The 115,343-nt window shown below is 40.0% G+C and carries 103 protein-coding genes, 1 tRNA gene and 1 pseudogene (1 of these 105 running past the window's edge); 65 read left to right on the top strand and 40 right to left on the bottom strand.

All coding sequences use genetic code 11. The annotated features are described in order from the left end of the window. Positions 1-9: 9 nt before the first annotated feature. Complete coding sequence (locus G3567_RS09535; protein ID WP_164005111.1) at positions 10-579, bottom strand: DUF3109 family protein; 570 nt, start codon at positions 577-579, stop codon at positions 10-12. 167 nt (positions 580-746) lie between these two features. Here G3567_RS09535 and G3567_RS09540 point away from each other — a divergent pair, with 167 nt between their 5' ends. Beyond that, positions 747-1,319, top strand: coding sequence for a MarC family protein (locus G3567_RS09540; protein ID WP_164005112.1), 573 nt, complete (start codon positions 747-749; stop codon positions 1,317-1,319). Between the two features lie 5 nt (positions 1,320-1,324). Next, a complete protein-coding gene (locus G3567_RS09545) occupies positions 1,325-1,525 on the top strand; it encodes a hypothetical protein (protein ID WP_093368917.1) in 201 nt (66 codons plus the stop codon). Between the two features lie 159 nt (positions 1,526-1,684). Here the strand turns inward: G3567_RS09545 and G3567_RS09550 are convergent, their stop codons facing one another. From G3567_RS09550 to G3567_RS09565, 4 genes are all read right to left on the bottom strand, one after another. Further along, positions 1,685-5,356: an ABC transporter permease/M1 family aminopeptidase gene (locus G3567_RS09550; RefSeq protein ID WP_164005113.1), complete on the bottom strand. Its 3,672-nt coding sequence runs from the start codon at positions 5,354-5,356 to the stop codon at positions 1,685-1,687. Positions 5,357-5,361: 5 nt separating this feature from the next. Beyond that, positions 5,362-6,264: an ABC transporter ATP-binding protein gene (locus tag G3567_RS09555; protein WP_164005114.1), complete on the bottom strand. Its 903-nt coding sequence runs from the start codon at positions 6,262-6,264 to the stop codon at positions 5,362-5,364. Positions 6,265-6,354: 90 nt separating this feature from the next. Then, positions 6,355-7,356, bottom strand: coding sequence for a ligase-associated DNA damage response exonuclease (locus G3567_RS09560; RefSeq protein ID WP_164005115.1), 1,002 nt, complete (start codon positions 7,354-7,356; stop codon positions 6,355-6,357). A 15-nt stretch (positions 7,357-7,371) separates the two neighbouring features. Then, on the bottom strand, positions 7,372-8,058 hold the full coding sequence (locus tag G3567_RS09565) for a head GIN domain-containing protein (RefSeq protein WP_164005116.1): 687 nt from the start codon (positions 8,056-8,058) through the stop codon (positions 7,372-7,374). Positions 8,059-8,228: 170 nt separating this feature from the next. Here G3567_RS09565 and G3567_RS09570 point away from each other — a divergent pair, with 170 nt between their 5' ends. Further along, entirely contained in the window at positions 8,229-9,005 is a 777-nt protein-coding gene (locus G3567_RS09570; RefSeq protein ID WP_164005117.1) for a UDP-2,3-diacylglucosamine diphosphatase, read from the top strand. 31 nt (positions 9,006-9,036) lie between these two features. Here G3567_RS09570 and G3567_RS09575 read toward each other — a convergent pair whose 3' ends face one another. After that, the gene (locus tag G3567_RS09575) at positions 9,037-9,237 is read right to left on the bottom strand and encodes a Sec-independent protein translocase subunit TatA/TatB (RefSeq protein ID WP_164005118.1); all 201 of its coding nucleotides are present in this window, start codon (positions 9,235-9,237) and stop codon (positions 9,037-9,039) included. Between the two features lie 108 nt (positions 9,238-9,345). Here G3567_RS09575 and G3567_RS09580 point away from each other — a divergent pair, with 108 nt between their 5' ends. The 7 genes from G3567_RS09580 to rfbD are packed head-to-tail and all read left to right on the top strand — an operon-like array spanning position 9,346 to position 16,743. Next, on the top strand, positions 9,346-10,218 hold the full coding sequence (locus G3567_RS09580; RefSeq protein WP_164005119.1) for a M23 family metallopeptidase: 873 nt from the start codon (positions 9,346-9,348) through the stop codon (positions 10,216-10,218). 9 nt (positions 10,219-10,227) lie between these two features. Next, positions 10,228-11,727 (top strand): GH3 auxin-responsive promoter family protein, encoded by a 1,500-nt coding sequence (locus G3567_RS09585; RefSeq protein WP_164005120.1) that lies wholly within the window; start codon positions 10,228-10,230, stop codon positions 11,725-11,727. Between the two features lie 14 nt (positions 11,728-11,741). After that, the gene (locus G3567_RS09590) at positions 11,742-13,445 is read left to right on the top strand and encodes a DUF6909 family protein (RefSeq protein ID WP_164005121.1); all 1,704 of its coding nucleotides are present in this window, start codon (positions 11,742-11,744) and stop codon (positions 13,443-13,445) included. A gap of 3 nt (positions 13,446-13,448) precedes the next feature. Then, complete coding sequence (rfbB, locus tag G3567_RS09595) at positions 13,449-14,468, top strand: dTDP-glucose 4,6-dehydratase (RefSeq protein WP_164005122.1); 1,020 nt, start codon at positions 13,449-13,451, stop codon at positions 14,466-14,468. 2 nt (positions 14,469-14,470) lie between these two features. Beyond that, positions 14,471-15,325, top strand: coding sequence for a glucose-1-phosphate thymidylyltransferase RfbA (gene rfbA, locus G3567_RS09600; protein WP_164005123.1), 855 nt, complete (start codon positions 14,471-14,473; stop codon positions 15,323-15,325). Further along, complete coding sequence (rfbC, locus tag G3567_RS09605; RefSeq protein ID WP_164005124.1) at positions 15,326-15,874, top strand: dTDP-4-dehydrorhamnose 3,5-epimerase; 549 nt, start codon at positions 15,326-15,328, stop codon at positions 15,872-15,874. Next, positions 15,871-16,743 carry a dTDP-4-dehydrorhamnose reductase gene (gene rfbD / locus G3567_RS09610; RefSeq protein ID WP_164005125.1) on the top strand — a complete coding sequence of 291 codons (873 nt, stop codon included), beginning with the start codon at positions 15,871-15,873 and terminating at the stop codon, positions 16,741-16,743. The genes rfbC and rfbD overlap by 4 nt, the downstream gene beginning before the upstream one ends. 278 nt (positions 16,744-17,021) lie before the next feature. On the opposite strand, the gene mfd is transcribed toward rfbD, so the two are convergent. The 3 genes from mfd to G3567_RS09620 all read right to left on the bottom strand — a co-directional run bounded on the left by mfd (position 17,022) and on the right by G3567_RS09620 (position 21,680). Continuing rightward, the gene (gene mfd, locus G3567_RS09615) at positions 17,022-20,387 is read right to left on the bottom strand and encodes a transcription-repair coupling factor (RefSeq protein WP_164005126.1); all 3,366 of its coding nucleotides are present in this window, start codon (positions 20,385-20,387) and stop codon (positions 17,022-17,024) included. A 61-nt stretch (positions 20,388-20,448) separates the two neighbouring features. Beyond that, a complete protein-coding gene (locus tag G3567_RS13360; RefSeq protein WP_205521213.1) occupies positions 20,449-20,625 on the bottom strand; it encodes a hypothetical protein in 177 nt (58 codons plus the stop codon). Positions 20,626-20,906: 281 nt separating this feature from the next. Next, positions 20,907-21,680, bottom strand: a complete 774-nt coding sequence (locus G3567_RS09620) for an O-methyltransferase (RefSeq protein ID WP_164005127.1) — start codon at positions 21,678-21,680, stop codon at positions 20,907-20,909. An 82-nt stretch (positions 21,681-21,762) separates the two neighbouring features. Here G3567_RS09620 and G3567_RS13365 point away from each other — a divergent pair, with 82 nt between their 5' ends. Continuing rightward, a complete protein-coding gene (locus G3567_RS13365; protein ID WP_176752716.1) occupies positions 21,763-21,924 on the top strand; it encodes a FeoB-associated Cys-rich membrane protein in 162 nt (53 codons plus the stop codon). Here the strand turns inward: G3567_RS13365 and G3567_RS09625 are convergent. Beyond that, entirely contained in the window at positions 21,921-23,792 is a 1,872-nt protein-coding gene (locus G3567_RS09625; RefSeq protein ID WP_164005128.1) for an ABC-F family ATP-binding cassette domain-containing protein, read from the bottom strand. The genes G3567_RS13365 and G3567_RS09625 overlap by 4 nt on opposite strands. A gap of 161 nt (positions 23,793-23,953) precedes the next feature. Here G3567_RS09625 and G3567_RS09630 point away from each other — a divergent pair, with 161 nt between their 5' ends. Then, positions 23,954-24,946: an aspartate-semialdehyde dehydrogenase gene (locus G3567_RS09630; protein WP_164005129.1), complete on the top strand. Its 993-nt coding sequence runs from the start codon at positions 23,954-23,956 to the stop codon at positions 24,944-24,946. 459 nt (positions 24,947-25,405) lie between these two features. Here the strand turns inward: G3567_RS09630 and G3567_RS09635 are convergent, their stop codons facing one another. After that, a complete protein-coding gene (locus G3567_RS09635) occupies positions 25,406-25,615 on the bottom strand; it encodes a hypothetical protein (protein WP_164005130.1) in 210 nt (69 codons plus the stop codon). Positions 25,616-26,051: 436 nt separating this feature from the next. Between G3567_RS09635 and G3567_RS09640 the strand changes: the two genes are divergently transcribed. Further along, positions 26,052-28,181: a prolyl oligopeptidase family serine peptidase gene (locus tag G3567_RS09640; RefSeq protein ID WP_164005131.1), complete on the top strand. Its 2,130-nt coding sequence runs from the start codon at positions 26,052-26,054 to the stop codon at positions 28,179-28,181. Positions 28,182-28,326: 145 nt separating this feature from the next. Then, positions 28,327-29,154, top strand: a complete 828-nt coding sequence (locus G3567_RS13585; protein ID WP_164005132.1) for a M23 family metallopeptidase — start codon at positions 28,327-28,329, stop codon at positions 29,152-29,154. Positions 29,155-29,329: 175 nt separating this feature from the next. Here G3567_RS13585 and G3567_RS09650 read toward each other — a convergent pair whose 3' ends face one another. Continuing rightward, positions 29,330-29,869: an EF-hand domain-containing protein gene (locus tag G3567_RS09650; protein ID WP_164005133.1), complete on the bottom strand. Its 540-nt coding sequence runs from the start codon at positions 29,867-29,869 to the stop codon at positions 29,330-29,332. Positions 29,870-30,253: 384 nt separating this feature from the next. On the opposite strand from G3567_RS09650, the gene G3567_RS09655 reads away from it, so the two are divergent. The 3 genes from G3567_RS09655 (at position 30,254) to G3567_RS09665 (ending at position 32,249) form a co-directional block, all read left to right on the top strand. After that, on the top strand, positions 30,254-30,445 hold the full coding sequence (locus G3567_RS09655; protein ID WP_164005134.1) for a hypothetical protein: 192 nt from the start codon (positions 30,254-30,256) through the stop codon (positions 30,443-30,445). Positions 30,446-30,616: 171 nt separating this feature from the next. Further along, complete coding sequence (locus tag G3567_RS09660) at positions 30,617-31,393, top strand: hypothetical protein (protein ID WP_164005135.1); 777 nt, start codon at positions 30,617-30,619, stop codon at positions 31,391-31,393. 301 nt (positions 31,394-31,694) lie between these two features. Further along, positions 31,695-32,249, top strand: coding sequence for a DUF418 domain-containing protein (locus G3567_RS09665; protein WP_394351408.1), 555 nt, complete (start codon positions 31,695-31,697; stop codon positions 32,247-32,249). A 135-nt stretch (positions 32,250-32,384) separates the two neighbouring features. Here the strand turns inward: G3567_RS09665 and G3567_RS09670 are convergent, their stop codons facing one another. Together G3567_RS09670 and G3567_RS09675 are read right to left on the bottom strand one after the other, a co-directional pair. Next, positions 32,385-32,666, bottom strand: a complete 282-nt coding sequence (locus G3567_RS09670) for a GIY-YIG nuclease family protein (protein ID WP_164005136.1) — start codon at positions 32,664-32,666, stop codon at positions 32,385-32,387. Positions 32,667-32,794: 128 nt separating this feature from the next. Then, positions 32,795-32,867, bottom strand: a tRNA-Phe gene (locus G3567_RS09675). A 95-nt stretch (positions 32,868-32,962) separates the two neighbouring features. Between G3567_RS09675 and G3567_RS09680 the strand changes: the two genes are divergently transcribed. From G3567_RS09680 to G3567_RS09710, 7 genes are all read left to right on the top strand, one after another. After that, complete coding sequence (locus G3567_RS09680; protein ID WP_164005137.1) at positions 32,963-33,694, top strand: type III pantothenate kinase; 732 nt, start codon at positions 32,963-32,965, stop codon at positions 33,692-33,694. After that, positions 33,694-34,944, top strand: a complete 1,251-nt coding sequence (locus G3567_RS09685; RefSeq protein ID WP_164005138.1) for a lipid outer membrane transport protein FadL-like protein — start codon at positions 33,694-33,696, stop codon at positions 34,942-34,944. Before G3567_RS09680 ends, G3567_RS09685 begins: the two co-directional genes overlap by 1 nt. A 12-nt stretch (positions 34,945-34,956) precedes the next feature. Continuing rightward, positions 34,957-36,327, top strand: a complete 1,371-nt coding sequence (locus tag G3567_RS09690) for a hypothetical protein (RefSeq protein ID WP_164005139.1) — start codon at positions 34,957-34,959, stop codon at positions 36,325-36,327. A gap of 1 nt (position 36,328) precedes the next feature. Further along, positions 36,329-36,886 (top strand): LPS export ABC transporter periplasmic protein LptC, encoded by a 558-nt coding sequence (lptC, locus tag G3567_RS09695; protein WP_164005140.1) that lies wholly within the window; start codon positions 36,329-36,331, stop codon positions 36,884-36,886. After that, positions 36,886-37,080: a hypothetical protein gene (locus G3567_RS09700; protein WP_164005141.1), complete on the top strand. Its 195-nt coding sequence runs from the start codon at positions 36,886-36,888 to the stop codon at positions 37,078-37,080. Before lptC ends, G3567_RS09700 begins: the two co-directional genes overlap by 1 nt. Further along, a complete protein-coding gene (locus G3567_RS09705; RefSeq protein WP_164005142.1) occupies positions 37,077-38,366 on the top strand; it encodes a hemolysin family protein in 1,290 nt (429 codons plus the stop codon). Before G3567_RS09700 ends, G3567_RS09705 begins: the two co-directional genes overlap by 4 nt. A 149-nt stretch (positions 38,367-38,515) precedes the next feature. Continuing rightward, positions 38,516-40,609: a peptidylprolyl isomerase gene (locus G3567_RS09710; RefSeq protein ID WP_164005143.1), complete on the top strand. Its 2,094-nt coding sequence runs from the start codon at positions 38,516-38,518 to the stop codon at positions 40,607-40,609. Between the two features lie 58 nt (positions 40,610-40,667). Here the strand turns inward: G3567_RS09710 and G3567_RS09715 are convergent, their stop codons facing one another. Together G3567_RS09715 and G3567_RS09720 are read right to left on the bottom strand one after the other, a co-directional pair. After that, on the bottom strand, positions 40,668-41,579 hold the full coding sequence (locus G3567_RS09715) for a GYDIA family GHMP kinase (protein WP_164005144.1): 912 nt from the start codon (positions 41,577-41,579) through the stop codon (positions 40,668-40,670). Then, complete coding sequence (locus G3567_RS09720) at positions 41,579-42,889, bottom strand: hydroxymethylglutaryl-CoA reductase, degradative (RefSeq protein WP_164005145.1); 1,311 nt, start codon at positions 42,887-42,889, stop codon at positions 41,579-41,581. The genes G3567_RS09715 and G3567_RS09720 overlap by 1 nt, the downstream gene beginning before the upstream one ends. 193 nt (positions 42,890-43,082) lie before the next feature. Between G3567_RS09720 and G3567_RS09725 the strand changes: the two genes are divergently transcribed. The 3 genes from G3567_RS09725 to G3567_RS09735 are packed head-to-tail and all read left to right on the top strand — an operon-like array spanning position 43,083 to position 47,733. Further along, complete coding sequence (locus G3567_RS09725) at positions 43,083-45,272, top strand: S9 family peptidase (RefSeq protein ID WP_164005146.1); 2,190 nt, start codon at positions 43,083-43,085, stop codon at positions 45,270-45,272. 5 nt (positions 45,273-45,277) lie between these two features. Next, complete coding sequence (locus tag G3567_RS09730) at positions 45,278-47,188, top strand: peptide MFS transporter (protein WP_164005147.1); 1,911 nt, start codon at positions 45,278-45,280, stop codon at positions 47,186-47,188. A gap of 5 nt (positions 47,189-47,193) precedes the next feature. Then, the gene (locus G3567_RS09735) at positions 47,194-47,733 is read left to right on the top strand and encodes a thioredoxin family protein (RefSeq protein ID WP_235923555.1); all 540 of its coding nucleotides are present in this window, start codon (positions 47,194-47,196) and stop codon (positions 47,731-47,733) included. Here G3567_RS09735 and G3567_RS09740 read toward each other — a convergent pair. Genes G3567_RS09740 through G3567_RS09755 form a run of 4 tightly spaced genes read right to left on the bottom strand, consistent with a single transcriptional unit; the run spans position 47,730 to position 53,468 of the window. Then, entirely contained in the window at positions 47,730-49,790 is a 2,061-nt protein-coding gene (locus G3567_RS09740) for a ComEC/Rec2 family competence protein (protein WP_164005148.1), read from the bottom strand. The genes G3567_RS09735 and G3567_RS09740 overlap by 4 nt on opposite strands. Positions 49,791-49,805: 15 nt before the next feature. Then, complete coding sequence (locus G3567_RS09745) at positions 49,806-50,306, bottom strand: C40 family peptidase (RefSeq protein WP_164005149.1); 501 nt, start codon at positions 50,304-50,306, stop codon at positions 49,806-49,808. Between the two features lie 2 nt (positions 50,307-50,308). Continuing rightward, the gene (locus G3567_RS09750) at positions 50,309-52,702 is read right to left on the bottom strand and encodes a GumC family protein (RefSeq protein ID WP_164005150.1); all 2,394 of its coding nucleotides are present in this window, start codon (positions 52,700-52,702) and stop codon (positions 50,309-50,311) included. Positions 52,703-52,709: 7 nt separating this feature from the next. After that, the gene (locus G3567_RS09755) at positions 52,710-53,468 is read right to left on the bottom strand and encodes a polysaccharide biosynthesis/export family protein (protein ID WP_164005151.1); all 759 of its coding nucleotides are present in this window, start codon (positions 53,466-53,468) and stop codon (positions 52,710-52,712) included. A 464-nt stretch (positions 53,469-53,932) separates the two neighbouring features. On the opposite strand from G3567_RS09755, the gene G3567_RS09760 reads away from it, so the two are divergent. Then, complete coding sequence (locus G3567_RS09760) at positions 53,933-55,849, top strand: polysaccharide biosynthesis protein (protein WP_164005152.1); 1,917 nt, start codon at positions 53,933-53,935, stop codon at positions 55,847-55,849. Here the strand turns inward: G3567_RS09760 and G3567_RS09765 are convergent, their stop codons facing one another. Further along, positions 55,850-56,311: a GAF domain-containing protein gene (locus G3567_RS09765; RefSeq protein WP_164005153.1), complete on the bottom strand. Its 462-nt coding sequence runs from the start codon at positions 56,309-56,311 to the stop codon at positions 55,850-55,852. A gap of 129 nt (positions 56,312-56,440) precedes the next feature. Here G3567_RS09765 and xrtF point away from each other — a divergent pair, with 129 nt between their 5' ends. The 18 genes from xrtF (at position 56,441) to G3567_RS09855 (ending at position 76,002) form a co-directional block, all read left to right on the top strand. Continuing rightward, positions 56,441-56,992 carry an exosortase family protein XrtF gene (gene xrtF, locus G3567_RS09770; RefSeq protein ID WP_164005154.1) on the top strand — a complete coding sequence of 184 codons (552 nt, stop codon included), beginning with the start codon at positions 56,441-56,443 and terminating at the stop codon, positions 56,990-56,992. After that, positions 56,985-57,422, top strand: coding sequence for an exosortase F system-associated membrane protein (locus G3567_RS09775; RefSeq protein WP_164005155.1), 438 nt, complete (start codon positions 56,985-56,987; stop codon positions 57,420-57,422). Before xrtF ends, G3567_RS09775 begins: the two co-directional genes overlap by 8 nt. 38 nt (positions 57,423-57,460) lie before the next feature. Beyond that, positions 57,461-57,850: an HYC_CC_PP family protein gene (locus G3567_RS09780; RefSeq protein ID WP_205521214.1), complete on the top strand. Its 390-nt coding sequence runs from the start codon at positions 57,461-57,463 to the stop codon at positions 57,848-57,850. Positions 57,851-57,937: 87 nt separating this feature from the next. Then, a complete protein-coding gene (locus G3567_RS09785; protein WP_164005157.1) occupies positions 57,938-61,852 on the top strand; it encodes an efflux RND transporter permease subunit in 3,915 nt (1,304 codons plus the stop codon). Between the two features lie 18 nt (positions 61,853-61,870). Further along, the gene (locus G3567_RS09790) at positions 61,871-63,136 is read left to right on the top strand and encodes a TolC family protein (RefSeq protein ID WP_164005158.1); all 1,266 of its coding nucleotides are present in this window, start codon (positions 61,871-61,873) and stop codon (positions 63,134-63,136) included. Next, complete coding sequence (locus G3567_RS09795) at positions 63,133-64,896, top strand: efflux RND transporter periplasmic adaptor subunit (RefSeq protein WP_164005159.1); 1,764 nt, start codon at positions 63,133-63,135, stop codon at positions 64,894-64,896. The genes G3567_RS09790 and G3567_RS09795 overlap by 4 nt, the downstream gene beginning before the upstream one ends. 25 nt (positions 64,897-64,921) lie before the next feature. After that, positions 64,922-65,434, top strand: a complete 513-nt coding sequence (locus G3567_RS09800; protein WP_205521215.1) for a DUF3347 domain-containing protein — start codon at positions 64,922-64,924, stop codon at positions 65,432-65,434. Positions 65,435-65,505: 71 nt separating this feature from the next. After that, complete coding sequence (locus G3567_RS09805; protein ID WP_164005160.1) at positions 65,506-65,922, top strand: hypothetical protein; 417 nt, start codon at positions 65,506-65,508, stop codon at positions 65,920-65,922. Between the two features lie 238 nt (positions 65,923-66,160). Continuing rightward, positions 66,161-66,754: a hypothetical protein gene (locus G3567_RS09810; RefSeq protein WP_143002799.1), complete on the top strand. Its 594-nt coding sequence runs from the start codon at positions 66,161-66,163 to the stop codon at positions 66,752-66,754. Positions 66,755-66,808: 54 nt separating this feature from the next. After that, positions 66,809-67,027 (top strand): hypothetical protein, encoded by a 219-nt coding sequence (locus G3567_RS09815; RefSeq protein WP_164005161.1) that lies wholly within the window; start codon positions 66,809-66,811, stop codon positions 67,025-67,027. A gap of 80 nt (positions 67,028-67,107) precedes the next feature. Beyond that, the gene (locus G3567_RS09820; RefSeq protein ID WP_164005162.1) at positions 67,108-68,772 is read left to right on the top strand and encodes a multicopper oxidase family protein; all 1,665 of its coding nucleotides are present in this window, start codon (positions 67,108-67,110) and stop codon (positions 68,770-68,772) included. 104 nt (positions 68,773-68,876) lie between these two features. Then, positions 68,877-69,377, top strand: coding sequence for a DUF4175 domain-containing protein (locus G3567_RS09825; protein WP_235923556.1), 501 nt, complete (start codon positions 68,877-68,879; stop codon positions 69,375-69,377). A 34-nt stretch (positions 69,378-69,411) separates the two neighbouring features. Next, on the top strand, positions 69,412-69,624 hold the full coding sequence (locus G3567_RS09830; RefSeq protein ID WP_093364807.1) for an SHOCT domain-containing protein: 213 nt from the start codon (positions 69,412-69,414) through the stop codon (positions 69,622-69,624). A gap of 3 nt (positions 69,625-69,627) precedes the next feature. Beyond that, on the top strand, positions 69,628-70,944 hold the full coding sequence (locus tag G3567_RS09835) for an APC family permease (RefSeq protein WP_164005163.1): 1,317 nt from the start codon (positions 69,628-69,630) through the stop codon (positions 70,942-70,944). 87 nt (positions 70,945-71,031) lie between these two features. Then, on the top strand, positions 71,032-72,309 hold the full coding sequence (locus G3567_RS09840) for a permease (protein ID WP_205521216.1): 1,278 nt from the start codon (positions 71,032-71,034) through the stop codon (positions 72,307-72,309). 69 nt (positions 72,310-72,378) lie between these two features. Continuing rightward, positions 72,379-74,394 (top strand): copper-translocating P-type ATPase, encoded by a 2,016-nt coding sequence (locus tag G3567_RS09845; protein WP_164005164.1) that lies wholly within the window; start codon positions 72,379-72,381, stop codon positions 74,392-74,394. A gap of 69 nt (positions 74,395-74,463) precedes the next feature. After that, a complete protein-coding gene (locus tag G3567_RS09850) occupies positions 74,464-75,135 on the top strand; it encodes a DUF3347 domain-containing protein (RefSeq protein WP_164005165.1) in 672 nt (223 codons plus the stop codon). A gap of 153 nt (positions 75,136-75,288) precedes the next feature. Beyond that, a complete protein-coding gene (locus G3567_RS09855) occupies positions 75,289-76,002 on the top strand; it encodes a heavy metal translocating P-type ATPase (protein ID WP_164005166.1) in 714 nt (237 codons plus the stop codon). A 93-nt stretch (positions 76,003-76,095) separates the two neighbouring features. Here G3567_RS09855 and dinB read toward each other — a convergent pair whose 3' ends face one another. The 3 genes from dinB to G3567_RS09870 all read right to left on the bottom strand — a co-directional run bounded on the left by dinB (position 76,096) and on the right by G3567_RS09870 (position 79,679). Then, positions 76,096-77,199, bottom strand: coding sequence for a DNA polymerase IV (gene dinB, locus G3567_RS09860; protein WP_164005167.1), 1,104 nt, complete (start codon positions 77,197-77,199; stop codon positions 76,096-76,098). A gap of 108 nt (positions 77,200-77,307) precedes the next feature. After that, a complete protein-coding gene (locus G3567_RS09865) occupies positions 77,308-78,966 on the bottom strand; it encodes an ABC transporter ATP-binding protein (protein WP_164005168.1) in 1,659 nt (552 codons plus the stop codon). Beyond that, the gene (locus G3567_RS09870; RefSeq protein ID WP_164005169.1) at positions 78,966-79,679 is read right to left on the bottom strand and encodes a 3'-5' exonuclease; all 714 of its coding nucleotides are present in this window, start codon (positions 79,677-79,679) and stop codon (positions 78,966-78,968) included. The genes G3567_RS09865 and G3567_RS09870 overlap by 1 nt, the downstream gene beginning before the upstream one ends. A gap of 292 nt (positions 79,680-79,971) precedes the next feature. Between G3567_RS09870 and G3567_RS09875 the strand changes: the two genes are divergently transcribed. The 7 genes from G3567_RS09875 (at position 79,972) to rimM (ending at position 84,761) form a co-directional block, all read left to right on the top strand. Then, positions 79,972-81,261, top strand: coding sequence for a hypothetical protein (locus tag G3567_RS09875; protein ID WP_164005170.1), 1,290 nt, complete (start codon positions 79,972-79,974; stop codon positions 81,259-81,261). A gap of 17 nt (positions 81,262-81,278) precedes the next feature. Continuing rightward, entirely contained in the window at positions 81,279-81,710 is a 432-nt protein-coding gene (locus G3567_RS09880) for a hypothetical protein (RefSeq protein ID WP_164005171.1), read from the top strand. Between the two features lie 3 nt (positions 81,711-81,713). Next, positions 81,714-82,142: a hypothetical protein gene (locus G3567_RS09885; RefSeq protein WP_164005172.1), complete on the top strand. Its 429-nt coding sequence runs from the start codon at positions 81,714-81,716 to the stop codon at positions 82,140-82,142. A 94-nt stretch (positions 82,143-82,236) separates the two neighbouring features. Continuing rightward, on the top strand, positions 82,237-82,626 hold the full coding sequence (locus G3567_RS09890; RefSeq protein ID WP_235923558.1) for a DUF6705 family protein: 390 nt from the start codon (positions 82,237-82,239) through the stop codon (positions 82,624-82,626). Between the two features lie 296 nt (positions 82,627-82,922). After that, positions 82,923-83,492 carry a hypothetical protein gene (locus G3567_RS09895; RefSeq protein ID WP_164005173.1) on the top strand — a complete coding sequence of 190 codons (570 nt, stop codon included), beginning with the start codon at positions 82,923-82,925 and terminating at the stop codon, positions 83,490-83,492. A 143-nt stretch (positions 83,493-83,635) separates the two neighbouring features. Next, entirely contained in the window at positions 83,636-84,217 is a 582-nt protein-coding gene (locus G3567_RS09900) for a 30S ribosomal protein S16 (protein WP_164005174.1), read from the top strand. 13 nt (positions 84,218-84,230) lie between these two features. Beyond that, a complete protein-coding gene (gene rimM, locus G3567_RS09905) occupies positions 84,231-84,761 on the top strand; it encodes a ribosome maturation factor RimM (RefSeq protein ID WP_164005175.1) in 531 nt (176 codons plus the stop codon). 9 nt (positions 84,762-84,770) lie between these two features. On the opposite strand, the gene rodA is transcribed toward rimM, so the two are convergent. The 10 genes from rodA to cysQ form a co-directional block, all read right to left on the bottom strand. Then, positions 84,771-86,021: a rod shape-determining protein RodA gene (rodA, locus tag G3567_RS09910; protein WP_164005176.1), complete on the bottom strand. Its 1,251-nt coding sequence runs from the start codon at positions 86,019-86,021 to the stop codon at positions 84,771-84,773. Positions 86,022-86,023: 2 nt separating this feature from the next. Next, positions 86,024-87,892: a penicillin-binding protein 2 gene (mrdA, locus tag G3567_RS09915; RefSeq protein WP_164005177.1), complete on the bottom strand. Its 1,869-nt coding sequence runs from the start codon at positions 87,890-87,892 to the stop codon at positions 86,024-86,026. Beyond that, positions 87,889-88,392: a rod shape-determining protein MreD gene (gene mreD / locus G3567_RS09920; RefSeq protein WP_164005178.1), complete on the bottom strand. Its 504-nt coding sequence runs from the start codon at positions 88,390-88,392 to the stop codon at positions 87,889-87,891. Before mreD ends, mrdA begins: the two co-directional genes overlap by 4 nt. Continuing rightward, positions 88,393-89,217, bottom strand: a complete 825-nt coding sequence (mreC, locus tag G3567_RS09925; RefSeq protein ID WP_164005179.1) for a rod shape-determining protein MreC — start codon at positions 89,215-89,217, stop codon at positions 88,393-88,395. It abuts the gene before it with no gap. A 9-nt stretch (positions 89,218-89,226) separates the two neighbouring features. Next, complete coding sequence (locus G3567_RS09930; RefSeq protein WP_093364845.1) at positions 89,227-90,255, bottom strand: rod shape-determining protein; 1,029 nt, start codon at positions 90,253-90,255, stop codon at positions 89,227-89,229. A 34-nt stretch (positions 90,256-90,289) separates the two neighbouring features. Then, a complete protein-coding gene (gene purH, locus G3567_RS09935; RefSeq protein ID WP_164005180.1) occupies positions 90,290-91,822 on the bottom strand; it encodes a bifunctional phosphoribosylaminoimidazolecarboxamide formyltransferase/IMP cyclohydrolase in 1,533 nt (510 codons plus the stop codon). Between the two features lie 421 nt (positions 91,823-92,243). Beyond that, complete coding sequence (locus G3567_RS09940; protein WP_164005181.1) at positions 92,244-93,500, bottom strand: sulfate adenylyltransferase subunit 1; 1,257 nt, start codon at positions 93,498-93,500, stop codon at positions 92,244-92,246. 53 nt (positions 93,501-93,553) lie between these two features. Further along, complete coding sequence (gene cysD / locus G3567_RS09945; protein ID WP_164005182.1) at positions 93,554-94,459, bottom strand: sulfate adenylyltransferase subunit CysD; 906 nt, start codon at positions 94,457-94,459, stop codon at positions 93,554-93,556. Between the two features lie 4 nt (positions 94,460-94,463). Next, entirely contained in the window at positions 94,464-95,057 is a 594-nt protein-coding gene (gene cysC, locus G3567_RS09950; RefSeq protein ID WP_164005183.1) for an adenylyl-sulfate kinase, read from the bottom strand. Further along, positions 95,054-95,854 (bottom strand): 3'(2'),5'-bisphosphate nucleotidase CysQ, encoded by an 801-nt coding sequence (gene cysQ, locus G3567_RS09955; protein WP_164005184.1) that lies wholly within the window; start codon positions 95,852-95,854, stop codon positions 95,054-95,056. The genes cysC and cysQ overlap by 4 nt, the downstream gene beginning before the upstream one ends. A 251-nt stretch (positions 95,855-96,105) precedes the next feature. Here cysQ and G3567_RS09960 point away from each other — a divergent pair, with 251 nt between their 5' ends. The 10 genes and pseudogenes from G3567_RS09960 to G3567_RS10005 all read left to right on the top strand — a co-directional run bounded on the left by G3567_RS09960 (position 96,106) and on the right by G3567_RS10005 (position 108,465). After that, positions 96,106-96,834, top strand: a complete 729-nt coding sequence (locus tag G3567_RS09960) for a DUF547 domain-containing protein (protein ID WP_164005185.1) — start codon at positions 96,106-96,108, stop codon at positions 96,832-96,834. A 5-nt stretch (positions 96,835-96,839) separates the two neighbouring features. Further along, positions 96,840-97,547, top strand: coding sequence for a TIGR04283 family arsenosugar biosynthesis glycosyltransferase (locus G3567_RS09965; protein WP_164005186.1), 708 nt, complete (start codon positions 96,840-96,842; stop codon positions 97,545-97,547). Between the two features lie 79 nt (positions 97,548-97,626). Beyond that, entirely contained in the window at positions 97,627-98,931 is a 1,305-nt protein-coding gene (locus tag G3567_RS09970) for an NAD(P)/FAD-dependent oxidoreductase (RefSeq protein ID WP_164005187.1), read from the top strand. A 131-nt stretch (positions 98,932-99,062) separates the two neighbouring features. Next, the gene (locus tag G3567_RS09975) at positions 99,063-100,652 is read left to right on the top strand and encodes a 4Fe-4S binding protein (RefSeq protein ID WP_164005188.1); all 1,590 of its coding nucleotides are present in this window, start codon (positions 99,063-99,065) and stop codon (positions 100,650-100,652) included. 226 nt (positions 100,653-100,878) lie between these two features. Then, positions 100,879-101,141: pseudogene (locus tag G3567_RS09980) on the top strand (DUF6607 family protein). Positions 101,142-101,443: 302 nt separating this feature from the next. Further along, on the top strand, positions 101,444-103,693 hold the full coding sequence (katG, locus tag G3567_RS09985; RefSeq protein WP_164005190.1) for a catalase/peroxidase HPI: 2,250 nt from the start codon (positions 101,444-101,446) through the stop codon (positions 103,691-103,693). Between the two features lie 418 nt (positions 103,694-104,111). Further along, positions 104,112-104,495, top strand: a complete 384-nt coding sequence (locus G3567_RS09990; RefSeq protein ID WP_164005191.1) for a hypothetical protein — start codon at positions 104,112-104,114, stop codon at positions 104,493-104,495. Then, entirely contained in the window at positions 104,488-105,627 is a 1,140-nt protein-coding gene (locus G3567_RS09995) for a DUF6575 domain-containing protein (protein WP_317164174.1), read from the top strand. Before G3567_RS09990 ends, G3567_RS09995 begins: the two co-directional genes overlap by 8 nt. Before the next feature lie 158 nt (positions 105,628-105,785). Continuing rightward, positions 105,786-107,939, top strand: a complete 2,154-nt coding sequence (locus tag G3567_RS10000; protein WP_164005193.1) for a KAP family P-loop NTPase fold protein — start codon at positions 105,786-105,788, stop codon at positions 107,937-107,939. Positions 107,940-108,177: 238 nt separating this feature from the next. Continuing rightward, positions 108,178-108,465, top strand: coding sequence for a hypothetical protein (locus G3567_RS10005; protein ID WP_164005194.1), 288 nt, complete (start codon positions 108,178-108,180; stop codon positions 108,463-108,465). 83 nt (positions 108,466-108,548) lie between these two features. Here G3567_RS10005 and G3567_RS10010 read toward each other — a convergent pair whose 3' ends face one another. Further along, positions 108,549-109,028: a hypothetical protein gene (locus G3567_RS10010; RefSeq protein ID WP_164005195.1), complete on the bottom strand. Its 480-nt coding sequence runs from the start codon at positions 109,026-109,028 to the stop codon at positions 108,549-108,551. A 223-nt stretch (positions 109,029-109,251) separates the two neighbouring features. Between G3567_RS10010 and G3567_RS10015 the strand changes: the two genes are divergently transcribed. Together G3567_RS10015 and G3567_RS10020 are read left to right on the top strand one after the other, a co-directional pair. Further along, positions 109,252-109,779 carry a hypothetical protein gene (locus tag G3567_RS10015; RefSeq protein ID WP_164005196.1) on the top strand — a complete coding sequence of 176 codons (528 nt, stop codon included), beginning with the start codon at positions 109,252-109,254 and terminating at the stop codon, positions 109,777-109,779. Continuing rightward, on the top strand, positions 109,776-111,137 hold the full coding sequence (locus G3567_RS10020) for a DUF5723 family protein (RefSeq protein ID WP_235923559.1): 1,362 nt from the start codon (positions 109,776-109,778) through the stop codon (positions 111,135-111,137). The genes G3567_RS10015 and G3567_RS10020 overlap by 4 nt, the downstream gene beginning before the upstream one ends. Here G3567_RS10020 and G3567_RS10025 read toward each other — a convergent pair. From G3567_RS10025 to G3567_RS10045, 5 genes are all read right to left on the bottom strand, one after another. After that, positions 111,126-111,626, bottom strand: coding sequence for a UpxY family transcription antiterminator (locus tag G3567_RS10025; protein ID WP_164005197.1), 501 nt, complete (start codon positions 111,624-111,626; stop codon positions 111,126-111,128). The genes G3567_RS10020 and G3567_RS10025 overlap by 12 nt on opposite strands. Before the next feature lie 35 nt (positions 111,627-111,661). Further along, on the bottom strand, positions 111,662-112,429 hold the full coding sequence (locus tag G3567_RS10030) for a DUF3108 domain-containing protein (RefSeq protein ID WP_164005198.1): 768 nt from the start codon (positions 112,427-112,429) through the stop codon (positions 111,662-111,664). A 129-nt stretch (positions 112,430-112,558) separates the two neighbouring features. Continuing rightward, complete coding sequence (gene hppD, locus G3567_RS10035) at positions 112,559-113,698, bottom strand: 4-hydroxyphenylpyruvate dioxygenase (protein ID WP_164005199.1); 1,140 nt, start codon at positions 113,696-113,698, stop codon at positions 112,559-112,561. A gap of 82 nt (positions 113,699-113,780) precedes the next feature. Then, on the bottom strand, positions 113,781-114,947 hold the full coding sequence (locus G3567_RS10040; RefSeq protein ID WP_164005200.1) for a homogentisate 1,2-dioxygenase: 1,167 nt from the start codon (positions 114,945-114,947) through the stop codon (positions 113,781-113,783). A gap of 212 nt (positions 114,948-115,159) precedes the next feature. Continuing rightward, positions 115,160-115,343 carry the 3' portion of a patatin-like phospholipase family protein gene (locus G3567_RS10045; protein ID WP_164005201.1) on the bottom strand. 2,060 nt of this gene lie beyond the right edge of the window, so the window shows 184 of its 2,244 coding nt (coding positions 2,061-2,244); its start codon lies beyond the right edge, outside the window; the stop codon is at positions 115,160-115,162.

A 115,343-nucleotide genomic window follows, 5' to 3' on the forward strand; every position in this document is an offset into this window, starting at 1 on the left:
TGAGAAGTGCTAAGAATTTATTTCGTTTGCTCTCTGCTCCAGTTCTGAGTACCAGTCTTCTCCAAATTTTCGAATCAGTGCGTTTTTGGTGAATTTATACACTGGCATTTCAAGAGTCTTGCCCAAGTCGCAGGCATCGCTGCAAATGTCCCAGCGGTCGTAATTCACCGCCTGTAATTCTGAAAGCTTTTGAACCCGAATGGGGTAGAGTTCACAGGACACCGGTTTTTTGAAGTCGATGTCTCCTGCGCGGTAAGCAGATTCAATGCCGCAGAGGGCTGTTCCATTTTCAGTAAAGTTGACGTAAGCACATTCTTTTCCTTCGACCAGAGGGGTCTCAGGCTCATTAAAATGCGAGAGAATGTGAGTGCCCTGCGCCTCTATGGCCTGTATGCCTTCCGGACGCAGGTACGGTTTTACTTTGGGGTAAATCGTTTTTAAGATTTCGAGTTCATGGTCATCCAGGGGAGCTCCGGCATCGCCTGCGACGCAACATTCTCCTTTGCAAGCCGAAAGATTGCAGGCAAATTCTGTATCGATGATGGATTCAGAAATCAGGGTTTTGTCAATTTTAATCATGAGCGCAAAGTTAGCGAAATATAAAGTGTGAAAACAGAAACCCGGCGCATTTCAATCTCCTGAATTTTGAAAGTTTAATTTAACATAAATTTGATATGCGCCGCTTTTTATTCGCTGGTAAATCGATGAAGCAGAACTACTTTTGCAAACGATTTAAGACTGATATTATGTTCGATTTTAAGCAGATTTTTACGGCCGGAATGATTCTTTTTGCAGTCATTGACATTGTAGGGAGTATTCCCATCATTGTTGACTTACGAAAAAAAGTGGGCCATATCCAAAGTGAAAAAGCCTCCATAGTGGCCTGTATTTTAATGATTGCTTTTCTGTTTGTAGGCGAAACTATCCTTAACCTCATTGGGATAGATGTGAATTCCTTTGCAGTTGCAGGGGCCTTTATTATTTTCTTTTTAGCCATTGAAATGATCCTGGGCATTCAGCTTTATAAAGATGATGTTCCGGAAACGGCCGCTATTGTACCACTCGCTTTTCCGCTTATCGCCGGTGCAGGGACCATGACCTCCATTTTATCCCTGAAGTCTGAATTTGACACCCCCAATATTATTGTGGCGATTATTCTGAATGTGATTGTCGTTTATGCAGTCTTAAAGTCTTCTAAAAAGATTGAAAAACTTTTCGGAAAACAGGGAATTTCTGTGATACGGAAGATATTTGGTGTAATTTTGTTAGCCATTGCGGTGAAATTGTTCACCACAAATATTCAGAGTTTATTCAATTAAAGATTATGAAATATTTTATTTATTTCCTCATGCTTTCGGCAGTAGGCCTTATGATTTTCAGCGGGACTCTTGTGAATCCCGATGACCTTGTAGGAGATAAAAAGAGTTTCACGGGTGTTCTTGGAATACTGGTATGTCTGTGCATCATCATCCTGCTTTTTATTCTTCTCTTATCCAGAAAGCTAAAGCAAAAGTACGAGGAGTAGTTTTTGAGTCTTTGAGTGGTGAGTTGCGGGTATAGAATTATAAATTTTGACCAGTCTTTGCTAAATACTCTTAATCGAACATAGAATTTTAAATGTAGTACTCCTACAATCGAATTCATCAAAGACTACTCAATAACTCTACAGGCTCATAACTCATCTCTATTTCTCAAGCTTCACTTCCATTCTATTGTCTCCAGAATTCGTATCAATCAGCTTATTGTACGGATCAATACCTGCTTCAACGGGCAGTTCATCGACAATGATCGTGAATTCATTTTGAATGTCAGAAATCAAATGTTTTTTCAGATAAAGCACATGTTCCTTCTGGATTCCACCTTCGAATTCTTTCTTCTTTCCAAAAACACCCACTTCAATATAATCTTTTAGGGGCAGGGATTCTAAAGCTTTTCCCTCCTGTCCGGTGTCTGCACTCAGGCTTTCACCCAGACTGTTGGTAAACGCTTTCTCTCCTTTTTCTGTAGATCGATACTTTAGAACATCCGCCTTGAAAGTGACTTCATAGCGTCCATCTTCAAGGGCCTTATAGGTTGCTTCAGAAACAGAATTATCGTATAAGGTAATGGTCTCGAACATATCTTTGATCAAATACTGCAGTGAATCCGGGGTGTTTTCTTTCAACAGACCAACAAACTCAACCGAGGTGGTGTAAGGTGGCTCCTGAAAGGCCACCTCATCAATATACGAAGCTAAAATGGCATTCATTTTTTCTTCACCGAGATAATCACTCATGGCATACAGCACAAGCGAACCTTTGTTGTAGTGAATGTACTGTTGATTTTCATTGAGCATAAGCGGCAGTTCCTTCTGACTTTCAAAGCGTCGGCTTCTCAAATACTTATCCAAAGCATCTTTTAAGAAGACCCGCATTTGCTGCGGACCATATTCTTTTTCCAAGACCTTAAGCGAACTGTACTCAGACATACTTTCAGATAGGAGAGTCGCACCGCGAACATTAGCACCAATCACCTGATGCGCCCACCACTGATGGGCTACCTCATGAGAGGTCACACTAAACGGATAATCTACACTTTCGTTGTCTTTGTCATCGACTTTAGCGATAAAGCCAATCGCTTCAGAATAAGGCACCGTGTTGGCAAAGGATTGCGCAAATGAGCCTGAGGTGAGCGGAAACTCAAGAATACGCAGTTGTTTGAACTGGTAAGGACTGAAATTTTCAGAATAGTAGTCCAGCGCTTTTTTAGTTGCGTTCACCATTCTTTCAATATTGTAATCGTGGGGCTTATGGTAGAACACCTGGATATCGACCTCATTCCACTGGTCTTCATAGACTTCATAGGCTGCGGAATTGAAGGCGTAAAAATTTAATATTTTCTTATCCATTTTATAGTGAAAATACCTTCTGTCTCCTTCCATCCATTCCTCCTGAAGATAGCCGGGAGCCACCGCAATCTGATCTTTTGAGGTAGAAATTGTGGTTTCAAAATCTATCCAGTCGGCATCATCCGATATATACGTATTCTTCAAAGCTGTTGAGTCGTAAGGGGATTTCATCCGTTCTTTTGGATCAAGGCCATACTTTTCCCGCGTCTCATTGTTCTGGATTTCATAACTTTCGTTATACCCGAAACCTGGAAAAATACCATTATTAATAAATGTTCCGTTGGTCCTTACCGGAGAATTTGAATTTAAAAGGGTATTGGGTTTGTTTTGCATTTCAAAAGTGAACCTGACTTCCTCGCCTGGCAGCAAAGCGTCCTTAAATTTATAGATCTCCAAATCGTAAAGGGTGTCTTTTAAAACAGTTTCTCCCTTTTTTTCAAAAGCATAGGATTGTTTATACCCGTTTAAAGCGACAACTACAGAATCCATAGGTTCCGATGTTTTGTTTTTCAGAATAAAAACGCCTTTAGCCTTCAAGTCACGAGTTTTAGGAAATAAATCCAAATTAATATTTACACTTGTAATTCTGGGTTGGTCTAATTCAGCTAAATGCGCATATGTGTTTTCATAATCCACGCGAAGTTGTTCTCTTTCATTTCCAGAATAACGATCGTTTAGGATATTGTCGTTATAGTAAATCCATGACCCCATGCTTATAAAAATAACCATGCATATCCCTATGACCGATGCATATACAGGGTTCATTTTTTCCTGTGCGCGTTTTATACGTTGCTTTGCCGAATAGGAAACACCCCTTCTGTAAAATAAAATCGCCAGAATAAACAGGACAGTTGCCAGAGCAAACCAATAGATCCTGTAGATGTAAAACACTTTTAGTCCGGGACCGTAACCTGCCATATCAGAATAAGTGGCGCCTCCGCCGGCGTTGAACCTAAAAATGCTCTGCTCGATGCCAAATTGTGGGAAAAAGGAAAGCAAAATAAGAAAGGCAAGTAAAGAAACAAATCCAACAATATGATTTTTGATGAGGGTGTGGAAAAAGAACGCCATGACAGTCCAGGCCAGCACTCTTAAATAATCAACAGCGAAGAAGTCAAACAAATACAGGTCTAATTTAAGCTTATAGTATCCATTATACACCTGAACCCCCACGGCTAAAATCAGAGCCAGGATGTAAAAAGAAGCCTGCATTTTAAAGACAGCGATGAACTTGGAGAGGAGAAACGACCAGTTGGGGAAAGTCGTGACATCTACGAGCTGTTTCATATGAGCCCCCTGTGCCCTGTTCATTAACATCCCTACAATCAAAAATGTGATGATGATCATGAAACCGCTTACGGTTCCGGATGCGTTTTGCATCATTTCCCGTGTAACCGGGTAGGTAGAGGTGCCGTAAATAGGATTTCGAACAGCAAGCGTTATAAGCGTGATTATGAGGGTTACCAAAGCGAAAGAGATGAACACCCAGTTTTTGAAAATGTATCGGGCTTCAAAACGGCTGTGCTTCAAAGCGATTTTCAACCAGTGCTTGAAAGTGTAGGCCTTAGTGGCTTCAGGCAGTTTGATTCGAATAAGGCTTCCAAAATTTCTTTTGACAACCCGCTCAGCTTTTCTTTTGAATAACCTAAGCTGAATGGCCTGCTGATTGAATTTGAATTTAAAGAATACTAAAGCGAAAATCAAAATACTGATGGCTGCCCATAGCAAGCGGTTGTAAATGATATATCCCTGGAAGGGCAGATGATTAGTATTTCTGTCAAAAACAGTCCAGTATTCAGTTTCAAAACTCAAAGCCTGTGACCCCAAGGGATCGATAAGCGCCGCAAGGGTTTTATTGTCGATATCTCCAGCCAGACTTTGAGCAAAACTTTGGATGATAATCAAAGCCAGGACACTGATAAACCCGATAAAGATGTTTCTGGAAAAAGTAACTACCGCAAAGACTACAGCACCATACAGAAGCATATTCGGTATTACAAAAATCAATAGGGGCTGTATGTAATTCCAAAGATCAAAGTCGGTAAAAAGTTCAGGATTAGTTCCCGGGAAAACAGTTCCCAGAAAGATGCCTAAGCAGATAAAAATGATGATGCCGATGACGATACACAAAGCGCTGAGAAACTTCCCGAATAAATAACCAGATTTTGTAATAGGGTAGGCATACAGGACCTGGTGCATCTCATACTTAAAGTCTTTGCTGATGGAGGCACCAATAATAGAGGGTAATAAAAAGTATATAAAGACGGATAACCCATTGATCAGGTCGTTAAGCGCCAATGCTGTATTTTGATAGGTTGGAGAGGTGGTTGTGACCGTAAAATTATCAAAGAGTCCGCCGGCGCTTGCCATCGTTATCAATGCAAAGGCAAACATGATCACGGCGTAGATATAGGTGATAGGAGTTCTTAACCAGGATTTGATCTCAAACGTGAAGATTTTTGAAAACATAGGACTTAAGTTTGAGAGTTAATGGCTTCCGTTTCGTCTGCTTTCAAGTGAACAAAGTACACATCGCTTAAGTCCGGATGTACCTTTACAAATTCTTCGCCGGGCTTAGCTTCGTCGTAAACTCGTATATTCAGAGAGTTATCTTGATTATAGTTTGACGAAATCAGATTGAAACCGGTTTCATACTTCTCAATATCTTCGCGGTCTATGGTGAGCCCCCAGATTTTATTCTCCAGATCCAGAACGGCATCTATAGGTTTTTTATGACAGAGTAATTTTCCGCCATTCAGTATAGCCATATCGGTACATAATTCTTTGACGTCGTCCACAATGTGGGTCGATAAAATCACGATGTGGTTGGTGCCAATTTCTCTCAGCACATTCAGAAAACGATGACGCTCTGCAGGATCCAGACCAGCGGTAGGTTCATCTACGATAATCAGTTTTGGGTTGTTGAGCAGTAACTGTGCTATCCCAAACCTTTGTTTCATCCCCCCGGAATAACCTGCCACATGCTTTGTTCTTACCTCATACAGGTTGGTAATTTCCAGAGCATAATCCACCATTCTTTTACGCTCTGCTTTGCTCGAAAGCCCTTTCAATTCCGCAAAATAATGAAGCAGTTTTTCAGCTGATAGTTTTGGATAGACTCCAAAGGACTGGGGTAAATAGCCCAATACTTTTCTGAGTTCCATCTTTTGATTCAGAACATCTATGTCATCCAGAAAGATTTCTCCACGATCAGGTTGCTGTAAGGTCGCGATGGTTCGCATTAAAGTGGATTTTCCGGCACCATTGGGACCCAGCAGACCAAACATCCCAGAGTTGATTTCTATGGAGACCTCATCCAGGGCTTTTACACCATTTTTATAAGTTTTGGAAACGTTGCGCAATTGAAGCTTATTCATGAGATATGGTTTTGATTTTGGGAGACTACTGCCTATTTGTAATAATTTCAAAGAAATGTTACAAAATCAAAACGTATACCTCCTCATAAACTATAAATCTGAGTCTACGGACTCCCCTTCGTATTGCGTGTCCTGGGTTCTGGCATCGTAGCCAATTTCGCGCAGGTATTTTGAGAAAATATCGGTGTAACCATGGGTGCAAATCACTTTTTCGCAACCCGTAGCTTTGATGCTGTTGAGCAAGCCATCCCAGTCGCAGTGGTCGCTCATCACAAAACCTTTATCGATGGCTCGTCGGCGTCGAGCGCCCCGGAAGGTCATCCAGCCACTGGCTGAAGCGGTGACGTATGGCACCATTTTGCGTATCCAGGTTCCTCCATGGGCGCTGGGCGGGGCAAGCACCAGATTCCCGTTCAGTTCTTTCTTGGTGGTTTCCCGGGTAACGCGAAGGGTTTCAGGGAAATCGACCATGTCTCGTAAAACGTCGGTCATATTTTCAATAGCCCCATGGGTGTAGATTTTTCCGATCTCCGGATTGAGGTGTTTCAACAGTCGCTGCGCTTTTCCGAGAGAATAACCAAATAATACAGAAGTTCTTCCTTCCGCTTTATTTTCTCTCCACCACTGGTTGATGTCCTTCATCACTTCAGCCTGAGGCTTCCACTTAAAAGCAGGCAAACCAAAGGTGCATTCCGTAATAAAGGTATCGCATTGTACAGGTTCAAAGGGTGAACAAACACCGTCAGCTTCATCTTTATAATCACCGGAAAAGACCCAAACCTCACCTTTATGTTCCACGCGAATTTGTGAACTTCCTATAACATGCCCTGCAGGATGCAGACTGAATTTGACATTGTTGATGGTAAAGGTTTCGCCGTAAGCTTTTCCCTCCACATCAATCTCTCCCAGCCTGTGCTTCATGATGGGAATATTGTCGTGATGCGTGATGTATTTTTTGTTTCCCCAGCGCGAATGATCGGCATGTCCATGAGAAATGATGGCTTTGTCCACCTTTCGCCACGGATCCAGGTAGACATCTGCGGCAGCGCAGTAAATTCCATTTGGATTGAAGGCTAATAAAGGTTCTTTCATGCAATTGAGATTGTTTTAATCTAAAACTTTTATTTCACCACCTAATTTCACATTTTGACTTAGGGTTTCAGGATGGCCATAAATCAGTATAGTTCCACCGGCATTTACACGTGCATTACAGGTTTCAGTAACGAACACACTAGCTTCTCCTCCAAAACTAAGGCTTATGTCTGTGGTTTCCGTTTTCAGTTCTTCACCGTCAAAAGAAGCTCCGGTTTTCATTTCTATGGTCATGGTTTTGGCGGAGCCAATCAAACTAAGACTTGCTCCGGTAACAGCTCTTAGGCTTAGATAATCAACTTGCAATTCACCACCGATATAGCTGCCTTCTGAAGCAATAAGCTTAAGATTTTCCTGAGTAACCGGTGTCATAAATTCTACTTCAGAACCACTTCTTACTTTAAGCTCTACAATTTCATTGGTATAGACCGTGACCAGAATTTCAGTTTCCGAAAAAATTTGACCTACAGGCAGGCTAAGCTGTAATTCGTCTCCTTCGATTTCGATAGAGACTTCATCACGTCCGGATCCTCTAACTTCAATTTTGTCCTCTTCTGCGTTGGTTACAATTTCCACAAAAAGACCTGTAGAGACTTTAATGGAAGAAAAATCTTTCCCTGGGATAAGGGTTTTAACCTGAGCCACCGCTGAAGTGGTGACTAATAATAACAGGCAGATAATACAATTAAGTTTGAATCTCATGGGTTCTGAATTTGGTTGGAACTCAAAAATACTGGATTATCTCATGAGCCTGCATTAAATTTTAGCCAAAAGTTAAAGTCTGCTTTAGCATTTTAAAGCTCAAATGCAGAAATCGGGGCAGGCGCATTTATTTTTTAGCTTTCAGTATATTTGGGCCAGATTAATAAGGCATGAAACTTCCAGAAGGCAAAAAGATTTACTTTTCCAGTGATAATCATTTAGGAGCACCAACGCATTCTGAAAGCTTAAAACGGGAGAAGGTGTTTATTTCCTGGCTGGATGCTATCAAAGCAGATGCCCATGCCATTTTTCTTCTCGGAGACCTTTTCGATTTTTGGTTTGAATACCGTGAAGTTGTTCCCAAAGGTTTTGTAAGAACCTTAGGCAAACTGGCAGAACTAAAAGACTCCGGAATCGAGATCTACTATTTTGTTGGGAATCACGATTTGTGGATGAAGGACTATTTCAAGGAAGAACTCAACATCCCCGTATTTCATGAGCCACAGGTTTTTGAAATCAATTCCAAGCAATTTTTTTTAGGCCATGGCGACGGACTGGGTCCCGGAGATAAGGGCTATAAGCGCATGAAAAAAGCCTTAGTTCATCCTGTTTTCAAATGGCTTTTTAGATGGCTGCATCCGGATCTTGGAGTGAGGTTGGCCAGGCATCTTTCTGTGAAAAACAAACTGATTTCCGGAGATGAGGATGCTAAGTTTTTGGGGGAGGAAAACGAATGGCTTGCCCAGTATGCCAGGCGGAAGCTGGAAACCGCACATTACGATTATTTTATTTTCGGACACCGGCATCTGCCGATGGAAATCGAGGTGGGACTCCACTCCAAATACATAAACCTGGGCGACTGGATCGCTCATTACACCTTTGGAGTCTTTGATGGAGAACAGTTCTCCCTGGAGAAATTCAACAAAAAATCCCTGGATACAACGTAAACAGGGATTCATTTATAGGTTTGTCTAAAATTTATTTGATAGACTTAGATTCGTTTTTAGTCTCGCTGGTTTCATCTTCTTTGGAGGCATCTTTAAATTCTTTGATACCACTACCCAAACCTCTCATCAATTCTGGTATCTTCTTTCCACCAAATAACAGAAGAATCGCAATACCAATGATAACCCATTGCCATGGACCTACCATTCCCATTATTACATTAAGTGCATTCATAACTTTAAATTTGGTACAAAATTAGTGATAAAAAACGAAATCAAAGGTTTATGAATCTAAAACCTACATAAATTAACTTTATTCTATCTTTGTAAGAGTTATAATTCTATGAAATTACCGAAAAAAGATAAGCGAAAAATTAAGCAGAAGCTGCTTCATAAGTACCGCTTGGTGATCTTGAATGAAGATACCTTTGAGGAAAGGTTATCTTTCCAGCTTTCAAAGCTCAACGTGATTATTTTAACGGCGATTTCTGCCCTGTTACTGGTTTCAGGAACCGCGCTTTTAATCGCTTTTACGCCCATAAGAGAGTACATTCCGGGTTACTCATCCACTGCCTTGAAGAATAAAGCCACCCGGCTTACCCTCACCGTAGACTCACTCACTACGGTAGTGAATAAAAACTCAGCCTACTTCCGGTCTATACGTAACATGCTGATTGGGAAAGTAGATTCTCTGGATATGAAACAGGTGTATACCCTGGAAGATTCCAAGCCTGTAGATGCCGATACCGTTAATTTGTCGGCTTCACAGCAAGATTCTATTCTACGCGCCAAAGTTGAGCAGGAAGACAAGTATAACCTGATAGAGAAAGCAACCTTCAACACCAACTTCACCCTGTTTCCTCCGGTGTCCGGTCGCATCACAGAGGTTTATAATGCTGAAGAAAGGCACTACGCTGTGGATGTGGTCACAGAAAAGAATGAGCCCGTAAAAGCAACACTGGACGGTGTCGTGATCTTTGCAGAATGGACCGCAGAAACGGGTTATGTGATTATTATAGAGCATAATTTCGGATTGATTTCGGTGTATAAACACAATGCCACCTTGTTGAAAAACCAGGGAGATTTGGTAACTGCGGGAGAAGCCATCGCCGTAGTGGGGGATACAGGCGAATTTTCCTATGGGCCACATTTACATTTTGAGCTTTGGGTTGATGGATATCCCGTAAATCCTTCAGATTACATAAATTTTGAATAACAAGTACCTATGTCATTAAAGTCCTTTGCAGCAAAACTATTTGCGAAATACATTTCACATCAAATTGAAGGCTGGTCTTCCCGTCCCGTGGAGACCCAGTTGAAGGTCTTCAGCATGCTAATTCAGGAAGGGCGAAAGACCAAGTTTGGTAAAGATCATCAGTTTGATGCGATTAAAGAATATACCAATTTTTTTGATAAGGTTCCCATTCAGGATTATGAGGAGTTAAAGCCCTATATCGATAGGGTTGTGGGTGGTGAAAAAGATGTATTATGGCCTGGGAAACCTTTGTATTTTGCTAAAACCTCAGGAACTACTAGCGGCTCAAAGTTTATTCCACTTACCAAAGACTCATTGCCCAACCATACCAATGCCGCCAGAAATGCCATTCTCAAATACATTGCAGAAACAGGTCATTCCAGTTTCGTAGATGGTAAAATGATTTTTTTACAGGGCAGTCCGGAGCTGGAAGAGAAAAATGGAATTCATTTTGGCAGACTTTCCGGAATTGTAGCGCACTTTGTACCAAATTATCTTCAGAAAAACAGACTGCCAAGCTGGGAAACCAATGCTTTGGAGGACTGGGATCAAAAGATAAAAAGCATTGTGGAAGAAACCTACGATCAGGACATGACCATCATAAGCGGGATTCCGTCCTGGGTACAGACTTATTTTGAAAAATTACACCAGAAAACAGGCAAGACCATTTCTGAAATGTTTCCAAATTTGCAGCTGTTCATTTACGGGGGAGTCAACTACGAACCTTACCGCTCCAAATTTGAAAATTTAATTGGAGGTTCTGTAGACAGTATTGAACTTTACCCGGCTTCAGAAGGGTTTTTTGCTTTTCAGGATTCTCAAAAGGAGGACGGAATGCTTTTGCAACTGGATTCCGGTATGTTCTATGAGTTTATAAAAGCCGATGAGTTTTTTGATGAACGCCCAAAAATTCATACGATTGGAGAGGTGGAGGCAGGGGTCAATTATGTGATGCTGGTTTCCACAAATGCGGGTTTATGGCGTTACAATGTTGGAGATACAGTTATGTTTACCAGCACCAGGCCTTACCGACTCAAGGTATCGGGAAGGATTAAGCACTTTACTTCAGCCTTTGGGGAACATGTGATTGCCCAGGAAGTAGAGCAGTCTATCATCACAGCGTCAGAAGAATTTGACGTTCAGATCAATGAATTTACGGTAGCTCCCCAAATCAATCCGGAAGAAGGATTACCTTACCATGAGTGGTTTATTGAATTTGAAAAAACGCCTAAGGATTATAAGGCCTTTGCCCGAAGAATAGATAATTTACTTCAGGAGCAAAACAGCTATTATAAAGACCTGAAAAAAGGGAATATGTTGAAAACCCTCGTGATTACAGAAGTTCCTAAAAACGGATTTCAAAATTATATGAAATCGGTAGGCAAACTTGGGGGGCAAAACAAAGTTCCCAGATTATCCAACGACAGGAAAATCGCAGACGAATTAGAAAAACAGATTAAGAGTAATTAAAACACAGGAATAATATGACAGAACCTTTAAATATAGGCCGAAATAGAGCACAGGAAAGCACCAATGCAATCGAACGCATGTACATCACCATGCGCCATCTTTTTATAAGAGGGTTTTATAAACCGATGGGAGTTTCAGGGGAAACCCTGCGAGAAGCGCTACTAACGCTTCGACCAGAAATTTATGGCACGATAGCAGAGTCTAAGGTTGAGCTTAGCGGACTTCAGTATATTATCGAAAGGCTTCCGGAAGGCATTGAAGAATGCAGCTTCATCAACCTGACCAGTGATGAAGGCTATTCCAATTCGCATTTCAAAGCCATCATTCCTCCAAAGCGGAGAAGAAACTGTTACAGGATAGATGAGGAACAAATGAATATTGAGATTACGCGTGGAAGATCGGAAATCTATGATATCCTCACGCATCTTACATTTATGTTTATTGAGTCTCATAAAATCATGCAGAATGTGGTGATTAACGAAGCAGGTCAGACTTCGAGAGACTGGGAAAAACTAACCGCAGCAGTTCTAAAGGACGGAGAATTAAATCAAAAAGAAAAGGAAATTGCGATCACGCATACCGCGAATATACTGGGGAGAACTTTTGCAGAAATCAATCAGGTTTATGACAGGTTTGCGACCCCGAATAATCCCCATAAATTCCTCTATCTTATTCATAGTCTGGGCAAACTGGCCATTCGTGAAGTGATTCATGGTGAAAAACGCGCCATTACCTTTAGTCCGATTGTGCGCGAGCGCCTTGGACATCATATCCATGGAGAAGTGTGGGCGAATAACATTAAAAAAACTTTACATGAGCATGGGCTGTTAAACAGAAAGCTACACATCATCAGTGCCAATATGCATTCTGTGATGAATACACTTTTCTCGCCGATCGCCCTTAAAGACCTACTCAAAGAAAAAAGCAACTTTCAGGTTTATGAAAAGCTGAGCAGTGCCCAAAACGAAGACTTAAGGCAAACGGTTATCAAAAAAGCCAAAGAAGAAGGAATGATTGTTCTGGATGATACAAGCGGAACCAATATTGACGTTCAGATCTTCGATCTTGCAAAATTAAGCCACTACAAGGGCGATAGCAGTCTCCAGGGAAAAGAAGATGCGCCTGTGATTATCGTGATGGACTATGCCTTTGGAGAACAGGCTTATGAAACTATGGATGAACTTCTCAAACCTTTTAAGGAAGGGGAAAATCTGGTCTATACCAACGTCGATTCTATTTCCATCATGGGAAAAGCAGGAATCTTAGAAGGTGGAAAAGGAGATTTGATGATTCCGGATGCTCATTTATTTGAAGGAACGGCAGATAACTATCCCTTTCATAATGAGTTAAAAAAATCTGATTTTGAAAACCAAGGTTTACGGGTGTACGATGGGTCTATGGTTACCGTGTTAGGAACCTCACTTCAGAATAGAGATCTGCTGAAGTTTTTCCACGATTCCACCTGGAATGTCATCGGTCTTGAAATGGAAGGAGCCCACTACCAAAAAGCTATACAGGCTGCCGCCAAGTTGAGAGGTAATATTTCTCCTGAAGTTAAATTAAGATATGCCTATTACGCCAGTGATAATCCCTTAGAAACCGGGAGTACACTCGCTTCGGGAGGGCTTGGAACTGCAGGCGTAAAACCGACTTACCTCATTACCGAAAAAATACTGGAACAAATTTTCAGCAATGCCGTTCGAAACCAAAACGCTTAAACCATGAAAAATATCCTTGTCACAGGCGGAGCTGGATTCATCGGGTCTAATTTTCTAAACCTTTACGTTCCAGAAAACCAGTACCATTTTGTCAATCTGGATAAGCTGACCTATGCAGGAAATTTGGATAACCTGGAAGTGTCAGAGCATGCAAATTACAGCTTTGTTGAAGGAGATATTTGTGATATTGAGTTACTAGGAGATTTATTTTCAACCTATCAGTTTGAAAAGGTCATTCATTTTGCAGCCGAATCGCATGTCGATAATTCGATTACCAACCCCGACGCCTTTATAAAAACAAACATTACCGGAACTTTCAATTTACTGCATCAGGCCTACCTGCTTTGGATGGAATCCCCGTTCAAATTCAGAACCGGATTCGAAAATTCTAGATTCCTCCATGTATCCACCGACGAAGTTTATGGGACCTTGGAAAATGATGAAAGCTTATTTACGGAGGAAACTCCATACGCCCCAAACAGTCCGTACAGCGCTTCAAAAGCCTCTTCCGATATGATTGCCAGAAGTTATTTTCATACCTATGGTTTTCCGGTTATAACCACCAACTGTTCCAATAACTATGGTCCTCATCAGCACGATGAAAAGCTGATTCCTACCATTATTCGGAAGGCAATTCAAAAGCAGCCCATTCCCATTTACGGGGATGGCAAAAACGTGAGAGACTGGTTGTATGTGGACGATCACTGTAAAGGAATACATAAAGCTATACATTCCGGAAGGCCTGGGGAAACCTATAATATCGGAGGTAAAAACGAGCGACAAAACATTTACATCGCTGTCAGAATCTGTGAATTATTAGATGAGCTGAAACCGGAACAGGCGCCTCATCAAGACTTGATCAATTACGTGACCGACAGGCCCGGTCATGATTTTCGCTATGCGATAGATGCGACCAAAATCGAAACAGAATTAGGCTGGGAAGCAGAGGAGACCTTCGAAACGGGCATCCTGAAAACCGTAAACTGGTATCTTGAAAAATATAACCAACTTCAGAATTCATAAGTATGAAAGGAATTGTTTTAGCAGGAGGATCCGGCACTCGACTTCATCCCTTAACCCTTGCCGTCAGCAAGCAGTTGATGCCTGTCTACGATAAGCCGATGATTTATTATCCCCTGTCAACCTTAATGTCAGCAGGAATCCACGAAATCCTGATCATTTCGACGCCTAATGATTTACCGCTTTTTGAAAAGCTTCTGGGGGACGGTTCAGCTTTAGGCTGCACATTTGAATATGCGGTACAGGCAGAACCCAACGGACTTGCCGAGGCTTTTATCATCGCCGAAGATTTTATAGGTAGCGATAAAGTCGCTCTGATTCTGGGAGATAATATTTTCTACGGAACAGGTTTAGACCAGCTCCTGCAAGCCAATACAAATCCAGACGGAGGCATCATTTACGCCTATCATGTTCACGATCCGGAACGCTACGGGGTGGTAGATTTTGACAAAAACGGACAGGTGATGTCTATTGAAGAAAAACCGAAACAACCCAAGTCGAATTATGCCGTGCCCGGCATTTATTTCTACGATAATGATGTCGTCCGTATCGCCAGGTCTATCAGGCCAAGTGAACGCGGAGAACTTGAAATTACAGATGTCAACAATGCCTATCTCCAAAAAGGAAAACTGAGTGTCAGTATCTTAGACAAAGGCACAGCCTGGCTGGATACAGGCACCTTCAATTCACTGATGCAGGCGTCTCAGTTTGTTGAGGTTATAGAGGAACGCCAGGGGCTTAAGATTGGTTCCATAGAAGAAACCGCCTATAAAATGGGCTTTATTTCGAAAGAACAACTCCAAAAAATCACAGCGCCCTTTTTGAAAAGCGGCTATGCTAAAAATATAAATCCAAAATAAATGACCGTTAAACAATCACCACTTAAAGGCTGTTTTGTTATTGAACCTCAAGTTTTCGAAGATGAGAGAGGAAGTTTCTTTGAAAGTTTCAATCAAAAAAGCTTTGAAGAAAACACAGGTATAGACATTGAATTTGTCCAGGACAACCAGTCTGTTTCACAGTATGGAACCATACGCGGACTTCATTTTCAAACCGGAGACTTTGCTCAGGCCAAATTGATACGCGTTGCGAAGGGAAAAGTGCTCGATGTGGTGGTGGATATGAGACCGGATTCTGAAACCTATTTAAAACAATTCAGCTATGTGCTTACGGGTGAAAACAATCATCAGCTCTTTGTGCCCAGAGGTTTTGCACATGGCTTTGCCTGTCTTTCAGAGGATGTTATTTTCGTTTACAAATGCGATAATTACTACCACAAAGCTTCCGAAAGCGGTATTCTTTATAATGACAACACCTTAAATATCGACTGGCAAATTCCGAAGCAGGAACAGATTGTTTCAGAAAAAGACCAAAATTTACCTACCCTCGAAACCTATTTGAACTCATGAAAGTTTTAGTCACAGGTGCCAGCGGACAATTGGGGAAATGCCTTCAGAAGCAGTCCAAAACAACTTCTGGAATCGAATTCCTGTTTGAAACCTCCCAGACGTTGGATATCACTTCTGAAGAGGCTTTAAAGCCTTACTTCCAGGAACATCAGCCTGATTTTTGCATCAATTGTGCGGCGTATACCAATGTAGAAGCTGCCGAAGATGATAAAACCCGGGCATTTCAGGTGAATTCGGAAGCGGTAAAATCACTGGCCAGACTTTGTAAGATTCACCAAACCAAACTTGTTCATGTTTCTACAGATTACGTATTCGACGGCTTGAAACTCAGCCCATATGTAGAAACAGATTCAGTAAGACCCATCAATATTTACGGGGCGTCCAAGCTCCAGGGCGAAACCATGGTTTTGGAACATATGCATTCCTATTTTATCTTAAGAACAAGCTGGCTATATTCTGAATTCGGTCATAATTTTTTCAATACCATCTTAAAAAAAGGGGAGGAACGCGCAGAACTCAACATCACCACCGAACAAATCGGGACGCCCACCAATGCCAATGACCTGGCAAAATTTATTCTGAATTTGATCGCTGCAGATTCTGATGCTTTCGGACTTTACCATTACAGCAACACCGGGGAAGCCACCTGGTATGATTTCGCCAGATTGATTTTGGAAGAGAAACAGCTTGAGAAGGAAGTTAGTTTAAAAGCCACATTTTCGTATCCCACCAAAGCCAGGCGTCCAAAATTCAGTGTGATGGACAAATCGAAAGCTGAAGCTATATTCCAGACTCAAATTCCGCACTGGAGAGAAAGTCTTGTGGGGTTGTTGAAGGAAGTGAATCAGGATTTAGGGCATAGGGAATAGGTTGTAGGAACGTTCAGTATTAAGTAAAATGTATTGAATAAAAAGGAACTGAAGGAAGTGAAGTAGTTTGTGAGTAGGTGAGTTATTGAGGTTTTAGGGGGGAGAATTAAACTATCTAGTGTTAAGTATTGGGTAAAAAGTAGTCAGGAGTCAAATACATTTGAAATTCAACATTCATTACTTCTATTAACCGCGGGGATGCAGAGTTCGCAAATAAACTAGGCGGTAGGTATTAGAGGGGAGAACTTAGGCTGTAGGGGTGATAAATTCAAAATTCGTTAGGAGGTTTTTATTTCCTTATGTTCCAGCGGTTGCAGTAGTTCCAAAGCCTTGTCCACAGTTTTTACGTTGTCGAACGTCAAGAGCAAACGCAATCCATTTCTGGTTTGTTTCTCCTTCATCTGGCACTTTCTGGGATGGGATTGAACGTATTGTAGAACCTCTCTAAATCGGCCTGAATTGTAAAACCCAGACTGTTGGTTGGAAAGAAAATAGCCAATCATTTTATCTTTTTTCAGGACTAATTTTTCCAGTCCGACACTCGCTGCAATCCATTTTAAGCGGACGCTGTTAATCAGATCCTGAGCTTCTTTGGGCAGGTCGCCAAACCTGTCTTTCAATTCTTTTTCAAAGTTTTGAAGACCCGCTTCGTCGTTAATGGTGTTCAGTTTTGTATATAAACTCAGGCGTTCTTTGATGCTATTGATATAATCATCGGGGAATAGAATTTCAAAATCCGTATCGATCTGAGCGTCCTTGACAAAGATTTTATCCTCCTCGCTTTCTTCCTCCTGGTATACCGATTTGAACTCGTTTTCTTTCAATTCCTGAATGGCTTCGTTCAGAATTTTTTGATAGGTGTCAAATCCGATATCACTGATGAACCCGCTTTGTTCTCCACCCAGTAAATCCCCGGCGCCACGAATTTCAAGATCTTTCATAGCGATGTTGATGCCGCTTCCTAAATCGGAAAACTGTTCCAGAGCAGTCAGGCGTTTTCTGGCATCATCGGTCATCATCGTGAGGGGAGGAGTAATCAAATAACAAAAGGCTTTCTTATTGCTTCGTCCTACGCGTCCACGCATCTGATGAAGATCGGACATACCGAAATTGTTGGCATCGTTGATCAAAATCGTATTGGCATTGGTGACATCAAGGCCGCTTTCTATGATGGTGGTGGACACCAGAACGTCAAACTCATTGTTCATGAATTTGAGCATTAACTGCTCCAGTTTTTTCCCTTCCATCTGGCCGTGGCCAATGCCTATTTTGGCATCGGGAACCAGGCGCTGAATCAAGCCTGCCACTTCCTGAATGTTTTCGATTCTGTTGTTGATAAAGAACACCTGCCCCCCTCTTTGGATTTCGTAAGACACGGCATCCCTGATCTGATCTTCAGAAAAGCGAATCACATGGGTTTCTATGGGATAGCGGTTGGGCGGTGGAGTTTTGATGGTCGACAAATCTCTAGCAGCCATCAGGCTAAACTGAAGCGTTCTGGGGATGGGTGTAGCCGTGAGTGTAAGTGTATCCACATTGGCTTTGATGGTTTTCAATTTATCTTTGACCGCTACCCCAAATTTTTGCTCCTCATCGATAATCAAGAGCCCGAGGTCTTTAAATTTTACCGCTTTATTGACCAGTTGATGCGTGCCAATCACGATATCCACACTTCCGTTTTCCAGGCCTTCCAAAACCGTGCGGCGTTCTTTGGCCGTTCGAAATCTGTTGAGGTAATCCACAGTCACAGGAAATTCCTCTAAACGCTCAGAGAAGGTTTTGTGATGCTGAAAGGCGAGGATGGTGGTTGGCACCAAAACAGCAACCTGTTTTCCGTTGTCTACCGCCTTAAAAGCCGCCCGGATGGCCACTTCCGTTTTTCCGAACCCAACATCTCCACATACCAGACGATCCATGGGCTGCTCTTTTTCCATGTCGCTTTTCACATCCTGCGTGGCTGTGCTCTGGTCCGGGGTGTCTTCATAAATAAAGGAAGCCTCCAGCTCGTGTTGCAGATAGGAATCGGGGCCGTATTGAAATCCTTTTTCTAACTTTCGCTTGGCGTAGAGTTTTATCAGGTCGAAGGCGACTTTCTTAACCCTGGCCTTGGTTTTTGTCTTAAGGCTTTTCCAGGCTTTACTTCCCAGTTTATAGACCTGAGGTGGTTTGCCATCTTTACCGTTAAATTTTGAAATCTTATGTAAGGAATGAATGCTGAGGTAAAGAATATCCCTGTCGCCATAAATCAGTTTTACAGCTTCCTGCATTTTGCCTTCCACATCAATTTTTTGGAGTCCACCAAATTTTCCAATACCGTGGTCGATGTGAGTGACATAATCCCCGATTTCCAGACTGGTTAATTCCTTAAGCGTGATGGCTTGTTTTTTGGCGTAGCCATTTTTCAAATGGAACTTGTGATAGCGGTCAAAAATTTGATGATCGGTATAGCAAACCAGCTTATTGACTTCGTCGATAAAGCCTTCATGCATGGAAAGGACTAGCGTTTTGTAATGCACTTCCTGGTCCTGATCTTCAAAAATATCTTTAAAGCGTTTCGCCTGCTGATCGCTTGTGCAAAGGATGCAATTTTCGTAGCCTTTTTCGTGCTTAGCATTCAGGTCTTCCATCAGCAAATCGAATTTCTTATTGAAAGAAGGCTGTGGACTCGTTGGATAGCTAATGGTCTGATCGGGCTTCAAAAAAGCCTGAGTTCCAAATTCAACAAGGCTGAAGTTCAAGAGTTGTTTTTTCAAAAGTGAACCTTCACAGAAAAGCTCGTTGGGCTTGCTGTGTTTGATCTCGGCAGACAGTTCAGAAAAGGCTTTTTCAGCTTTACCAAAAAGATCATCCATAGTCTGACAAAGCACATCCATATTTTTGACAAATACGGTAGTGGAGTTGCTGATATAGTCCAAAAAAGTTTCTCTGACCTCATCCAGCTGCTTTTTTTCAACATTGGGCATGATATCGATTCGCTTTTTCTGCCTGGTCGATAATTGGGTTTCGACATCAAATGCCCGAATACTGTCCACATCATCCCCAAAAAATTCTATACGGTAAGGCTCGTCATTACTGAAGGAAAACACGTCTATGATTCCGCCTCTTACGGAAAATTCTCCGGGTTCGGTCACAAAATCCACGCGCTTAAATCGATATTCAAAAAGCACTTCGTTGACAAAATCGAGAGAGAGTTGGTCGTTTACTTTTATTTTTAAAATCGTCCGGTCCAGCTCCTTTTTGGTCACTACTTTTTCAAAAAGCGCCTCTGGATAGGTAACGATGATGGAAGGTTTTTTCCTGGAATTGATGCGGTTAAGCACTTCAGATCTCAACAGGACATTGGCATTGTCGGTTTCTTCAATCTGGTAGGGTCTTCTGTAGCTCCCCGGATAGAACAGCACATTTTTTTCATCTACCAGTTGTTCCAAATCATTGAGATGGTAGGCGGCTTCTTCCTTGTCGTTGAAAATCAAGAGAAAAGGCCTTTCAGAAGAAAGGAAGGCTTCTGCCTGGACGAAAGACACTGCAGAGCCTACAAGACCTTTTAAAAACAGGGAGGGATTGTCTGATGAAGCCAGGGCTTGCTTAAGCTCTTCGAGGGCTGGGTTTTTCGAGATTTTCTCTGTAATATCTGCTTTTGTCATCGCGCGCAAAGATACTAGAAAAACTCAAATGCGTAAGCCGGACTCCGGGAAGTAAGAAACTTTAATCTTCCTTTTTGTTTTGTTTTTTCTCGTAAAAATTTCGTCTGAAATCTCTGTTTTTTCGGCCGTATTGCTTTTGCTTATTGCGTTTATTATTAAAAAACACCAGGAGAAAAAGCACGGCGATAATGGCTATGACGATGATAAATTGAGTGTCTGGTGAAAATTGCTCGAGCATGATTTTAGTAGTTTTTAAAAGTTAAGCGATTGACTCATCGGTTTCTATTCACCGCAAAGGCGCAAAGTTCGCAAAGAATCAGATCAATTTTATAGTTTTAATCTATAAATTGTATAGTTTATTGTCAAGCCAGCCAAAACATGGGTGTTACCTGCTATAGACCTACGGGTTTGTTGTCCTCTTTGGGACTTCATGTAGGTAACATAAAACCTAGCAAACTCTTTTAAGCCGTCAGGTACAAAATATAGTTTCCAACTACTGTAAATTATAGCATGCTCTACTCAAACCCTAATCACAAAGTCCTGTTTGACCTGTTCTTTTCTGAAAAACACCAGTCCCCACTGAAAGGTGTCAATCGTCACCTGGACCTCTTCGTGAATTTTTATCTTTTCCCAGGCCATTTCCATAGCAGGCGACCAGTGGATATCATCAAAAATAAAGAGGGTATCGTTGTGTTTATGCTTGAGCAGATTTTCAAAGTAGGTGAGCGTAGACCCCCCATCATGATGCCCGTCGATAAAAATAAGATCGAATGTTTCCTGAGGGTTTAACTCTGTAAGACCTTCAGCAAAGGATGAATTCATGCCAGTGATTTTAGTAAGTTTCAACTTTTCAAACAGGCTTTGTGCATAGGCTGAAGTGGCCGGACAAGCTTCAATAGTTGTTAAGCGAGCCCGACCGGAACCCGCTATACTGATGCTTCCCAAACCTATGGAAGTTCCAAGTTCGAGTGCGTTTTTTACAGACAGATAATCCACAAGCCGACTCATTAGTCTGGCGCGTTTTCGAGAAATGGAGACGTGTTGAGCGATTTTAGAAACTGGCCTTAAATTCCCTTTGAAGATTTTAGACCCGGCTCCAAAATCTTCGACTTTCAAGACTTCCTTAGATTTTAATACTGATTTCTGAGCTTTATCCCAAAGCTCATAAGCTTCAAAAGGCTCATTACTGTAAAAGCATTTGGTGATCAGGTTATACACAAACGGCGAGTGGATTCCATGCTGATTTTTGGAATGCCATAGAAAGTTCAGATATGCTTTTGCTTTAAACCACATGAATAGAGAGACTTCAGTTTAACTGACAAAAATCATACTTTAAGAGGTATTCAAGCGCTAAAATTGCATAAAATATCTGGATATGTTTCTACAAACACTTTTCGTCAATTGGTCAAACGGGGCTTTCATCATGACCGCTATTTTTGGACTCGTCATTGTAAGCCTGGTGGGATTTGTGATTTACTATATCTCAAAAGCCAGTAAGAAAGAACGCAAGCAAAGAGAAGAAAACGAGGAGGCTTAAGCCTCCAGCTTCATAGACAACTCAAACCATTGCTCTGTTTTATCTTCCAGTTCGGACTGGATGTTTTGAAGCGCCATGGTCTTTTCCTTGATTTCTTCAGGACTCAGGTCTTTAAGGAATTCGGCTTCGAGTTTTTCCTTTTCCTTTTCCAGGGTACTGATTTCCTTTTCCAGTTTTTTATAGGTCTTTTGCTCGTTGAAGCTGAGTTTGTTTTTGGGTTCTGTAGTTGGTTTGGATTTGGTCGAGGTTTCAGAAGAGGTTTGGCTGCTTTCTTCGTATTTAGCTTCCAGCTCCAAGGCTTTTATATCTCTGTAATCTGAATAGTTTCCGGGAAAATCTGTGATCTTGCCTTCACCAAATACAAACAGGTGGTCCACGATTTTATCCATAAAATATCGGTCGTGACTCACCACAATAAGACAACCGGGGAAGTCTAAAAGGAAATTTTCAAGCACATTCAGGGTCACGATATCGAGATCGTTTGTAGGCTCATCGAGAATTAAAAAGTTAGGGTTTTGAATCAATACCGTACATAAATACAGGCGCTTTTTCTCACCACCACTTAACTTTTCTACAAAATCATACTGCTTTTTGCGATCGAATAAAAACTTCTCCAGCAACTGAGAGGCTGAAATTTGCCGTCCCTTGGTTAACGGAATGTAGTCTCCATAATCCCGAATCACTTCGATGACTTTCTGGCCTTCTTTGGCTTGTATACCCCCCTGGGTGTAATAACCGATTTTCAATGTTTCACCATGAACTACTTTCCCCTGGTCGGGGACCAAACCGCCGGTCAGCACATTCAGGAAGGTAGATTTTCCGGTTCCGTTTTTCCCGATGATGCCGATGCGTTCGTTTTTCTTAAAGATGTAATCGAAATTTTGAAAGAGGTAATTGTCCTCAAAACCTTTGGAAACGTGGTGCATTTCCAAAACCTTGGAGCCCAAACGCTCCATATTGATTTCCAGTTCCACCTGGTGATCATTTCTTCGTTTGCTTGCTCTGTCTTTGATGTCACCAAAGCTTTCAATTCTGGATTTGGACTTGGTCGTTCTCGCCTTCGGCTGACGTCGCATCCAGTCCAGTTCTTTCTTGTAGAGCTGTTTTGCTTTAGCCGTTGTGGTTTGTTCTACCTCAATGCGTTCAGCTCGCTTTTCAACATAGTAGCTGTAGTTTCCTTTGTAATTATACAAGGTTTTGTCTTCAAGTTCTATGATATGGTTACATACCCTGTCCAGGAAATACCGGTCGTGGGTGACCATAAACAAGGTCAGGTTTTCACTTTTTAAGAATTCTTCCAGCCATTCAATCATTTCAAGATCCAGGTGGTTGGTAGGCTCATCGAGAATCAATAAATCTGGTTTTCCCAGCAAAAGGTTGGCGAGTGCCAGACGTTTCTTCTGTCCGCCAGACAAGTCACGTACTTTCTTGGATAAGTCGTCCAGCTTGAGTTTGGAAAGAATCTGACGGTAGGTGGTTTCAAAATCCCAGGCCTGTTTCGCTTCCATCTGGTCAAAAGCCTTTTGGTAAGCTTCAGCGTCATCTGGATTTTGCAGTGCTTTTTCATAAGCATTGATGATACCTAGAATTTCATTATCAGAAGAAAGAATCGTTTCCTCAATACTTAGGGTAGGTTCCAGGTCGGGTTCCTGGGGTAAAAATCCAACCTTCACGCCCTTTCTGTACACCACCTGTCCGCTGTCTGGAGCTTCTTTTCCGGCTATAATGTCGAGCAGGGTGGTTTTTCCAGTCCCGTTTTTGGCAATGAGCGCTATTTTTTGACCCTGGCTAATGCCAAATGATAAGTTTTCGAAGAGTTCGAGTGTCCCAAATGATTTAGAGACTTCTTCAACTGATAGATAATTCAATGTTATATTTTTTGCAAAAGTACTCAAGTCCGCTTGAACTAGCTAATTCAATTTAGCATAATGGAGTGTCAATTTGCCATAAATATTTCAAAATGAGACAAGCACTTCGGTCAAAAGACATATTTTTGCCGCCTTGTAAAACGTACTAAAAGCAAATTCAAATGAAAGTAGCTGTTGTCGGCGCTACCGGTATGGTAGGCCAAGTGATGCTCCAGATTCTTGAGGAGCGTAATTTTCCTTTAACCGACTTAATTCCTGTGGCTTCGGAGAAGTCGATAGGGAAATCAATCGTCTATAAGGATAAGTCATATAAGGTGGTAAGCTTAGCAGACGCAGTGAAACGAAAACCAGAAATCGCTTTGTTTTCTGCCGGGGGGGATACCTCGTTGGAATGGGCACCAAAATTTGCCGAAGCAGGTACCACCGTCATCGACAATTCATCGGCGTGGCGAATGGATCCCAAGAAGAAATTGGTAGTTCCGGAAATCAATGCTTCTGAAATTACCGCGGACGATATGATCATTGCCAACCCCAACTGTTCCACCATCCAACTGGTGATGGCTTTGCAGCCTCTGCACAAAGCTTACCAGATAGACCGGGTAGTTATTTCGACTTACCAGTCGATTACAGGAACCGGGGTAAAAGCCGTTCAGCAACTGGAAAATGAATACGCCGGAAAAACTGGTGAAATGGCTTATCCGTATCCGATTCATAAAAATGCAATTCCGCACTGCGATGTGTTCCTGGAAAACGATTACACCAAGGAAGAGATGAAACTGACCAATGAAACCAAAAAGATTTTATCGGATGATAGCGTAAAAGTGGCCGCTACAGCGGTGAGAATACCTGTGGTTGGGGGGCATTCTGAATCGGTCAATATCGAATTCAAACAGGCGTTTGAGGTATCTGACGTGAAAAAAATCCTAAGTGAAACCGAGGGCATTACGCTTCAGGATAACCCTGGAGTCAATACGTACCCGATGCCCATTTACGCTCAGGGCAAAAACGATGTCTTTATAGGCAGAATCCGAAGAGATTTCACCAGAGACAATGCGCTGAATATGTGGATTGTTTCAGATAATTTAAGAAAAGGTGCTGCGACCAACGCTGTTCAAATCGCTGAATTTCTTTTAAAGACTCGTTTCAAGGCATAAAACCTTAAGATGATTAGAGATAAACTGCCTTTTCAGAACTTCTGAAAGGCGGCTTTTAATTCCTTGCCTGACGTGGAATCTGATAACGATACGAAATACATGAAGCAAGACGCATACCGTTTCTTGTAAAGCAAACAGGCTCAAGTCATCCTTAAATACGTTTGCTGTTTTTAAACCTATTGATCTATTTTTAGTTTTTTAGGGGTTTGTCTACTGTCCCAAATGTTTAAAATCATGATTTGATTTTCATTGAAATCTCATATCATCAAATAATCACCAACAATTTTGATGCGAGCATTTTATCATTTGTTAGTTTACCAATTTCAGGATATTCAGAAATAAAATGCACAGCCTTTTTAAATAAGTGATTTAATTTTTTGCTGTATTCCAGAGGTTTGTTCCTTTGATTCCAATACCTAAGAATTTCTTTTCTATCCTCTTGAGCTTTAATCGACCAAACTACTCGCCTAGCCATTGATCTATTTCATAGTTGGCTTCAGTATTGCTCAGCAAATCACCCTTTTTAATTTGCTCTCTAACTTCTCTGATTTCTAGATTTTGTTCATCTGATAATTGATAAGGCTCCTGAATTTTATTCTCTTGATGTAAGTAGTTATAAAATTCGTTCAATAAGTCCTTGTTTGTGGAAATATTGATTTCCTCGATCAATTTTTTTTACTTCAGAAGCTTCCATCAATATAATTTTATACTAAAAAAAGAATATAAAATTTACTAATCACTTTAAGAGCAACTATTAATAACTAATAAGTTTTCAAATTTAAGCCCTCTTAGGGAATCTATCAGAGCCTGCTTTTATCGGCATACAGGCTTACCGATGGTGTGCGAGTCATTGTCACCCTGGCTGGTTCTTCCGCCTTAAGGCAGGGAAAAGCTTTTTGGCGTCTAGATGAATCCATTTCCCACTGGAAAACAATAAGATTCCGTCTTACCAAAAATTTCTGTGTCCGAAAGAGATGGTTGTCAATTCAAACTTGTTATTTCACATCTGTTATTTTAAATGTTGACCAGTTGACCATCTAGAATAATTCATAGCCTTATGTCATATAGCTATGATTCGTTATATTTACGTTTAAAATTTAAACCAATGAAACAGATACTCATGCCCATTGCTGCCGTTTGCCTGCTGGCCTCCTGCAACCAAGGCGAAAAAAACCAAAACACATTGACATATCCGGAATCAAAACAAGTTGATAGTGTGGATGCCTATTTCGACACCGAAGTGAAAGACCCTTACCGCTGGCTGGAAGATGACCGCAGTGATGAAACGGAAGAATGGGTAAAAGCACAAAATGCCCTGACCTTTAGTTATCTGGAAGACATTCCTTACCGCGATTCCTTAAAACAGAGGTTGACGGAGGTTTGGAATTATGAAAAAATTGGAGCCCCCTTCAAAAGAGGAGATTACACCTATTTTTCCAAAAACGACGGATTACAAAACCAGTCGGTTTACTACCGTTATAAGAATGATGAAAGTCCTGATGAGGCGCAGGTGTTTTTGAACCCAAACACGTTTAGTGAGGATGGGACCACGTCTATGGCAGGCATGAGTTTTACGGAAGATGGCGAACTGCTGGCCTATTCCATCTCTGAAGGCGGAAGTGACTGGAGAAAGATTATAATTCTGGATGCAGAAACCAAAGAACAACTAGGGGATACGATTGTGGATGTAAAATTCAGCGGAACTTCCTGGAAGGATAAAGAGGGCTTTTATTACTCGAGTTACGACAAGCCGGAAGGAAGCGAGTTGTCTGCAAAAACAGATCAGCATAAACTTTACTATCATCAATTAGGTACCCCCCAAAGTGAAGATCAATTGATCTATGGAGGAACTGAGGAAGAAAAGCACAGGTATGTATCCGGTAGCGTTACTGAGGACAATAGATATTTGATAGTCTCTGCCTCAAAATCTACCTCCGGAAATCGATTGATGATTAAGGATCTGACAAAATCAAATTCTGAGTTTGTCGACATCATAGATACGTATGACAGCGACGTCTATGTTATAGAAAATGAGGGCAGCAAACTTTTTATCGTCACCGATAAAGATGCACCAAATAAGAAAATTGTAACGGTGGATGCTGCTGCACCGCAGGCAGAAAACTGGGTAGACTTTATACCGGAGACCGAGCATGTTTTATCTCCATCTACAGGAGCGGGTTACTTCTTTGCTGAATACATGGTAGATGCCGTTTCACAGGTAAAGCAATTTGATTACACCGGTGAACTTGTAAGGGATATCGACCTTCCGGGAGTAGGTTCTGTTGGAGGTTTTGGAGGCAAGGAAGATGCAGATGTACTGTATTACTCGTTTACCAATTATACAACTCCTGGCACCATTTATAAATTTGAGCCTAATAAGGGCATTTCTGAAGTCTATCAAAAGCCTGATATCGATTTTGATACCGAAGCTTACGTGAGCAATCAGGTATTCTACACCTCCAAAGACGGGACGCAAATACCAATGATCATTACACACAAAAAAGGAATTGAACTGGACGGCACACATCCGACCATGCTTTACGGTTACGGAGGCTTCAATATTTCCTTAACCCCCTCTTTTAGCACGGCGAATACAGTCTGGCTGGAAAATGGCGGAATTTATGCTGTAGCCAACTTGCGAGGCGGTGGTGAATATGGAAAAGAATGGCATGATGCAGGAATCAAAATGAAAAAGCAAAATGTGTTTGATGACTTTATTGCAGCGGCAGAATACCTTATTGCTGAAAAGTACACCTCATCAGACAAGTTAGCCATCCGAGGCGGATCCAACGGCGGCCTTTTGGTAGGCGCAACGATGACCCAGCGGCCAGATTTAATGCAGGTGGCTTTACCAGCTGTAGGTGTTTTGGACATGCTGCGTTACCATACCTTCACCTCGGGTGCAGGCTGGGCATACGATTATGGAACGTCTGAAGATAGTCCTGAAATGTTTGAATACCTAAGAGGGTACTCCCCTTTACATAATATCACCGAAGGAACAGAATATCCAGCGACATTAGTTACTACCGGAGACCATGACGACAGGGTTGTTCCTGCGCATAGCTTCAAATTTGCGGCTGAATTACAAAGCAAGCAGTCTGGAAATAATCCAACCTTAATACGTATCGAAACCGATGCAGGACATGGGGCTGGAAAGCCAACGTCTAAAATCATCCAGGAATATGCGGATATATTCGCCTTTACGTTTTACAATATGGGCTACGAGGAATTATAGTAATATTATATAGAGTTAAATGATAAGAAAAAGCTTCACTTAAAAAACCAAATTTTATTTATTTAGGTTTTAGGTGAAGCTTTTTATTTATAAAGCAAAGATTTCTCATTTAATCATAGAAAAAGGATTATAAAATTTTTCACAGGTGAAATTACAGGGTGCTAAAGTGAAAATTTGCTTAATTGCATTATGTGTTGCAGGTATGCTTCAAGCCTCATTTGCTCAAAGCTTAAAGGCTTCTAAAACCATAAAGCAGGATTCGGTATATCTGGATTTCATCAATTTATTTAGTATTCCAGTAGAGGTGAATCTGAGTGGTAAAGACTCCTTAGGAAGTGAAGTTAGATTCAAACCCTATACTCTTTTGCATGCTAATGAAACTTTAAAAGAGGCTCTAGTTATACCTTTAAAATCAGTAAAAGATACTGCTCAAATCCAGATTGAAGACTATATAAATTTTAAAGCGACCTTCGGCAGTCCATTTTCTAAAGAAGACGGGACAAGGTATATTTTACCTTATTTGAAAGGAATGCAATATGAAATCATGCAGTCTTATGGAGGAGCTTTTTCTCATAAATCCACTTCTTCTTATTATGCTATAGATTTCAGTTTACAAGTTGGAGATACAGTAACAGCAGCCAGAGATGGAGTTGTTTTTTTTGTAAAAGAAGATTCAAAGGAACATTGCCCTACACCAAAGTGCATTGACAAAGCCAATAAAATTCTGATTTCGCATAAAGATGGCACCTATGCCAATTACGTTCACCTTGATTATGAAGGCGCACTTGTTAATGTCGGGGATACTATAAAGGCTGGCGATATGATTGGAATATCCGGGATGACAGGGTTTACTACAAAACCGCATTTACATTTTGTCGTCCATAAAGCAAGAAGTGTCTCTGTACCCATACGATTTAAGGGGGTTTGGAGAAAAAAACTAAAACAGGGAAAACTTTATAGAAGGAAGAGGTGAAAATAGATTTTAGTGCGCTATAAGCTGGACTCTCCCGTGGAGACGAGTGGTTTTTTTCATTTCCTGATGTATACCCAGCCTATTCTTGTTACTAGATTCGCACAAAACATAAAGTGTAATAAAAAAGGATAACCAGCTTAGTAGTTATCCTTCTGAATTGAATGTGTTCTAATTCTTATATATCGTAGTAATAATTCTCAAAACTATTCCATTCGTACCTGCTTAAGACGCCGTTATCATCGAAATCCCAGTTATTGAAGACGTAGTTTGCAAGTTCGTATTCGCTGATATAATTGTCAGCGTCTAAATCTATATCTGTAAAATATTCGGTGTCATAAGTGACATCATAATATTCGTCATAATCTATCATGCCGTCACCATCCATATCGATATAGCCTACTTCTTCATGTACTAAATAGTCTTCATAAAAGTAGTTGTAACCTACTAGCCATTCTTCGTCAGACAGGAAACCATCTCCGTCGGTATCTAAGCCGGCAAAGGATTCTCTAAAAAATCCCTCTTCAACTATTCCTCGCGGATCGGCATCATCAGACCAGGCAGAATAAAATTCATCGGTGAATTTATCTGTGAATTCTTCTCTTTCAATAAGATAATCACCGTCTTTATCCCATTCATCGAAACTTTCCTGTGCAATTATTGCAGTTGTACCTAACATAAGTAAACCGCTTAAAGCTATTTTTAATGTGTTCATCATGTGAGTTTTATATGGTTAAACAATACATAAATATAATTTAATAGAAGGTATATCTTTCCCGGTATTTGACGTTTAACCTGACCTTAACCTTAGGTGTTAAGAACTTATAATTCTGAGAATAGTTTGAATTGGGTAGATTTATGGAGTTCATGTTTTGATTTAGGCATAGGAAAAAAAAGAATGGAAGTAGAGGACGTGCTTTTTATTTTACCTGGTATTGAGGCAAAAAAGGAAATGGCTTATACGGAATTTAGGGAATGCTTTTCTATTCAGGTTAGAATCGGAGATTTATAAAATGAACATCATAAGTGTTTTTTTATTCTAAAAAGTTCAACAATTCTTTATATTAAGCCTACCTTAAACATTTCATAAATAGTAGAAACTATGAAATTACTTGGAACTATTTTATTGATAGCCGGAATACTGGGAACCATTGTCTTTGGCATTCGCGCCTTAGAGGATTCTGAAAGCTTCAATCTTTTGGGCTTAGATGTCGCTGTAAGTTCTGCCAACTGGACGCCGGTAATCATAAGTGTCGTTGTACTTGTTGTAGGCCTTTTGCTAAGGCGTAAATAGGCAAGGTCGCTTGAGAAAGGCTTTATTTATAAGATACATGCTGATTCAATTTTCACGAAAAATAAGCTCACATGTATGTATTCTGGGTTGACCAGAAAGATGACACGTAAAATATAACTAACATTTTAGTTTAGATAATGTTTTTAGTTATATTTGGAAAAATACTTAGTCATGAAATCGTCTTTTTTATTTTTGATCCTGTTCACTATGAGCTTTACTTGTTTTGGGCAAAGCAAGACTAGGCTTCAGTCTCAGTATGATCAGATATTTCACATCAAAAAGGAAAAATACCCCCAAGGGGAATATCTGAGAAAGATGGTGAATTCCCTTGAAGAGGATCACGAATTTGAAGACCTGGTCAATAACAATAAGCTATATCTGGACTACCTGCTCACCAATTTTTCAACCGGGGATAATTACCAGGAGTTACTTGCACTCAAAAAGAATAAAGCGCTTCAGGAGAAGTTTATAAACGCACTGGAAGCAGACAGTTTGTTTAATTCTGCAATGTTCAAACTCTCAGAAAAAGCGTCGAACCCTTCTTTTGTTCAGGATACGGTTTCCATGGATGAGCTTTTGAATGTAGCAGTTAAATTTTTCAATATCAAAGGAATTACAAAAGAAGGACATTATGCGGGAAAGGTTTGTTCCGGAATCAATGCTATTGTTGAAACTTTGCCGAAACGAAAACCACATTTGGAGGCCTTTAGCTTTTCTACAATTCTCCAGAACATAAAGCATCAGGATGAAAACATGCAGGACGAATTCATAGCCGCTATCTATGAACTCTATAAACTCGATCTTGGCGTGGAAAAAGAAGACCGGCTTTTACGCGCCCAGGGAGTCATGTTTTCATTGATGAGGAATAATGCAAAGCTTAAACAACTCCTTTTGTCAGAATATGAAAAGAAAAAAGAATACCTGCCTTTTGTCATAAGCCATGGGTAATTATAGAAAAATAATCATTCGTAAATACTATTCTATTTCAATCATTTAATGAGCAATTCAACTCAGGTCTCTCCGACGCATCAAAAAAAGAATCGAACTACTGGATGTTATTAGGGGATTCGCAGTTCTTGGAATTTTTGTGGTCAACATTGAAATCATGAACAGCACCTTCGTCAACCAGGAGGTGTTTAGTCAGCAATGGACTTCAACGATAGACCAGTTTGCCTTAAAGATCCTCCAGTTATTTTTTTACAGCAAGTTTTTTTCCATATTCTAACTTCTTTTCGGCCTGGGAATTTCTATGCAGGCCCTTTACTTATATGAAAAGAATGAGTTGTCATTTTCCTTCTTCCTAAGAAGAATGTTCATTTTGTTTATGATCGGGCTACTGCATATCATTTTACTGTGGTCTGGTGGCGTACTACATTTGTATGCCATATTGGGCCTGCTGGTCACCTTGCTGATTAGAGCCTCTAACAGAATGCTTGTCATTCTGTCTGTTTTCTTTCTCTTGTTTCTCTACTATGATCAGATTTTCGGAGCTTTATTTAATTACCTGCTTAATCCGCTTAAATATACTGGCAGAATGGCTCTGACCAATTGTGTGATGCACAGTGTATTTGGCCTCATACTCTTTTCCTTTCTAGGGTTTGGCCTTTATGAAACCCTGAGTCCTTTGCAAACCATAGTAACGGCATTGGCTGTGTTCATATTTCAGATAATTTACAACTGGATCTGGCTAAGGTATTTTCTTTATGGTTCCCTGGAATGGGTCTGGCGATGTTTGACTTACCGAAAACTATTACCCGTCCGGAAAGTTGAATGTTCAGAGGTTGCCCTGAGTAAAACTGAATAAGAAGGGGTGTCTCCAGTCCCGAGGCTTCGGGAGAACCAGGATCACAAATTTTTCCATATAAAAAAACCCCAACTAATGAAAGTTGAGGTTTAAAAGGTGGTGCCTCCAGTCCCGAGGCTTCGGGAGAACCAGGGTCTATTTTCTGCTGAGAATATCTGAAAGAATCTCAGGTTGTTTAATTAGTTTGATGATGAATTTTTTACTTTTCATTCGTTTGACAAATTTTTCAAGGTGTAAGGCTTCCTCTCTTAATTGACATTTAAAAGAAAGTTCCAGTTCCCAGTCTTCAGCACTTTTTGTAAAAGCCTTTCTGAACCTATGCTGATTGTGAAGTTCAATTCTATTTTGGAGATCTTTAGTTTCTCCAACATAGTATTTATCAATTTTCTTACTATATATGATATACAGGAAATGCATATGCTAAAATAATAAAAACTAACTTTTAAAACGTGGTGCTTCCTGTTTCCAAGGTTCTGGGGAGAACCAGGATCACAAATTTTTCCATATAAAAAAACCCCAACTAATGAAAGTTGAGGTTTAAAAGGTGGTGCCTCCAGGAATCGAACCAGGGACACAAGGATTTTCAGTCCTTTGCTCTACCAACTGAGCTAAGGCACCAGTTTTATTGCGGGTGCAAATATAAACCCATTATTTAATTAAACAAAAGAAAAGATGAAATATTCTTATCCTTATCTTTGGATTTTAAATCGGACATGAATTTAGTTGTAGACATTGGAAATACTCAAATCAAATTTGCTGTTTTTGATGGAGATCAGTTTGTTGAAAAAATAACGTCAAGTCCTGCTCAGGCTCCAAGCGCTTTACAGAGGATTTTAGAATCCTATCCCAAACTCACCCAAGGCATTATATCTTCAACAGCTGAATTACCTGAGGTATTGCGTGAAAATTTATCTGCAAGCCTGGAGCTTATTGAGTTTACACATCAAAGCAAGGTCAATTTTATCAATGCGTATAAGACTCCGGAAACTTTAGGACTAGACAGAATTGCACTGGTAGCTGCAGCAGCTTATCTGTTTCCCTCACAAAATGTACTGGTCATAGATGCGGGAACCTGCATTACGTATGATTTTATAGATGAAAACTCAATGTATCACGGCGGCGCTATCTCTCCTGGATTACAAATGAGGTATAAAGCCATGCATGCCTTTACAAAAAAACTACCCTTACTGAAAGAAGCTTTACCGCCCTCAGCTTATATTGGTAAATCTACTGCAGAAGCGATGCAAGTGGGAGTCTGTAAGTCAATTTGTTATGAAATTGACGGGTATATCGAAGATTATCTAGCTGATTATGAAGATTTAACAGTTGTTTTAACAGGGGGAGATTATAAATTGTTGTCAGCATCTATAAAAAATAGCATATTTGCGACTTCTAATTTCTTATGGAAAGGATTAAATAAAATTCTACAACTCAACTCAAATTAATGTTCACAAGATTTATTCTTTTATTTTCGATGTTACTTTTTGCAGCCCCTTCTGGTATAGCCCAGGAAGGTTCTTCATCTCCTTATTCTTTCCTGGGAATAGGCACCAAAGCCTTTAGAGGTACTGTTGAAAATAGGTCCATGGGAGGTTTAGGTATGTTTTCAGATAGTATTCACCTAAATTTAAAAAACCCAGCGGCTTATTCAGATTTGAGTTTAACCGCCTTTACAGCAGGTGCAACGGCCAATTCTGTAGAATTAAAAACAACTGTCAATTCGGACAATATCAACTACTTTACGTTCGACTACCTTGCCGTCGGACTGCCTTTCAATAACCTGGGCGTCGGATTTGGTTTAAAACCAAGAAGTGCTGTCGGGTATGAATTGCAGGAAATTACACCCGAGCGGATTTCCAGGTTTGAAGGTCGTGGGGGGTTAAATACGGTTTATTTTTCAGCAGGTTTTGAGCCTCTGAAAAACCTAAGACTTGGTGCAACAGCGAATTATCATTTTGGTGATATTGAGAATAAAACGGTTATTTTCAGAGATCGAGTTCAGTACCCTTCAAGAGAATTGAATTTTTCCTACATCAATGGATTTTCTTTTGAAGCCGGCGGACTTTACGATGTAAAGCTTTCCAATTCACTGACCTTAAAAGCCTCAGGACGATATGAAACGGGTTCTTCACTTAATGTTAATCGCCGACGGGAGTTGGCAACCATTCAAATAGGGCGAGATGATTCTGAGATTGTTGTCAATGAAATTGAACAGAATCCGGCAGATACTGAAATTGATTTACCTGAAATGTATGCCTTTGGTCTGGGTCTGGGTCAGGATAGAAAATGGTTTGTAGGCCTGGAATATGAAAATTATACCGCCGGAGATTTTTCATCTCTAAATTTTAATTTTGGAACAGAGGTTATTCAGAAAGAAGCCAGTGCGCTTAGACTGGGGGGGTTTTATATTCCAAGGTATAACGATCCCGTAAGCTACTTCAAAAGAATCGTTTTCAGGGCAGGAATAAGGTATGAAGAGACCGGTTTGGAGTATAAAGGAGAGGATATAAATGAGTTTGGCATGTCTTTTGGAATGGGTTTACCTGCAGGTCGACTTTTTACCAATGCCAACCTGGGAGTTGAATATTTTGAAAGGGGAACAATCTCAAATGCTTTGATACAAGAAAATTTTATCAGCGTGTTTCTGAGTTTTTCTTTCAATGACAAATGGTTCATTAAATCTAAATATAATTAAATACTTACAACTATGAAGTTCAAAATTGCTTTTACACTTTTAGGATTAGTGTTTGCTTTTAATGCAGCAAGTGCTCAAGACTGTAGAGTGACACTTAGTTTATTTAACGAAAGTGCCAAAGTAGAAAACTTTAGCGATGCTTATCCTAAGTATAAGGAATTGCTGGAAAATTGCTCAGATTACAACATTCTTATTTATCAGCGAGGTGAAAAAATGCTCGAAGAAATGATCGAAGTCGCCGAAACTGAGGAAAGAAAACAAGAATTGATACAGGAATATATCGATAACCAGACTATGCGCTTAGAAAAGTTTCCAAGCAAAACGAAAGCTGGAGATATATTCGCTGATATTGCAATGATCAAATACAAATACGAAGTGGGAACTTTGGAAGAAAGACTTGAGGCTTTTGAAGAAATTGTAGAAGCCGATAAAGAAAACTTTTCCTCACCGGTTGCTATATACGCTTATTTTAGAATAGCAAATGATCTAAATGATGCCGGAGAAAGAGATATTCAGTTTTTGTTTGACAAGTATGATCAGGTAATAGCGCTTATAGAAACACAGGAAAATGACAAGGCTTTGGAAGCTAAGCCTTTAATTGAAAAGCAGGAAGCTCAGGAAGAATTGACTTCCAGAGAGTCTAGAGTGCTTAAAAATTCTGAAATCTACTTAAGAAATTATACTAAAATTAAAGAAAGTGTAAATTCTCTATTAGGTTCTAAAGCAGACTGTGATAACTTGATTCCTCTATACAAGAAGAACTTTGACGAGAAAAAGGATGATGTACAATGGTTGAAAAACGCCAATGAAAGATTATCTGCGAAGGACTGTACACAGGACCCGTTATTCTTTAAAGTTTCTGAGGCTTTACATCAGAAGGAGCCTTCTGCAAGATCAGCTTATTCGCTTGGACAGTTAGCAGAAGCTGAAGGTGACAGAGCCAAAGCTTTGGAGTATTATAACGAAGCTGCTGAACTGGAAACCAGTGAAACCAGAAAGTCCAGAATATACTATAGAATAGCCAACAATTATAAGGATAGAGGCAGTTATTCTCAGGCTAGAAACTACTACAGGAAAGCTTTACAAAGCAAGCCGTCTTTGGGTGTAGCCTATTTGAAAATAGCCGAGATGTATGCTAAGAGTGCAAACGATTGTGGTGAAACGGTTTTTGAAAAAAGAGCGGTCTACTGGTTGGCTGCAGATTATGCAAGCAGAGCCGGACGTGTAGATCCATCTATTAGTGACAATGCAAATGCGGCAGCAGAAAGCTATAAAGCCAGAGCTCCGCAAAAGTCTGATATTTTCCAGGAAGAGGCTCAGGGCAAAAAAATCTCATTTTCCAATTGTTGGATAGGAGAAAGCGTCGTGGTCCCAAATCTCTAAAATGACAATTCAAAATTCATTTTTATACAAAGGCATTGCTGTATGTTTATTTCCAGCAATGCTTTTTTCTTGTGAGGGTAACCTTAAGGAAGTGAAGGCCATGGAAAAAGATTTCCTAGAACCTCAATCCAAAGTCTACGACCTCAACCTTTTTTATACCGATAGCGGAGCGGTAAAAGCAAACCTGAGAAGTCCGGAGATGCTGGACTATTCCAATAGAGAATTCCCGTTTAGAGAATTCCCTCAAGGTATAGAGCTGGATTTCTTTGAACAGGATTCCAGCAAGAATACCATTAGCTCAGACTATGCGATCCAGTACCTGGAAACAGGACTGATAGATTTGAGGGATCATGTGAAAATTGTCACCTCAGACAGTACAATATTGACAGGTCCTCAGTTATACTGGGATCAAAAGCGTGAATGGTTGTTTACCGACTATTCGTACAATTTGCAATTATCCAACGGCGCAAGAAACCAGGGCGAAGGTTTTGATGCTGACCAAAAATTTACTACTTTCAATTCAAGATCCAATACAGGAATCCAATACATACAAGAGTGATGAAATATTTTAAATACTTTGAGTTTGCTTATATCGCTTTCGCGATTTTCTTTATTATAGAGGCCATCCGTATATGGTCAGAAAGTGAAAGCAGAGCTTATCTTTACTTATTCTTTTCTGTACTGGCGATGTTTATGTTTTTCTTTAAAAGACGTTTCAGAAAAAAAATGGAAAATAAAAACAAGAAGCAATGAGCACAGAAGTTCTCGTTATTATTTTATGCCTATTGCTTTCCGCTTTCTTTTCAGGGATGGAAATCGCTTTTGTGTCCGCCAATAAGGTTCACATAGAGATTCAGAAAAACCAAACGGATATCATTGCCAGTGTTTTAAAGACACTGACGAAGAAACCTTCAAAGTTTATCGCGACCATGCTGGTTGGGAACAACATTGCTCTGGTGGTTTACGGCTTTTTTATGGGCGATTTAATCATGAACTGGTTTGAAGCCATGCAGCCTGTTCAAAATGAATTTCTCTCTTACTTTATCACCGAAGCCAGTTTGTTCACCCAGACTTTAATATCTACTCTGGTTATTCTATTTACAGCAGAATTTCTTCCCAAGGTGTTTTTTCAGATTTATTCCAATGTGCTTCTGAAGGTGTTCAGTGTTCCCGCCTTTATATTCTATTACCTGTTTAGCTTTATTTCCAGCTTCATCATTTGGATCTCAGACCTTATTTTGAAAAAAGTGTTTAAAATGGAAGGCGATAAAGTTCAGCTGAACTTCAGCAAGGTAGAACTGGGAGACTACATCAGTGAACAAATGGAGACCCTGGAATCCAAGGAAGATATAGATTCTGAAATACAAATCTTTCAAAACGCTCTGCAGTTTTCTGAAGTAAAAGCCAGGGAGGTCATGATACCTCGTAATGAAATTGTGGCTGTAGACCTGTCAGAAGACACCAAAAACCTGACCGAGATCTTCACCAGAACAGGCCTTTCCAAACTTCTTGTGTATAAGGAAAGCAACGATGATATTGTGGGCTATATCCATTCTTTTGAAATGTTTCGTCAGCCCCAGGACATTCAAAGCATCTTGATGCCTGTTGTTTTTGTTCCCGAAACCATGCTTGTCAAAGAGATTCTTAACGTCCTCATTAAAAAACGAAAGAGTATCGCTGTGGTAGTTGATGAATACGGAGGAACCAGCGGCATGATGACCGTTGAGGATATTGTGGAGGAGCTTTTTGGTGAAATTGAAGATGAGCATGATTCCGTTATTTTGGTAGAAGAGATCATCAGAGAAAACGTATATAAATTTTCTGCCAGGCTGGATGTGGATTACATCAACGAAAAGTATGACATCAACCTTCCGGAAAACGAAAATTATGAAACGCTGGGCGGGATGATCGTCAATACTACCGAAGAAATTCCCGACGTTGGTGAAGAAGTCATTATCGACCAATTCAAAATAGAAATCCTGGAGGCCTCCAATAAAAAAATAGACCTGGTGTCCATTAAAGTTACAACGGGGGAGTAGAAATCTGGAGTTTTAAAAAAGCGCCATTAAATCTTTATTTACAGTTCTTTCCGGCTACATCAAATGAATTAAATATTTTAAACAACAAGGTTTTATATATGGGCTAATTATCTTATTTTCGCCCCCTATATTTCTTAAAATACCCTAAAATGGCAATACTTAGTAAAATTAGAGAACGCACAGTGTTCCTCATAGTCATCATAGCCTTAGCTTTATTTGCTTTTGTACTTACAGACTTATTCAGAAACGGCGGTTTTTCTGGCGACAAAGCAACCAGCGTCGTGGGTGTGATAGGTGATGAAGAAATAACCCGAGAGGAGTTTGCCGTCCAGGTCGAAAGTATCGTTCAGCAGAGTCAAGGGAGAGTGAGTGCTCTGCAGGCTGCAAAACAAGCCTGGGAAAATAACCTAAGCAGAACCCTGCTCAATCAGGAATTTGATAAATTAGGACTTGAAGTTGGCGCAGATCAAATAACGGATGTAATGGCGCAGCAGCTGGCAGGGGATCCCAGATTCTCTAACGAAGCAGGCTTTTTTGATGAGGCTAAACTAAAGCAGTTTATCGCTGAGCTAAAACTGACTTCCCCAGAGCAATATCAGCAATGGTTGAATTTCGAGAAATCTATGGCGGTTAATGCCAAATCTCAACTTTACTTCAATATGATCAAAGCCGGGGTATCAGCTACACTTCTGGAAGGCGAGCAGATCTACCACCAGGAAAACGATAACCTTACGTTTGAATTTGTCAAAATCCCTTACAGCGAGGCCGAAGAAGTTGAAGTGACCAAATCTGATATTCAATCCTACATCAACGACCATAAAGAGCGTTTTCAGCAGGAAGCCAGCAGAGATTTAGAGTATGTTGCTTTTGAAGAAGAGCCTTCAGAAGAAGACAACGCTTTAGTTTTGGCTGAAGTTGAAAAACTGATGATAGGTGAGGATACAAATTTCAAAACAACAGAGGGTGTTGAAGAATTTGTTGCTGTTAATTCAGAAACCCCTTACAACGACATGTATGTCTTTGAATATAACTTAACAGGAGAATTTGCAGATGAAATTTTGGATTTGGATATCAATGAAGTCTATGGTCCTTATTTTGAAAACGAAAGCTATAAACTGACTAAACTTCTTGAGCGCAGTCAAAAACCAGATTCAGTAAAAACAAGCCATATCCTTGTGACTTATGAAGGTACACGTGTGGATGGATCTGTTACCAGAACTAAAGAAGAGGCACAAAGCCTGGCAGACAGTATAACTTCTGTAGTCAGAAGAAATTCAGGAAAATTTGCCGAATTGGCCGAAGAATTTTCATCAGATCGCCAAAGTGCTGCCAATGCCGGAGATTTAGGCTGGATTACTTACGGAGCATTGGTTCCGGAATTTAATACTTATGTTTTTGAAGAAGCAAGGGCGAATAGCTACGGCGTTGTAGAAACGGACTTTGGTTTCCATGTGGTGTTCGTGGAAGATAGAACTTCTCCAAAAGACGTAGTGAAACTGGCTACGGTTACCAAAACCGTAGAACCAACAGAGAAAACCTTAAATGAACTCTACCGTTCTGCCAGTAAATTTGAACTCGCCGCTAAAGAAGGAGATTTCCGTGAAGAAGCAGAAGCTGTAGAAAAAACGGTAAAACCTGTCAGCGGAATTAACAAACTCGATGAAACCATTCCAGGAGTGGGAAGACAAAGATCGATTGTGAAATGGGCTTTTGAAGAGGAAACCAAGGTTGGTGATGTTAAGAGTTTTGACACAGGTTCGGGTTACATCGTTGCAAGAGTGACCAAGGCCACTAAAAAAGGCTTAAAATCTCCGGAAGAAGCTTCTGCGGTAGTCACGCCAATTCTAAGAAAGCGCAAGCAGGCGGATAAAATTATTTCTCAGATTGAGGGGAATGACCTTGCTGGTGTAGCTGCTGCATTTGGACAGACCGTTCAAAAAGCGACTTCTATCAATATGAGTAATTCTATCATTCCGGGAGGAGGCAGAGAGCCTAAAATAGTGGGTGCTGCATTCGCTATGGAAGTGGGAGATGTTTCTCAGCCATTACAAGGGAATACAGGCGTTTATTTGATAAGTCTTTTGGAAAAGAACAAAGCAGAAGCTTTACCATCTTATCGCTCTGTGGCCAAGCAGGAGACTGAGGCAAGAACGCGTAACCTGCTGAACCCAAGAAACAGCCCGATCATTGAAGCCTTAAAGAACAGCAAAGAGATTGAGAAGAATATTCATTTGATCTACTAAAAGTTAGAGAGAGAAACTAAAATAGAACGCCCTGTTACAATCTGTAACAGGGTTTTTTTTATAAAGACATGTCTTCGAAGCGGAGGATGGTGTTCAGGCCTTTATTCCTGAAGTAGTCCCTAGGATCTGTTTCACTTAATACCATGACAAAATCTCCTCCCCAGGCACCAAGGCTTTTGATGCTGCCCTGAAAATCGGGGAATAATCTGGACTGAACCGGGCTTATCTGTAGAATTTCAGAAAGATAGTCTTCATGGTTATTCATCAGTTCCTGAGCGTTCTTTAAGGATTCCACCTCCTGAAAGTCGTGAGTGATCTTGTTTATTTCTGAGATAGATTTCTCCAGACCCTTAGGTCTTTTTGTTTTATAGTTAGCAATGGCTTCGCGGCTGTTTTGCTTTTCTTCCAGAAAAACAAAATAAATATTTGCTTTGATGGCTTCAGGTATGCTTGCGGCTTCTACTTTAGGGAGGCCGTCTTCAAGCTGATAAACCAATGCGGAGTCTGAATCGGCACAGGCAATGTCATAGCCACTTCCACCAAAGGTGTTGGCCAATAACAGATAAGGATCCACATCAGCCCACTTTGCCAGGTTAGCGATAAGCGTGGAAGAGGTGCCTAGTCCCCAGTTTTTTGGAAATTCGAGATGCGTTTTAAACTGATAATTTCGAGTAAAAACAGTAGGGTTCAACCGGTTGATTTCTCTCAACACCTGAAAAAGCCGGTTTTCAACGTCTTCCTTTCCTGTCCAGGGGGTATTGATCACCTGAAGGAGATCAAATTCGACATCTAACCATACTCGATTGTGATGATCATAGCTCAGCCAGTGCGAAGTGTCGCTTTCTGATGGAGTCACGTTTAAATGCTGTCCAAACTTACAGGGTATTGCTAAAGCTTTGGCACCATCCAAAACCAGATATTCGCCTGTGATTAAAAGCTTGCCGTGACTGTAAAACTTCTGAGTATCCACTACCTACGCATTTTTTCAAGTAAATTAATCACTTCTGAATGGGTGACCGTATGGGTTTTAAAATGGTCGACAGCTTTCGCTCTTTCGGTTTCGTTAGCCTCAAACTGATTGAGAATATTCATCAGGTGCATCTTCATATGGCCTTTTTGAATTCCTGTAGTCACCAATGAATTGACCGCAGCAAAATTCTGAGCGAGCCCGGCCACTGCAGCAATCCTCATGAGTTCTTCTGCAGAGGGATGATTGAGCATGGCCATGGATAATTTTACAAGCGGATGCAGGCTTGTGAGTCCGCCAATGGTTCCTAAAGCCAGAGGGACTTCAATCCAAAACCTGAAGATTCCGTTTTTGATATTTACGTGGGTCAGACTGCTGTAATGTCCCTTCCTGGCGGCAAAGGCGTGCACCCCAGCTTCCACTGCTCTAAAATCGTTGCCAGTGGCCAGTACAACGGCATCAATACCGTTCATAATCCCTTTGTTGTGAGTCACGGCTCTATAAGGTTCTATCTCTGCAATTTTGATGGCTTGAGAAAACTTTTTTATAAACTGCTCTGCTTCCTCCTGTGTTTCTCCAAGTTCTGAAACGGGACAGGATACTTCAGCCCTAACCAGGCATTCCGGAACATAATTGGATAAAATGCACATGATGACTTCCGGGAAATCGCCTTCAGAAGTAAACAGGCTGTGCGTTCTGGCTTCAGCTTCCAGGGTTTGACCAAACTGCTCCAGACAGGAATTGATAAAATTGGCCCCCATAGCATCTACGGTTTCAAATGTGCAGTAGAGCTGAAAATAATGCTCAAGATCCTCGGTTTTGTCGATGAGCTGAATGTCTTTAATACCGCCTCCTCTCTTTTCCATGTTTTTGGTAATGGAAGCCGTATCTGAGAACAATTTTGGCTTAATGCGTTCAAAAAATAGGTTTAGCTGTTCTGAATCTCCACGATAATTGAAATGCACATGGCCCACTTTGGTGGTTCCAAGGATTTCAGTTTTAAAGCCACCTTTGTCCAGCCAAAATTTAGCGGCCTTACTGGCGGCTGCAATCACAGAACTTTCTTCAATGGCCATAGGGACGGCATATAGTTTTCCGTCTATATCAAAGTTGGGAGCAACCCCTAAGGGCAGGTAGTAATTGGAAATGGTATTTTCTGTAAATTCGTCGTGAAGCTTTTGTAAGGCTTCATCTGAATTCCAGTACTGTTTGATGATGGCTTCTGCCCTGGGATAATCTGACAAATAATGAGTGGCCAGCCAATCTATTTTTTCGAGTTTGGTTAACTTGGAGAAACCTGAGATTTGAGACATTTGAATTCTTTAAACGATTGAATCACAAAGATACACTTCATTACTTATAAGCGGCTTTATCAAGCGTATACAATTTTTCAGCACGATTATTTATGCAGTCTTTGTTCACAAGCTGTTTAATTTGAGTTTTTAATAGGAAAAGAACGTGATTTTTGATGTTTTTTTAGTAAAATTGATCTCCAAAAATAAAACCATGAATAAAGTAAAAATCATATTAAGTCTGTTGGTCATTTTTATGACGGGCTCAATGACTTCATTGTCTGCTCAAACTAAGGAAATAAGCTTGGAGGATATTTGGAGCGGGGAGTTTAGTCAGGAGCGCATGCAAAATTTACAATCTTTAAAAGATGGCGAATCTTACATTGTTCAGAATTATGACAGATCCACTCAAAATATGAAGATTGAGGTCTTTAGCTATAAAACCGGAGAAAAAACGGCTAATCTTTTAACGAGCAATTCTATTCCGGGTCTGTCTGTTTTTCAAACCTTTTCCTTGAGTAAGGATGAAACCAAAGCGCTTTTGGGAACCGATGTGGAGTCGATTTTCAGACGTTCTACGAAAGGTATTTATTATGTATATGATTTGGAGACCAAGACATTAACCCAAATTGATGATGTAAAAATACAATCGCCTACCTTTTCTCCGAATGGAAAAAAAGTGGGATACGTGAAAGACAATAATATTTTTTATAAGAATCTTGAAACCAATACCACTGTAAAAGTCACCACCGATGGTGAAAAAAATAAAATCATCAACGGTGTTACAGACTGGGTGTATGAAGAAGAGTTTTCCTTTGTACGTGCTTTTGAATGGAACCCAGGCGGAACTAAAATAGCTTATTTGAAATTTGATGAAACCAAGGTTCCGGAATTTTCTATGGACTTGTATGGGATTTACGGAGAGGACCTGTATCCAACCCAGGAGGTTTTTAAGTACCCTAAAGCCGGAGAAGACAATGCGAAAGTAAGTCTCCATCTCTATGATTTAGACAGCAACACCAATTCTGCAATAAACCTGGAGGTTCCTGAATACCTGCCCAGGTTAAAATGGACCGAAGATGAAAATCTGTTTAGTGTTCAAAGTTTAAACCGACATCAAAATGAACTCAAGCTCTATTTTGTGGATGCTGATACCAAAGAAGCAAGACTAGTTTTAACTGAAAAAGACAAAGCCTATGTGGACGTTACAGACGACTTAACTTTTCTGAACAACAATAGTTTTATCTGGACCAGTGAGAAAGATGGCTGGAAACATATTTACCATTATGCTGAAGATGGAAGCCTGATCAACCAGGTCACAAGCGGAGCCTGGGAGGTGACGAATTATTACGGATTTGATGACAAGTCAGGGCGAATTTATTTCCAAAGTACAGAACAGGGAAGTGTTAATCGGGATGTGTATTCCGTTTTGGCTAATGGAAAAAATAAAGTAAGACTGACTCAAAACACAGGAACCAACAGAGCAGATTTCAGTGCAGACTACACGTATTTTGTCAATACATTTACCAACACGACCACCCCTGCGGTGTATACCTTGCATAGAGCAAAAAACGGAAAACTTGTAAGAGAAATCAAGGATAATTCAGCTTTGCTTGAGAAACTGGATAACTATAATTTATCACCCAAAGAGCTTTCTACGATAGAGGTTAATGGATATGAACTAAACACCTGGATGATAAAGCCGCCAAACTTTGATCCTGAAAAAATCTATCCTTTATTGATGTTTCAATATTCCGGTCCAGGTTCACAATCGGTTTCTAATACGTTTTTTGGCACCAATGACTACTGGTATCAGATGCTTGCTCAGCAAGGTTATATTGTAGCCTGTGTGGATGGAAGAGGGACAGGATTTAAAGGCAGAGATTTCAAGAAAATAACTCAGGAACAGCTCGGTAAATACGAGCTTGAGGATCAGATTTCTTCAGCTAAACTTTTTGGAGAAAGAGACTATATCAATGCAGACAGGATTGGGATTTGGGGATGGAGTTACGGAGGATTCATGTCCACCAACGCTATCTTCCAGGCAAATGATGTGTTCAAAGCAGCTATTGCGGTTGCACCGGTAACCAGCTGGAGGTTTTACGATACGGTTTATACCGAACGTTATATGACAACTCCCCAGGAAAACCCTTCGGGTTATGACGATAATTCGCCGATTACCCATGTAGACGAATTCGATAAAGGAAATTATCTGCTGGTTCACGGTAGCGGAGATGATAATGTACATGTGCAAAATTCCATGCAGCTCATAGAAGCTTTGGTTCAGGCCAATAAACAATTTGACTGGCGAATTTACCCGGACAAAAACCATGGAATTTACGGAGGGAATACTCGCCTTCACCTGTACACATTGATGACTAATTTTATTAAAGAAAACCTATAATCTATATGGAAGCCACAGTTAAACCAGCCTATCAAAAAGAATTATTTGGCCATCCAGCAGGTCTTTACATTTTGTTTTTTACAGAGCTTTGGGAACGTTTTTCCTATTATGGCATGCGTGCTATTCTTACGCTGTATATGCTTGCCAAGGTGAGTTCAGAAAATCCCGGTCTGGGCTGGGAAGAAGGAAAAGCGCTCGCTATTTACGGATGGTATACCATGCTGGTGTATGTGGTTTCAATTCCAGGAGGAATTATAGCAGATAAAATCCTGGGACAGAAGCAATCAGTCATGATTGGTGGCTGGCTTTTGGTTGCCGGACACGGGGTATTATCTATCGAACAGGACTGGGCTTTCTACTCGGGTCTTTTACTCATCATACTCGGTGTCGGAATGCTGAAACCCAATATTTCTACCATGGTCGGCGGACTCTATAGAGAAGGAGATGCAAGACGTGACAAAGGATTTTCTATATTTTATATTGGTATCAATGTTGGTGCAGCAGTAGCGGCCATTTTGGTGGGCTATATCGCTTCAGAATACGGATGGCATTACGGATTCGGTCTTGCGGCCATAGGAATGGTTTTGGGCCAGCTGGTTTATATATTTGGACAGAGATTCCTTACGCATGTGGGAAACAAGCCTAGCAGTTTAATCCATGCCGAAGAATCCTCCGTGTCTATCAAGGACATATTTCAAGATATGCTTTCTACTAAAAAATCACTTGTAGTACTCGTTCTGCTGGTTGCTTTGTCTTTTGTGATTCCTCTACAATTTATGGAAACTGAAGTTACAGCTTACATTGTGTTTTTCATTTTCCTGTCGGTTGTAGTAGGTTTCATGATGACCGTTTACGAAGATTTGAATGGCAAAATTGAAAAAGACCGGTTTATCGTTTTGCTGCTTTCCTTTTTAATCGTAATTGTCTTTTGGGGCGCTTTTGAGCAGGCCGGTGGCTTATTGAATATTTATGCTCAGCAAAAAACAGATCGATTTTTACCGGTCTTTGATTATACAGTACCCGCAGCCTTTTTCCAGTCCCTTAACCCAACCTATATTATTTTATTTGGAATTCCCGTAGCCTGGTTTTGGAGTCGTATGAAGAAAAAAGGGAAAGAAGCCTCATCTATTTTCAAAATGGCCATAGGGGTGATTGTCATGGGTCTTGGATTTGTCTTTATGGTATTTGCTACTTTACAGTACGAAGCCAACGGTGAATCTGCGATTTACTGGCTTATTTTTGCTTATTTACTACACACCATAGGAGAACTCTCTGCCTCGCCCGTAGCCTTGTCATTCATAACGAAACTCGCCCCTTTGCGTTATGGCGCTTTGATGATGGGACTTTATTTTGCGGCGACAGGCCTTGGTAATAAAGTAGCAGGAATTATAGGGGAATCTTCGCAGGCCGAACGCATTGAGATTGAACTTAGTGCAGATCAAAATCAACTCCTACAGTTTGTTGCCAACGAAAATCCTGAAGAGGTTTTCCAGAACAATAAAGCCTTTACCATAGAAACACAGCTCTATACAACTGCATCGGGTGAGGTTGTCTTTGAAGAAGTCAGTACAAATGAGGAAATCAATTCTATATTTACTTACGAAGGAGATAAGTCTAAGTCTGAATTGCTTAGCAGGATAAAGCCTTACAGTACTTCTGAAGATAACAAGCTGCTGACTTACTTAAAGTTTGATTACCAGGAGGGCGCATATCAGGGAAGAATAGAAATAGATCAGTTCCAGACCGATCTTGAATTTCAAACCTTCATGGGCATTGTGATTTTCACTGTTGCTTTTGGAGTCTTAGTTATTTTACTGCTCAAACCCTTAAAACGACTGACTCACGGTGCTGAAGAAAAAGAAGTCGAAGGTCTTGAAGCGGAAGGCTTCGAAATTGCAGATGATGAAGTAAAATAAAAGAGATGAAGTATTTGTATTTAGCGTTTATGTTTTTCATGCTTCATTCGGTGCATGCACAAATTGAATGGATGACCATGAATGAAGCTTTGGAAGCTCAAAAGAAGGAGCCCAAAAAGATATTCGCAGACGTTTATACAGACTGGTGCGGGCCTTGTAAAATGATGGATAAAAACACCTTTTCAAATCCGGACTTTGCCAAGTACGTAAACGCCCATTTTTATCCTGTAAAATTTAATGCGGAAGGAACCGAAATGGTAGACTATCAGGGCTTTGAATACACCAATCCAAACTATAAACCAGAACTCAAAGGCAAGCGAAATGCCCAGCATCTTTTCGCTAATGCCCTGAAAGTTTCGGGTTATCCTACGGTTGTTTTCTTTGATGAAGAATCTGATGTCATTGCCCCTGTGGTAGGCTATAGAACTGCTGAACAGCTTGAGATTTATCTCAAAATGATCGCTACAGACGATTACAAAGAGCTAACTACTCAGGAGGCATGGCAGGCTTATCAGGCAGATTTTGAAGGAACCTTTGAGAATTAATTTCCGGGAAATACAAATGCTCCCTGTTCCCAGGTGGAATGGAAGTTTACATTGAGTTTTTTGGCTGAAGTCTGCCAGCGTTCAATGTCGGTTCTGTAATTGCTTCCATCAGCAATTATTTGTTTGGGTTTCAGGTCCGATAAAACCCTATCCAGATTGATGTCGGGTGAATTCTTTAAAAGCAGGTAATCCGGCTGAAAGTTCCCTTTAGGATAAACAGGAATGCTATCCAAAACAAATAAAATTTCAGTTGAGTTGAGCAGATATACGTTTCTAAAGCCAGAGATTTGGATCGAATCAACCCCTCTCAAGGTTTTGTAATTTTTAATGTGGTAAGCCTCTTTTAGGGAATCTTTAGGGTGAATCGTATCGCTATATAATTTCAGATTTGAACCCTTGAGAACTCCAAGCTGAGAGTTTTTATAGGTTTGAAAAACCAAAACTTCTTCTTGCTGAAATTGATTTCGATGTTCAATACCAAAGCATACCAGTAAAGCGATTAGCGATACATTCAGAAGAGCATAATTCCATAATTTTCGTTTTGAATTCCAAAACATGAGACTGAACAGCAGAATGAGACTGCTAATGAGCATAGCTTTGGTATAATAGATGTCGGCAAAAACAAGATTTTCTTTGGAGGCTATCCAGTTGACAAAGCCTAAAAGAATATCCAGGAGCTGGCCATACATTGCCACGATTATTTCAGGCAACACCCCTGTCAGACTCAAAATGATAACCAGGATACCTCCGGCGATAATAAGTCCGAGTCCGGGCAAAATCACCAAATTACTGAGCAAAAACAAGCCGGGGAACTGATGAAAATAATATAAGCTTAAGGGTAAAACGCCCAGTTGAGCAGCGATGGTCACGGTCACGATATCCCAAATTTTCTGATCTAAAAAATAGCCTGGCTGGTAAAGCCTGGAAAGCCTGGGCTGAAGTGTGACTATGCTTATAACCGCCAGATAACTCAGCTGGAAACCGACATGATAAATCAGGTAGGGATTAATCAGAATCAAAAACACAGCAGAAAGGGCTAATGTATTGATGGCGCTGGTTTTTCGTTTGTAATTGAGGGCCAGGCTCAAAAACGAAAACATGACCGCCGCTCTCAAGACCGAAGGGGTGAATCCTGCTAGTGCTGCAAACCCCCAGATTCCAAGTAAAACAAGACCTTCCCGAAACAACCTACCGTATTTTATTTTTAGTAAAGCCTTTGTGATAAACTGTAAAATGAGTAAGACAATACCCACATGCAAGCCTGAAACGGCGAGAATATGAACCACACCTGCTTTTGAAAACCGGTCATAAGTTTCCGGATTCATATCTTGTTTTTGGCCCAGTAATAAAGCCTGAATAATATCCATTTGGTCCTTGGTAAATGCATGCCTGTCCAAGGAATTTTGAATTTTACGTCTTGCCTTTTCACCGAAGCTTGAAAAACTGAAGCCGGATTGTGTCTCTACACTGATTTGATCAGCCTCAGAGTCGATGACATGGCTGATCTGTTGTGAAAACATATAATCCTTGTAATTAAATTGCTGTGGATTCAGAGGGTCTTTAAATGGCGTAAGTTTTCCGAAACCTGAAATTTTAGAATTTGAGGAGATTCGGAGCGTATCTGAAACAGGAATCTGAACTAAGATCTTGCCTTTAGCCGTTCTGCCCTGCACAGAGTTCAGCTTTATTTCGTATTTGTCTTTGTAGTTGCTAGACTTTAAAACCTTAACGACTACTCCTTCAAAAGAGAAATGCTTTACTTCAGAAGTCTCTGCGGTTAAGAAATGCGTATAATGGTTTTTTTGATGTTTTGGCAGGTGGATTTTGGTATTTAGTACCCCCAGGCTAAAAAGAAATGAAAGTGCAGTAAGCGTAAAGGTAAATTTCATTTTTGGATACATCTTAGCTATCCAAAAGGATACAAGAAAACCAATAAAAAGCACCAGGACGGTGAAGAGGTAATCTGAAAAACCAAGTTTATAATCCGTAAAGCCAAACCAGACCCCCAAAAAGAATACTAAACACACTTGCAGCAAAGGAAGGTTAGCAAACTTCATAGATGTGGGTCTGGGTTAATAAATCACTCGCCTGCTTTTTACATAGTTTTTCCTCCAGTAGGGATTATTGATGGAGGAGATCATCACACCCTGTGAAGAACTGGAATGTATGAAATCTACTGTTTTTTTTGTCCGGTAAACCACTAAACCCACATGATTGACTTTCCTGCTGGTTTTGGATGTTCTAAAGAAAACAAGATCCCCTACATCTACGTGTTTAAAGTTAAGGCTTTTTCCGGTTTTTGATAGTTGTTTCACTGTCCTTGGTAATTCTATACCATAACGCAAAAAAGACAGGTGAAGCAGGCCTGAGCAGTCTATCCCAGAAGGGTTCATGCCCCCGTATTTGTAGGGTGTGCCGAGATAGGTTTTGGAGTAACTGACGATGCTTGATATGGTGTTAACTCTTTCTGTTTCGGCTTGTATTGCTCTTTTGGATCCACCGCAAGAGGCAAGCGTCCATGCAAAAGCACATAAAAGAAGTTTAACACCGATGTTGTTTTGCAAATTAAGCATGTTTACCAAAACTTCCAGGCTCTCTTTTTTTCTTGGCTTTCCCCATAACCGTAGCCATAACCATAGTTGTAAGCATTAATACCACTTTCATCCAGACCGTTAATCACAACACCCATGTTATTGAGTTTCTTTTGTTCATAAATGTCTCGAACGTGGGGAAGAAGCCTGGTATCTGTATATCCGGACCTCATGATGTATAAAGTAGTGTCTGCATATTTTGAGATAAGAATGGTATCTGTTACCAGAATGGTTGGTGCAGTATCAACTATTATATAATCGTAAGTTTGCTTTGCTTCCTCCAGCAATTCAGAAAATCTTGAAGTCATGAGCATCTCTGCTGGATTGGGAGGAATATCTCCTGAAAGAATAACATCCAAATTTAAGCCTTCCACCGAGTCTTTAATGATGATGTCTTTTGCAGTAATTGAGTTGTCATAGAGGTAATTTGTAACCCCAAGTTTATCTTTACTAAGATTTAAATAATTGTGTACCTGAGGATTTCTAATATCGCAGCCGATTAAAAGGGTTTTCTTTTTGGCGGCTACCAAAGAAGAGGCTAAGTTGATAGCCACGAAGGTTTTTCCTTCTCCTTTGGTGGTTGAAGTAACAAAGACTACCTCTGAATTTGATGCAGAAGCTTCGTCTTTCCCCAAATTCATAAAGTTAAGGTTGGTCCTCATAATTCTAAATGCCTCTGCAACCGAAGACCTGTCATTAGGCATTATAATCTTGTTTTCTTTTCCTTTATACTGAGGCACTTCAGCCACAACCGGAAGGTTGGGTAAAAAGGCCTTAATCTGATCTTTACTTTTAATTTTTGTATCAAATAAGAAAAATATGTAAAGTATACCAAAGGGAACCACGAGTCCAATAATCAAACTTGCCAGCAAAATTATACTGGATTTTGGACTTACAGGTTCAGGCTGTGTATACGGAAAATCAACCACTTTAATGATGGGTGAAGTGATGGCATAAGACAGTGCGGCTTCTTCTCTTTTTTGAAGTAAAAACAAATAAAGCCTTTCTTTTACTTCCTGCTGGCGCCTGATGATTCTTATTTGCTTTTCCTGCTCGGGCAACTGTCCTATATTAATATCAAACTCTTGCTCTCTGCGCTTAACCTCACTCAAAGAAATTTCGAGGCTTTTGATGTAATTATTAATCGTGTTAAGGATATTATTCCTTAACTGCTTTATAATTTTGTTTAACTCAATTAAAGCAGGATTTTCGTTAGTAGAAGAAATCAGTAAACGTTCCCTTTCTAAAATTTTATCATTGTAGGTTTCAGTAAAACTATTGATATTATCGTTATCAATTCCTATCCGAGCAGGAAGTAAGTCATATTCCTCTTGCTCTAAAAGTTCTTCTTTAAAGTTTTTTGTTAAAGATAATTGAGTGCTGATTTCATACACTCGTAATTCTGCCTGTGTGCTTTTAGTAAAAAGGACTTCAGCATTATTTTCAATTTCAACTAAATCATTTTTGCTTTTGAAGTTTGCCAGGCCGCTTTCTACAGTGTCCAGTTCGTCCACAAGATAGTTCAAGCGCTTTATAACAAATTCCTCTGTGCTTTTGGCAATCAACCTATTGTCTTCAACGCCGTCAGAATTAAATTGTTCGATAAGAGAATTTAAAATGGCTTCGTTTTTAGATTCATTTTGACCCTGGATGGAAACGTCCAAAATTTCACTTCTATCGCCAAGAGGCTCTACAGTCAATTGTTTTGTTAGCGAAGTTACTGCCTTGGGTGTTGAAACATAGCTAAAAGCATATTCATTACCTGCGAGCTGAGTAATATCTCCCTCAAAACGCGGGTTGAAATTAAGCATCATAGGATAACCGTCAATAAGCATTGGCTCTCCAACAGTATATTTTTTAGAAACTTCAGTTTCTTTATTGCGAATTTCAAATTCACTTAAAGATTCAAATTCAATTGCATAAGAGGCGATAGAATCAGATTCAGGAACAAATTCCTTATCTATCCATGAGATGGTGAATGGTCGTTCATCTCCCCATAATTCTGAAGATTTAAAATTCCCGGATAGGAAGTACCTTTTTGACAATTCTAAATTTTCAACAACTTTTTTAGCCAGCCTTCTGGAATTTAAAATTTCTTTCTCATTTTCCAGGTTCACTTTACTCATGTCTAAAAGTGGCGCAGCACCTTCAAGACCTGTGAGGTCGAGACCACTTTGCTCCTTAAGCACTTTTATCTGAGCATTGGTTTGATAGACATTGCTGGTGTAGCGTAAATAAATAAAAGCAACCGCTACTGAGATCACAATGCAGACTAAAAACCAGGGCCAGTATTTAAGGTACTGAAGAACGATTTTTTTTAGATCTTCAGTATTATCCTCCTGAGTAGAGTTTATATGAGTTGTGTTTGGATTTTCCATAAATAAATTATCTGAATATTATAACTACAGCAGAGAGAAGAATAGAAGCGACTGAAAGCAAGGTGCCAACACCGCCAATAAATCCGGCAGATTTCACCTTAGGATTATTTGGCTCTACATAAATAATATCATTCGGCTTTACGTAAAAGAATTTGGTATTCATCCAGTCGGTTTGCGTAAGGTCAATTCGTTTTATTTCGCGGCCTTCCCCTTCCTGTCTGTAAATAAGCAGGTTATCTCTTTTGCCGTTTATGGTAAGGTCACCAGCCATGCCCAAAGCCTGTGGCAAGGTCAGGTTTTCTTCAATGATTTCATAGGTGCCCGGCCGGACTACTTCACCCTGGACCGTAAATTTATAATTCAGAAGTCGAACGTTGACAGTGGGTTCTTTGATGTAAACCGCCAGTCTTTTTTCTAAAATATCTTGTACCTCCTGTGTTGTTTTGCCCTTGACCTCAATTTTTCCGAGTTGAGGGAAATTGATTTCTCCATCAGCATTGACGAGATAGCCTTTTAATTTAAGAAGCGGGATCTGTATCATTCCATTAGTCGCTTCTGTTTCATAACTAAAGGGTAGGACGCTTTCAGGGTTAAGTGCTGTTGTAGAGATGTTTAAGATATCATTGATTTGGATTTGCGGATGTGAATTTATGGAGTCTATAGCAGCGAATTTTGTTGAATCGATATCCTGATAATAGACCACTTCTTTTCTGGTTGAACATCCGAAAACAAGCATTGCTATAAAAAATAAAATGAAGTGTTTCATTAAAGAGAATGATTAATTAAATAACTGCAAATAACTACATTTTTAAATCAAAATGAAAGTATTTTATAGGCCAATACTATATTTTGATGAACTCCAGGATTTCAAATTAGACCCTTTTCATAATAGACTATGTGCTTTTAGGCTAAAAACAGTAAATAATTATGCTGTTGTGAGCACATAATTTCTAAGCCGTCAATATTTATATTTCTAAATGTATTAATATAACACCTGAAAATGCACCTACCCTAAACAAACCGCAAAGAATCTTAAAAACATTAACAAATGAAGCCTTCATAGTCTAAACCTTTGTTGATTTGATAAATTATGAAAACTTAGCAATCACATTTTGAATCTTTAGTATTATTATCTGACCTATCCTATTTTAGATACTAAAAATGAAGATACAGTGATAGTGTAAAAATTATCACTAAATTTGTCTTCCATTTGAATCTTAACCAGTTGAAATGAATCTCATCCTTAACTTAAAACATTTCTGTTTTAAAAATTTCAAGCGACTAGCGCGTAATTACGTGCCTAGGGGCGTTATTTTTATGATAGATGTATGTATTTCCATCTTTGCAGCTCAGTTAACATTTTTTCTGATTTCAACGGTAGGGGATGGCAATCTAAAATTTATCCATCTCGACTGGGAATTTTTCTGTCTTATTATTATCCAGATGGTGTTCTTTGTCCTCTTCAAATCCTATGCAGGGATAGTTAGATATACCGGATTTAAAGACTCCATCAAGCAATTACAGACCACGATAGCTACTGTGGCTGCGTTAATTCTGATAAATGAATTGATATTCAGGGTTTACGGAGAAAAAATCTTGGTGAATGGCGGAGCTATTATCTATGGTTTTATCGCTTTTTCCCTGCTGTATTTTTTTCGTGTAGTTGTCAAAAGAGTTTATCAGCTCATCCATGCTGATTCGTCATACACCAAAGCTTATATTTTGGGGACTAGTCTCACTGATGTGGCGCTGGCAGAAAGCATTATCTCAGATTCCAAAACGAGTTTTGATATTGTAGGCTTTATAAGTGAAATCAATAAATTAAAGAAAACCCGAATCCTTACTCTGCCTATTTTGACTCTTGAAGAATTAGAGAATAAAAAAATAAGAGTTGGAACTTCGGTCATCGTTTCCAGTCAAAAACTAAGAGAACTGGCTACTGCAGGCGCTGACATTTTGAATAAGCTTTTGGAACTTAATCTTAAAATTTATAAACTACCCGAGCTTCAGGACTGGAACGGAGAATCTATTTCTTCTGAAATCAAAAAGGTGAATTTAGAAGACCTGCTTCAAAGAACGCCTATAAAGCTTCAGAAGGAAAAACTGAGGTCCATTTACAAAGACAAAACTGTTTTAGTCACTGGTGCTGCAGGATCTATCGGAAGTGAAGTGGTCAGGCAACTGATTCGTTTTGAGCCTAAAAAAATACTCTTACTGGATCAGGCAGAAACGCCGTTGCATGATATGTGTCTGGAACTAGAAGCTAATCATCCAAACTTAAATTTTGAAACAATTATAGCCAATGTTCGTTGCTATAAGCGCCTGGAATCGATATTTGACGAATTCCAGCCAGATATAATTTTCCATGGTGCGGCTTATAAACACGTTCCCATGATGGAAGCGAATCCTGTGGAAGCTTTAGATGTCAACTTTCTGGGAACCAAGAACCTAACGGATTTGGCTGTGCTTTATCAGGTTTCAAGATTTGTTTTTATTTCTACCGATAAGGCTGTGAATCCAACTAATATTATGGGGGCTTCCAAGCGCAGTGCGGAAATATACATACAATCTGTTGCAAGAAAACAATCCAGAGATACCAGGTTTATTACAACCAGATTTGGAAATGTTTTGGGTTCCAACGGTTCCGTGATTCCTTATTTCAAAAAGCAGATTGAAAATCTTGGCCCCGTGACGGTAACCCATCCAGATATTACCCGATATTTCATGACCATAGACGAAGCCTGTCAGCTTGTTTTGGAAGCCGGTGCCATGGGTAATGGTGGTGAGATTTATGTATTTGATATGGGTAAACCAGTCAAAATTGTAGATTTGGCGATACAGATGATTCGTTTATCTGGTTTTGTCCCTTATGAGGATATTGATATTGTTTATACCGGCTTAAGACCTGGTGAAAAGCTCTATGAAGAACTCCTGGCTGACGAGGAAAACACCCTCCCTACCCATCATGAAAAGATTTTGATCGCGAAAGCCAGCTATGATTTCGACAGTGAAAAAATGATTCTACTCGAAAATTTTCAAACCCAGATTTTAAACAACAACGTATTAAAATCTATAGAGGTCTTGAAAAGATTAGTGCCCGAATTTATTCCGCTCACTGAACTGGAGCGGCAAAAAAATGCATTTTGATCAGTCTTCAAGCTGTTTGCTAACCTGAGCATTTACCCAGGTTAAAAAATCCTCGTCTTCTTTTGAAAATGCTTTTATGGTATTGGAATCAATATCAATCTGCCCTATGTTTTCGCCATTAACAAATAGGGGAATAACCACCTCAGATTTTACGTGTATATTGCAGGCGATGTAGTTATCTTGTGCAGAAACATCATCGACCACAAAATTTTGATTGGACTCTGCAACTTGTCCGCAAATGCCTTTTCCAAAAGGAATAATGTTGTGATCTGTGGGCTCTCCGGCAAATGCTTTCAGTATAAGCTCTCTTTTGTCACCGTTTTTAAAATAAAATCCGACCCAATCGTAGGTGTCCACCTGGGTCTGCAGCAAATCGCAAACTTCGGTCAATCTGTGATTTATGTCTAAATTTTTCTGAGAAAGTATGTTTTTTACGCGTGGTTTTAAATCCTCTAAGTTCATGATGTTACATTTGAGGCAAAAGTATTTATTCTCAAAGCATTTTAAACTGCTTGTTTTCTATAAATTTGTTAAATATTTTGGAATGAAATCATTCCTTTTCAGTCCTCAAGCAATTTAAGACCTTAGACTTTGGAAATTCTTAAAAAAAATAAAGCTGTAATTCGGTTTCTCGGAATTTTCTTCGGGACGTATATCTTGCTGACCTTAGTCTATCAGTTTTATTTAAACAACGCCGCTTCAGAAGCCTATTATCCAGAACCTGTTACACATATCGTCGCCCTGCATTCTGAACGTTTAATCCAGTTGTTTGGTTATGAAACCAAGATGATACCAAGCATCGGAGATCCCTCAATGCTTCTGGGCCTTAATGGGAAATACCTGGTAAGAGTTGTGGAAGGCTGTAATGCGGTGAGCGTGATTATCCTGTTTCTGTCGTTTATTTTAGCTTTCAAAAAAGACTGGAAATCGACCCTGCTATTTATTTTTGCAGGGAGTGTGCTGATTTATGCGTTTAATATTCTGCGTATAGCTTTACTCACTATCGGAATTTATGAAATTCCAGACTATAAAGAACTCATGCACGGAACCCTTTTTCCTCTTTTTATTTATGGATTTGTCTTCCTGTTATGGATCATTTGGATTAAAAATTATAACATAAAAGAAAGCCAAGGCCATGCATAAGTTTTTGAAATGGGGTTTATTAGCGCTTTTGGTGATTGGCTTAGCACTGATTCGTTATTTTGAACACGAACTTTTCTCAGACCCCTTTCTTGAGTTCTTCCGTTCAGCATATAGAAGTGCAGAAGTTCCGGAAATTGATACGCTTCAAATCATTGCTTCAACGAGCTGGAGATTTCTCCTGAATACAATTCTCTCTCTGGGAATCATCTGGATAGCCTTTCCCGCCAGGAAAACCTTTTCATTTTCTCTGGCTTTTTACGGGTTTGCGTATGTGATTTTAATCTCTTTATTTTGGTTTTTTATTACAGATATGAAGGCTGAAAATTACTTCCTCATTTTTTACATTAGACGCTTTTTGATTCAGCCTATATTCCTATTGATTTTATTACCAGCATTTTACTATCAAAAGCGTAGTGTTAAAGAAAAATAATTCTAAATAAAATTGTCTACTTTTGTAAAGTGAATGCAATGATTTCCAAAATAGTGTCCATCACCTTAGCACTTCTTGTGTTATTTTCAACCTTGTCTTTCACGGTTGGGGCTCATTATTGCGGTAATATACTGGTAGATAAAGCTATTTTAGCTCAGGCCGAAACCTGTGATATGCATCAGCAAATGCCTTCAGAAGAAAAATCTGAGTGCTGTGATGACGAATTTGAACTGATAAAAGGGCAGGATGAGCTTCAATTGTCTAAAGCTGAATTTGATCTGAATATTCCCCTTGAGCTTGTAGCCTTCAGTTTTATCCATTTTTTAAGTCCTGAAACTTATACGACTTCAATTAAGGATTTCCCGGTTTATACTTCTCCCCAATATTCCTTAGATTTTCAAGTCCTGCATCAGGTCTTCCTTATTTGATTATTTAAAACTTATCGCTTAGATTTCATCTGAATTCAATTCAGATGAAATTCAAACACCGTGTATATGTTTTAATATCAAGTACTTATGTTAAATAACATTATTAAGTTTTTCCTAAATCAGCGTCTGGTAGCATTCATTCTCTTGGCTACTATAGTGATAGGGGGGTTAATGGTTTCTCCGTTTCAGTGGGCCGATTCTTTTTTGCCTAAAAACTCGATTCCTGTAGACGCTATCCCCAATACGGGCGCCAATCAACAAATTATTTTTACAGAATGGCCAGGCCGTTCTCCACAGGATATAGATGATCAAATCACCTATCCGCTTACCACTTACCTGCTGGGCTTGCCTGGCGTAGAAACGGTGAGAAGTTCTTCTATGTTTGGATTTTCCAGTATCTATGTCATTTTTGAAGATGGCGTCGAATTCTACTGGTCACGTTCTCGTATCCTCGAAAAGCTCAGCTCCATCCCCAAAGGACTCCTGCCTGCTGAGGCCAAGCCAACACTGGGGCCAGATGCTACTGCCCTTGGTCAGGTGTTCTGGTATACCCTCGAACCCAGAGATAAAAACAACGAGCCTTCCGGAGGCTGGAATTTGGATGAAATAAGAAGCGTACAGGATTTTTACGTCAAATATGGGTTAAGCAGTGCCAAAGGAATTTCTGAAGTGGCTTCCATCGGAGGTTTTGTTAAAGAATACCAGATTGATGTGAATCCCGAGGCTTTGAAATCTTATGATATCCCGTTGATGCAGGTCGCTAAAGCGGTAAAGGAAAGCAATCGGGATGTAGGTGCCAAAACACTGGAAATCAATCAGGTGGAATACATCGTAAGAGGTCTGGGCTATATTGAAAATCTTGCGGATTTCGAAAGCATTGTGGTGGATGAGCGTCAAAATGTTCCTATTTACCTCAAAGATGTCGCAAAAATAAAAATAGGTCCGAGCCAGAGGCGAGGTATTCTTGATCGTGCCGGAGCAGATGTTGTTGGTGGAGTGGTAATTGCGCGAGATGGTTTTAATCCTATGCAGGCCATCATCAATGTCAAGGAAAAAATTGAAGAAATTTCCCCGGGATTACCCAGCAAAATACTGGCAGACGGAACGGAAAGCCAGCTGGAAATCGTTCCGTTCTACGATCGTTCAGAACTGATCAATGAAACCATTGGCACCTTGGAAGAAGCCATTAGTTTACAGTTAATCATCGCCATTTTGGTAGTGATTATCATCGTTTTCAATTTAAGAGCATCCCTGGTCATATCTGCAGTCTTACCCATTTCGGTGCTGCTGGTCTTTATCGGGATGAAATTCTTTCATGTGCAGGCCAATATTGTGGCTTTATCCGGAATCGCTATTGCTATTGGAACCATGATAGATCTGGCTATTATCCTTTCTGAAAATGTCCTGAAAAAGCTCGAAGAATCACCGCAGAAATCGCTGGTCAGTAACATTTACAAGGGTTCCTCTGAAGTGAGTTCTGCCATTTTAACGGCGGTCCTGACGACGGTGATCAGTTTTGTACCCGTATTCGCCCTGGAAGCTGCCGAAGGAAAACTCTTTATCCCCTTGGCCTACACCAAGACCTTTGCCCTGATCTCCGCGTTTTTGGTCACAGTCTTGATTTTGCCAAGCCTGATGTACATGGTGTTTAAAATCAAAATCAACAAGACCAAAACAGCGTATTACTTAAACGCTTTTCTTGGTCTGGTAGGGGTTTGGACTATTTTTTATGAATTTTGGTTAGGGCTGTTTATTATACTATATGCTGTCAGCTATTTTATGTCCTATCAGACCTACTTCAAAGCATATCGGGTAAAAAACCTGCACTTTTATGTATTGGTGACCGGGGTTTTGGTTTTGCTTTCATGGCTTTGGCTGCCTTTAGGACCACAGCAATCGATGATTTCTAATGTATTTTTTGTTGGTATCCTGGTCGGTGTTTTACTGGGATTTTACCTCTTACTGCAAAAGTATTATGCTCAGATCCTGACTTTATTTCTAAAGCATGTCAGGATATTTTTAGTACTTCCCGTGTTGGCTATAGGTATAGGAGTTATGATTTGGCTGGGGTTTTCAACGACCTTTCAGTGGTCTAAACAAGCTGCCAATGCTGTAGGTCTTTTCATTGAAGACACGGGAGTCTGGAAAGCCATGGATAAAACATTCCCTGGCATTGGCGAAGAGTTTATGCCCAGTCTGGATGAAGGGAGTTTTATATTGATGCCTACCAGCATGGCACATTCCGGAATCGAATTCAATAAAGAAAAACTTCAGCAAATGGACATTCTGGTCAAACAGATTCCTGAGGTTGAAACCGTGGTAGGAAAGCTTGGACGGGTAGAATCTGCAATTGATCCTGCACCCATTTCCATGTTCGAAAATTTAATCACTTATAAGACAGAATTCATTCAAAATGCCCAGGGCGAACTCCAGGCTTACCGTGTGGATAATGACGGACGTTTTAGAGTAGAAGGGGTGAGAATTCAAAACGGCGAGGTTGATATCTCTAAAAATTCAGAAGATGTACTGTGGTTTGATAATTCTGAATTTGTGTTTCAAAATGAATCAGGAAAAGCATTTTCAGAACAAATTCAGTCTGAACTGCTGTATGAAATTGAAAATGATTTCAAACCTTTTTTAATACAAGACGAAGACGGAAACTACTTCAGAAATTGGCGACAACACATCAAGTCGCCAGATGATATCTGGTCTGAAATCTCTGAGGTCACCAGGATTCCCGGCATTACTTCTGCACCAAAGTTACAGCCTATAGAAACGCGCCAAATCATGTTGCAGACGGGTATGCGTGCACCGATGGGCATTAAGGTCTCAGGTCCTGACTTGCAGACGATAGAAGATTTCGGGAAAGAACTTGAAGGAATTTTGAAGCAAGTAGATAAACTCAAAACACAGGCGGTCTTTGCCGATCGGGTGGTTGCCAAACCCTACCTGCACCTGAATTTAAATCGGAAAAACCTTGCCCGCTACGGAATGACAGTCAACGAGGTTCAGGAGTACATATCTGTAGCCATAGGGGGCGAATACCTCACCCAAACCGTGGAAGGCAGAGAGCGTTACGGGGTAAGAGTTCGTTATCCGCGTGAAATGAGAAATACGCCGGAAAGGTTAGAAAATATGCTGATCTCGACCTCCTCAGGAACTCAGATTCCGCTGAGTGAACTTGTAGAAATAGAATATGAACGCGGTCCGCAAATGATCAAAAGAGAGAACACCTTTTTGAATTCATATGTGCTTTTCGATCGTGCCGACGGTATTGCTGAAGTTACTGCGGTGGAAGCTGCCAGAGCCGCTATTACTAAAGAAATCAACACCGGAAACCTGAAGGTGCCAAGTGGGGTGAGCTACAGGTTTGCAGGAAGTTTTGAAAACCAAATACGTTCGGAAAAGCGATTATCCATGATTATCCCCGTGGTTTTTGTGGTGATTTTTTTGATTTTGTACTTCCAGTTCAAGTCGGTTCGCATCAGTATGATGGTTTTTTCCTCCATCGCTTTAGCCTTTAGTGGTGGATTTATCATGATTTGGCTTTACGGACAAGACTGGTTTTTAAACATTAGCTGGTTTGGACAAAATCTTCGGGATATTTTTCAGCTCAAAACCATCAATTTAAGTGTAGCGGTGTGGGTTGGATTCATCGCCTTATTTGGAATTGCGACCGATGATGCCGTGCTGATGGCGACTTACCTGAAACAGTCCTTCAAGAGAAATCCTACCAAATCCAAGGCAGAACTTCGTGAAGCTGTTATGGAAGGGGGACTCAAACGAATTCGTCCGGCGGTGATGACTTCAGTAACCACTGTCATCGCTCTTTTACCGGTTTTATCGTCAACGGGTAAAGGTTCGGATATTATGGTGCCTATGGCGATTCCTGCTTTTGGCGGCATGTTGATGGCGAGTTTGACCTATTTCTTACTGCCTGTTTTGTTTTATATCATTTACAGCAGACAGTTAAAAACGACTTCTGAAATTGATCTCGAATAAATTTAATAAACGAAAACTATGTTTAATACCTATCCCATAAAATCACCCGGCAGCTCCCTGAAGCTTGTTCTAATTGGACTGCTGTTCTGCCTTGGTTTTAAGCTGAACGCCCAAAGCCTTGAGGTTTTAAAAACCACTGCGGCAGAAAATAATCTGGAACTAAAAGCCCAGTATAAGCGCTTTGAAGCTCAGATTGAAGGCATAACACTAGCCAAATCCTGGCAGGATCCCAACCTGAGTTTTGGTTATTTCATCAGTCCCATAGAAACTCGGGTGGGTCCACAAATCGCGAGATTTTCCCTGACTCAAATGCTACCCTGGTTTGGAACCTTTAAAGTAAAAGGTGATATGGCAGCTTACAAAGGCGAAGCCGAATTTGAGAAATTTCAGGATCAAAAACTGAAATTGTACCTCAAGGTGGCACAACAGTATTATGAGCTCTCGGCTTTAAGATATATTGCTGAACTCGAAGAAGAACAGCTCGAAATTTTAGAAGACCTGAAATCTATCGTAGAATCTAACTACGAAAATAACAAAGCAGATTTGGTGGATATTTTAAGAGTTGAGCTGGATATGGATAAGCAGTTGAATGTCCTTCAGGTCCTGAAAGATCAAGATCAAGCTTTAGTGACTCAGCTTAATCAGATGATGAACAGGCAGTTGGAGGCAGAGGTCTTAATTTCAAATCCAAAGCAGATTCTGGAACAAATCCAATTCATAGAGAGCGATACGCTTTCGAAAGCGCATCCTCGTCTGGAACGCATTCGCAGTTTGCAGGACTCCAATGCAGCAGAAAGTGAGTTGGCTCAAAAACAGGCCATGCCGCAGTTTGGTTTAGGCTTGGATTATGCGATTATTCAAAATCAAAACGTGATGAATGCAGACGCTGGTCAGGATGCGATAATGCCTATGCTATCGGTGAGTTTACCCATTTTTGGAAAGAAAAATAAATCCAGAAAAAAAGCGGTTTCCCTTCAGGGCGAGGCGATACAATTTCAGCTGGAAAATGAAAAAACGCTTTTAAGAACCGAAATTCAAGTGGCAAAGTACAAGCAGGATGAACTTTTTGATCGTCTTGATTTATATGAAAAACAACTCCTGAGGTTAAAAGATATTTTACAGCTTTCAGAAGTTGCTTTAGCCAATGCCTCCATGGAAATCGAGGAAGTTTTACGCTTGTATCAGGAGCGATTACTCTACCTGAAACAGCAGGCTCAGGCTTTAGCAAATCTTCAAAAAACAAATGAAACCTTAGGTTACCTCACTTCAAATTCAGCATTATGAAAACGCAATACAAATATTATTTAGGCTTTATTGTCATATTTATCATCGGCATTTTTTTAGGGATTACTTTGTTTTCACCTGAACCTAAAAAAGAGGATGCCCATAATCATTCTCAGGAGCAGGCAGGCGAAGCAGTCTGGACTTGTTCGATGCATCCTCAGATCCGTCAGGACGAGCCGGGCGACTGTCCCATTTGTGGAATGGATTTAATTCCTGCAAGTAAAATGGAAGAAAGCATTGATCCGGATGCTATCAAAATGAGTAAAACTGCTCGAAAACTGGCTCAAGTAGCAACCACCAGACTTGGAACTCAAAACTATGAATCCAACCTGAATTTATCGGGTCAGTTACAAGTCAATGCAGATAACACCTTTTCCATATCCACGAATTTCAAAGCCAGAATTGAACGGCTTTTTGTAAACGAAGAAGGAGAACAGGTAAGCAAAGGAGAAGTAGTGGCAGAAGTTTATGCGCCTGAAATTCAGGTTTTAAAAGAAGAACTGGAACTGGCCAGACGCCAGGGAAACGAGCTTTTGCTGAATAGCATCCTCCAAAAAATTCAAAATTACGAATTGTCTGTCGATGATGTTGAGTCACTGAAAAACGGAAGATTGAATCTGCGCTCTCCGAAAACAGGGATAATTACAAACTTGAAAGTCACCCAGGGTGATAATTTGAAAGCCGGCCAAAGCTTAATGAGCATTGCAGATTTGTCCAGTCTTTGGGCAATCCTAGATGTTTATGAAAACGATCTCAACAAAATAAATGTAGGCGACAAATTAAAATTAGAGACACCAAACTATAAAAAAGTTTCAGGAGAAGTCACTTTTATTACACCTGTTTTGGATGACGAGACTCGGTCTGCAAAGGCACGAGTCGTCATTAATAATCGAAATCTGGACTTAAAGCCGGGTGTTTTTATCACGGCAGAAGTGATAAAAACAGCACCTAAGTCAGAAGGTAGTGAAACTTTGATGGCTCCAAAATCTGCTGTGCTTTGGACAGGCAAGCGATCTGTGGTGTATCAGCAGCTGGAGAATGAAAATGGGGTTTATTTTAAGATGAAGACCGTTGAGATCGGTGAAACCTCATCAGATTTTGTCGAAATCCTTTCGGGTTTGGAGCCAGGCGACGAAGTGGTTACCTATGGCGCTTTCAGCATAGATTCTGAAGCCCAACTGGCGGGAAAACCGAGTATGATGAATCCTGAAGGAGGCGCCTCGATGACAGGTCATCAGCACGGAGATATGAAAGAGAGTGAAGAAACCTCAAGTGTGAAGCAGAGCACTCCGTCAGGTGAAACTATAAACAGTAGTGAAGAAGCTAAAGAAGAACTAAAGCCGGTTTTAAAGGATTATTTAGCTTTTAAAAATGCCCTGGCTACAGATGATTTTAAAAATGCTGAATCTGCAGGGATCCAACTTAAAAAAAGTATAGCAGAGGTGGATATGTCTGTTTTTACTGATGAAGCTCATGATAGCTGGATGCAGCACAGCCGTGAATTAAAAAAGGCGCTTGAGCATATACAGCAACAAAATGATAATGAAAAAATTAGAAATACTTTTCAAGACGTATCTGAAGCTATGATTCCCATTGTAAAACTTATCAAGCCCATAGCTGAAGAGCTGTATGTTCAATTCTGTCCTATGGCAAATTCAAATAACGGAGCCTACTGGCTAAGCGCAAAAGAAGAAATTATGAATCCATACTATGGTGAGTCCATGTTGAAGTGTGGTGAAGTAACCTCTGTAATTAAATAATGAACCTTAAATTTTAAAAATAAAAATGATGAAAAGTAAAAAAACAACTTTAGTCCTCACCCTAATCTTTATCGGTTTTGGAGCCTTTGCACAACATAAACATGCTCATGATGGGGAGCAAAAAGAAATGAGTCAAAACATGGACCTTGAGTTTAAAGATCAGCAGTTAGGTGAAGCTTTTGAGCATTACATTCATTTAAAAGAAGCCTTGGTAGCTTCAAAAACTGAAGTAGCCAAAAAAGCGGCAGGTAAGTTAGAAGCATCACTTGAGAATGTAAACGGCGGTGAAACAGCAAAAACAGCAGTGACCAAATTTAGTTCATCCACTGGTTTGGAAGAACAGCGAGAAGCCTTTAAGGGATTAAGTCTTGAAATGCTTTCTTTAGTAAAAGCCGGAGAGCTTTCAAAAGGGGAGGTTTATTTGGAGTATTGTCCTATGGCAAAAGCTTCATGGCTATCCACCAGCCAGGAAATTCGCAATCCTTATTATGGCGATAAAATGCTGAAATGTGGAACGGTAAAAGAAACCATCAAATAACTAAACATTAGTTAATACCTTAATAAATTTAAATTTTTATCAATACCTTTTAACTTAATACCTTTTAAAACATGACACTGAAAACTATATTAACAGCATGTACACTCCTGCTTTTTCTTGTGAGTTGTAACTCCACTTCAGAGAAAGAGAACAAAACCACCACATCCAGGCTAACGGAACACACAGACCCGCTTAAAAGTTTAGCAATTGGGGATAAAGTCCCAAACGATAAGGTTTGTATGGTCAATGACGCCTATATGGGTGTTGAGCAAATCCCGGTGCCGGTAAGTGGCAAAACCTACTACGGCTGTTGCGACATGTGCGTCGATAAATTGAACTCAATAGATGAAGCGAGAATCGCTATTGATCCTTACAGCGGGAATCCAATAGATAAATCTGAGGCCTTTATTGTGTTGTCCAATTCACAAGGCTCTGTGACCTATTTCGAATCAGAATCAAATTATAAAGCTTTTACCAAGCGTCTTTAGTATAAAAAAATACGGGAAGAAATAATCCAAGTGTTCAGGTTAACAACTAGAAGTTACAAGTGTTTTTTCAGAAATAAGCATTATGACAGAGTTGATCTTTAAACTAGCATTTGTATAAAAGTAATTAGAAAACGGAAGTGATTTATTAATAGAACGGTAACAGAAATAATGTACCATGCTTAAAACCTTTGTTTTTATATTATCCATCATAATAAGCCATGTAACTTACTGTCAAGACATGCTCATAGAGCAAATTGCTGACAAAAAAATTGTACGTAAAGTTTTTGATGAAGAAAAAGAATTGAAATCAAAGCAGTTTTTTGATGTAGGGGAACTAAAAAGCAGCGGAGATAAACTGTCAGTAAATCTGCAAGTAAAAATTTTTGATGAAGACGGAAAACTAGAAGAAAAATATTTTACTCATTACACCTGTAAGCCAGAGAAATCTGACGTACTTCTTAATGTGTTTCCATTTGCTCAAAGGGGTGATGCTAAATATGTTATAGAAGCTTCATCTTATGGTTTTAAAAACCTCTATCAATTTAAAGCAGAGGAAAAGAAACTGAAGGACCTTAGCTTGAAAATGTCTGTTGAATCAGGAATGCTTGGCTTTTTTGGCTCTAAAAATAAAATTAAACTAAGCCATCGAAGGGTAAACAAGACTGCTAGTGGTTTTGATCTTCAATCTCATTTAACCATTAAAGTTTATATGATGGGATTAAATATTAAAACTGAAAGCTATCAGGTTACTGAAAAACTAAATGACAATAAAATTTTATTAAGCCAAGAGTTTATGAGTGAAGATGGTAGTTATTTTTTAATGAATTATTAAATAAAGAACTGCAATTCTTACTTAAAAAACTTAAAGGACCAAAACACAAACTGTATGAAAAATGTGATAAAAATTTTAATCATGCTTGTAGTTACTTTTTTTGCAATTTCCTGTACGGATAAAAAAAAGGAAAATGATAAAGAGCATCAAGAGCAAAAAGACCTCATAGAAGAGGATGTTTTTATGCATCACAATCATCAGGAAGGAAGAACTCATGACGAAACAAAGAGTGTCAGTAAGTCATCCGATACGATTAAAGATATAAAAGAATAAAAATCATTTAATACTTATGAAGTAGTATAAACCACTGAGAATTGCCCAAAAAAATTAACCTCTTTCAAAACGTTTTAACAATGAAAAAACTAGAACCACCTAAGGCATTTAACCGAAGAGCATTTCTTGAAACCGCAGGCTATGGCGCGGCAACGCTTATGCTTTGGCCATTCATTTCTTCCTGTGATGGCCAGTCCTCAAAAGCAGCATCACCTGTGATGGATCCAGATTTTATCCCTGATATAGATTTGGAATTAAGTGCTGTTGAGCGGGATATACCTATCCTGTCCGGCCCCAAAACAAAAGTCTGGGTATTTGAAGGAGACCTGATAACAGGGGATAAGGAGGCTTTACAGGCCTCGAAGGGCAGCTATCTCGGACCGACGATCAAGGTGCGGAAAGGTCAAAAAATACGTATTCGTTTTCAGAATAATATCCCTGAAGAAACTATTGTTCACTGGCATGGGATGCATGTTCCGGCCGAGGATGATGGCCACCCTCAGGATGTCATCCATAGTGGGGAAACCTATATTTATGAGTATGAAGTCATGAATCGTGCGGGGACCTATTGGTATCACCCGCACCCACATGGTCGCACAGGACCGCAGGTTTATAATGGCCTTGCCGGGCTTTTACTGGTGACCGATGAGGAAGAACAGCAACTCAACTTACCCAAAGGCGAGTTTGACAGGCCTGTCGTGATTCAGGATCGCTCTTTTGATGAAGATAATCAGTTGGTTTATATTCAAAGCAGAATGGATAGCATGCGCGGCTTTTTAGGCGACAAGATTTTGATAAATGGGAATGCCGAAAAAGTTCTGAATCTGAAATCAGGTTGTGCTTACCGACTCAGATTACTGAATGGCTCCAATTCAAGAATTTACAAGTTGGCCTGGGAGGATGGAAGTCCAATCACTGTCATAGGGATTGATGGAAGTTTATTAAGTGCCCCCAAAGAATTGCCCTACCTTATGCTTGGTCCTGCAAAAAGAGCAGATGTTTGGCTGGATTTATCAGACAAGCCTGAAGGCATTCGATTGACTATGAAAAATGAGTCCTTTCCTTTAGAAGTCATGTCCGGGGGTATGATGATGGAGGGTGGAGAGACTTCCTTACCTCAAGGAAGCGAATATGAAGTGTTTACTGTAAAGACAACTAGTTCTGGCAGTAATGAGTATAGCTTACCGCAGCAATTAGTCAAATCGAATTATATCGATCCGTCTACGGCAGAAAATCTAAATAATCCAAGGCAGTTTAGCTTCGCCATGGATCACATGGACTGGACGATCAATGGGCGCACCTGGCAAACTACAGGCGTAGTCGATGAAGAAACCGTAAAGCTAGGGAGTACAGAAGTTTGGGAGTTGATCAATAGTTCTGCTATGATGGGTAATGATAGTGGCGGCGGCATGATGGGTGACGGCGGCATGATGGGCGGAGATGAGGGTATGATGAGTGGTGGCGACATGATGGGTAACATGATGCAGATGCCACATCCCGTTCATATTCATCAGGTACAGTTCAACATTTTGGAAAGAGATGTGAGCGATGTAGATTCCCAATTATGGGAGGCTGTAAAAGAGGGTTTTATAAATGATGGCTGGCAGGACACCGTCTTGTTATTGCCGGGGATGAAGGCCAGAGTAATCATGGAGTTTAAGGATTTCAAAGGCTTGTTTGTTTATCACTGCCACAATCTGGAACACGAAGATATGGGCATGATGAGAAACTTTAAAATCACGTAAAAAAGGAGTAAGAATCAGCTCTATAAGGAAAGCTTTTACTCAATGTTTGGAACACTAAAATAATTTTTAACTAAATACATTAAACAATGAAAACAATGAAAACAATGAAAACAATTTCGAGAACACTAATGATAATTGGAATAATGGGGGCGTTTGTAAGCTGTAAATCCAGCTTTGATGCTGCTGAAACCATGGAACTTCAAAACAACAGACAGGCTGTTTACCAGGAAATCATTTCAAATCCTGAACACATGACAGAATTTACTCAAATGGCTGAGCAAGATCAAGACGCTCGGAAAATCATGATGCAAAGCCATATGGAAATGATGGAATCTGGAAAACTAATGGAGATGATGAAAAATAATCCGGAGATGAAAGAGCAGATGAAAGAAAACATGCAGAACATGATGCAGAACAACCCGGAGATGATGGAAAACATGCGGTCCAAAATGACTGAAAAAATGATGAAAAGCGCTGAGGGCAGAAAAAAACTGATGGAGGCGATGCAGGAAAATCCAGAAATGAAAAAAGCAATGATGCAGGAAATGATGCAAAACATGCACAATGGAGGCATGATGGATGAAAAGGAAAATGACAAGCAGTAAACTTAATTTTTAATAATACTAAAATTCAAAAATTATGATGTACGGATGGATTATAGGCTTAATACTTATAGTTGTTTTATTTATGGCAGTAAGAGGGAGTGGTGTTTTTAAAAGAAAGCCTAACTCAACAGAGAATCCCAGCACGACTTCAACGCCATTAGAAACCCTCAAAAATCGCTATGCTAAGGGTGAAATTGATGATGAGGAATTCGAAAAACGAAAAGCCGAACTGGAAAAAGCGGGTTAATTCATGGGCCAGTATAAAAAAGGAAGTTTAAGTTTATTGGGGTCTGTCGCTCTAGGGACGGGTGTCATGATAGGAGCAGGAATATTTGCACTTCTTGGTCAGGTAGCAGAACTTTCGGGTACATGGTTTCCTTATATCTTTCTGCTGGGCGCAGTCATTTCTGGCTTTAGTGCATATTCTTATATCAAAGTTTCCAACGCGTATCCTTCTGCAGGAGGCATTGCTATGATTTTGCAAAAAGCCTATGGCAAAACGACCATTACGGCTTCTGCTTCTTTATTGATGGCCTTATCGATGGTCATCAATGAAAGTCTGGTTGCCAGAACTTTTGGATCCTATACGCTGCAACTTTTTACCGTTGAAAATAAAGCGCTTTGGATTCCTGTTTTGGGGGTGGGATTATTAATTTTTGCTTTTTTGATCAATATTTCCGGCAATCGACTGATTGGAAAATCTTCCCTGGTGATGGCATTTGTCAAAATTGCAGGGATTTTGATTTTTGCAGTAGGGGCTTTGTGGGCAGTTGGATTTTCATTAGAGGGTCTGATACCTAAACCTTCTGAAAGCACAGACTATTCAGCAGCCAGTTATATCGGAGCTTTGGCTCTTTCTATTTTGGCCTATAAAGGATTTACCACCATTACCAATAGCGGAGATGAAATCACTAAGCCTAAGAAAAATGTAGGTCGATCTATTATTATTTCATTATTGATATGCACGGTGGTTTATTTCCTGGTGGCTTATGCCGTAAATTCCAGTCTTTCGATTTCTGAAATTATCAAAGCCAAAGATTATTCTCTGGCTGAAGCTGCAAAGCCTGCTTTTGGGGATTATGGCTTGTATTTTACAGTGGGTATTGCCATTGTAGCAACCATTTCAGGAATAATTGCCAGTATTTTTGCCGTTTCCAGAATGACAGCTATGCTCACCGACATGAAATTGATTCCACACAGCCATTTTGGAATGCCTGGACGAATTCAAAAGCATATGCTGGTTTACACGGTAGTCATTGCCATTGTCCTGACCGTATTTTTCGACCTTTCCAGGATTGCATCTATGGGAGCTATATTTTATTTGGTTATGGACATGATCATTCACTGGGGAGTTTTCAAACACTTAAGAAAGGAGGTGAAGGCCAATGCTGTTATTTTGATAACCGCATTGGTTTTAGATCTTATAGTTCTGGTTGCTTTTTTATGGATAAAGTTGTCTTCCGATATTTTGGTTCTGATTGTTTCTGCAGGCATTATGCTCATCGTTTTTATAGGTGAAAAATGGTTTTTAAACAGAACTGACAAATCTGAATTCATTGAAAGTTGAGGCATAAATCCTACCTAAAAAAAATGACAGATTTTTAAAATGAGTTTAGTATTTCTTAATTATTAATTCAAAAAAATTTAATTTAATATGAAAAATAAAGTAATAATTTTAGTAGGTCTGTTTGCGATTTTTCCAATGCTATCTTTTGCTCAAGGGGATTCTGAAGGTTTTTTTAGCTTGTGGGGAGAAAGCGCCAAAACCGCAGTAGGATTTTTCTGGAAGGCAGGCTGGGCTTTTGTATTGGGCTATATAATAAGTGGTGCCATTCAGGCTTTTGTACCTAAAAAGAAGCTTACACGACACATGGGTGAGAGCGATGTGAAAAGCGTTTCATTATCTACTTTATTTGGAACCATCTCTTCGTCCTGTTCTTTTGCGGCACTGGCTGCAGCCAGATCGCTGTTTTTAAAAGGCGCACACTTTGTAAGTACAATAGCATTCATGTTTGCTTCCACCAACCTTGTCATCGAACTTGGGATATTAATATTCATTTTTCTAGGCTGGGAATTTGTACTGGCAGAAATAATTGGTGGATTATTACTTATAGTTATAAGTTCTATACTTATCAAACTTACCTACCCAAAGAAATGGATCAAAGCGGCACGTGAAAAAGTAGAGGAGGAATCTGATGAAGAAGAGGATTTCGACTGGAAGAAACGAATAAAATCGAAGGAAGGCTGGTTTTTGGTTGGTAAAAACTTTGTCATGGAATGGAAAATGGCCTGGAAAGATATTTTGATTGGTTTTACGGTAGCTGGCTTTGTGTCGGTCTTAGTGCCACAGTCGTTTTGGGAGGCTATTTTTCTTAATAATTTGCAAGGACAGATACCCGATTTCGTCATTCGGATAGAGAATGCACTTGTAGCTCCTTTTGTGGCTGCCGCCACATTTATTGGATCTATGGGAAACATCCCTCTTGCCACAGTGCTTAACGAAAATGGAGTGATGTTTGCCGGACTTATGGGCTTTATTTATTCGGATCTTATGGTACCACCTTTGGTCAATATCAATCGGAAATACTATGGTCCGCGTATAGCACTTTATATAGCCGGAGTGATGTATGTGAGTATTGTTATTACAGCCTTGATACTCAATTATAGCTTCGAATTTTTTGGAGTCTTGCCCGAAGGCAGTCGTAAGGTAGCTGAAGTGACACAGTTTAAGATGGATTATACCTTCTATTTTAATATTCTATTTGCCGTTCTTGCCGCACTGATGCTTTATTTCAATTTTAAAACCAAGAACATGAAAGAAGGCGGAGGTCATGATCACGATCATGGAAGTGGCGGGATTTCTTTCAAAAAAGTGGCTGTTTATCTCTTTAGTTCCATTGTCATCATTGGTTTGATTTTATATCTGATATAGCGTTAAGGTCTAAAAGATACATAATGCCAAAGCGTACTTCTAAATATCCAAATTGGAAAATTAAAAATTATGGGACAACATCAAAACAATCATTCAAAAGATGAGCATGAGCATTCAGGTGATGATCGCTCTCATCACGACCACCATAAAATGATGATTGAAGATTTCAAAAAGCGATTTTGGATTTCATTAGTCATTATGTTGCCTATTGTAGTTTTGGCTCCGATGATACAAGATTTAGTTGGGTATGAATTTCGATTCAAGTGGGATCGCTATCTTCAATTTGGACTTTCTTCCTTTGTTTTCTTTTATGGAGGCTGGCCGTTTTTAAAAGGCCTGGTTGATGAAATTAAAGAGAAGACACCAGGTATGATGACCTTGATTGCGCTGGCTATTTCGGTGGCCTATTTTTATAGCTCTGCGGTTGTCTTTGGTTTGGAGGGTAAAATATTCTTTTGGGAGCTGGCCAGTTTAATAGTCATCATGCTTCTGGGTCACTGGATAGAAATGAAATCGGTGATGGGAGCCTCCAATGCTTTAGAAGAACTGGCTAAAATGATGCCTTCCACCGCTCGTCGAATAAAAGAAGATGGGGAGCACGAAGAGGTTTCTATAGACGACTTAAAAAATGAAGATGTTATTCTGGTAAAACCCGGTGAAAAGATTCCAGCGGATGGCCAGGTGATTGAAGGAGAAAGTCATGTCAATGAATCGATGCTCACAGGGGAGTCCAAGCCCGTTGCCAAGCACGAAGAGGATGAAGTCATTGGCGGATCAATAAATGATAATGGCTCTTTAAAAATAAAAGTGCAGCACACCGGTAAAGACTCTTATTTGTCAAAAGTGATTGGCATGGTGGAAGAAGCTCAAAAAACCAAATCCAAAACTCAAAACCTGGCAAATAAAGCAGCGGCTTGGTTGTTTTATGTGGCGTTAGGTGCAGGTATTATCACCTTGATTGTTTGGCTGAGTTTAGGTAAGGAATTTGAATATGCTTTAGAGAGAACAGTGACGGTCATGATTATTTCATGTCCACACGCACTCGGTTTGGCTGTGCCTTTGGTTGTTGCCATTTCTACAGCTGTTTCTGCCAAAAATGGACTTCTGATTCGAAACAGAACTGCTTTTGAAAATTCAAGGAAAATCTCAGCTATTATTTTCGATAAAACAGGAACCTTAACCCAAGGAAAATTTGGGGTGACGCGTTATAAATCAGTTTTAGAAAATCAATCCGATGATGAATTGCTTCAAATCGCAGCTTCGCTTGAAAACAGTTCAGAACATCCAATTGCTTCAGGAATAGTTCGAAAAGCCAAATCTCAAAATCTGGATTTACAGGAAGCATCAAGCTTTCAGAATATCACAGGGAAAGGGATACAAGCAACTTTAAATGATCAGGAAATTAAAATTGTGAGTCCGGGAATGTTGAAAGAACAGGACATTGAAATTCCTTCAGAGGCTTTCAAATCTAAAGATGAGACGGTAGTTTTTGTGACGATAGATGCTAAGTTGGCTGGATTTATTGCTTTAGCAGACGAAATCAGACCTGAATCCTTATCCGCTATAAAAACCTTGAAAGACAGAGGCATTAAAGTGATTATGGCCACAGGAGACAATGAACAGGTGGCTAAAGCGGTAAGTGAAGAGCTTTCCTTAGATGATTATTATGCTGAAGTTCTTCCTGAAGACAAACAAAGCATTATCAAAGACTTACAGGAAAAAGGGGAGTTTGTTGCCATGACGGGTGACGGGGTGAATGATGCCCCTGCTCTGGCTCAAGCGGATGTTGGTATTGCGGTTGGTTCTGGAACGGATGTTGCGGCAGAAACAGCAGATATTATTTTGGTCAACAGTAATCCTAAAGACATTGCAAACCTAATTTTATTTGGCACAGCCACTTATAAAAAAATGATGCAAAACCTTTGGTGGGCAGCTGGATATAATATTATTGCAGTTCCGCTGGCAGCTGGAGTTTTGGCTGGAGTAGGAATTATCTTAAGCCCCGCCCTAGGTGCTGTTTTGATGAGCTTGAGTACTGTAATTGTGGCAGTCAATGCGCAACTCTTAAAAAAACAAATGAAGTAATCAACGCAAAAGTTGATTATAAAAAATGAACAATTAACTATTTAACCCTTAATTCAAAATTCAATAACAATGAAAAATGTAAATGTAATCTTATCGAGAACAGTCTTAATCGGACTCATAACGCTATCAGTGGCATGTGTCGATAAGAAAAAAGAAGACAATACTGATGCTGACCATCTGCATGACCAGGAAATGCATGATGAACGAATGGATCATGATCATGATGGTGAAATGATAGATGATGACGAAATGATGGATGAAGCGAATCATACAATGACTGAGGAGTCTGATATGATGGTAAAAGAAAGCAAAACAGCTTCTTCCTTAATCGATAACTATTTAGCCATTAAAAATGCGCTGACAAATGATGATAAAGATGCCGCAGCCAAAGCAGGTGAACGTTTAGTACAATCTGCTAATGCATTTGAAATGAGTCAAGTTGAGACTTCTCAGCAACAGGAAATGAAAGAAATCTTGAAAGTGATGAAAGAACACGGAGAGCATATCTCTAAAAGTGATATGGCACATCAAAGAGAGCATTTTGCCCAAATTAATCTTCATATGAAAGACATGTTAGCTGTCACTGGTTCAGACAGAGTACTTTATCAGCAGTACTGTCCGATGTATGCTGATAATACAGGTGGCGCTTGGTTAAGCGAATCTAAAGACATTAAAAATCCACTTTTCGGAAGCAAAATGATGAAATGCGGTTCTGTAAAACAGACGATTGCTTTAAAATAAGAATGGCTTTATTTCTATTCAAGTAATTAAGCTAAATAGCTCCAATATATTCAAGGAGTTTACATGAATTGCTTAGACAATATTAGTATTTACCGTTATGTTGATGATAATGTTGAATGCAGCTCTTTAAATAATAGTATTTTTAAATAAAACATGACACATACCTATAAAGTTTCCGGCATGACTTGCCAGCATTGCAGAGCCAGTGTAGAAGAAAGTCTTAAAGATTTAGACCATGTGAAATCGGTGAGCGTTGATTTGGAAGCCGAAGAAGCTAAAATCGATATGGAAAAGCATATGGATTTGGAGACGCTTCAAAAGGCACTTTCAGATAAATACACGATTTCAAAAAAATCTGATTTTGAAGACAAGCCTGGTCAAAACATCCAGGACCAGTCTAAGGCACAGCAGCTGTTTCCCTTGTTTTTAATCTTTGGTTACATCACTGCAGCTTCCATTTTGCTGAATTTTAGCGACTGGAAACTCAGCAGTTTTATGTTTGACTTTATGGGCCTTTTTTATATGGTCTTTAGTTTTTTCAAATTTCTGGATTATACCGGATTTCCAGAATCTTTTAGGATGTACGACCCTCTAGCCAAAGTCCTGCCTGCTTATGGGTGGGTGTATCCGTTTATAGAAACCGCTCTCGGACTCATGTTCCTGATGCGATTTGAAATCGATATAGCTTTGGTCGCCACGATTGTTGTTCTAGGAATTACCACGATAGGTGTCACCCGCTCTCTGTTCTCCAAAAAAGTCATCAAGTGTGCCTGTTTGGGAACGGCGCTCAATCTTCCTATGACCGAAGCGACCTTTATTGAAAATACCATCATGCTGGTCATGGCAGTCTGGATGTTGTTGTTTTAAAGTAAACTTTGTGATCTCTGTGTCTCTTATGCTTGTAATTTTTCACCACGGAGATACAAAGGGCACGGAGAAACCTTATATAAATTAAGTTTTTTAAAACGGTAGTTTCAACTGTTCTTCGTTTGGAATGGAAGGTTTTTTCACTGATTTGGTTTGTTCTGTGTTGAGGTTGGACAATGAAATCCCCAGCAGGCGGATGGAATCTTTGATGGGCTCCTGGTAAAGTAAGGCCTTGGTTTCTTCCATGATCAAAGCTTTGGAGGCGATAAAAAGCTTCAGGGTTTTGCTTCGGGTTTGCACGCTAAAATCGCTGTATTTCAATTTCAAGGTGATGGTTTTTCCTGCAACCCGACTGGTTTTGAGTCGTCTCTCCACTTCCTCAGCGATATCCTCAAGCTTTTCGAGCATGTAAATTTCAGAGGAAATATTTTCAGAAAAGGTGCGTTCGGCGCCGAGTGATTTGCGAATTCGGGAGGTCTTAACTTCACTTAAATGAATCCCGCGCACCACATTATAGTAATGGGAGCCGCTTTTTCCAAAGTGCTTCTGGAGATAGTCCAGGGTTTTGAGCTTAAGGTCAGCACCGGTAAAAATCCCCAGTCGGTACATTTTATCCTGAGTCACTTTCCCCACACCATAAAATTTCCTGATGTCCAGCTGTTCCAGAAAGTCAATGACGTCTTCCGGTGGAATTGTTTTTTGACCATTGGGTTTATTGATGTCGCTGGCAACTTTAGCGATAAACTTATTGATGGAAATTCCGGCGGAGGCATTGAGTCCGGTCTTAGCTTTAATTTTTTCTCTGATTTCCCTGGCCAGAACCGTCGCGCTGGGGAAGTTGAATTTATTTACCGTAACATCCAGATAAGCCTCATCCAGAGAAAGCGGCTCGACCAAATCGGTGTATTCAAAAAAGATTTTGCGGATTTGCTGAGAGATTTCCTTGTAGCGCTCAAATCGGGGTCTTACAAATATTAAATGCGGACAAAGCCGAGCGGCCTGCCTTCCACTCATCGCACTTTTTACGCCGTATTTCCGGGCTTCATAACTCGCCGCCGCCACGACTCCGCGTTTGGAACTTCCCCCAACGGCCAGCGCTTTGCCTTTCAAACTGGGATCATCCAATTGTTCTACAGAGGCGTAAAAGGCATCCATATCGACGTGGATAATTTTGCGAAGATGTTTTCGAAAATCCATAGACAAAAATACATAAAGTACTAGGGAAATAATGCGTTGTGCTCTCTGTGACTTAGTGGTTCTATTTCACCACGGATGCACCAAGGTCACGGAGGAATTTCATGTAAGTTATAACCCTTTTGGAATCGCTTCAATAAGTTGTTTGGTGTAGGCTTTTTCCGGATGGGCATACACCGCATCCGCTTCTCCACGTTCTACGATTTTGCCCTGATGCATTACCAAAAGCTGATCGGCCATGTACTTGACGACCGCCAAATCGTGTGAGATAAAGATATAGGTAAATCCAAAATCAGATTTGAGTTCGTTGAGCAAATTTAAGACCTGGGCCTGTACCGAAATATCCAAAGCCGATACCGACTCATCACAAATAATCAGTTTAGGTTCTACGGCAATGGTTCTGGCAATGCCGATACGTTGACGCTGCCCCCCGCTAAATTCATGCGGATACCTGTCGAAATGCTCTTCAGACAGCCCCACGCGTTTCAAAATCTGTATGGTTTTTTCCCGTCTCGATGCTGCATTGCCATAGAGGCCATGTACCTTCATGGGTTCCATAATGGTTTTGCCTACCGAAAGTCGTGGATTTAGACTCGAAAACGGATCCTGAAAAATAAGCTGAATGTCTTTTCTGAGGTGTCTTAAAGCTTCACCTTTGAGTCTGGTAATGGACTTGCCCTGGTATAAAATCTCTCCTTCAGTGGGATCATCCAGCCTCAAAATGGCATTGCCCAAGGTGGATTTTCCGCAACCGGATTCCCCCACAAGCCCCAGAGTTTCACCCTCGTAAATCTTGAAACTCACGTCGTCCACGGCATTTACTTTTTCAGTTTTCTCAAACCAGCCCGCATTGGAGATAAAGGTTTTTTTGACGTTCCTCACTTCAAGCAAAGGGGGTCTGGAGTATATGAGCTCATGTCTTTTTTTCCGTTCTTCTGAAGTTTCTATGGCAGCGTTTGGAACTTCCTGCATATAATCTTTAACCGTAGGCAAGGCTTTAAGGCGGTGCCGGGTAGAAGGTTTGGAAGCCAAAAGCGCTTTGGTATACTGGTGTCTGGCATTTTTAAAGATGTTGACCACATCGTCCTGTTCCACAATTTCACCCTGGTACATGACTGCTACCCGGTCTGCCAGTTCAGACACCAAGGCCAGGTCGTGAGAAATGAAGATGATACTCATCTCCGTTTCTTGTTGTAAAGATTTAAGCAGTTTCAGGATTTCCTTCTGCACCGTGACGTCTAAAGCCGTAGTGGGTTCGTCTGCAATCAGGATTTTGGGTTTGCAGGCAATCGCCATGGCAATCATGACGCGTTGCTTTTGCCCGCCACTGATTTGGTGGGGATAACTTTTGAAAATAGCTTCGGGCCTGGGTAATTTCACCTTTTCAAAAAGGCTCAGGACTTCTTGTTTTACTTCAGCTTTAGATAATTGTTTATGCCGTATCAAGACTTCTTCGACCTGTTTTCCGCAGCGCATCGAAGGATTCAGCGAACTCATAGGTTCCTGAAAAATCATCGAAATGTCATTGCCTCGAATCTGCTGAAATTGTTGCTCACTAGACTTCGTCAGTTCTCGATCTTGAAATAAAATGGACCCTTCTACCTTAGCTTTTGCACCGAGTAGACCCAGAATGGACAAGGTCGACACCGACTTCCCAGAGCCGGATTCCCCTACAATGCCAAGAATTTGATTGGGTTGCAGATCAAAACTGACGTTCTTGATGACGTGTTCATCTCCAAAGTGTATGTTGAGGTTACTGACTTTAAGCATTAGACAGAGATAAGTTCGTGATCTTCCAAAAGTTCTTCCTGGCGAAGTTTCAAGATAACCTGCGCTACTGCAATAACGTCTTTTTCGCAGTAGGTTACAATTCTATCAATATCTTTTTCTTTGTAGTACACGTCTCTCACCTGGCTGCCGTCAATGTCATCCTTTGGAGAGGGAATATCGAAAAGTTCGGTGAGCAATTTCAAAGAGGTATAGTGTTTATAATCCCCGAACTTCCATAGTTCCAGCGTATCCAGGTGCGGAATTTCCCAGGGCTTTTTCCCGAAAAACTGGAGTTTTTCGGGCAGTGAAATCCCGTGAATCAGCATGCGTCTGGCGATGTAGGGAAAATCGAATTCCTTGGCATTGTGACCGCACATGAGATGCTGAGGTAGGCTGAAATAATCTTCAACCAGAATCTTGAAACGTTTCAGTAAGTCATCTTCTTCACCAAAAAAGCTGGTGGTTCTGAATTTTCTCTCTTCCCCTTTAAAGTTAAAATACCCCACCGAAATGCATACGATTTTTCCAAATTCTGCCCAGATGCCGGCACGCTCATAAAATTCTTCAGCTGTAAACTCTTCTTTCCGCTGGTACTGCGTTTTATCGGCATATAGTTTTTGTTTCACGGGAGTTAATCCCGCAAAGTCCTCCTGTTCAGGAACGGTTTCAATGTCCAGAAAGAGGATGTGTTCCAGGTTGAGTTTGTGTAGCATGCTTCAGCGGTGTTTCAGGATAACTAAGTTAGGTAATTTTTGAAGAAGTATTAGAATAGAGATAGTTGAACTTAAGATTTACGGTTTTACCGCAGTAAAAGTACGGTTGAACCGTAATCTCTTTAAGTGATAAGGTGTTAGTATTGCTTTGTTAATAAGTTGCAAAGTGATTTCACACACACACACAGCCGAGCAATACATTCTATGACCGCATAAGCCTTTTATATGGTTTTCCTTAGTTATTATTTTAATAAGTCGACTTCAAATAAAATAATAACTAACATATATATGAATGAAAACACTACCGATTCAACTGCTATTGCTTTTTTCACTTTTGCTCGTCATTTACAGCTGTGAAAAAGAGGATAGTATCATAGAACAAGAAAATCGCCTTAAAACAGTAGCTTTAGAAGATGCGCAAGCATTTTTAAGTCAAAGCTGGAAGAAAAATAGTTCAGGTTCAGGAAATTCTTTTATCACTTCGATTTCAGAGGAAATCAATTATGAAGATATAACCAATACTGATGAGGAATTGGCGGTCATACCCGTAACAACCACTTATAAACATTTGCAGAGTAGAATTGCGTTGTTAGAAATTGATGGTGAAGTCCAAAGTGTTGTTGTAAGCTTAAAACCATTTGAGCATTCTACACCTGGTAATTTTTCTGGAGAACTATTAATTACAGATATAAAAGGCAATTTTATAAAAGCATTTAAGGTTGAGAATAATATATTAGTGATTGAATATATTATCAAAAATAAAATATATAAGAATTATTATGAGGATTTAGATAAAAACTCTAGTTATAACTCCAACGCTAAAAGTTGTGAAGACTTTGCTGGTACCGAGTGGTGTATTGACGGAGAAGAAGTAATAGTGACAGCTTATTTGCCAACTCCTTACGTTTCACTTTCACACATGTATCCTACAGGCGGCGGGGGTGAAGAAAGTAATTGTGAAGTGGGTTGTGACAATAACTGGAATCCTAGCGGCGGTGGAGGTGGTGATGCAAACCTTAACCCAGAACCAGAACCTGAATCTGAAAACTGCCCAGAAGGTTTTTATCAAAATTTAGAAGGAGAATGTATCGAAATTTTACCATGCAATACTAATGATGAAATATTAGATTCTGCTGCGTTACAGGCTGCATTTGCAGATATATGGGAACAAAGTGGGGCGTTAAACACTGATATTCCAATGGAGTCAAGATTGGAAGAAGGTGGATGGATCGTTGAAAATAGCGGTCGTTTTGGATTTATTCCATTCGACTCTTCCTGGAGCCGAACTCCTTGTGGTATAAACCCTCCCGCAAATTGGGCTTCTACTATTCCAGATAACATAGTAGGCTATGTTCATACACATCCTTTTTATCTTGGAGAAGATAGAAGAAGTATATGTCAACAAGCTGAAGCTGAATATCAGGGAGGACCGAGTGATGATGACTACTTTTTATTAATGGCTATTGCGAGTGAAGTTGGAAACTTTAATATATTAGGTTTCGTTATAGATGGAGAACAAATAACTTCATTTGATTTTACAAGAACAGAAAATATGCAAAACTTTAACCGTTGCGGTTACTAACTTAAAAAATTATTAAAATGAAAAAGATATTATTGATTTTATCGCTAATTTTTACAATGTCAACATATGCTCAAACAGAGCAAAAAAATAGTTGTACTCCGGAGCACACTTTCGCTAAGTTTAAAGTAGAACTTTTTTTAACTAAAAATGAAAAAAGCTACAGAGAAAAAACAGGTACTATAGAGGAGAGCGTAGATAAAATTTCAGCAGTCAAAAATGAAAGCGAATGTATTGCTCTTAATAATTTTATTGAAAAAAATGACAAATATCATCAAATTAATCAAGGTATCGATACTTCTTTAAAAACGATTTATTATTATAAAACCTCTAATTTTTATTATATATTTTGGGGATTTAAACCAGAATATTATAGACCTAGAATGGGTCCTAAGCAGGTTTTTATCGTTGTAAATAAAGATTTGAGTCAACATTGGGAATTTTATAAATAATATATGAAAGGAATAACATTTATTTCAATTATGTTAATTTCTTTTTCAGTTTATAGTCAAACAGATAAGACTAATGCTTGTAGTCCAGAACGTCCTTATGGTAAGTTCAAAATAGAAAGATTTTTAACATTTCACGAAAGTGATTATCGTCAAAAATCAGGAACATCAAATGAAAAGACGAGTCAAATTCAATTGGTTTCCGATTCAAAAGCATGTAAAGCATTAAGGATTTTCATTGCAGAAAATAAAACTTACAAAGAATTTGATCAAAAAATATCTAACGAAGAGATTATTTATTTTTATGAGACATCAAATTTCTTTTATGTGTTTTGGGATTATAAACCTGAATTTTTTAGACCTAGAATGGGGCCTCCCAGACCTTTTTTAGTAGTAAACAAGGATTTCACTCAATCTTGGAATTTTAGATTGTAATAAAGAATTAATATTATAAGTCAGCTTGTTCAGATTCTATAAATATTGAATAAGCTGATTTTTTTATTTTTCGGAAAACTCTAATTATATTAAAATGAAAACAATAATTTTAATACTAGTATTTGCTCTTAATATAAGTTGTGTAACAGCTCAAGAAGTAACATTAAAGAAAGGATTGAAAGTTGAAAATGTTAAAAGAGGGACACACTACAAGACAGATAAAGCTTTATTAAACAAATACCTCGGAATTTGGTCAACAAATATAAATTACAAGACATTCAGGTTTGAAATTTTAAAAAAGATAACTGAAGTCAATGGTATTTATATTGACAGGATCGTAGGGAGATATTATTATGATGGAAAATCTGACATTTACAAAAGTAATGCAGTATTTGAGAGTAGTGCAATGGAATATGGCCTGGATGTTTTAGAAAAGGGCACTTTAAGATTTAGGATTATGACTATGAAAAATTTGGGGTATTAGAGTTTAAATTACTTCAAGACGGTAAAGCAAGTTGGAAATTACTCGAACGCGGAGGTTATAGAGATGAAAGCTTCATAAAAGGCTTTTCAGTCCCAACTGAGATGGTATTAACCAGAAAAAAATAGAAGGGTATTTAAGTCTTATATAACAGAGAAAGTTAATATTGTCTTTCTCTGGTATTATTTCTGTAAATGGTTTCAAATTAACACAAAAATTTTAATCTTTCTACTGGCAATAGTTTGTATTATAAGCTCAGGTGATTTACGCAGTACCTGAAACTCAATAAACTAAAAAAAATGAAACATTTATGGATTATTTTACTAGTAACTAGTTTATTCAAATATAATTATTCACAATCTCAAGATATTGATATTCAAGAAATAAAGGAGATTGATAGTTTACTCGAAAAATCTATTTATTCATTTATAAATACAAAAGAAAAAGAGTTTTCAAATTTTAAAACCACAGGATACATTGTTGTTTCATTAGATTATTATAATCAAAAGGCCATTAATAATGAGATATATTCGTCTTACACCATAAAAGACCAATATATTTCTATACGTAAAGACAGTGATTTTAAATTACCTTTATTATACGCATTTATCAATAAAAAATTAGTTCTCTTATATATCAGCACTGTTGATAAAGAAATCGAGTTTTCAAGAAAATCAAGAAATCGATTGATTAAGATAATCAATCAATCTCTAGGTGATAAAGAACATTTAGTGGTTTATGATTCGAAAGGAAATAAAATTATTGATGATAAAAACTTTAACCCAACTGAATCTTATAACATTCATGGAGGAGTAAAACTCAAAATTTACGCTAATAGAAGGATTGAAATAACTAAAAAAAAGTATTAATTCTGAAATTTACTTTATACTTAAAACAACTTCAGAAGAGATTCTAATTATCTTAAAGTCAAAGTTCTGTAATTCAAAAAATAAACTTACTTTTGCACCTCATTATTAATAACGGGAGTCGTGAACTCCAAAATTTAATTTTTATGCCAGTTAAAATAAGATTACAAAGACACGGTAAGAAAGGAAAACCTTTTTACTGGGTTGTCGCTGCAGATGTTCGTTCAAAAAGAGATGGTAAATACCTTGAGAAATTAGGAATTTACAATCCTGTAACCCAGCCTGCAACTATTGAACTCGATGTTGATGCATCTGTGAAATGGTTAAGAAATGGAGCACAGCCAACAGACACTGCAAAACGTATTTTATCTTACAAAGGCGCTTTGATGAAAAAACACCTGTTAGCAGGTGTGGACAAAGGAGCCTTGACAGAAGAAGAAGCTGAGAAGAAATTCGAAGCCTGGATATCTGAAAAAGAAGATAAAATATCTACTGCTGAAGAGAAAACTGCTAAAGCTAAAGAAGCTGAAAAGCAAAAAGCACTGGAAGCGGAAAGAGAAGTGAATGCGAAGCGTGAAGCTGAAGCAAAAGCGGCTCAGGAAGAGGAAGAAGCTAAAGCAAAAGAAGAAGCAGATGCTAAGGCTGCTGCTGAAGCTGAAGCTGCTGCAGAAGCTGAAACTCCTGCTGAAGAAGACGCTTCTGAAGACGAAACCAAAAAAGAGGCTTAAAACGTTTAGTGCGATGACAAAAGACCAGTGTTTTTATTTAGGTCACATCGTGAGTAAATTTAGTTTTAAGGGCGAGTTGCAAATCAAATTGGATACCGACGAGCCCGAACTCTATGAAAACCTGGAATCAATTTTTGTGGATTACCGCAATAAATTGATTCCTTTTTTTGTGGAAAAATCCAACCTTCAAAAAAGTAACTTACTTCGTGTGAAGCTCGAAGAGGTGGACGAAGAAGCAGATGCCGACGACCTGCTCAAGCGCGATGTTTACTTGCCCTTAGCAGATTTGCCCAAGTTGGGTCCTGACCAGTTTTACTATCACGAGATCATAGGTTTCAAAGCTGTGGATGAAGTTCATGGCGAGATAGGTTCCATTAAATTTGTCAATGACCAAAGCATGCAGGCGCTTTTCTTTATCGATTTTAACGGTAGAGAAATCATCATTCCCGTACACGATAAGTTTATCCAAAACATAGACAAGAAAGAACAAGTCATCTATTTCAAAACTCCGGAAGGCTTAATCGACATGTATCTGGAAGATTAGAAGTTCTTTCTAATCCAGGCTTTTTCGCTTAGCGTCCAGCTTAAGGAAAATAAGCACCAGAATAAGAAATCCCCATAATCCCGAACCGCCGTAACTGAAGAAAGGAAGAGGTATTCCCACGGTTGGGAAAAGACCGATGACCATGGCGATATTTACAAAGAAGTGAACAAAAAACACAGATAATACAGAGTAACCATAGACTCTGCTAAACTGACTTTTCTGACGTTCTGCCAGATGGTACAACCGAAGTATGAGGATGGTAAACAAAATAATAACGAGGCTTGTTCCTAAAAATCCCCACTCTTCACCTACGGTACTAAAAATATAATCGGTATGCTGTTCCGGCACAAAACGACCCTGAGTCTGCGAGCCTTTTAGCCATCCTTTTCCTGTCCAGCCGCCGCTTCCTATGGCGACTTCACTCTGGTAAAGGTTAAAAGCGGCACCTCGTATATCGGTGGTTTCACCAATAAGCACATTAAACCTTTCTTTTTGATGAGGTAATAAGACAGAATTCAGAATAAAGTTGACAGAATACGAAAAGCCAAGCCCTAAAATCAATACCAATATATAGCGCCAAAGTTTGGGTTTTTTCTTTCGATTAAAGAGATAGATGATGATAAACAGAGCAACAAAAACCGGTGCAAAAATGCTGAATCCGAATTTAAGCGTAAGGATAAAAATGGCAACCGCCAGAAAACCATAGCTGATATAAAAATGGGGCAAACCTTCTCTGTAAAGGGGAATCAAAAAAGACAGATAAATGACCGCACTCCCGGCATCTGGCTGGAGCATAATCAGAGCTAAGGGCAGGCCAATAATGGCGAAAGCTTTGAGTTGGGAGGTGAACCTTGACAAATCATTGTCCATTTCACTGATGTACTTCGCCAGGGCGAGCGCCACAGCAGTTTTCACGAACTCAGCAGGTTGAATGCTAAAAGATCCAAAGGAATACCAGGCCGTTTGTCCGGCTATGGTTTTTCCAAAGAGAAAAAGACCAACGAGGGAGAGGATCGCCAAAAGATAGATGACATTGGCGAACCTTTCGAAAAATTTAGTGTCCATCGCAAAGATCACAATGCTGATGACAATTCCCAGGATAATCCAGAACAGCTGTTTGCCGTATATTCTAGATAAGTCAAAAACACTTTCTTCGGGACCTACAAAGGTGGTTGAGTAGATATTAACCCAGCCAAATCCGATAAGAATAATGATAATAAAGATTGTAAGCCAATCGATTTGCAGTAACGTTTTGGGCATTCTTACTGGTTAATTTTAAAGGGTTCGCCAGAATAGGGTTTGGCGTATTCATCTTCCAAAGTATTGCTAAGAATCCAATTTTCCAAGTCTTTTCTTTCGATGTTGTCTTTTAAGTATTTTTCTATCATGAGGCTGGAAATCCTGCCAGCGTATCTGGATCCCCAGTACCCGTTTTCTACAAAAACAGCTAAAGCAATTTTCGGATCCTCTTTGGGAGCAAAGGCGACAAAAATGGAATGATCGGTCAGCTGCATTCGCTCGCCGTCTACAACGGTATAATTTTCAGAAGTTCCTGTTTTTCCACAAATTTCAATACCCGGAACCCTCAAATAAGACGCTGTCCCATAATTGAATACATCATGCATGCCCTGTATAATCGGCTCAAAATGTTTCTTATCTATAGTTGTGACCTGTTTAGTGGTGTATTTTTCGTCTTTTACAGGTGAACCCGCTATAGACTTGACGATATGAGGCCTGTAAAACCAGCCTTTGTTGGCAATAGCAGCAGTCACGTTTGCCAGTTGAATGGGTGTCGTAAGCACTTCGCCCTGACCAATGGCATTGGAGAGCGTTGCACTTGCATACCATTGATACGTCGGATAGTTATAGGCCTTATTGTAATACTCTGAATCCGGAAGAAGACCAGGACTACCTACGGGTAAGTCATAGCCCAGATAATTTCCAAGGCCAAAACTGGCCATGTGTTTTTGCCAGACATCTATGCCTTTTTGAGGGGTGTCGTACTTTTCGATGGTTCTTCTATAGATTTGAGCAAAATAGGAATTACAGGAATGGGCGATGCCCGTTACCATTTCGACAGGGCTTGGATGATTGTGACAACCCATTCTTGCTCCCCTGCCATAAGAGTAACCGCCAAAGCAGTTGAAGCTTTCTTCCAGCCCTACCACGCCTTCCTGCAGGGCTACAAGTCCGGTTAAAGCTTTGAAGGGTGATCCTGGAGCGTAAGTGGCCTGTAGTGCACGATTATAAAGAGGTTTGCTAATACTATCATACCACAATCGGGTGAAATTTCTGGACCGTTTTCTGCCTACCAGTAAATCCGGGTCGTAAGAGGGTGCTGTTACCAGACTTAAAATTTCTCCTGTACCTGGTTCTATGGCTACAATTCCGCCGCGTTTTCCTTGTAACAAGAGTTCACCGTAAGCCTGCAGCTCCGCATCAATGGTAAGGTGCAGGTCACTGCCTTTTTGGGATAGGGTATCAAATTTTCCGTTTTTGAAAGACTTAATGTTTTTGTTGTGAATATCTCTCAAATAGTGTTTCACACCTCTTTCGCCTCGTAAGACTTCTTCGTATTGCTCTTCAACACCCTGTTTTCCCTTCAAATCTCCCGATTGGTAATAAGAATTCTGAGAGATTTCTCCCTGACCAACCTCAGCAATATATCCCAGAATATTGGCGCTGTGGTCTGCATTATAATCCCTCAGAGATCGCTTTTGAATATAGAAACCTTCGTATTTATGCATGCGCTCCTGTAAGTAAGCATATTCTTTTTTGGTGAGTTGAGGCGTAATTAAGGAGGCTAATCTCGGCGAGTATCGCCAGGCTTTCTCCAGTTGAATTTTAAGCCGATCTGGAGTGAGTTTCAAAAGGCTTGCTAGCTCTAGGGTATCAAATTCCTTGACTTCCAGAGGCACGGCCATCACATCGTAGGCAGGCTGGTTTGCTACCATAAGCTTTCCGTTTCGATCATAAATGTAGCCCCTCTGCGGATAGTCATATACTTTACGCAAAGAGATGTTTGTGGAAACCTCATCGTAATTTTCATTTAAAATTTGTAAATAAAACAAACGAATGAGGAAGAGGAAAGCAGCAAAACTGACTAAGAGGATAGGGAGTAATTTTCTCATTTACGATTCTTTCGTATTAAATTTAAGGTGATCATTATCAATAGTATACTAAAAACCGAAGAATAAACAACTTTTTCCAGAAGATATAGTAAATGATTAACACTAAAGATTTCCAAGGCAAAAAGAACACTGTGATGGACAATAATCATTAAGCTGACGTAGATAAACCTGGACCGAAATGGAGCGTGGTAAAACTTTAAGGTTTGATAATCATAGCTCAGTCCAAAGGCATTTCTCAAAAACAAAGGCCTTAAGTAAGCAATGACGAGGCTTGCTGCGGCATGAATACCGCCACTATCTTCAAAAACATCTATACAGATTCCTAAAAGAAAAGCAAGTACCAGCTTTTGGATAGAATTGACGTTAAAGGGCAGAAGAATGATGAGTAAAGGATAGATGTAGGGGTTGACATACCCAAAGACTTCAAAATGATTCAGGATCATGACCTGAACCAGGATGAGTAAAATAAACCTGATCGTATTTATAAAATAGGTTTTCATCTAAGGCTTTTCTTCATTTAATACTTCGTAAGCTTCTTCTCTCCTTACATTTTCAATGACGTAAATGTGTTTCAAATTGGTCATGTCATTGAATAATCTGACAGAAATGGTATAGTAACCCAGGTTTTCATTCAATTGGTAATCGCTAATGACGCCAATGGGAACATCTTCAGGAAAAATTAAAGAGCGCCCTCCGGTGGTGATGGTATCTCCTAATTTCACAGGAGCAGATCTTGGGACATCTACCAGGTTCATAAGATTTGGATCTTTCCCGTTCCAGGTCAGGGTCCCAAAATGACTGGTATTTTTCAGCTTGGCATTGATGGAGGTGTTGGTGTTAAGAATTGAAATCACCCTGGAAAATTCTTTGCTTGCATCTATTACAATGCCAATGATGCCCTTGCTGGAAATAACACCAAGGTCTGCTTTGATGCTGTCTTTGGTTCCGCCTTCGATGAGCAGGTAATTGTCAATTTTATCGTAATAGTTGGAAATTACTCTAGCTTTCTGAATTCGGTATAATGTATCTGTGATATAGTCTAAATCAGGCTGTAGAGTGTCTTCTGCTGAAGTTGTATTCAAAAGCCTTCTCCTCAGGGTTTCATTCTCTTCCAAAAGAATTTCATTCTGAGTTTTCAGGTCAAAGTATTGATCCACGCTTTCAGTAGTACCTAATACTTTTCCGGTAATGAAATTGGCCGAAGAGACCAGTTTGCTGTTGTGGTAAGTATGAGCCTGGAAAGTGAGTCCAAGCGCGATTGTCATAAGAATGATAAACACCAAACCTGTCTTATTTTTAATAAGAAATAAAATGATTTGCTGCATAATTCAGGTCTATTTTAGGAGGACAGCTTTGTATTTCTCCAGGTCCTTCAGAGTAATCCCTGTTCCTCTTACTATAGCTCGCAATGGATCTTCGGCAATGTAAACCGGTAAGTCTGTTTTTTGAGATAATCGCTTGTCCAGCCCTCTTAACATGGAGCCGCCACCAGCGAGATAAATCCCCGTGTTGTAAATATCTGCTGCCAATTCCGGAGGCGTCTGCGATAAGGTTTCCATGACAGCATCTTCAATTCTTAGGATGGATTTATCCAGGGCTTTTGCGATTTCTCTAAATGAAATTTCAACTTGTTTTGGTTTTCCGGTCAATAAATCACGACCCTGAACCCGCATGTCTTCGGGAGCCGTTTCCAGATCTTCAGTGGCAGAACCAATCTGTATTTTAATCTTTTCGGCAGTGCGCTCACCTATGAAAAGGTTATGCTGAGTACGCATGAAATAAATGATATCGTTGGTAAACACATCCCCTGCAATTTTCACAGATTTGTCGCAAACAATACCGCCAAGCGCGATTACGGCAATTTCGGTAGTACCACCACCTATATCCACAATCATATTTCCTTTAGGCTGCATAATATCCACGCCAATACCAATAGCCGCAGCCATAGGTTCGTGAATCAAATATACCTCTTTGCCATTCACACGTTCTGCCGAATCTTTTACAGCCCGCATTTCAACTTCTGTGATACCACTTGGAATACAGATGACCATGCGAAGCGAAGGGGTGAAAAGACGTTTCTTGAGCGCCGGAATTTCTTTGATGAACATGCTAATCATCTGCTCACTGGCATCAAAATCTGCAATAACCCCGTCTTTTAAGGGACGAATGGTTTTGATGTTTTCATGCGTTTTTCCCTGCATCATGGCAGCTTCTTTTCCTACCGCAATAATTTTTCCAGTTAAACGATTTCTGGCGACAATAGATGGACTGTCTACCACTACTTTATCATTATGAATGATGAGTGTATTGGCTGTTCCTAAATCTATGGCTATATCTTCGGTAAGAAAATCAAAAAATCCCATGTGTTTATTGTTTAAAGAGGATAAAGTTAATTAATTAATGCTTAAAATGACGTGTTCCTGTCATTACCATGGAAATATTATTTTCGTTGCAGTAGTCGATGCTTAATTCGTCTTTTATAGAGCCTCCTGGTTGAATGACCGAGGTGATTCCTGCATGGCCTGCAATTTCAACACAGTCTGGGAAAGGGAAGAAGGCATCGCTGGCCATGACCGAATTTCTCAAATCGAATTTAAAATTCAACGCCTTTTTAATGGCATGATTCAGGGCGTCTACTCTGGAAGTTTGTCCCGTTCCACTGGCCAGTAATTGTTTGTTTTTGGCCAGAACAATGGTGTTGGACTTGGTGTGTTTACATATTTTGGAGGCAAACAACAGGTCTTCTACCTGAGCATCACTCGGTGATAATTTGGTAACTGTTTTCAAATCTTCAACGGCATCCGTTTTGGCATCCCTGTCCTGAACCAAAACCCCATTGAGGCAGGTTCTGACTATTTTATCAGAAAATTGAAACAGCTTTTGAACCAAAACGATCCTGTTTTTCTTTTTTGTCAGAATTTCCAATGCTTCATCGGTATAGGCCGGGGCAATCACCACTTCACAAAAGAGGTTATGAATTTCCTCAGCGGTGGCTTTGTCCAGTTCTGAATTTGAAATCAATATGCCGCCAAAGGCAGAAACGGGGTCTCCGGCTAAAGCATCTGCATAGGCCTGGTGAATTGTCTCTCGTTGCGCCAGACCACAGGCATTGTTGTGCTTTAAGATCGCGAAAGTTGGGGCTTCCTGATAAAATTCTGACATCAGATTGACAGCAGCATCTACATCTAGCAAGTTGTTGTAAGACAATTCCTTGCCGTGAAGCTTATTGAAGACCTTGTCAAAATCGCCGAAGAAAAAGCCCTGCTGATGAGGATTTTCGCCGTAACGCAATGCTTTTCCTTTATCAAAGCTTTGTTTATGACTAGGAAGAGCTTCAGTGGTATTGAAATAATTGAAAATCGCGGTGTCGTAGTGCGAGGATATTTGAAAAGCTTTGGCTGCAAAATTCTTTCTTTGTGAAAGGCTTACAACGCCTTTGTTTTCTTTTAGAATGTCTTCAAAAGCGGCGTAATCCTCTCGTGAAGAAATGCAGAGCACATCTTTGAAGTTTTTGGCTGCAGCTCTGATGAGCGAAATACCGCCAATATCGATTTTTTCAATGATATCCTGTTCGGTAGCACCGGAAGCCACGGTATCTTCAAAAGGATATAAATCTACAATAACCAGATCAATCTGAGGGATGTCGTAAGCTTTCAGCTCTTCCTGGTCCGGGGCATGGTCGGCACGGTTTAAAATTCCTCCGAAAACTTTAGGGTGAAGCGTCTTAACCCGCCCTCCCAGTATGGAAGGATAGGAGGTCAGGTCCTCCACAGGGGTGACGTGTATTCCAAGATCAGTTATGAATTTTTCAGTACCTCCGGTAGAGTAAATTTCGACACCTAACTGGTTTAAGGTTTTCACAATAGGCGCTAAGCCTTCTTTGTGATAAACAGATATTAGGGCGGACTTTATTCCTTTTGCTTGAGCCATTTTAAGATTCTTTTTTAGATGATGCAAAAGTAGGACTTTGTCAAGGAATAATTAATTCTTGACTCTCAATTATTTATAAAAAATCAAGTCCGTAAAACATTAAGTCTTTGCATGCTGAACGTGTTTCAGTAGCAAGCTTCAATAAAAAAACCTGCCTTGTAAAAATCAAGACAGGTTATGGTTTTAAACCTCACTCAGGCCTCACAGGTTTTCAAAACCTGTGAGACCTATTCTGAGACTAGTCTTTTTTCTTTAGAAACTTTGGGATGGGTCAAAGAAAAAAGATTAAAATTAATGATTCAAAAATGTTCAACTTGCCTTAAAAAAATAGAGTAAACTATCGGGTTTTACTAAAAACCTAACTTTAGCAACCTCTCGGCTAGTTCATTATAAACACAAGTGACAAGCTTATATCCTGTGTCTATACAATCATACCTGCAGCAACGGTTTCTTTGGTGGATTCGTCTACCAAAATAATACTTCCTGTACTTCTATTGTCCCTGTAGGAATCCAGCATCAGGCGATGAGAGGTTTTAAGCTGAACCCGTGCAATGTCATTCATTTTCAAATCTTTATCCGCTTCATTTCTTTTGAAGGTGTTCACGTCCATCTTGTAAACGATGTTTTTGATGACTGCCTTTTGCTCGTTGGAGGTGTGCATAATCGTATACTTTGTTCTTGGCTTTACCGGAGCATTATTCAGCCAGCATAACATCACATCAAACTCCTGAGAGAGTTCGGGCTGATTGTTCACTTTTACAATCATATCCCCGCGGCTGATGTCGATATCGTCTTCTAAAGTAATCGCAACAGACATGGGTGCAAAGGCTTCCTGAATTTCCTTTTCCCCCGCATTGATGCTTTTGATTTTTGAGGTAAAGCCTGAAGGCAATACGGCGATTTCATCCCCAACCCGGTAAATACCGCTGGCGATTCTCCCGGCGTAACCTCTGTAATCTTCAAAACCTTTGCGCTGGGGTCTCAAGACCGTCTGTACTGGAAATCTCGCATCTATTTTGTTGATGTCACTGCTGATGTGAAGGGTTTCCAACTCGTATAACATGGGGGAACCCTGAAACCAGGGCATATGTTCTGAACGATTCACCACATTATCCCCATTCAAAGCACTGATGGGAATGTAACGCACATCTTTAATCAGTAATTTTGAAGAAAACTCCTCAAACTGCTCCACTATGGTGTTGAAGGTGTCTTCAGAATAATCTACCAAATCCATTTTATTGATGCACACGATAATGTGTGGGATATTCAATAAGGAAGCGATGAAGGTATGTCTCTTGGTTTGTTCTATCACACCGTGTCTGGCGTCGATCAAAACAACGGCTGCGTTTGCGGTAGATGCTCCGGTCACCATGTTTCTGGTATACTGAATATGACCCGGGGTGTCGGCGATGATGAATTTACGCTTTGGGGTGGTGAAGTATCTGTAGGCCACATCTATGGTAATGCCCTGTTCGCGTTCATCTTTGAGCCCATCGGTAAACATGGCCAGGTCTACCCCTTCGATACCTTTTTGCTTGCTGGAATTTTCCACAGCAGCGAGCTGGTCTTCAAAAATGGATTTGGAATCGTAAAGCAATCGTCCAATAAGTGTGCTTTTTCCATCGTCCACACTACCGGCAGTCGTAAATCTAAGCAGTTGATTTTTATCTATTTTCATCGTATAATCAGTTTTGTAATCAGAATTTTTAAGTGGTTTCAAAAAATAATGGCCTAAAAGTAACCGTCTTTTTTACGGTCTTCCATGGCGGTTTCAGAGCGCTTGTCATCGCTTCGGTTACCGCGTTCGGTTTCTCTCATGGTAGAAACCTCTTCCACGATTTTGTCCATGGTATCTGCGTCAGATTCTATTCCTCCAGTAATGGTAATATCACCAAGGGTTCTGAAACGTATTTTTTTAGTGACAATTTCTTCATTGCTTTCCAATACAAGAAATTCTGAATTCGGAATCCAGGACCCATTTCTTTTCACCACTTCACGCTCGTGAGCCAGATACAAAGAGGGGATTTCTATGTTTTCTATGGCGAGGTAATTCCACACATCCATCTCGGTCCAGTTGCTTATAGGAAAGGCTCTGAAATGTTCGCCTTCAAAGTATTTTCCATTGAGCAGGTTCCAGAGTTCCGGACGCTGATTTTTTGGATCCCATTGCCCAAACTCATCTCTGTGGGAAAAGAAACGTTCCTTTGCTCTTGCTTTTTCTTCATCCCGACGTCCGCCACCAATAGCACAGTCAATTTTATGTTCTTCAATCGTGTCGAGCAGGGTCGTGATCTGCAGGGCATTTCGGGTTGCATTTTTACCTTTTTCTTCAGCCACTCGTCCCGTATCTATCGATTTCTGAACGGAACCTACAATAAGGTTGACCCCGAGTTTTTCGACGATGTCATCTCTAAACTGTATGGCTTCCGGAAAATTATGTCCCGTATCCACGTGCATCAGAGCGAATGGAATTTTGGCCGGATGAAAGGCTTTTTTGGCCAGATGGGTAACCAGTATCGAATCTTTCCCTCCGGAAAATAAAATCACCGGATTTTCAAATTGAGCCCAGACTTCTCTCAAAATAAAGATAGCTTCAGACTCTAGTTCTTCTAGATAATTTAAATAATATGTGCTCATGAACTTATATTCTATGGGTTTCTTCTAAATAATTAATGACGATCTGTACGGCTTCCTCCACCTTGGTCTGTTTTGTTTTGATGTGGATTTCAGGGTTTTTGGGAGCCTCGTAAGGCGCATCGATGCCTGTAAAATTTTTGATTTCTCCGGCTCTGGCTTTTTTGTAAAGGCCTTTAACATCGCGACGCTCGCATTCTTCGAGAGGGGTGTCTACAAAAACTTCGATGATATCGTTTTCCCCAACAATTTGCTTCACCTGCTCGCGGTCTGAAATTAAGGGAGACACAAAAGCAGCCAGGGTAACCACGCCGGCATCTACAAATAATTTGGCAACTTCAGCAATGCGTCTTAAATTTTCAAGTCTGTCTTCTTTGGTAAAGCCCAGTCCCTTATTGATGCCGCTTCTAATGTTATCCCCATCCAGGGCATAGGTGGTGATGCCTTTATAAAACAACTCCTCTTCCACCTTGTTCGCGATGGTTGACTTTCCAGAACCCGATAGGCCCGTAAACCAAAGCACGAAAGACTCGTGCCCATTCACTTTATTTCTTTGTGATCTTGAGATGTCGTAATCGTGTAGGACTATATTTTCGCTCATAATTCTGTTTTTACATGAAAGTAGCCGTTCAGTAAATTCTCCCGATTGTAAAGCATTTCTTCCTGCGTATCCAGACTTGTCACTTCCAGGCCTACAGCTTTACAAATGGCCTGACCGGCCGCTGTATCCCATTCCATGGTAGGTGCATAGCGCGGATAGACATCTGCCTGACCTTCTGCTACCAAACAGAATTTTAAGGAACTTCCTTTGGACACGATTTCTATGGGTTTTTGATGTTCCTTTTTTAAAGTCTCAACATGATCCAGTGTGTCCTGATTCATATGAGACCGACTTCCTACCACGCGTATGGGACTGGAATTCCGGCTAGGTTGCAAAGCTGTAGCCCTGTTCAGCAGAGACTGCAGGTCTGTATCGTTTTCCGGTACGGCAACTTTAAAAGCCTGTCCGGCGTCAACATCCCCAACATAAAGCAGCCGCTGTGCAGGGACATAAATGACTCCAAACACCGGTTTTTGTTCGTTGATTAAAGCAATGTTGACTGTGAATTCCCCGTTTTTCTTCACAAATTCTTTGGTGCCATCCAGCGGATCCACAATCCAGCACTGTGTCCAGGATTTCCGCTCGGCATAGTCAGTTTGCTTGTTTTCTTCGCTTATGATTGGAATGGACGTCCTCTCTAAATACGACATAATCACCGCATTGGCATGTTTGTCGGCTTGAGTAAGCGGTGATGCATCATCTTTGTATTCTACATCAAAATCCTCTCTGTAGATTTCCATAATCGCATCTCCGGCTTTTATGGAAGCTTCAATCGCTTTAAGGTAATTTTCCTGCATTTATTCTTAGATTGTTAGTTCGAAACCCATTTGATTTCAACTCAATGAAGCGCTTATATTCAGACACTTATGTGAATTCAAATCGGAGGCCGGGCAAAAGTATATAATTTCTACCAATTTAGTAGACTATTCAAATGGATTCCTATGCTTTCTATGTTAAATTTATTCTGAATTTAAAGTAAGTTGGGTTGATTTTTGACGACTAATGCTGAACTTCGCAGTATCGACTGTCGTACATAAAAGAAAAGCTCATGCAAATTTTTCGTCATCTAGTCTTAGTCATTTCAGTTTTCATAGGAGTATTCCAGCTTCAGGCCCAGGACATTCATAAACACCAGCAATGGGATGAACTGCTGAAGATGTACGTGGATGATAACGGCCATGTTAATTATAAAGCGCTCAAAAAAAATCAGGAAGACTTAATAGTCTACCTGAATCTACTCAATGAAAACCCGCCAGATCAGTCGTGGAACCGGGCTCAAAAGAAAGCCTACCTGATCAACGCTTACAACGCTTACACCGTCAAATTGATTATCGACAATTATCCTTTGGAAAGCATTCGAGACATTGGTGGATTTTTTAACAATCCCTTTACGACGGAGTTTGCAAAAATTGGCGGTAAAACCTATGCTCTGGACGATATTGAAAAGGGAATGCTTCTGAAGATGGGGGATCCCAGGGTGCATTTTGCGGTGAACTGTGCTTCAGAATCCTGTCCGAAGCTGGCTAACGAAGCCTATGTAGCATCCAAACTGGATCAGCAGCTGGATGCGGCGGCAAAGCGATTTATCCTTTCAGACCAAAACAAGCTGTCAAAAAACCATGTTGAACTTTCTAAAATTTTCAAATGGTACGCTTCCGATTTTGAAACCGACACTACTTCTGTGATCGACTTTATCAATCAATATTCCGGGCAAAAAATCAATGAAGACGCCAGCATAGAGTATTTGCCGTATTCCTGGAAATTGAACGAAAACTAATGTCTATGCTAAGCATTATCATCCCTGTGTATAATGAAGCTGAGGTGATTGAAGCTAACCTCAAACAGATTCAGAAGCGAATAAGCGCCGCTTCATGGGTAGATGAAATCCTGGTTGTCGATGGGGGAAGTAGTGACGATACCCTCATAAAAGCCAAAGCCGTAGAAGGCATCCGAGTTTTCGTAAGTCCTAAAGGACGACCTAAGCAGATGAATTTTGGAGCCAAACGCGCGACAGGTCAAATCTTATATTTTCTTCATATCGATTCTTTCCCGCCCGAAAATTTTGATGAAATGATTGTCAATGCTTTCAAAAACGGACATGAGGCAGGTTGTTTTCAAATGAAATTCAGAAGCAGTCATCCCTGGTTGAAATTTACAGGCTGGTTAACGCAGTTTAAAGCCAGGTCCTGTAGAGGCGGAGACCAAAGTTTGTTTGTCACCAGGTCGCTTTTTGAAAACATTGGAGGTTATGATGAAAACTTCCTGATTTATGAAGACCATGAAATCCTGAAGCCCATCTATAAGCAAACCCGGTTTGAGGTGATTTCAGAGTGGATTTCGACCTCTGCGAGACGATATGAGGACAAGGGCATTCTGAAATTACAGCTTCTGTTTCTGGGAATCTATTTCAAAAAATGGCTGGGGGCTTCTTCAGAAGAACTTTTCAGGTTTTATGAAAAGCATATTAATAATACACCGACTAAAGCCTGAGATTGCTTTACTTTTGAATAAACTTTAGTAATTTCAGCATCAGATATCCGACTAGCGTACTAATTAAAACCTGAAGAGTTTGAAACAAGAACATATTGTCATCATAGGAAATGGTATTTCAGGGGTGACTTTGGCACGGCATATCCGTAAATTATCCGATAAGCGCATCACCTTGATTTCTTCTGAAAGTGAATACTTTTTCTCTCGAACGGCATTGATGTACGTTTATATGGGACACATGAAATGGAATCATCTAAAACCCTATGAAGATAGCTTTTGGAAAAAAAACAGGCTGGAATTAAAGCAGGCCCATGTTAAGCATATTGATACTGAACGCAAACAGCTAGAACTGGACTCTGGAGAAGATTTTTCCTATGATAAACTGGTGATTGCCTGTGGTTCTAAATATAATAAATTTGGCTGGCCGGGCCAGGATGCTGAAGGTGTCATCGGACTTGTAAGCAAGCAGGACCTTGAGGCGCTTGAGGTATACGCGCCAAATAATGAAGTGTGTAAACGCGCAGTCATTGTTGGCGGTGGGTTGATAGGCGTTGAGCTTGCTGAAATGCTTTCTACTCGAAATATCCCTGTCACTTTCCTGGTTCGTGAAGAGCATTTCTGGAGTAATGTCATACCTGATCAAGAAGCTCAGCTTTTAGAACGGCATATTAGAGAACATGGCATCGATTTAAGGCTGGACCAAAACCTTGAAGAAATCATAACCGATGAACAGGGGAAGGTAAAAGCCGTCAAAGTAAAAGAAACCGGAGAAATAATAGACTGTGATCTGGTGGGGCTGACCCCCGGTGTATCTCCGAATATTGAGTTTTTAAAGTCCAGTAAGATTGAATTAAACCGTGGCGTGTTAGTCAGCCGAATGCTGGAAACCAGCGAACCGGATGTGTATGCCATAGGGGACTGTGCTGAACAGCGTGAGCCTATCGGCAATCGCCCTGCTGTGGAAGCGGTGTGGTATACTGGCCGGATGATGGGAGAAACCCTGGCACAGACCTTATGCGGAAATCCCATGAACTATAACCCGGGACACTGGTTCAATTCTGCCAAGTTCTTTGATATCGAATATCAAACTTACGGCTGGGTGTTTCCTGAGCCAAAAGAAGGGCATGCCGATTTCTACTGGGAAGCTGAAGATGGTAAAAAATGCATACATATTCATTTTGAAAAGGAATCCAGGATTTTTAAGGGCATCAACACCTTTGGGATTCGGATGCGACACGAAGTATTTGACTACTGGCTGACCGAAGAAGCGACCGTAGATGAGGTTATTAAGCATCTGAAATCAGCCAATTTTGACCCGGAATTTTTTGAGCGCTATGAAAAGGAGATACTTGAAGCCTATAAAAAACAGGAAGTTGATGTTTGATTGTCGAAATCAGACCTCACAGGGTTTCAAAACCTGTGAGGTTTAGGCAGGTGTTGTTATTGAAATAAAAATATAAAAAAACGAGATTCTGCAGGGATTAGAAACCTGTGAGGTCTGCAAATCATAAAAGTATGAGTTTAGACGTGAATATGTCTGTCACAGGAAATACCCCGGAAGCTTTAAATGTCCAGCAAAAATTATCTGCTGCACTTGGACTTGCCGGAATTTTTATCATGAGCTTATCGGCTTTTAATGTTGGATTTCAGCCGCAGGCACTCTGGCTGACTTTAGCGATAGGTCTGGTGGCCATCGGTATTGTCTGGTACACCAGAGCCAGCTATGCAGGTAAAACTGCAGGCATCAAAAACGATGGGGTATATTTCAAATCCCTGACCAATCGCGGACTTTGGGCTTACCTTGTAGGGATAGTGTTCACCGGGTTTTATATCGTGCTTTATTTTTACCCGGGTTTATTAGGTTTAAATAGTGACTCAGCAAATACAGGGATTATTTCGCTTTTCGATCCTTTGAGTCAATTTATGGCCGGAAGACCGGCCAGCCAGTGGTTTGTTTATGGAACCTTATATACCCTGGCCATTCTTGGATTTGGTTTTAAGTTCCTGTGGAAATATCGGCATAACAGCTACCAGCGTCTGCGGACGTTTTCGGTGATGTTTTTCCAGTTGGGATTCGCCTTTGTCATTCCCGAGGTGATGGCCAGACTGAATGATGATGATTTTTCTTTGCCTTATTACAACCTGGTCAACATCTGGCCTTTGAACTATTACAATTTCGAGCAGTACAGAGTGGATGAATTTATAAGTGCCGGGACGGTGGGCATTGCACTCCTGATTTTTGGCGTGCTCTCCATTTTGGTGATTACCCCTATTCTGACTTACAAATACGGTAAACGCTGGTATTGTTCCTGGGTGTGTGGTTGCGGAGGCCTGGCAGAAACGGCCGGGGATCCGTTTCGCCATTTAAGCGACAAGACACAAAGCGCCTGGAAACTGGAACGCTGGCTCGTGCATTCTGTTTTAGTCTTTGTGGTGGTCATGACCACAGCGGTAGTATATTCTTATCTGAGTCCCGGTGGATACTGGCTTTCGGGTGGTGCATTTTTGATAAGTGTTGCCGTCTTATTATCAGTCATATTCGGCTGGGCGATGCTGTTTAAACGCCAGGAATTAAAGAAAGATGCCAGGTACGCTGCCATTGGTTTTTTTGTAGTGATTATGGCGCTCATCGCTTTACACTTTTCTGGGATGACCAGTAAAGTCTTTCTTTTTGAAGCTGAGACCTTAAGAGCCTCTTATGGGTTTCTCATTGGAGCGATATTCTCCGGTGTGGTTGGGGTTGGCTTTTACCCGATTTTCGGAAACCGTGTATGGTGCAGATTTGGCTGTCCCATGGCCGCTGTATTAGGATTTCAGCAGCGTTTATTTTCAAAGTTTAGAATCACGACCAACGGCGGACAATGTATTTCCTGCGGAAACTGTTCCACCTATTGTGAAATGGGTATCGATGTGAGAGCCTACGCTCAAAAAGGCGAAAACATCGTCAGGTCCTCCTGCGTGGGTTGTGGGATCTGTGCTTCGGTGTGTCCGCGAGGCGTTTTAAAACTTGAAAATGATACGCCCAAAGGCAGAATCAATTCTAAAGACATCCTCTTAGGAAACGATGTGGACCTGATGGATCTGGTGAATCAGAATAAAAAGTAAGAAGGGTTTTAGCCGTGACGTAACCACCTGCAAACGCATCCTCAAAATGATTTTAAGGATGCGTTTGCAACATCTGCTGTTTAGTTAATCAACAGGTAATGGAAGGACTTGGAACGATAGAGTACAAGGATAATGTTGACTAAAAATAAACCACTGGCGACAGGATTGGTCATATCAAAACCAGGACAATAAAAAAATTCTAAAAACTGAAGACGGCCAGGAAATTGTGCTGGCCGACGAAAAAGGCTATAACACCTGCACCAGAGTAGAGGACAGTAAGTGTAAAGCCGCTCAGGACTGGTGGACCAAACACACAGGTACTGGGCTGATGTCCGCGCAGAATGGCAATCTGTTTTTGAAAATAAAGAGGATATCAGCATGCTTAAAAGCATAGACGATAAGCCTTTGTTTATGCATATGTTTGAATTGCAGGACCAGGAATACACCAGTCAAAAAATCGAAGCCCAAATCGATGCTTTCCTAAAATAATCTGGTGAGCCTTTAAAGAACTGGAAAAACAGCCTTGAATAAGCTAGTTTTATTTCGGTTCAGAACATATCATACATGGCATTTCATGCTTTGATAAAAAAGCCTACTCCTGCCGAGAGGGCCATTTGTGTTTATAAAGAAAACTTAAAAAATTTTAGAAATATTTAATATTTGCTTAGTTTTAAAGCTAGCAAATTGAAAAATCAACTTTTTTTATATACAAATCAGATTAATAGATAAATATTATATTTAATTACCAATTAAATATATTTTCTTTATAGTCAAATTAAAATTCGCTTACTATGGAAGATAATAAAAATTCAAAAGATGCAAACCATAAAGTCTGGGATGTCAATGACTCCTCGGCTAAATGTCCATTCCTAAATGGAGACACCAAGGGCGTTGCCGGCTCTGGTAACGATAACAGAGACTGGTGGCCCAATGCATTGAATTTAAATATTCTCAGACAGAATTCAGCTATGGCCAATCCTATGGATGAAGATTTTGATTATGCTGAAGAATTTAAAAGTCTGGATCTGGAGGCCGTAAAAAAAGACCTGGAAGAGCTTATGACGACCAGCCAGGACTGGTGGCCTGCAGATTATGGTCATTACGGACCCTTCTTTATTCGTATGGCCTGGCATGCTGCGGGGACCTATAGAATACAAGACGGACGAGGAGGAGCAGGATCGGGTTCTCAGCGTTTCGCACCCCTCAATTCCTGGCCGGATAATGCCAATCTGGACAAAGCCAGGTTATTATTATGGCCCATCAAGAAAAAATACGGAAAGAAACTCTCCTGGGCAGATTTATTGGTGCTTACAGGTAATGTGGCCCACGAATCCATGGGACTTAAAATGCAGGGATTTGGCGGCGGACGTGAAGACATCTGGCAGCCGGAAGAAGATGTGTACTGGGGTTCAGAAAAAGAGTGGCTGGATAATGAAAAGCGTTACGAAGAAGGCGAGCTGGAATACCCCCTTGCCGCTTCTCATATGGGACTGATTTACGTTAACCCGGAAGGGCCCAATGGTAAACCCGACCCTATGGGTGCTGCACACGACATTAGAGTTACCTTTGGTCGTATGGCGATGAACGATTATGAAACCGTGGCGCTTATTGCCGGCGGACATACCTTTGGTAAGACCCATGGGGCCGCCAGCGATTTGGATTATGTCGAGGCAGAACCAGCAGGCGCTCCTATGGAGATGCAAAGTATGGGCTGGAAGAACAATTATAAATCTGGTAAAGGAGCAGATACCATCACCAGTGGTCTCGAAGGGGCCTGGTCCGAAACGCCTACTCAATGGAGTAACCAGTATTTTGATAATTTATTCAAATACGACTGGGAACTGACCAAAAGCCCGGCAGGAGCCTACCAGTGGAAACCAAAAGACAATGCAGGAGAAGGAACAATTCCAGATGCTCATAATCCCGATAAAAAACATGCGCCGTTTATGCTGACTACAGACCTTGCGCTGAAGGAAGATCCGGAGTATGAGAAAATATCAAGACATTTTCACGAAAATCCGGAGGAATTTGCTGATGCTTATTCCAAAGCCTGGTATAAATTAACTCACCGGGATATGGGACCTATTGAAAGATACCTGGGATCCGATGTACCAAAGCAAGAGTTTACCTGGCAGGATCCGGTACCGAAAGTTGACCATGACCTGATCAATGCTGCCGATGTGGAAGACCTAAAAGAAAAACTACTGGATACAGACTTATCCATTTCAGAACTGGTCTCTACAGCCTGGGCATCCGCTTCAACCTTTAGACATTCAGACAAGCGTGGGGGAGCCAATGGCGCACACATTCGACTGGAACCACAGAAAAACTGGGAAGTGAATAACCCGGAACAACTCTCCAAAGTGCTGGGAATCCTGGAAAACGTTCAGGCAGACTTCAATACTTCTCAAAAGGACAATAAAAAAGTATCTCTTGCAGACCTTATTGTTTTGGGAGGGAACGCTGCCGTTGAAAAAGCAGCCGAAAAAGCCGGTCACGACATCCACATTCCGTTTTATCCGGGAAGAACCGACGCCAAAGCAGAGCAAACTGAAATCGACTCTTTTGAGGCCCTGGAGCCTAGAGCCGATGGATTCAGAAACTATTCCAAAGGCTATCCTAAAGTAACCGAAGAAGAAATGCTGGTGGACAGATCCAATCTGTTGACGCTTACCGTGCCTGAAATGACCGTGCTTATTGGCGGTATGCGCGCTTTAAATACCAATTACGACCACTCCAAACACGGCATCTTTACCGATCAGCCGGAAGTCCTAACCAACGATTTCTTTGTGAATCTCCTGGACATGGGCACAACCTGGAAAGCGGTAAACGAAGAGGATACCCTGTTTGAAGGTACCGACCGCAGGACGGGCGATAAAAAATGGACAGGAACCCGGGCCGATCTTATTTTCGGCTCCAATTCAGAATTGCGGGCCCTGGCCGAAGTCTATGCTACCGATGATGCCAAAGAAAAGTTTGTCAAAGACTTTTCGGCAGCCTGGAACAAGGTCATGAATCTGGACCGTTTCGATTTGGATTAAATTTTATTGATTGAGAATTGAGTTGAAGGGGATTTGGAAACAAATCCCCTTTTTTTAGGCCTTCACCGGAATGCTTTTAAAAAAGGCTTATTTTGAATCTGCCTGCGTTACCCTGAAGCTGGGCGATACATTTCTTAAGGCCTTGAGGCAACTTCCTTATCCAGTCTGCTGAGGAAGTCCGCCTGAAGGGGAGAAGGTCAACTGAAGCAGAGAGAAACGATTGAAAGGCTTACGAAAGCTTATTTTTATACTCAACCGTTTCTATTTGCATTTAAAAGTGTATGTTTATAAGCCATAAATGCGATGGCGTGAACTAAAACCTGGTTCCATATTGGTTTATCCCTTAGGATTACCTTATAAAGGCGTCGTTTTATAAATATATAACGTGTTGTAAAGCATATAAAATAAAATACAAATAATGAATTGGAAAGAAGACTTGCCAGAACAATGCCCGCCAGAAAAAGCATTTGAACCAAATGATTTTAAAGTATTCAGACTTGCTACAAATAAAAATATTGACGAATCGGATTTTCAGTCACAACGTGCTTTAAAACCAAAAGCAAAATTTAAGGGTGTGGATGAATGCATTGCTCGGTCTATTTCTGTTTTTGATGAAATAAATAAGTGCTTGAACATGGCCAAGCTTCCATTATACAAAAATAAGTGGAAGGCTGTTTTAGAAATTGAACTCAACGAAAGTGACGGGTTGGCTTTAAAGACCTTTAAGGACCCTTGTCACTATTCTTGGTGGAGAAGTACTACCTTTGACATTAATAATTCTATATTGAAGACCATTGAATAGAGTCTTAAACATATCGCAAATATTAGTCTATTACGACTTTCCTCACATTTTTACAGCAAGTGACGTAGTTGGTACAGATTACTTATGCATGCTCACTTCGTACGAAGAAGATGAAGCTATGTTCTTGGCTGTTCAAATATCCAAAAATAGATTGATAAGCTTCTTAAATGGTAGTTTAGACTTAAGAGACGTTTTTGAAAACCCCGAAATTAAGCAGTGGTTTACCTTTAGTTCAATTGAAGATGATGTCATTGCTGTCGCTTTGGATGTAGATGCTTTACCTAAAGATTACTTACCCGATGCGGGGTTTGTATTTAAAAATCACGATAAGACTGACGATATTATAGTCAATGAATCAATTGAGTATTCTAATGCTATTGTTCATTTAGCTATTTCAGATGAACAAGATAACTACAGTATTGAAGCAGACGATTTGGGTGACATTATGAAGCTTTACCAAGTAATTCTTGAAAACACATATAAAAAGGAACTTTTAAATAAAAAAGTAAAAGACAAAAAGGCTTTTTACGCACCACAAAACTATAAATTAAGGGCTTTTGCTTCATCTTACAGCTCATTTAATGTACATCTTTATTCTACATCTCAGACTGATATGTTTGGAAATGCAGTCATTCAGTTAGGTTTGGAAAAGCTAAATGCAATAATTTCAGACTTTGATAATGAAGACAACTATTTAGAAATTTTGAGAACAGTAAAAGGACACTCTGTTAGTACTCTTAAAAAATTAGTAAAAAGAATTATTGATGACAACTTAATAGTAAAACATAAGTGGTATTCTCCAAATCAAGAAAAAGTGCATTTTACTAGCATTGATAGTGTTCGAGCACAAAAAATTTATGAAGTCTTAAATGCATCCGAAGAACTTGCTGAAGAAGTGAAAGAATTTATTGGACATTTAGTCCAAATTGATGTAGATAAAGGAACTTGGAGAGTATTTAATATTGAAGATGAAACCGAGTATCCAGGTGAAAGTAATCCCGCCCTTTTGCAAGGACTTACAGTAGAGACCGTAAATTATAAACTGATTTGTACAGAAATAATAGAAGCAATGAAAGTTTCAGAAAAGGAAAAAGTTAAATACATTCTTAACTCAATAGAAGAAATAGGATAATACGCTTTACAACACTACATATAGCTTATGGCAGGTGAAGCCGTAAAGGTAAAATTTGTACTTTTAATTAACTTTGATGGAGGCAGACAAAGCAGTGCTACGAAATCTGCCACAAAGCTATATGCTTAATGTTGTGGGCAATTTAAAAAAACCAGTAAATGCATACAGATTTACCATTAAAAGAAAATTCAACCGATAAATTAGGAAGGCATCCTTTTGCATATGAAATAGCATCTGGTTTGGTTAAATCTTTTAAAGACAATAATGAAAGTATTGTACTTGGCATTAATGGAACTTGGGGTTCTGGAAAATCAACGTTGCTGAATTTTATTATTAATGAAGTTGAAGATATCTCTACAAGTATAAATCAAGAAATTATTGTTTTAAGGTTTAATCCTTGGATGTTTTCTGGACAAAAGGAATTACAAAATGTATTCTTAAGAGAGTTAATTCTAAAATTAAAAAACAACTCTGAAAAACTAAAAAATGCTTCAAAGAAAATAGCTGAATTTTTAGAATACTTGAATTGGGTTAATTACGTACATTCTGGAGCTGGAGAGGCACTCAAATCATTAAAAAACATTTTTAAAAAAGCAGGGAAAGAAAAAGAACTTTCCGAACTGAAAAAGGAAATTGATAACATTTTAATTGAATCAAAAGTAAAATTATATATTACTATTGATGATATTGACAGGTTAACACCAAATGAAATAACTGATATTTTTCAATTAATTAAATTAAACGGGAATTTCGCGAATACGATTTTTATTTTAGCTTATGACCAAAATGTAGTTCAGACTGCATTAGAAAATCAATTCGGCGAAAATGGAAAAAAATATATTGAAAAAATTGTTCAAGTAGATTACACATTACCTTCAATTTCCAAAGAAGATATTTCAAGATTGTTCATAGATAATTTAAATATACTTTTTAATGAAGATGAGATAATTGATAAAATCAAAGAATTAAATGAATCCATTAAAAGTGAACCGTTTATCAACTTTTTTTCTTCATTAAGAGATATATACAGGTTTAATAATAGTATAAAGTTACGTTTGCCTTCAATAGTGAATGAATTGAACATCTTGGATTTTTTATTAATTGAGTCTTTAAGAGTATTTGACCAAAAAGCTTACAAGTTTATCATAGATAACAAAGAAAGTTTAGTATACAAAAGTGATAACAACATCAATAATTTTAACTTTCGCTCTAACAATAATGAGCAATCTACCGATGCTTTTATTGAAAGTATAGATTTTAATGATTTAATTAAACAAATATTAAAAAGGTTATTTATAGTTGACTCTTCATATAGCTTCAATTCAAATACACCTGATGACTTAATTAGAGGTAAAAGAGTTGCAAACGAAAGTTATTTCAATAGATATTTTAATCTTCAATTGTCAAATTTTGACATTCAAGAATATGTTTTTGAAAGCTTCATAAATGAAAATTCAGCCGAAGAAAATGAAGATATTTTAAAAAATGTTCAAGAAAAAGGACAATTATTTCAATTCCTAAATTGGGTTAAAATAAAAAGCAAAGGCTGTGATGAATATAGGCAACAAAAAATCATTGAATCTATTTTAATTTATTCAAAAAACTTACCACATAAAAAGGGTATGTTTTGGGGTATAGGATCTGATTTAACTACAGTATTACATTATGCTTCTGATATGTTATATGATATTAACGATATTGAAGTTCGAAGAAAACTTATTCTCTCACATTTAGAAAGTAATGTAAGTTTTGCTTCATTCTATTTGGGCGATAGAATATTATATGCGAACGAACAATCAGAAAATGGTAAGTTATATTCAAGTAACGAATGGTATTATCTTTTCAAATTCGAAAAAGAGAGTGACTTGGAATTTATCGAAAAAATTCTGTCTAAAAGAAACTCAATTGCAAAAGACCTTTTTGATAATATTTTAATTAAAAACGAATTTTTAGCCGAAGATGAAATTGGATTAATATTAGATACTGTCTATAAAAATTATAATGAACATTACGAGGCAAATTTTGATAAACTAATTGAGAACGACCACGATTTAGTTAAGTATGTTTGGTTATCTATTAAACGTAGCTGGATGACTTCTAACAGTAAAGTCGGATATCAACTTGCCGAATATCAACTTTATCCTGAATTAGATAAGGAAGCTATAAAAAGCAGGTTCGACAGTCTTAATTCAGCTGATTTTGATGAAAATGAGAATAAGATAATATCTCTATTTAAAAAAGCTTACGATGATGGATTTGAAGAAAAAAAGTACTACGATATAGAAACACTTGAAGAAATGGGAAAATGGTAAAAAAACTGCCCACAACAATGTATACAGCTCAATTCTAAGCATTTGATTAATCGAAAGTTCAGGCATATTTGCAAAGTCGCCAAATTTTTAAATTTGACAATTTCCAATAAAAAAGATAAATAGTAAAATTTAAAAATTCGGCTTGTGTTAATCCGAAAAGTAACGCATATAACTGCCCTACTTTTCATATCCAAAACGTTTCAGATAAAAACAAGATATTGACTTTAAATGAATAAACTTGAAAACGATTACAGTACTCCTTATCGGTCTGCAGTTATTCTTTAATCACACATTTGCCCAGGCAGAAGCCAACATCCAGGCCCTGGAAGTGATCGAAAACAGAACGGAAATGAATGGCATCTACTTTCACTATAAAATCAAGAATACAGCAGCTACAGTCATTCCCGCAGGAAGCTATGAGACCTTTTATAAAGAAAATCACGAGTTTTTGAATTACACCCTCGAAATCAAAATGCAGGACTCTAATCCCGCAAACAACACCTTGAAAGGTCAATCTATACGTTAATCCTTCAAGTAGCGGCTATGCAAGACATTGGTTTTATAAGCCTAAATAAAACCCAGATGAAAAATACATCTCAGGTCCCGCTTTTAAAACCTTAGCCGCAATCCCAGTCCATTCGCGTTTCCCACCAGACTGACTTCCGGTTTCAACTCCCGGAGAAAAGCGGTTTTGGATCGGGCGTTGTAGAGGGCGACCCCTTCCTCCAGATTTCTTTTGGAGCGGGACGCTAAAGGGATGGCGACGGTGATCAAAGCTCCGCCGGCAATCGCCAGCACCCAGTTGGGTTCGCCATTGCCCAGGGCCTGACCTACAGGAATACCGACAAGTGCCCCGCTTGCAAATCCGAAAATAGTGGATAAGATAGTCTGAGACTGCGCTCTTTTGATGAGGTCGTAGCTTTCTTCAACAGAGCTGGTTTCTTTAAGCAGTTCGCGCCAGTTGAGTTCCTGTTCTCCTTTTTTGAATTCATAACCCCAGGCATTTTGATCAATGCTGATTTCCTGGGAAAAAGATAAGGCTGAGGTAAACAGGCATACGGCAAGAAGGAGGTGCTGGATGGATTTCATGTCTAAGATTTTATGCTTTAAAATTACACTTTTTCTGGAAAAGATGACCTGGACAAAAGTGCAACAACCTGAGCTTGCGTAAGGGATAGTCCGCATCTGCTTCCTTTGGAGCAGAGCGGGATGTATTTTGTTAATGACGGATTTTAGAAATGAGAAAACTTGTATTAACTTAGCAATCAGTTAGAAATCTTAATTTTTAAACATAATTTTTGTTTTAAAAGCAATGAAATACGCAGTTCTTTTTTGCCTGATTATTTTGAGCTGTACAGATGACAGGCCGTTGAATTATGAAGACCTGGAAGCACGTCCGGTTTTTGAATTCAATGTGTTTCAGACCCGATATTCTGCTAGTCTAATCAATGCGGGAAATCAGTCCGTTCCTGTTCCTAACAGCCTCCGGGATTTCGTTGATCTGGATTTTTTCAATGAGGATTTCAATGAAAATTTAGTCAGTCTGGAATTCAAGTTCCTTGCAGAAAACAGCATCGACAGAATACAACAGCTGGATTTTATATTTTACGATGCTAATGCCAGGGAAACCTTCAGAATTTCAGAACCTATCGCTGCAGGAGCAGAAGGAAATCCTAGCACTCAGGAGTTCTCAGTGGTTTTGAATCCTCTGGAAATAGCGCAAATCACATCGAGTGTCAGGGCAGAGCTCCTTATCAATCAGGCTTCGTCGGCTACAAATTCCGGAGAAATGCGACTGGAATGTATTGTGGAGGCAGGCTATTTATTCAGTGCAGAATGAGGTCTTGTGCGTTTCTACTTCTTTTACTCAGCTGCAATGCTTTATGGAGTCAGGATAAGCATCTGCTTTATAACCAAAGGCATAATCCTCAGGCTTTGATGCTAAACCCCGGGATGGCCTATCAAAAGACAGACTTTCATATAGGCATTCCTCTTCTCTCCAATATCTATGTTTCGCTTGGAAATACAGACTTTAGCATGGACGCTATCTTTAACGCCAACGACATCAATGCCAATATAGAGGAAGTGCTGGATAGAATGTCCTCGGAAGATTTTCTAGCCTTCAACCAGAAACTGGATCTCCTTCATATAGGCTGGAGACGTGGAAAGCGGTATTATTCTGCCGGAGCCTACCAGGAAATAGACGCCGTCTCTAATTTTCCCAAAGACCTGATAGAGCTGGCTTACTACGGAAATGCCGGACAAAACAGAAGCTATGACCTTGGCCATATCAACACTAAAGTGAATACGCAGACTGTTTTTCACTTCGGAATTAATCAACAGATGAATGAAAATCTGCATCTGGGAGCCCGTGTCAAACTCTATACCTCGAGTTTAAATGCAAGGTCCTTAAGAAACACCGGGCGTTTTAGATCCAGAACCGATGAAACCGGACTTTTACTCACTCAAACCATAAGCAATTTGAACTTAAAATTTGATTCGACAGGGATAGAAAATGCGGATGAGCTGACTCCCGGAAACCTCTTGTTTGGTTCCAATTTGGGTTTGGGATTCGACTTTGGACTGTCCTATATTATCGACGACAAACTTGAGTTTACAGCCAGTCTTTTGGATCTTGGATTTATTCAGTTCAGCAAAGACACCCAAAGACTTACGGTTCAAGGGTATTATGAATATGAGGGCCTGGAAATTCAGTTCCCCGATTTTGCCCAGGGCGGTGACCTTGTGACCTATTATCAAGATCTTGGCGACGACATAGAGGAAGCACTTCCTTCTGAAACCACTTCAGACGCCTACACCTTTGTGCAGCCCGCTAAAATGAATTTGGGATTAAGCTACAGGTTTGGGAGTGTATCAGGCTCCTATGATTGTACCCTCACTCCAGCAAGGGAACGCTTCGGAAATCAAACCTTAAGCCTGCATGTGTTTAGCATGGCCAATGCCGGAAATTTATTTTACAGTATCAATGCGATGTATGAAAGACGCTTTTGGAATGCGTTTTACGTGAAAGCAAGTTTAGGAGTAGACCAGTTTAACAGGCCGAATTATGGAGGAGGCTTGGCTTTGGATGCCGGGAAAGTCAATCTGTTTTTGAATCTGGATCGGCTCAACAATGTAACTAACCTGTATGAGGCTAAAGCCCTGGCCTTTCAGTTTGGAATGAATTTAAAGTTCTAACTGGCTTTTTTTGAACTTGACCACGTAGCCTATATGCTCCAGGATGATCCAGCATTCCTTTGCATTCACAAACTTGACTGTGCCTTCAATTTGTTCAAACCCCAAGGCCGTCATATCCAGTTTTTCTCCCGGCCTCAGACTTTGTAATTCCTGGCTTTCGAACTGACTGTCTTCAGCCATGGATCGCAGACTCTCCACTTCTTTAGAACTTACTTTTGCCGGTTTTCCAAGCCAGTACAGGTATCTTACCGCCTGAGGTCTGTCGAAAACCAGAGGCCTGTCCTGATCTGGGATATTCACCAGAATCATAGAAGGCAATATGGGAGTCTCTATTTTTTTCTTGCGGTCGCTCCACTGTTTTACTTCTACCCGCGTAGGACAATAGGCTTCAATCCCATCCTGTAGCAATTGCTTGGCCAGTTTTTTTTCCGCTCTGGGTTTGGTATAAAGGACATACCAGTGAGAAGAGGTTTGGGTAGTAGAATCCATAAACTTTGTTTGATTTTATCAGTACAAGCCGGGTCTTAGTTCATTATAATGCTGAAGGGATGTTTCAGGCCTTTGAACTGGTCCAGCTCGGCAGTAAGCGAGCCTACAGCCAGTTCAGCTTTAATTTTTAATGGAATTTTATTTTTATCGGCCGAAACCCAAAAGGTAAGGCTTTCGCTTTCTTCAAACACACGCTCGGCTTTGACATAGGGTCTGAATTTTAAAGCAGGTACTTTTCCAAATTTTGTTTCAATGGTTTCAAAACCCAGGAATTTCGTCTTGAAATCATAGTTTTCGTTATCAAAAAACATGTTTAAATAGAATTCCTGTCCAACTTTAAGCGTACTCAGGTCTATGGTATTTCTGAGTTTATAAAACGCAGAAAGCATGTCCTGGGTATTGTTCTTCAGGTCGAAGGTCTCGGTTGTGTCGTGTTTTAAGTCGACGACGACCACCTCATTGGCAGCGTGGTTAAAAAACAATTCCTTATTTTTTTCGTACCCGCCTTCATTGATGTCTCTTATGAATTTCAGGGGCAAGCCTTTGTCTTCCGTAATATAGGTTTCATACCGGTCCCTGACCTTAAAAAAAAGATCCAGAAGACCAACGCTTTTTCCAATTCCAACGATATGGTAGACGTCTTCTCCGTCTAAATTGACTTTATCGATTTCCAGACTTGCCGTGCTGGTGTTGAACCAGCCGTATTTAATTTTAAAGCTAAGCCATTCGCCCTCTTCGTATGCAGATTGGCTAAAACCGGTCAGAGTCCAAATGAAAAAGAATAAGCTGAAAATTAATTTCATAGACGTATAAGATTTGTTCAAATTTCTATAATATCAATTAACATGCCCTTATTTTATGACGACTTTAATAACAAAGCTAAAAGCCTTCATACAGAGATAAAAGACTTTTAGATGCTGTGGTTTAAAATTCTAGAGAGTTCCCCTTAAGTCTTGTTCGCGTTCTATGGCCTCAAACAGGGCTTTGAAATTTCCTTTTCCAAAGGATTGAGCCCCTTTGCGCTGTATAATCTCAAAAAACATGGTGGGTCTGTCCAGAACTGGTTTGGTGAAGATTTGCAATAAATAGCCTTCATCATCGCTGTCGATCAGGATGCCGAGTTCTTTGAGCGGCGCCAGGTCTTCGTCTATTTCACCCACTCGGTCCAGGACCGTGTCGTAGTAAGTTTCAGGAATGTTCAGAAACTCTACACCCCGACGCTGTAATTCACTCACGGTTTCAATGATATTATCGGTAGCCACCGCTATATGCTGTACGCCGGCACCATTGTAGAAATCGATATATTCTTCAATTTGTGACTTCTTTTTTCCCTCAGCAGGTTCATTAATCGGGAATTTTATTCGGCCGTTTCCGTTGCTCATGACTTTACTCATCAGTGCGGTATATTCCGTAGAAATATCCTTATCATCAAAGGAAAGCAGCTGAGCAAATCCCATGACATCGGCGTAAAAATTAACCCACTTGTTCATTTCGTTCCAGCCCACATTTCCTACCATATGGTCGATGTATTTAAGGCCAACAGTCTCGGTTTTATAGACTTTGGTCCAGGCTTTATACCCGGGTAAAAAAGGACCCTCGTAATCTTTCCGCTCAATAAACAGGTGTATGGTTTCCCCGTAGGTATGTATGCCTGAGATCACAGCCTTTCCGTGCTCGTCTTCAATCGTATAAGGCTCGGCATAGGGTTTGGCTCCCCGTTTCACCGTTTCTTCAAAACTTCGGGTCGCATCGTCTACCCAAAGCGAAACGAATTTTACGCCGTCCCCGTGCTCACTGATATGTCTGTTGATGTTGCCTCCTTCGCCCATAGGGCTGGTAAGGACCAGTCTTATTTTGCCCTGCTGCAAAACATAAGACGTGGTGTCTTTTTTGCCTGTTTCAAGTCCGGCATAAGCCACGGGCTGGAAGCCCCAGGCCGTCTGGTAGTAATAGGCCGCCTGTTTGGCGTTTCCTACATAAAGTTCTACAAAGTCGGTCCCCAGAATGGGTAAAAAGTCTTCTGCCTTGGCATTGACTTTTGGTAAGTTTTGGCTGGTGGTATCTGTATGCATTGGTCTGTATTTTTAATTCAATTTTTTATCTAATTCAGTTTTTGGCCGTTTCCCTCCCCAATCCCTAATGCAGGCTTGCTGGCTAGTGATTATCTTCAAGCCAGGATTGGTGATAGCTGTCATCGGCAATGGCCATTCCCTCTTCAGTGATCTTTAAAGGTTTGAAGGTATCGACCATCACGGCAAGTTCTTCGGTTTTGGTCTGACCAATGCTGCGTTCTACTGCACCCGGATGGGGTCCGTGAGGAATCCCCGAAGGGTGCAGCGACAGGTGTCCGGCTTCTATGTCGTTTCTGCTCATGAAATCTCCGTCAACGTAATATAAAACTTCATCGCTGTCTATATTGCTGTGGTTGTAAGGCGCAGGAATACTTTCGGGATGATAGTCAAACAATCTCGGGCAAAAGGAACACACCACAAAGGCATCGGTTTCAAAGGTTTGATGCACGGGAGGCGGTTGATGAACCCGGCCTGTGATGGGTTCAAAATCGTGAATGGAAAAGGCATAAGGATAATTGTAGCCGTCGTAGCCAACCACATCGAAGGGATGCGTGGCATACACCATGTCAAATAACTGGTTCTCTTTTTTCACTTTGATCAAAAACTCTCCCTTTTCATCATTGGTTTCGAGTTCGTAGGGCTGTCTTAAGTCTCTCTCACAAAACGGTGCATGTTCCAGCAGTTGTCCAAAGTGATTCCTGTAGCGTTTCGGCGTGTAAATCGGTCGTCTCGACTCTACGATGAAGAGGCGATTATCCTCGGTTTCAAAATCGATTTTATAAATTATTCCTCTGGGGATGAGCAAATAGTCCCCATAGCTAAAATCCAGGTTCCCCAGATGCGTTCTTAGTTTTCCTTTGCCTTTATGGATGAATAATAACTCGTCTGCATCTGCATTTTTATAGAAGTAATCCTTGAGCGACTGCGTAGGAGCGGCAAGGATAATGCTGACATCCGAATTGTGCAAAACAGTAGATCGGCTATCCAGGTAATCGGGCTGAGGTATGGTTTTGAACCCATGAAATTTGTAAGATTTCAAATTGGTACTCACGGCAATTTTAGGAGTAACGTCCTTATGTCCCAGGATTTCTTTTACCTGGGTAGGATGATGTTCGTGGTAGCTGTTGGTGGACATTCCGTCAAAACCAATCGTGCCGAAAAGCTGCTCGCGATACAAGGAACCGTCGGGTTTCTTGAAGATAGTATGTCTTTTGTGTGGTATTTTACCAAGTTTATGATAGAAAGGCATGTTTTTGACGATTTTATCAAATATCGTGAAAATAGATGTAATCTTAAAGTCGGATTTGCATATTATTATTTTAATTGGAAAGCTGCAGGCTCAGGTTCTTCCTGGCAACACTGCTTAAATGTGCTCTAGAAGAATTTCAACTTCAGTTTCACGCAAAATTTGCGAAAAACATGAAAGGAAGGAAAAGGGGGCATCAGTCCTAAAACGACGGATTAAAACCAGTAGCCCAAACTCACATACCAGATGCTTTCTTTGGTTTCCGGAGAATAAGAATACTTTAGATCTATGGGGCCTATTATGGTTTGTGATCCCAGGCCAATACTATACCCTGAAAAATCAGGAGTGCTTAGCCAGTCCCCTGTCCACAGGAGATCGTCTTCAACATTGGCGTAATTG

Origin of the sequence: Psychroflexus aurantiacus (genome assembly GCF_010820555.1) — a bacterium.
GTDB classification, from domain to species: domain Bacteria; phylum Bacteroidota; class Bacteroidia; order Flavobacteriales; family Flavobacteriaceae; genus Psychroflexus; species Psychroflexus aurantiacus.

What these genes read in the sequence shown, in the direction of transcription:
- G3567_RS09535 (WP_164005111.1), bottom strand. Translation starts at nt 579, where the DNA reads ATGATTAAAATTGACAAAACCCTGATTTCTGAATCCATCATCGATACA.
- G3567_RS09540 (WP_164005112.1), top strand. Translation starts at nt 747, where the DNA reads ATGTTCGATTTTAAGCAGATTTTTACGGCCGGAATGATTCTTTTTGCA.
- G3567_RS09545 (WP_093368917.1), top strand. Translation starts at nt 1,325, where the DNA reads ATGAAATATTTTATTTATTTCCTCATGCTTTCGGCAGTAGGCCTTATG.
- G3567_RS09550 (WP_164005113.1), bottom strand. Translation starts at nt 5,356, where the DNA reads ATGTTTTCAAAAATCTTCACGTTTGAGATCAAATCCTGGTTAAGAACT.
- G3567_RS09555 (WP_164005114.1), bottom strand. Translation starts at nt 6,264, where the DNA reads ATGAATAAGCTTCAATTGCGCAACGTTTCCAAAACTTATAAAAATGGT.
- G3567_RS09560 (WP_164005115.1), bottom strand. Translation starts at nt 7,356, where the DNA reads ATGAAAGAACCTTTATTAGCCTTCAATCCAAATGGAATTTACTGCGCT.
- G3567_RS09565 (WP_164005116.1), bottom strand. Translation starts at nt 8,058, where the DNA reads ATGAGATTCAAACTTAATTGTATTATCTGCCTGTTATTATTAGTCACC.
- G3567_RS09570 (WP_164005117.1), top strand. Translation starts at nt 8,229, where the DNA reads ATGAAACTTCCAGAAGGCAAAAAGATTTACTTTTCCAGTGATAATCAT.
- G3567_RS09575 (WP_164005118.1), bottom strand. Translation starts at nt 9,237, where the DNA reads ATGAATGCACTTAATGTAATAATGGGAATGGTAGGTCCATGGCAATGG.
- G3567_RS09580 (WP_164005119.1), top strand. Translation starts at nt 9,346, where the DNA reads ATGAAATTACCGAAAAAAGATAAGCGAAAAATTAAGCAGAAGCTGCTT.
- G3567_RS09585 (WP_164005120.1), top strand. Translation starts at nt 10,228, where the DNA reads ATGTCATTAAAGTCCTTTGCAGCAAAACTATTTGCGAAATACATTTCA.
- G3567_RS09590 (WP_164005121.1), top strand. Translation starts at nt 11,742, where the DNA reads ATGACAGAACCTTTAAATATAGGCCGAAATAGAGCACAGGAAAGCACC.
- rfbB (WP_164005122.1), top strand. Translation starts at nt 13,449, where the DNA reads ATGAAAAATATCCTTGTCACAGGCGGAGCTGGATTCATCGGGTCTAAT.
- rfbA (WP_164005123.1), top strand. Translation starts at nt 14,471, where the DNA reads ATGAAAGGAATTGTTTTAGCAGGAGGATCCGGCACTCGACTTCATCCC.
- rfbC (WP_164005124.1), top strand. Translation starts at nt 15,326, where the DNA reads ATGACCGTTAAACAATCACCACTTAAAGGCTGTTTTGTTATTGAACCT.
- rfbD (WP_164005125.1), top strand. Translation starts at nt 15,871, where the DNA reads ATGAAAGTTTTAGTCACAGGTGCCAGCGGACAATTGGGGAAATGCCTT.
- mfd (WP_164005126.1), bottom strand. Translation starts at nt 20,387, where the DNA reads ATGACAAAAGCAGATATTACAGAGAAAATCTCGAAAAACCCAGCCCTC.
- G3567_RS13360 (WP_205521213.1), bottom strand. Translation starts at nt 20,625, where the DNA reads ATGCTCGAGCAATTTTCACCAGACACTCAATTTATCATCGTCATAGCC.
- G3567_RS09620 (WP_164005127.1), bottom strand. Translation starts at nt 21,680, where the DNA reads ATGTGGTTTAAAGCAAAAGCATATCTGAACTTTCTATGGCATTCCAAA.
- G3567_RS13365 (WP_176752716.1), top strand. Translation starts at nt 21,763, where the DNA reads ATGTTTCTACAAACACTTTTCGTCAATTGGTCAAACGGGGCTTTCATC.
- G3567_RS09630 (WP_164005129.1), top strand. Translation starts at nt 23,954, where the DNA reads ATGAAAGTAGCTGTTGTCGGCGCTACCGGTATGGTAGGCCAAGTGATG.
- G3567_RS09640 (WP_164005131.1), top strand. Translation starts at nt 26,052, where the DNA reads ATGAAACAGATACTCATGCCCATTGCTGCCGTTTGCCTGCTGGCCTCC.
- G3567_RS09650 (WP_164005133.1), bottom strand. Translation starts at nt 29,869, where the DNA reads ATGATGAACACATTAAAAATAGCTTTAAGCGGTTTACTTATGTTAGGT.
- G3567_RS09655 (WP_164005134.1), top strand. Translation starts at nt 30,254, where the DNA reads ATGAAATTACTTGGAACTATTTTATTGATAGCCGGAATACTGGGAACC.
- G3567_RS09660 (WP_164005135.1), top strand. Translation starts at nt 30,617, where the DNA reads ATGAAATCGTCTTTTTTATTTTTGATCCTGTTCACTATGAGCTTTACT.
- G3567_RS09665 (WP_394351408.1), top strand. Translation starts at nt 31,695, where the DNA reads ATGCAGGCCCTTTACTTATATGAAAAGAATGAGTTGTCATTTTCCTTC.
- G3567_RS09670 (WP_164005136.1), bottom strand. Translation starts at nt 32,666, where the DNA reads ATGCATTTCCTGTATATCATATATAGTAAGAAAATTGATAAATACTAT.
- G3567_RS09680 (WP_164005137.1), top strand. Translation starts at nt 32,963, where the DNA reads ATGAATTTAGTTGTAGACATTGGAAATACTCAAATCAAATTTGCTGTT.
- G3567_RS09685 (WP_164005138.1), top strand. Translation starts at nt 33,694, where the DNA reads ATGTTCACAAGATTTATTCTTTTATTTTCGATGTTACTTTTTGCAGCC.
- G3567_RS09690 (WP_164005139.1), top strand. Translation starts at nt 34,957, where the DNA reads ATGAAGTTCAAAATTGCTTTTACACTTTTAGGATTAGTGTTTGCTTTT.
- lptC (WP_164005140.1), top strand. Translation starts at nt 36,329, where the DNA reads ATGACAATTCAAAATTCATTTTTATACAAAGGCATTGCTGTATGTTTA.
- G3567_RS09700 (WP_164005141.1), top strand. Translation starts at nt 36,886, where the DNA reads ATGAAATATTTTAAATACTTTGAGTTTGCTTATATCGCTTTCGCGATT.
- G3567_RS09705 (WP_164005142.1), top strand. Translation starts at nt 37,077, where the DNA reads ATGAGCACAGAAGTTCTCGTTATTATTTTATGCCTATTGCTTTCCGCT.
- G3567_RS09710 (WP_164005143.1), top strand. Translation starts at nt 38,516, where the DNA reads ATGGCAATACTTAGTAAAATTAGAGAACGCACAGTGTTCCTCATAGTC.
- G3567_RS09720 (WP_164005145.1), bottom strand. Translation starts at nt 42,889, where the DNA reads ATGTCTCAAATCTCAGGTTTCTCCAAGTTAACCAAACTCGAAAAAATA.
- G3567_RS09725 (WP_164005146.1), top strand. Translation starts at nt 43,083, where the DNA reads ATGAATAAAGTAAAAATCATATTAAGTCTGTTGGTCATTTTTATGACG.
- G3567_RS09730 (WP_164005147.1), top strand. Translation starts at nt 45,278, where the DNA reads ATGGAAGCCACAGTTAAACCAGCCTATCAAAAAGAATTATTTGGCCAT.
- G3567_RS09735 (WP_235923555.1), top strand. Translation starts at nt 47,194, where the DNA reads ATGAAGTATTTGTATTTAGCGTTTATGTTTTTCATGCTTCATTCGGTG.
- G3567_RS09740 (WP_164005148.1), bottom strand. Translation starts at nt 49,790, where the DNA reads ATGAAGTTTGCTAACCTTCCTTTGCTGCAAGTGTGTTTAGTATTCTTT.
- G3567_RS09745 (WP_164005149.1), bottom strand. Translation starts at nt 50,306, where the DNA reads ATGCTTAATTTGCAAAACAACATCGGTGTTAAACTTCTTTTATGTGCT.
- G3567_RS09750 (WP_164005150.1), bottom strand. Translation starts at nt 52,702, where the DNA reads ATGGAAAATCCAAACACAACTCATATAAACTCTACTCAGGAGGATAAT.
- G3567_RS09755 (WP_164005151.1), bottom strand. Translation starts at nt 53,468, where the DNA reads ATGAAACACTTCATTTTATTTTTTATAGCAATGCTTGTTTTCGGATGT.
- G3567_RS09760 (WP_164005152.1), top strand. Translation starts at nt 53,933, where the DNA reads ATGAATCTCATCCTTAACTTAAAACATTTCTGTTTTAAAAATTTCAAG.
- G3567_RS09765 (WP_164005153.1), bottom strand. Translation starts at nt 56,311, where the DNA reads ATGAACTTAGAGGATTTAAAACCACGCGTAAAAAACATACTTTCTCAG.
- G3567_RS09775 (WP_164005155.1), top strand. Translation starts at nt 56,985, where the DNA reads ATGCATAAGTTTTTGAAATGGGGTTTATTAGCGCTTTTGGTGATTGGC.
- G3567_RS09780 (WP_205521214.1), top strand. Translation starts at nt 57,461, where the DNA reads ATGATTTCCAAAATAGTGTCCATCACCTTAGCACTTCTTGTGTTATTT.
- G3567_RS09785 (WP_164005157.1), top strand. Translation starts at nt 57,938, where the DNA reads ATGTTAAATAACATTATTAAGTTTTTCCTAAATCAGCGTCTGGTAGCA.
- G3567_RS09790 (WP_164005158.1), top strand. Translation starts at nt 61,871, where the DNA reads ATGTTTAATACCTATCCCATAAAATCACCCGGCAGCTCCCTGAAGCTT.
- G3567_RS09795 (WP_164005159.1), top strand. Translation starts at nt 63,133, where the DNA reads ATGAAAACGCAATACAAATATTATTTAGGCTTTATTGTCATATTTATC.
- G3567_RS09800 (WP_205521215.1), top strand. Translation starts at nt 64,922, where the DNA reads ATGATGAAAAGTAAAAAAACAACTTTAGTCCTCACCCTAATCTTTATC.
- G3567_RS09805 (WP_164005160.1), top strand. Translation starts at nt 65,506, where the DNA reads ATGACACTGAAAACTATATTAACAGCATGTACACTCCTGCTTTTTCTT.
- G3567_RS09810 (WP_143002799.1), top strand. Translation starts at nt 66,161, where the DNA reads ATGCTCATAGAGCAAATTGCTGACAAAAAAATTGTACGTAAAGTTTTT.
- G3567_RS09815 (WP_164005161.1), top strand. Translation starts at nt 66,809, where the DNA reads ATGAAAAATGTGATAAAAATTTTAATCATGCTTGTAGTTACTTTTTTT.
- G3567_RS09820 (WP_164005162.1), top strand. Translation starts at nt 67,108, where the DNA reads ATGAAAAAACTAGAACCACCTAAGGCATTTAACCGAAGAGCATTTCTT.
- G3567_RS09825 (WP_235923556.1), top strand. Translation starts at nt 68,877, where the DNA reads ATGAAAACAATTTCGAGAACACTAATGATAATTGGAATAATGGGGGCG.
- G3567_RS09830 (WP_093364807.1), top strand. Translation starts at nt 69,412, where the DNA reads ATGATGTACGGATGGATTATAGGCTTAATACTTATAGTTGTTTTATTT.
- G3567_RS09835 (WP_164005163.1), top strand. Translation starts at nt 69,628, where the DNA reads ATGGGCCAGTATAAAAAAGGAAGTTTAAGTTTATTGGGGTCTGTCGCT.
- G3567_RS09840 (WP_205521216.1), top strand. Translation starts at nt 71,032, where the DNA reads ATGAAAAATAAAGTAATAATTTTAGTAGGTCTGTTTGCGATTTTTCCA.
- G3567_RS09845 (WP_164005164.1), top strand. Translation starts at nt 72,379, where the DNA reads ATGGGACAACATCAAAACAATCATTCAAAAGATGAGCATGAGCATTCA.
- G3567_RS09850 (WP_164005165.1), top strand. Translation starts at nt 74,464, where the DNA reads ATGAAAAATGTAAATGTAATCTTATCGAGAACAGTCTTAATCGGACTC.
- G3567_RS09855 (WP_164005166.1), top strand. Translation starts at nt 75,289, where the DNA reads ATGACACATACCTATAAAGTTTCCGGCATGACTTGCCAGCATTGCAGA.
- dinB (WP_164005167.1), bottom strand. Translation starts at nt 77,199, where the DNA reads ATGGATTTTCGAAAACATCTTCGCAAAATTATCCACGTCGATATGGAT.
- G3567_RS09865 (WP_164005168.1), bottom strand. Translation starts at nt 78,966, where the DNA reads ATGCTTAAAGTCAGTAACCTCAACATACACTTTGGAGATGAACACGTC.
- G3567_RS09870 (WP_164005169.1), bottom strand. Translation starts at nt 79,679, where the DNA reads ATGCTACACAAACTCAACCTGGAACACATCCTCTTTCTGGACATTGAA.
- G3567_RS09875 (WP_164005170.1), top strand. Translation starts at nt 79,972, where the DNA reads ATGAAAACACTACCGATTCAACTGCTATTGCTTTTTTCACTTTTGCTC.
- G3567_RS09880 (WP_164005171.1), top strand. Translation starts at nt 81,279, where the DNA reads ATGAAAAAGATATTATTGATTTTATCGCTAATTTTTACAATGTCAACA.
- G3567_RS09885 (WP_164005172.1), top strand. Translation starts at nt 81,714, where the DNA reads ATGAAAGGAATAACATTTATTTCAATTATGTTAATTTCTTTTTCAGTT.
- G3567_RS09890 (WP_235923558.1), top strand. Translation starts at nt 82,237, where the DNA reads ATGAAAACAATAATTTTAATACTAGTATTTGCTCTTAATATAAGTTGT.
- G3567_RS09895 (WP_164005173.1), top strand. Translation starts at nt 82,923, where the DNA reads ATGAAACATTTATGGATTATTTTACTAGTAACTAGTTTATTCAAATAT.
- G3567_RS09900 (WP_164005174.1), top strand. Translation starts at nt 83,636, where the DNA reads ATGCCAGTTAAAATAAGATTACAAAGACACGGTAAGAAAGGAAAACCT.
- rimM (WP_164005175.1), top strand. Translation starts at nt 84,231, where the DNA reads ATGACAAAAGACCAGTGTTTTTATTTAGGTCACATCGTGAGTAAATTT.
- rodA (WP_164005176.1), bottom strand. Translation starts at nt 86,021, where the DNA reads ATGCCCAAAACGTTACTGCAAATCGATTGGCTTACAATCTTTATTATC.
- mrdA (WP_164005177.1), bottom strand. Translation starts at nt 87,892, where the DNA reads ATGAGAAAATTACTCCCTATCCTCTTAGTCAGTTTTGCTGCTTTCCTC.
- mreD (WP_164005178.1), bottom strand. Translation starts at nt 88,392, where the DNA reads ATGAAAACCTATTTTATAAATACGATCAGGTTTATTTTACTCATCCTG.
- mreC (WP_164005179.1), bottom strand. Translation starts at nt 89,217, where the DNA reads ATGCAGCAAATCATTTTATTTCTTATTAAAAATAAGACAGGTTTGGTG.
- G3567_RS09930 (WP_093364845.1), bottom strand. Translation starts at nt 90,255, where the DNA reads ATGGGATTTTTTGATTTTCTTACCGAAGATATAGCCATAGATTTAGGA.
- purH (WP_164005180.1), bottom strand. Translation starts at nt 91,822, where the DNA reads ATGGCTCAAGCAAAAGGAATAAAGTCCGCCCTAATATCTGTTTATCAC.
- G3567_RS09940 (WP_164005181.1), bottom strand. Translation starts at nt 93,500, where the DNA reads ATGAAAATAGATAAAAATCAACTGCTTAGATTTACGACTGCCGGTAGT.
- cysD (WP_164005182.1), bottom strand. Translation starts at nt 94,459, where the DNA reads ATGAGCACATATTATTTAAATTATCTAGAAGAACTAGAGTCTGAAGCT.
- cysC (WP_164005183.1), bottom strand. Translation starts at nt 95,057, where the DNA reads ATGAGCGAAAATATAGTCCTACACGATTACGACATCTCAAGATCACAA.
- cysQ (WP_164005184.1), bottom strand. Translation starts at nt 95,854, where the DNA reads ATGCAGGAAAATTACCTTAAAGCGATTGAAGCTTCCATAAAAGCCGGA.
- G3567_RS09960 (WP_164005185.1), top strand. Translation starts at nt 96,106, where the DNA reads ATGCAAATTTTTCGTCATCTAGTCTTAGTCATTTCAGTTTTCATAGGA.
- G3567_RS09965 (WP_164005186.1), top strand. Translation starts at nt 96,840, where the DNA reads ATGCTAAGCATTATCATCCCTGTGTATAATGAAGCTGAGGTGATTGAA.
- G3567_RS09975 (WP_164005188.1), top strand. Translation starts at nt 99,063, where the DNA reads ATGAGTTTAGACGTGAATATGTCTGTCACAGGAAATACCCCGGAAGCT.
- katG (WP_164005190.1), top strand. Translation starts at nt 101,444, where the DNA reads ATGGAAGATAATAAAAATTCAAAAGATGCAAACCATAAAGTCTGGGAT.
- G3567_RS09990 (WP_164005191.1), top strand. Translation starts at nt 104,112, where the DNA reads ATGAATTGGAAAGAAGACTTGCCAGAACAATGCCCGCCAGAAAAAGCA.
- G3567_RS10000 (WP_164005193.1), top strand. Translation starts at nt 105,786, where the DNA reads ATGCATACAGATTTACCATTAAAAGAAAATTCAACCGATAAATTAGGA.
- G3567_RS10010 (WP_164005195.1), bottom strand. Translation starts at nt 109,028, where the DNA reads ATGAAATCCATCCAGCACCTCCTTCTTGCCGTATGCCTGTTTACCTCA.
- G3567_RS10015 (WP_164005196.1), top strand. Translation starts at nt 109,252, where the DNA reads ATGAAATACGCAGTTCTTTTTTGCCTGATTATTTTGAGCTGTACAGAT.
- G3567_RS10020 (WP_235923559.1), top strand. Translation starts at nt 109,776, where the DNA reads ATGAGGTCTTGTGCGTTTCTACTTCTTTTACTCAGCTGCAATGCTTTA.
- G3567_RS10025 (WP_164005197.1), bottom strand. Translation starts at nt 111,626, where the DNA reads ATGGATTCTACTACCCAAACCTCTTCTCACTGGTATGTCCTTTATACC.
- G3567_RS10030 (WP_164005198.1), bottom strand. Translation starts at nt 112,429, where the DNA reads ATGAAATTAATTTTCAGCTTATTCTTTTTCATTTGGACTCTGACCGGT.
- hppD (WP_164005199.1), bottom strand. Translation starts at nt 113,698, where the DNA reads ATGCATACAGATACCACCAGCCAAAACTTACCAAAAGTCAATGCCAAG.
- G3567_RS10040 (WP_164005200.1), bottom strand. Translation starts at nt 114,947, where the DNA reads ATGCCTTTCTATCATAAACTTGGTAAAATACCACACAAAAGACATACT.